Here is a 115,343-nt window from a genome sequence, read left to right as displayed (position 1 = left end):
GGTTACCTGGGCAAATACTGCATTATCGGGGTGCATGAAAATAATATTCCGCAAAGTGTATTAATGGATATACACAACAATCCCTTTATTGATTATATCACTTTTGAAGAAGTGTTTGTGCACGAACGCAAGAATTTTATACAGGCAGTGGCGCATGCCACCGGGTTTACCGAAGATAGTTATACCGGTGTGGAACTGGACCTCGATTGTATTGAAAATGTTTTGAGCAGCGCTTCCACGCCCAGTGGTGTAAGCGTGCTGCAGGCAAGGCAATACCTTAATTTTGCAGCTACTGATGCCAAGGTGGCTTACCTGCATATCTGCGAAGGCGCTGTACAACTGGCGGATGGTAAAAAGGATGACAGCACGGGTAAGCTGATCAGTTACCTGGTAAGTGATTTTATTAAAGCACATACACAGGATCAATAATTTTTTGTTCGATCAATAATAAAAGATCCCCTGCCAATTGACAGGGGATCTTTATTATGCTGTTTTATAAAAATTACATTGGAGAAAGGTATTGTGCATAAGCATAACCTTCTTCGCCATCGGCAGTTTTTATTTTCCACCAGCTATCATCTGTTTTTTCCACTAAAGTAACTACTTCGTTGTGGGCAGCTTTGCCAACAATAGCGCCGTCGGTGCTGGGTGTGCTCCTGATATTTAAATTGGTGCTGTCGGTGGTTACTTTTAATTGAGCGCCTGCATCCGCTTTGATGTCAATATTCATCATCAGGTCGCCGCTGGCCATATTGGGGTCTATTTTATCGTACAAAGCCCACAATGCATCATAATCTGCGGTTGATTTTGCAGTGCCGCTGATATGTAATACACCATCTTTTTCTGCAGTAGACAGGTTTTCAACCCCTGCTGCATTTGCTGCCTGTATCAGTTCAGCATATTTATCCTGTAATGCCATTTTGTTTAAAGTTTAATTAGTGATTGAATTATTTTTTGTCCGCCAGTTTGGTAACATCGGATTTTACTTTTGCGCTGGCCAGCATCTGCATGATCTTCATCCTGTCTGCTTTGGTCACTTCGCCGCTCAATACAGCTTTTTCGCCTTCAAAAGTTACTGTTACACCTTTAATATCTTTTAAACCATCTTTTACTTTTTGCTGAGTAGCTGCATCCAGCACCGTGGTTACTGAAGCAGGTTCGGGAGTGGGTGGTGGCGGTGGAGGAGCAACAGTACAGTTGTTCACCACTTTGTCGACACCTTTGATGCCCGCAACTGTTTTTTCGCATAATGATTTGCAGGCAGTGTCTTTTACTTCGCCGCTAATGGTTGCAACGCCATCTTTAACGTCTACCATGGCGCCTGACATCATGGGGTCTGCTTTAATAGCTTCTTCAATTTTTGCTTTAATGTCTGCATCTTTGGGCTTACAGCTAGCAATAGATAAGGTGGCAACAACAATGGCTGCCGTTAAAACTTTAGTCAGTTTCATTGTAATGAAATTTATTGTTTTTAATAATGGTTCGAAGAAAATGAAAATTAATGGTTACTTATGAACTTAATGTAAACATTTTCTTACGGTTCAACAGACTTACTTTTTGCCCAAGCGGTTGCATCGTCAAAAAAAAATTATAAACAACCCAGCCTTCCTCCATCAACCGGTAGATTAATCCCGTTGATATAGGCCGCTGCGGGGGAGCATAAAAAGGCTACAGCAGCGCCAAATTCTTCGGGCTGACCGATCCTTCCGGCAGGAATTTCGGCCACCAGTTCGGCCAAAACCTGTTCTTCGGTCTTTCCGGTGTCGGTGGCTTTTTTGGTGATCACATAATCGGCACGGCTGGTTTTGGTAAAGCCGGGCAATACATTATTTACTGTAATGCCAAAGGGGCCCAGTTCGTTGGCCAGCGTTTTGGCCCAACTGGCCACAGCGCCCCGGGTGGTATTGCTTACCCCAAGACCCGCCAATGGTATTTTAACGGAGGTGGAAATGATATTGATGATGCGGCCGAACCCGGCGGTCTTCATGCCAGGCACCAATGCCTGTGCAAGATGGTGATTGTTGATCAAATGATTATTAAAAGCCTGCAGGAACTGGGCCGCGGTGGCGGTAAGGGCCGGCCCTCCCGCAGGGCCACCGGTATTGTTCACCAGTATGGTAGCGGTGTGTTGTTTTGCAAAATCGTCTATCACGCTTTTAACCATGTCGGTATCTTCAAAATTGGCCACCAGGTAGCCGTGTTGTTGCTCCCCTGTTGCAGGCATGGAACGTACCGCCTCCTCCAGCTTTTGCCGGTTCCTTGCCATTAATATTACATTGCAGCCCATCAGGGCCAGTTCGCGGGCACTTGCATAGCCCAAACCCTGTGTGCTGCCACAAACCAGGGCTGTTTTTCCGGTCAGATCAAGATTCATATTGCCTGTTTTAGTGTGGCAAGTTAATTTTATTTTTTCTCACATTTATTTATTGCATGTGGATAATTCTATGCCCTTTAAAATGCCTTCATTCCGCTATATTCGCAGGCTGAAATAACATTTAATTAATGGCAGAAAAAGAAAAAAACCTGTTTGATTATACCGAGGATTCCATTAAAAGTTTGGACTGGAAAGAGCATATCCGCCTGCGCCCGGGTATGTATATTGGTAAACTGGGCGACGGCAGCAGCCCCGATGATGGGGTGTATGTTCTGCTGAAAGAAGTGGTGGATAACTGTATCGATGAACATACCATGGGCTATGGTAAACATGTGGACGTGAATATTGATGGCAAAAACATTACGGTAAGGGATTATGGTCGCGGTATCCCCCTGGGTAAACTGGTGGATGTGGTGAGCAAGATCAATACCGGTGCTAAATACGACAGCAAGGCCTTTCAAAAAAGTGTGGGGCTGAACGGTGTGGGTACCAAGGCGGTGAATGCGCTGAGTAATTATTTTAAAGTAACTGCTTACCGTGATGGCAAGGAAAAGACCGCAGAGTTTGAAAGGGGCACCCTGATAAAAGAACATAAAGAAGTTGCCACGAAAGAAGAGAACGGCACTTTTGTGACCTTTACTCCTGATGAAAGTATTTTCAAAAATTTTCATTTTGTACAGGAATACCTAGATAACCAGTTCTGGAATTACTGCTACCTGAATGCGGGCCTGGTAATGAACCTGAACGGCAAACGCTTTGTTAGTAAGAACGGTTTGCTGGACCTGCTGCAACGCAAGACCAATGCAGATGAGATCCGTTACCCGATCATTCATTTAAAGGGGGAGGATATTGAAGTGGCCATTACCCACGAGGGTACTTATGGAGAAGAGTATTACAGTTTTGTGAACGGGCAATTTACTACACAGGGTGGTACACACCTGGCTGCTTTCAGGGAAGGATATATCAAGACGATCCGGGAGTTCTATAAAAAAGATTATGATGCGGCTGATATACGCGGCAGTATTTGTGCAGCTATCAGCGTAAGGGTACAGGAACCGGTATTTGAAAGCCAGACCAAAACAAAACTGGGTTCGCTGAATGTGTATGAAGGTGGCCCTACCATGCGGAATTTTGTAGGCGATTTTCTCACCAGGGAACTGGATAATTTCCTGCATCGCAATCCCGCTACCGCAGATGCTTTAAAGAAACGCATTGAGCAAAATGAAAGGGAGCGGAAAGAATTATCGGGCATTCGCAAACTGGCCAATGAAAGAGCGAAAAAGGCGAATCTTCATAATAAGAAATTAAGGGATTGCAAATTCCATTACAACGACGAAGCAACGGGTAAGGACAAGGATAGTATTTTAGAAAAGCAGAAAGAAAGCACCATTTTTATTACCGAGGGTGATAGTGCAAGCGGTAGTATCACTAAGGCAAGAAGCGTGGATACACAGGCGGTGTTCAGCTTAAGGGGTAAGCCACTCAACTGTTTTGGCCTTACTAAAAAAGTGGTGTACGAAAATGAGGAGTTCAATTTACTGCAGCATGCGTTGAATATAGAGGAAGGGTACGAGAACCTGCGTTTTAATAATATCGTGTTTGCTACCGATGCTGATGTGGATGGTATGCACATCCGTTTATTATTAATGACGTTCTTCCTGCAGTTCTTTCCCGACCTGGTGAAGAACGGGCATGTGTATATTTTAGAAACACCCTTGTTCCGCGTAAGAAATAAACAGGAGACTATTTATTGCTACGATGAAAGTGAGAAGCAGGCGGCCATAAAAAAACTGGGCAACAAGCCGGAGATCACCCGCTTTAAAGGATTAGGAGAGATCAGCCCGGACGAGTTTGCAAAATTCATTGGTAACGATATGCGCCTGCAACCGGTAATGCTGTTGCCTGAAACACATATACAGCAATTACTGGAATACTATATGGGTAAGAATACACCATCAAGGCAGGAATTTATTATTGATAACCTTCAGATAGAACTGGATCTTGTAGAAGAGAAGAATTAGTAATTCATCGAAGCCAAAGTGAATTATTCATTCTTAATTACTAATTATTAATTAAACAACATTGTTCGAATTTCACGGAGACAGGAAGAGATATTTTGAGATACAGGTGGAAAACACCAACAAATATGTAATTCCTTTTATCGAGCAATATAAACCATTACAGCCAGGTTACAGGGTGATGGAAATAGGATGTGGCGAAGCCGGGGTTTTAAAAGCATTTATTGATAGAGGCTGCACGGGAGTAGGTGTGGAGCTGGATGAAAGCCGGCTGGTGAATGCAAGGGAATGGATGCGGGAAGAAATGGCTGCAAATAAAATATTCTTCCTGTCGAAAGATATTTATAAAGTGAATGTGGAGGAAGAACTCAAAGGGAAATTCGACATCATTATTTTAAAAGATGTGATCGAGCATATCCACGATCAGCCCAAACTGATCAGCTGGATGAAAAGTTTTTTGAATGAAGGTGGTGTGATATTTTTTGGCTTTCCGCCCTGGCAAATGCCTTTTGGCGGGCACCAGCAGATATTGCGCAGCCGTTTTTTAAGTAAGCTGCCGTATTATCACCTGTTACCTTTTGGACTGTATGAACTGATGCTGAAGATGGCTAAGGAAAATGTGCCGGAGATGACGGAGATAAAAGAAACGCGGATATCGATTGAACGTTTTGAAAAGATCGTGGGTCAAACTGGCTATAAGGTAGTGAACAAAACACATTACCTCATCAACCCGATCTACGAATATAAATTTGGCTGGAAACCTAAAGTGCAGAACAAACTGGTGAGCAAGATACGGTATATCAGGAATTATTTTACCACCTGTGTTTATTACCTAATTACAGGAGCATAAAATTTTAACAACAACAAGAATGATACATATAGTTTTTAACGAGCCGGATGTAGCGGTATTGCAACAGGCAATTGAACTGGACGAAAGTTTGCAGGGTGAAATTGTACAGATAAAAGATGATTATGCTGTAGGTCCTTTGAATAATATTTATGTGGGAGAAGGCATTGAAGAACGCAGGCAATGGTGGCGGGATGTACTGGCAGGCGGTGATTATGATGATAAAGTGGATAGTGGTGAAGTGGACGATTATAAAACGGCAGCCGAACTGGTGGGTGCCATGCGCCGTAATGAAGAAGAAGTGATATGGATATGGGCGGCACAGAATAAACATGATGTAAGCGGTTATTACTGGCTGCTGAAATACATGCAGGAGTTCCAGGGCAGGGTGTTCATATTGTACCTGAACAATCTGCCTTTCATCAATGAGAAGGGACATATATTTTATCCCAGTTGGATAAGCGAAATACCGGCGAAGGAATTTTTAAAAGCCAAGAAACTGGCCCGGGAAATTACTTTAAGCAAGTTTGAAGTGGACCCGGATGAATGGACGAAGATCTGTAATGAGAATAAAGGCGTGCGTTTACTGGAAGGCGGTAAAAAACTAACGCAGGCGGACTATGATTTTTATGATGCAGAATTAAAAAAGCAAATTACCGGTGACTGGCAGAAAGCTGCTAAGATCATTCACCATTTTTTAAGCAAGGCAAAACATACTACAGGTGATGCTTATTTATTATGGCGCTTAAAAACAATGATAGCACAGGAAATGTTTGATGTACAAGGGAAGGTCGCGAATATGAAAGACTTTGAAGTGAAGAGTAAGGCTGTACAGTAAAATAACAATGAGTTTGGTATTTCAATAAAATTTTAAATTAAAATGTATCAATGGGCAACGATGCTCGTACTTTAGTTGATGGATATCAAATTTGCCGTTTACTGACTACGGCTCAAATTGATAATTTAGACGACAAGTTTTTTTCTCTGAAGAAAGAGGAATATAATGGAATTGCTTACGATGTGGTTGATGGGGCTAGTTTTTTATCTATTGCGGTATTGGAAAAATTACAGTTTTGCGATAACATTATTTTAAAAAACTGTCAATTCGAAAACCTTCATATTGAAAATTGTGATTTTTCGGGTAAGGTTATATTTGATTCTGTCACAGTAAAAAAAAGTTTTTCTATTCATAAATCAAATTTTAGTGATAGTATTTGTTTTAATCATTGCAGTATTGAGCAGCTCGAAATAAAATATCAATCACAGTTATCGCAACTCGAATTACAAGCAACAGCTATCCAATGGATGCTTTTTATTCATGACATTAAAATTGATAGTATCAGGTTCAAAAGCCTGACTAGTGAAGATTTTCTTTTTAGTAAAGGTGGACAAATAAATTCTTTTTCAATAGAGGATTCACAAATTAAAGAGTTCGAAATAGAAGGTAGTAAAGTGCTCGACAAAATTATTTCTTTACACAACAAGTTCGATATTTTTTACTCATTCAATTCAGAAATAAAGAGTTTGGATTTTATAGAGAACAAAATTGGATTGTTGCATTTGCGTAATTCATGTATTGAAGAAAGTTTGAAGATTGCAAATAAAAGCGTGGTTGATATATTGGATGTATTAAGCGGAGATTTCAAAGGAAGAATTATAATTGATAACTCAAGAATTAACAAAGAATTTAAATTAGATACTTTGAATTTAGATGATTGTATATTTCTTAAGGATAATGCATTTGTTGAAAAGATTTTTGCTTTTGTTCATTCAAAAGAAATTGAGTTTGAAATAAGTGTAGATGACACTAGTACAATTGCGGGACACGAAGCATATTTGGTATAGATTTTATAAGATAGTTTTTAATAGTTTAATAATATTTAGATAAACATGGCGAAGGCAAATAAAGAAGATTACATTCACACCGACAGTGGCATTGGAGGCCAGTACAAAACCTGGTTTTTGGATTATGCCAGTTATGTGATACTGGAAAGGGCGGTGCCTGCCATTGAAGATGGTTTAAAGCCGGTACAGCGCCGCATTTTGCATTCCATGAAAGAAATGGATGACGGCCGTTTTAATAAAGTGGCCAATATCATCGGGCAAAGTATGCAGTACCATCCGCATGGCGATGCCAGTATTGGTGATGCATTGGTGAACATGGGGCAAAAAGACCTGTTGGTAGAAACACAGGGAAACTGGGGCGACGTAAGAACCGGTGATGAAGCTGCTGCCGCCCGTTATATTGAAGCAAGACTGAGCAAGTTTGCACTGGATGTGGCTTTTAATGCAAAAACCACGGAATGGGCATTGAGTTATGATGGCCGTAAAAATGAGCCGGTAACATTGCCGATGAAATTTCCATTGTTGCTGGCGCAAGGTGCGGAAGGTATTGCTGTGGGGCTTGCTACCAAAATATTGCCGCACAACTTTTGCGAACTGATAGAAGCATCGATCAAATATTTAAGAGGCAAACGTTTTGAGATACTGCCCGATTTTCAGACAGGCGGCGCCATGGATGCGACCAATTACACAGATGGTAAACGTGGCGGAAAGGTGAGGGTAAGGGCGATCATTGAGGAGCAGGATAAAAAAACGCTGGTGATAAAGAGTGTACCCTTTGGCGTTACCACCACGCAATTGATGGAAAGTATAGTAAAGGCGAATGACAGTGGTAAGATAAAGATCAAAAAAGTGACGGACCATACGGCCGCTGATGTGGAGATCATTATTGAACTGGCAGCGGGTATTTCGCCGGATATAACTATTGATGCCCTGTATGCTTTTACGGATTGCGAGGTAAGCATCAGTCCCAATGCCTGTGTGATAGTAAAAGATAAGCCACAGTTTTTGGGTGTAAAGGAATTATTGCAGATAGCCACAGACAATACCAAAGACCTGTTGCTGCGGGAGCTGCAGATAAAACTGGCCGAACTGCAGGAAAAATGGCATTATACTTCACTGGAAAAGATATTCTTTGAAGAAAAGATCTACAAGGAATTAGAAAAGAAACACGAAACCTGGGATAAAGTATTAGCGGCCATCGATAAAGCGTTTGAGCCTTTCAAAAAGCAATTGAAAAGGGAGATCACCCGGGAAGATATTGTGAAACTAACGGAAAAGCCTGTACGCCGTATCTACCGCCTGGATATTGACGAACTGAATGCGCAGATAAAAGGGCTGGAAGCCGATATCAAACAGGTAAAACATGATATTGCCAACCTTACAGATTTTGCGGTAGCTTATTATGAGAACCTGCTGAAGAAATATGGCAAGGGCAGAGAACGCAAAACAGAGATCAAGGAATTTGACACTATACAGGTAAAGCATGTGGCTATTGCCAATACAAAGCTGTACGTGAACCGTGCGGATGGTTTTATCGGTTCGGGATTAAAGAAAGATGAACTGGTGGCGGAAGTGAGCGACCTGGATGATATCATCGCCTTTACTAAAGGTGGTGTGATGAAAGTGGTGAAAGTATCTGATAAAGTATTTATCGGTAAGGATATATTGCATGTGGCCGTGTTCCAGAAAAATGATGAACGCACTACATACAATATGATCTATGTAGATGGAAAAACAGGAACGACCTTTGCCAAACGTTTTAATGTGTCCGGCGTTACACGTGATAAGGAATACGATCTTACCAAAGGTGCAGAAAAAAGCAGGGTACATTATTTTACGGCCAATGCCAATGGTGAGGCAGAAGTGGTGAAAGTGGTATTGAGTCCTAATTGCAGCGCCAGGATAAAGGAATTTGATTTTTATTTTGAAGAGCAGGAGATCAAGGGCAGAACTAGTATTGGAAATATTGTTACCAAGTACCCGGTAAAATCTGTCAAATTCAAAGAAGCGGGTAAATCGACCCTGGATGCGAAAAAACTGTGGTTCGATAATAAATTCGGCAGGTTGAATACAGAAGAGAAAGGGGAGTACCTGGGCAAATTTGATGCGGAAGACCGGATACTGGTGGTGTACAACGATGGTAATTACGAAATAACCGACCAGGAATTGACGCAGCGTATTGATGCAGAAAAAGTATTGCTGATAGAAAAATTCAATCCGGAAAAAATCGTTACTGCGGTGTACCTGGATAATGAAAAACTGCAGTACAATATCAAACGGTTTAAAATAGAGACCACCACGCTGCACAGTAAATTCTTCTTCATTAAAGAAGGAAAAGACAACCGGGTGGAAATGGTGAGCACAGCAGCTGAACCTATATTGACCGTACAAAGCGGCCGTGGCCAGATGGTACGGAAAGCCAAATTCAAAGTGGTAAAACTGGTGGAAGTGATGGGCTGGAAAGCGGTGGGCGCCAAGCTGACCGAATATTCCAAAAGCGTGGAAATGGAATGGGAAAAGCCACAGGGTGATAAGGATGGCGGACAGCCAGAACTGTTTGAATAAAGACAACAAAAAAAGCTTACATATATTTTATGTAAGCTTTTTTTTAAGACGCTCTGGACGAAAATTATTTTGTATCTGCCCTATGCCAACCTGTACATTGAAATTTTTTTTGATTATCTTTTATTTCTTCTTTTGTCTTTGAACAGTGCATTGGGTTGTGACTGCAACAATATTGAAAAGGGAGTTTGACGTCGAAATTGATGATAGTTTCTCCATTATCCTGCCTTGAAACTTTTATTTTACCTATAATAAAGCCATCGCTGTAATCAACGGAATAGAAATATTTAGCAGCTATATGTTTGTATTCCTGTATCGCATTTCCAGTAGCAGAGAAAGTTTCAAAATTTTCAATCGTTATATTATTGATTTTTTCTTTCATTTCGAAAGGAATCCGGATGTCGGATTTTTTTGTAATAGTTTCTTCACTAACACTACAAATTGAAGCAACTAGGAGGAATGTAAAAAGTACTTTCATTTTAATGATATTTATTTGACAATTTTAGAGTGTATTTTTTCTAAAAATTCTTTTGTGAAAAAGCCAAAAAATAGAGAGAATAAAATTAGTCCAACAGGGTTAGTCATTGATTTTGACTCAAGAAAAATATTGGGAAGAAGATAAGATATTCCTATGCTTATAAATCCTGATAGAAAACCTAATAATGGAAATGCAAAGTATTTACTATTCTGTATCAAAGTAATGCCAAATACATGATCATATATAATTTTCGTTAAGGAGCCAAGTAATCCAAAAGAACAAGTGCCAATCAGGAGGATTAAAAAATCTGGAATTTTTGAGGACCAATCAAATAATTTTGAAACATAAGCATATTTTTCATCTTCTACAAAGTGTTTCATTTCTGTTTTATTTTTGAAAGGAATTCCATCATATACAACTGCTACTGAATCTATATTGGCACTAATTGCCTCAACTTTTCTTGAAGTGTTATAATCGTCAATTTCTTTAATGCTGATTAACGAACATGTACCAAAATAAAAAGAGAGGATTATCCAAAAAAATAGAACTATTACCGAAATAGCTTTCTTTTGCATTTTGAATGATTTCTGTTTGTTTTCTATCCGTCAAAGAATTTTAAAAAATCGAATAAGTAAAATTATAAAATGCAAAAATTGGTGCCATAGTGAAAAGACGGAGTTTGATACGTTTTTTCTCCTGAAATGGTTGAGGAGAGTAATTGATAGGTAAAAAATGTAGAGGATTTAACTCCTTGTTTTTTACGTATTTTTACGATAATACCTGCGCACAAACCCTCTCTGCCGGCCCCTGTTAAAAAAATCCCAATCTTAAAGGAAATAAAAAGCTATCCTGCTGCGTTATGTGCTTATCCTATTAATAAACCAAACTCAAGCTGGCAATAGCAATGAATTTTAATTCGAAATCCCTGCCTATGAGTAAATATGTACTTTTTTTTATTTTACTGCTTTCTTTAAACGCTTCTGCACAGGAGGCTGTTACCGCTAAAGCAACCCCATCCGCACAAAAAACCAAGTGGGATGAGCAGGAACCATTTGTAAATGGTTTTGCAAGGGTTTTACAAAACAGGAAATTCTCCTTCATCAATAAGTCTGGTAACCTGGTAACTCCGCTGCAATTTGAAGCTGCCAGGAATTTCAAAAATCATCTTGCTGCCGTTAAAAAAGACGGCAAATGGGGTTTTATTGATGAATCAGGCACTGTAATAATTCCTTTTAAATATGACATCGTTTTTGATTTTACTGAAAACATCACGGGTGTTTTTGGCAATAAAAGATGGTGGTTGATCAATACCCAAGCGCAGGTAGTAAAAGCGCTGGATGTAAATGTATTTTACGGATTTAAAAACGGTATTGCTAAAATTGAGAAGAACGAAAGAACAGGAACGATCAATATCAACGGAGAAGTAATATTTGATAAGACACAAAACAATAAACAGGCGCCAGCCAGCAATGCGGCGCCTTATCATACTACGGCTAATTCAGCTACCAGTACCATTACTATCTGTCCTGATAATATCGATTTTGAATACGGTTCTTTCTTTAACTGGGATTGTTATATCGGCCATGTGGATTCTATTGTGAACGTGAACGTGATCACGTTGAATCCATCTCCGCCAACACCTAACCGTCATACTTTGTATAATAAAGTATTACCCTCTGCAATTGACCCTTATGGTTTGTTCCCCACCAATCCTCCCGACGGGAGCAATTTTGCGTTAAGACTGGGTAATACACAGATAGGTGGTGAAGCAGAAGGTGTGAAATATAAGATCCATGTGCCGCTGAATGATTCTAACTTTTCTATCAAGTACGATTATGCTGTGGTGTTTGAAGATCCGGGTCATACACTCTGGTCGCAACCAAGGTTCCAGGTAAAAGTGTTTGACTCTGCCGCCAACAGCTATGTTGATTGTGCATCTTTTGAATATGTTTCTACATCCGGCCTGCCCGGATTTACCCGTTCTACAGTAGATACAGGCGTTATTTATAAACCATGGTCATCGGTGTTTTTAAGTTTAAGAGGATATGCAGGTAAAACCATGATCCTGGAATTTAATAATGCCGACTGTGTAAGGAAAGGCCACTGGGGTTATTCTTATATAGATGTTGAAAAACCTTGCGGACAATCTGTTGCAATGGATTATGATTGTGCTGATCCGCATATTACTACACTGGATGCACCTCCGGGTTTCCAGATATATAATTGGTGGAACCAGACCTTTGATACTTTACTGGCTACCGGTCAGCATGTTGTGTTAAATCCCGGACCACAGGTAAACACTACCGTATGGCTGGAGATGATCCCTTTCAACAATTTTGGTTGCCTGGATACGATACCGGTAAAGATCACCGGCGAGTTTACAGCGCATTTTACGCAATCAGATACATTAGGACTTTGCGCACCGCATACATTTACTTTTTATAACCGTGATGTGCCTTCGCAAACAGCCATCTGGGATTTTGGTGATGGCACTACCGGCAGCGGCGATACGGTAACGCATACTTACACAGCTGCAGGAAGTTACCTGGTAAGCCTGCATGTGGTAATGCCGGGAGGTTGTATCGGTAATACGGTGCAGCTGGTTTCTGTAGTGCAGCCTGCGGGAAGTTTTTCATTTACAGGTGGCACCTATTGCAGTAACCCATCCGTGCAGTTCAATGCTGTTGTAAGTAATGCAGATACACTGATATGGGATTTTGGCGATGGTACTATATTACATACCACGCAGGTGGACCCCGTGCATGTGTACACCGCACCGGGAACTTATATCCCCAAACTCACCATTAAAGCATTGAGTGGTTGCGAAACGCCACTGCCTATATTTGATACGATCAAGATCGACCAGCTTAAAACAGGATTTATTTACAGTGATGTAAAAACCTGCGGCAGCACTACTGTTAATTTCAGGGATACATCATCAGCCTATTTCGGCATTACCTCGCGGCAATGGGATTTTGGCGATGGTACCACCGGATCAGGCATCAATGTAAGCCATACTTATACCACATCGGGAACTTATACCATTACTTTAACTGTAAATGGCAACAGTGGCTGTAACGATGTTGTTACAAAGCAGATCACCGTGCAGGTGAACAATGTACCGGTTGCCGCTATTGATGGCGATACAGACCAATGTCAAAGTGTGCCGGTTACGTTTAACAGCAACGTAGTGTCTGCTGATGCGATTAATTATTATCACTGGACCTCTTCCAATGGTGCGATAGGAGCGAGCAGTTCTTTTGTGGTGAATTTTGCAACACCGGGTGTATATACGATACAATTGATCGTAGGTACAGTAAACGGTTGTTTTGATACCACTACACATACCGTTACTATTCATCCAACACCGGATGTATTGCAGCCTCCATCACAAACATTGTGCAATGGCGATTTTGCTGCTGCCACCAATTTCTCCGGCTCTGTTGCAGGAACGATCTATAACTGGACCAACACAGCGCCTTCTATCGGGCTTGCTGCGAGCGGCAGTGGTAATATACCATCGTTCCAGGTAATTAATAATAACACCACTACAGCCAATGCAACCATAAGGGTAACACCTGTGGCAAGTGGTTGTCCTGGTCCGCAAAAAACTTTTATAATAACTATTTATCCAACGCCGAATGTGGCGCAGCCAACGGACCAGACTTTGTGTGCAGGAAGCAATACAGCAGCGATCAACTTCAGCGGTACAGTAGCAGGAGCAGTGTACCAGTGGAGCAATAATAATACTTCCATCGGTCTTGCAGCAAGCGGTACCGGTAATATACCTTCGTTTACGGCTAACAGTAATGCCGGTACAGTGAATACAGCCACCATCACTGTAACACCTATGATGAATGGTTGCCCGGGTACACCTAAAACATTTACCATTACAGCTAATCCAATGCCGGCGGTGAACCAACCAACCGACCAGGACCTGTGTAGTGGTAATTATACAACAGCCGTTAATTTCAGCGGACCTGTTGCAGGCACTTTGTACAGCTGGACCAACAGTAATACCATAATAGGATTGGCGGCTAATGGTACGGGTAATATACCTTCGTTCCAGGCATCATCCAATGGCAGTTCGGTTGCAACGGCTACCATTACCGTTACTCCATCCATCAATGGATGTACTGCACCTCCTAAATCATTTACCATCACCGTTAATCCTGCGCCAAACGTAGCGCAGCCGGCAGACCAGTCTTTGTGCGATAACAGCAATACGGCAGCAATTAACTTTAGTGGTACAGTAGGTGGTACGGTGTATCAATGGACCAACAGCAATACTTCTATCGGCCTTGCCGCAAGCGGTAATGGAAATATACCTTCATTTACTGCCAGCAGCAATGGCAACAGCAATAATACGGCTACCATCACGGTTACACCGATGATGAATGGTTGTCCCGGTACACCGAGAACATTCACCATTACCGTTAAGCCTGTACCGGCAGTAAATCAGCCTGCAGATCAGCAATTGTGCAGTGGCAGCTTTACATCGCCTATTAATTTTACAGGTCCTGTTACAGGAACTTTATACAGCTGGAACAACAGCAATACTGTGATCGGTTTAGCAGCAAGTGGCACCGGCGATATTGCAGCATTCCAGGCATCGGCCAATGGAAATAATGTTGCAACATCAACCATTACTGTTACACCATCATTGAATGGTTGTGCATCTCCGGCAAAAACATTTACTATTACGGTTAACCCAACACCCAACGTGTTGCAACCTGCAGACCAGGCATTGTGTGATAACAGCAACACTGCTGCTATCAATTTCAGTGGTAGTGTAAGCGGTACCGTTTATAACTGGACCAACAGCAATACATCTATCGGGCTTGCAGCCAGCGGCAGCGGCAATATCGCTTCGTTTGCAGCCAGCAGCAATGGTAATACCGCTAATACCGCAACTATTACTGTTACTCCAACTGTGAATGGTTGCCCCGGTACTCCTAAAACATTTACCATTACCGTTAATCCTGTACCTGCGGTGAACCAACCTGCAGACCAGGCCTTGTGTAGTGGCAACTTTACAACAGCAGTGAATTTCAGCGGCCCTGTAAGTGGTACTGTATACAGCTGGACCAACAATAACACCGCTATCGGTCTTGCTGCAAATGGTTCGGGCAATATTCCTTCCTTCCAGGCACTGGCCAGTGGAAACGCTGTAACAACAGCTACCATCACTGTTACGCCATCACTGAATGGCTGTTCATCGCCTGCAAAAACATTTACAATAACAGTCAGTCCTTCACCTGCTGTGGCACAACCAGCAGATCAGGCCTTATGCGATAACAGCAACACTGCTGCGATCAATTTCAGTGGCCCTGTAAGTGGTACCATCTATAACTGGACCAACAGCAATACCTCGATAGGTTTAGCGGCTAACGGAACAGGCAATATAGCTTCGTTTGTTGCCAGCAGTAATGGCAGCAGCTCCAATACAGCTACCATCACCGTTACACCAACCATCAATGGTTGTGCCGGTACGCCTAAAACATTTACCATTACTGTAAACCCTGTACCTGCGGTGAATCAACCGGCTGACCAGGATCTTTGCAGTGGCAGCTTTACATCGCCCATTAATTTCAATGGTCCTGTAAGCGGCACTGTTTACAACTGGACCAACACGAATACAGTGATCGGTCTTGCAGCCAACGGAAATGGCAATATTGCATCGTTCCAGGCAGCTGCCAATGGAGTATCTGCAGCAACAGCAACCATTACTGTTACACCATCCTTCAATGGTTGTGCGGCTCCTCCAAAAACATTTACCATTACTGTTAACCCAACACCGGACGTGGTACAACCTGCCGACCAGGCATTGTGTAATAACAGCAATACCGCAGCTATTAATTTCAGTGGCGCAGTTCCGGGTACAGTTTATAATTGGGTAAACAATAATCCTTCTATAGGTCTTGCAGCGAGCGGCAGTGGTAATATTCCATCGTTCACTGCTTTAAGTAATGGTGCCAATACAAATGTTGCCAGCATTACTGTTACACCGGTATTCGGTACCTGTACGGGTACCCCCAAAACAATTACTATTACTGTTAACCCTGTACCTGATGTGGCGCAACCAGCCGACCAGGCATTGTGCAGCGGCAGCAACAGTGCAGCTATCAACTTTACCGGCGCGGTAAGCGGCACCACTTATAACTGGACCAATAATAACCCTGCTATCGGTTTGGCAGCGAGTGGATCAGGTAATATCCCATCGTTTGCAGCAACCACCAGTGGTAACAGTACCACCACAGCAACTATTACAGTAACACCTGTTACCAACAGTTGCCCGGGTACGCCTAAAACTTTTACTATTACTGTTAATCCATCGCCGAATGTATTGCAGCCTGCTGATCAAACATTGTGTAACAACAGCAATACAACTGCCATTAACTTCAGCGGTACAGTAAGTGGAACTGTGTACAGCTGGACGAATAATAATCCATCTATTGGCCTTGCAGCCAGTGGTGCCGGCAATATTCCTGCATTTGCAGCCAGCAGCAACGGCACTGCCACCAATACAGCCACTATAACGGTTACGCCTAACTACAATGGCTGTAGCGGTACACCAAGAGTATTTACCATCACCGTTAATCCAATGCCGGATGTGGCACAACCTTCGGATCAAACATTGTGTAACGGAAGCTATACCAGTCCTGTTAACTTTAGTGGTCCTGTTGCAGGTACACTTTACAGCTGGACGAATACGGCGCCTTCAATAGGTTTGGCAGCCAATGGTACGGGCAATATCCCATCGTTCCAGGCATTCAGTAATGGCGCCACCGTAGCACATGCCACCATTACGGTAAAAGCAACTTACAACAGTTGTGCTGCGCCTGCCAAGATTTTCGTGATCACTGTTAATCCATTGCCGAATGTGGTGCAGCCTGCCAGCCAGGCCGTATGTAATGGCGCTACTATCAACAGCATCAGCTTTAATGGTAATGTGGCAGGTACCGTTTACGAATGGACGAACAGCAACGCTGCAATTGGTTTACCATCCAGCGGTACGGGTACTATCACACCATTTATCGCAGTGAATAATACGGCCAGCCCGATCACTGCTACAATTACTGTAACACCGGTTGTTACATCAACCTGTAGCGGTACGCCTAAAACGTTTACTATTACCATCAACCCGACACCATCGGTTGATGCAAGCAATAATACCACTGTTTGCCTGGGCAAATCAGTACAATTAAATGCAACGGGTGCAACACAGTATACCTGGACACCGACCGATCATTTAACCTGTTCAAATTGTCCTGCTCCTTTATCAACACCGGTAGATTCTATTATTTACAGGGTAAAAGGAACCAACCAGTACGGTTGCCCGGGCTTTGATTCTGTGGTATTGAATGTGATCAAACCATTTAAAATGCAGGTTTCGCCAAACGATACTATTTGTGTGGGGGAAAGCATCAACCTGAACGCTTATAAAGCCAACAGTTATTTATGGTCGCCACCATTTGCATTGAACAGGGTGAACATACCTAACCCAACTGCAAGGCCAAACGTGACCACACAATACCGTGTGGTAGGTTACGACGGCTATGGTTGCTTTACCGATACCGGTTATGTAACGATCGTGGTAGGGCCTAAGCCAACAGTTAACCTGGGGCCGGACAAGGTACTGTCAACCGGAACGCATTTAACCTTGAATGCCATTACACAAAACGGACCGATCATCAGTTATATGTGGTCACCATCAGGCGACCTGAGCTGTAACAATTGTGCTACACCATCCACCATTGTAAGAGGTAATTCTTTCTATGCAGTGGAAGTAACGAATGTGTATGGCTGTAAAGCAGTTGATTCCATCTTTATCAACTCTATCTGTAAGAGCGCCCAGGTATTTATACCGAATGCGTTCACGCCGGATGGTGATGGCCTGAATGATATATTGATGGTGCGTGGCCGCGGTATCACTGTAAAATCATTCCGCATCTTCAACCGTTGGGGTGAGCTGGTGTTTGAGAAAGAGAATTTCTCTCCCGATGATCCTAAGTTTGGATGGGATGGAAAGGTGAGGGGCGTGCCTGCAACACCGGATGTGTTTGTGTACACTGCCGAAGTGTACTGTGATAACGGTATACCATACACGTACAAAGGAAATGTTACGATATTGAAATAATTTTATAACCTATGAAGTAAGCCCCGGCTGTATGTTTGAATAAACCTGTAGCCAAAGGCAAATACCATGTGGCCAAACAATAAACAGCTGCACATGAAACCAATTAAAAAGATCTTCCTGCTGTTAGCAGTGTCCCTGTTGGCAAAAGCTGCCAATAGCCAGGATATTAATTTCTCCCAGTTCTACGATATACCGTTGCTGAGGAACCCATCTCTTGCCGGTATATTTGCCGGTGATATCAGGATCACTTCTGCTTACCGCAACCAGTGGCAGAGTGTTACCGTACCGTACAGAACTTTTGCACTGGGTGGCGAATTCAAAAAGCCGGTGGGGGAGAATTCAGATGATTTTTTTACCTATGGGTTACAATTAACGAATGATGTTGCCGGTGACTCCAAATTGAGCCGTACACAGGCTTTCCCGGTATTCAATTATCATAAATCATTGAATGGTGATAAAAATACTTACCTGTCTGCAGGTTTTATGGGCGGCCCGGTAATGCAGAAATTCGATCCGTCCAAACTGGCCTTCGACGATCAGTATGTGAACGGCGCTTACAGTGCATCCAATCCCACCAAGCAAACTTTTACCAGTACTAATCTAACTTACTGGGATGCTGCAGCAGGTCTTTGCTTCAGCAGCGTGGCCGGTGAAGGAACGCATTATTATTTTGGTTTGGGATTGTTCCATTTTACACAACCCAAGGTGGCGTTTCAAAAATTAAATGATATCAGTCTGAATAAAAAATGGGTGGTGAATGCGGGTTTTGCAGCGCCCATGAGTGATGATAACAGGATGATATTTTACGTGGATTATTTTATGCAGGGTGGTGCAAGACAAGGCCAGGGCGGCTTAATGCTCAACCACGATTTTGTACAGTATGACGAAGATCAGAAAGTGAGTATTTCAGGCGGCGTGTTTTACAGGTGGAAAGATGCTTTTACACCCGTGGTAAAACTGGACTATTATGATTACAGTGTAGGTTTATCGTATGATGTTAACAGTAGCAAGTTAAAAACAGCCTCGCAATACAGGGGCGCATTTGAATTAACGCTGTCGTACAAGACTTTTAACAACAGGTATAATACCTCGGCCAACAAGGTAAAATGCCCGTTGTTTTACTAAGTATAATCAGGTGCTTATTTTTTCAACAAAACCCGCCATTGGTATGGTTTTTGGCCATTAATAAGAAAATCCAACTTTTATGAGAGCCATTTCATTCCTTATTGTTGCGTGCCTTGTACTGTTTGTAGTGATCTTTACACTGATCACCATATTGTTTGTTAAATATTGATACCCTGACCTCAATTACATTCATCCAAACAAGGACCGTTCTTCTTCAACTTACACTTACTCCTTCCATTGCCATATAACGGTACAGCGTACCCGTATATTTAATTCAGTTGTGCCAGTGCATCGCCATCTGTAAACACCACATCACTGAAGTCTTTTACCACGTTGTATAAAGTATCCCTTTCCACGGGCTGCCTTTTTACCTGTTTTATCAGCGTTACCAGTTCTGCCGTGCTCATTTTGGGCGTTTGTTCCTCGCTGCCCGCCATGCTGTATATCTTGGTACTGTCGTCGATCGTACCGTCAATATCATTCACGCCAAAGCTCAATGTAAGTTGTGCATTCTGGCGGCCCAGCATTGGCCAGTAAGCCTTCAGGTGCGGGAAATTGTCCAGGTATATCCTTGCAATGGCGTACAGGCGCATATCCTCGTTGATATTGCTTTCCGGCACATGGCTCATATCATTATTGCTGTTGCGGAATTTTAAAGGGATAAAAGTATTAAAGCCTTTTGTTTTATCCTGCAGGTCACGCAGCCTGCGCATATGGCCCACACGGTGTTCGTATTTTTCAATATGGCCGTACAGCATGGTAGCATTGCTGTGCATGCCTAATTGGTGCGCCTGTTCATGAATGGCGAGCCAACCGTCCGCATCCACTTTATCACCGGCTATCTGTTCTCTTATCTCAGGATGAAAGATCTCCGCACCGCCACCGGGTAAGCTGTCCAGTCCTGCTTCGTGCAGCTGCTTCATACCTTCAGCTACCGATAGTTTTGCTTTACGGAACATATAATCCAGTTCCACTGCAGTAAATGCTTTTACATGCAGTTCCGGGCGGTGTGCTTTTATCTTCTGCATCAGCTCAATAAAATAAGCCATATTCATTTTAGGATGCACGCCACCTACAATATGTACTTCGGTAATAGGTTTACCATCGTAGGTCTTTACAATATCCAGCATCTGGTCAATGCTCAGTTCCCAGCCTTCTTCCTTATGCGCATACAGCCTGCTGTAGCTGCAGAATTTACAGCTGAACACACAGACATTCGTTGGCTCAATATGAAAATTGCGGTTGAAATAAGTTTTATCGCCGTGCAGTTTTTCGCGGATAAAATTGGCCAGCGTGCCTACAAAAGCAAGGCTGCCTCTTTCAAAAAGTGCTATACACTCTTCATCAGTGATCCTTGTTCCGGCTTTTACTTTTTGGGCAATATTTTTTAAGGTGGTATCGGTAGTATTATTGATAAGGGTATCTACAGAACTGCTCATGGTATTAATTTTTGCAAAGTTACGGTGATAATAGAAGTTGCAACATTTATTTTTTGAACCCTTACTGCTGTAAATGATATTTAACAGCTTCTTCACTTGCATCTTTTCATGCATATTTACCAGCTTAAAATCAAAGCAGTATTGACACGTGATTTCAAAATAATTGTATATCTTCCAAATCTAAACTAAACGCACTGATATGGTCATCAAGATCCGGCTCACCGTAATGAGCTTTCTGCAATTTTTTATCTGGGGTATCTGGCTTATTTCTCTCGGCGGATATATGTTCGTGAACTTCGGCACCGAGGCCAATATTGGTTCCAAGATCGGCAATACGTATGGCACCATGGGGTGGGCATCTTTATTTATGCCTGCTTTAATGGGCATCCTGGCAGATAAATACCTGCGGGCGGAAATTGTGTTGGGTATCTGTCATATACTGGGCGGCGCTGCTTTGTATTATGCAAGCACTGTTACCAATGCTGGTGATATGTACTGGGCCATTTTTTTAGTGAGCAGTTTTTATATGCCAACCATTGCATTGAGCAACTCAGTTTCTTACAGCCTGTTGAGTAAAAACAATATTGATATACAAAAGTCCTTTGCGCCGATCCGTTTTTTTGGTACGGTTGGTTTTATTGTGGCCGAAACTGCGGTGGACCTGCTGGGCTGGACCAAGAACAACCACCAGTTTTATTTTGCAGCAGTTGCATCCGTCTTTACAGGTTTATATTGCTTTAGTATGCCTGCTGTGGAAGTAAGCAGGTCAACAGAAAAAAAATCTTTATCAAGCCGCTTAGGGCTCGATGCATTCCAGTTATTCAAAAGTTCCATCATGGCAAAGTTCTTTTTGTTTGCCATGTTTTTAGGAGCGGCATTGCAGATCACCAATATGTTCGGTAATCCCTTCCTGGGCGATTTTGCAAACGTGCCGGAATACGCCGACAGCTTTGCAGTAAAACACAGCAACATTTTAATTTCTATTTCTCAATATTCCGAAACACTATTCATCCTCGCCATACCATTCTTCTTAAAACGCTTTGGCATTAAATGGGTGATGTTCATCAGCATGGTGGCATGGGTATTAAGGTTTGGTTTATTTGGTATCGGCAACCCGGGTTCGGGCATGTGGCTGTTATTGCTGTCGATGATCGTGTATGGAATGGCTTTTGATTTCTTCAATATATCCGGTTCATTGTTTGTAGATAAAGAAGCGAAGCCCAATATCAGGTCCAGCGCACAGGGTTTATTTATGTTAATGACAAATGGATTGGGAGCAATACTGGGAGGATTATTTGCAGGTAAAGTGGTGGATCATTTTACTGATGCAGCAGGCATAAAGAACTGGCCGAACATCTGGTTCTCATTTGCAGCCTACGCTTTTGTGATCGCCGTATTTTTCTTATTACTCTTCAAATACAAGCACGATCCTAATGCAATAAAAAATACGCATCCCGAGCCTTTGTTACCCACAGAGTAAACGTTTTCTCAATAAAAAATCTCCGGTGAATAGCCGGAGATTTTTGTTATAAAGAAGTGGGGTTTAGATCACGCCGCCCATCAGCGGATCTGTCTTCGAGATTGCACCCGTTTCCACATGCCCTGCAAACTGCTGTTCAAAAAACTCGAAGCCTTTAATTTTAATGCTGGCATCATACCAGCCAAAACTTTTCTCAAGATCCATCACTACTGTTGAGGTTGCACCGGCTGCAATGGTATTGCTGCGTTTGCCGGTGTTATAACTATTGTCTGCCAGTTCAACTGTTACAGCCTTGGTATCTCTATTGGTAATGCGGAAAATAATATTGCCCGTTAGTTTTTTTGTGTTCAGTTTAGAACGTTCATAATCGCATTGCACATCAATAAGCGGGTCTGCTGCATGGCCTTTAAAAGCACGGAAAAAACCATTGGGTCCATAAGCTTTTAAATGATAAATATTATTCTCGAATTTGTCCACCAGCCATTCGTCTTTTAAAGTATCGCCTGCAGACACTGCATAATCCCTGCTTACATCCAGCCATTGCTCTTTTGCATTTACTGCATACACATAAAAAGGACAACCAGCGGCTGATGCGCCAAAAACAGTATTGCCGGCTTGAAGACTGATCTCGAAATGTTTTTTATCTTTTCCGAGTGTGCCATTCACATATAGTTCATAGGGAAGGGCGCAGGCAGCACGGGTGCCTTTTTCCTGCACCGGTAATAAAGCGTTTAAGGTTCCTTCATTGATCGCTGTTTTTTCAGCGGCAGTCAAAGCTTTGAAATTGCCCGGCGCCTCTTTGAATTTGGCATTGTATATCAACTGTATGAATTTTTCTTTTTCCAAAAACTCCGGCATGCCGATCTTTTCATTATTGTAAGTACGGAAAGCAGAACTGAGATCGCCACAAACCGTGCGCCTCCATGCCGTGATATTTTCTTCCTGGATCTTTTTGCCCGTTTTCTTTTCTAAAAAGTTTTCGAGGAACTGCAATGATGAAGTATGATCGAATACTTCCGAACAAACAAAACCACCCCTTGTCCACGGTGATGCGATCACCATCGGTACACGAAAGCCCAGGCCAATATTGCTTTCCCTGCTGTATTTTTTACCGGACGATTGTTCGCTGCTGCGCACAAATTCCACTGTGCTGTCGATACCTGCAGAAACCTTGCCTGTATTAGCTTCGTAAGGATTAGGAGCGGCGAATGGTGGTACATGATCAAAATAACCATCATTCTCATCGTAGGTAAGTACAAAGATGGTTTTCTTCCAAACCTCCGGGTTCTGCGTAAGGATATCTATTACTTCACTGGTATACCAGGCACCAAACCAGGCAGCGCTGGGATGATCAGAAAATGCTTCCGGCGCTGCCAGCCACGATACAGTTGGTAACTGGCCATTCTTCACATCTTCCCGGAACTGGTGCAGCACATCTCCTTTGGGAACATTTATTTCCCTCGTGGTATTGCCATCAGCATACTGCATCGTTTCCAGTTCGTGATAGTGTGGATCATTACGGTTATTAGTAAACGCTTTTTTATGGATATTTTTCTGGTGCGCTGTAAGCTTGTCAAAATTCTCTTTTGTAAATATCTTTTGCTCTTCCTGCAAAGCGGCCAGTCTTTTTTTACGTTCAACAATTTCGTTTAAGGCTTTTTTATCAGTACCATCGGCAGGTAACTTTGCTTGCATTGCAGCAATCTCTTCCTGAAGCTGGCGTACCTGCTCAGGCAAATAAGCAATATATTCCGGTGTCATCCGGACATGGTAATGCGGAAAATATTCCAGCGGGTTATCGCCAAAATTATCCAGCCAGGATTGTTTTTCTCCCAGGCCAACCGGTGAATAGATCTCGTTCTGGTACACTTTCCAGGAAATGCCATTCTCTTCCAGTCTTTCAGGATAGGTTTTCCAGTGCACTTCGCCCTGGCCATAATCAGCATCCTGGTTCCAAACTTTTGCTTCGGAAGCAGCTTCCATTTTTTCCCTGATGGTACCGCTCCAGAAATACAAACGGTTAGGCGTAGTACCGGTAAGGGAAGAGCAGAAATTATGATCGCATACCGTGAATGCATCTGCAAGCGCATAATAGAACGGTATGTCAGCCCTGGTATAATAACCCATCGTCATCGGCATGCCTTCATAAGGCTCGCCGGTTGTTTTTACTTCCAGCCATTTATCCATCTTGCCACCATTGCGGGCATCTACCTGGTCGCTCCAGGAATGCGGTAAGCCGCCCATCCAGGTTATCTTGCTGTTCCTGATATCCAGGTGAAAAGGCGCAAAGGTTTCTCCCTTTTTATTGGTCTGCAGCCATACTTTATTGTTATTGGGCAAATGGATGGCACGGGGGTCATTGTAACCACGCACTCCCTGTAATGTTCCAAAAGTGTGATCGAAGGAACGGTTTTCCTGCATCAGGAAAACAATATGTTCGGCATCGTAAAAACTGCTGCCCGGCTCTGGGTCGATGGCCAATGCTTTTTGCAGCGTGGGAGGGAGGCCCTGCAGCAGACCGGTGGCGCCGGTAAGCAGGCCGGCTTTCTTTAAAAAGCTTCTGCGTGTATCCATTACTGTAACCTTTGTGTTTGTGTGAACTTACTGTAAGCCCGAATTACCGGGCCGTCAAAGCTAATTTTAATATGGCGCTTTTTTGTTTACAGTATAAAAGGTAACAATTATTTATAAAGCAAAAAAATGGTCTTGGCAAAGGATGTTCAGAAAGGAATATTGATATTAAAAACGGGGTTACTTCAATAATCATCATTCAAAGCAAAGATCTGCTTGCTTGTTTTCCATTTACCTCTTGTAAAATCCGGTATATTTTGCAGGGCGCCGCCTTCGGCAATACTTTTTTCGCTCAATGGAGTAATGCTGTACCAGGTGGCATAATCATACACATCCAGCGGAAAATCGGCGCCGCGTTTGATACATTCAATAAACGCATGGTCCACAAAAAAATCCATACCGCCATGCCCGGCGCCTTCCGCCTGCTGGCCATATTTTTTCCACAACGGGTGATCGTAATCAGCCAGCCATTTTTCAGTACTGTCCCATTTATGACTGTGGTTCATCTGTTTTTGAAAATAAAGGAAACCCTGTTTGGGGCCGCCGCTGCCATAATCCTGCCACAAGCCTTCGGTACCCTGTACACGAAAACCTAAATTGTAAGGGCGGGGAGAAGATACATCATGCGTAAGTAAAATGCTTTCTCCATTGGCGCATTGCAGCTGCGTATTCACAATATCGCCGCATTTAAAATTCACTTTGGCATTGGGATGATCCGGTCCACCCTTGGGATGTTCCACGATATATTTATGCAAACCCTTGGCCTTGGTGGCAATAGAAGATAACTTGGTAAGACGGTTGCCCTTATTGATATTCATCATTACCGCCACAGGTCCTAAACCATGTGTGGGATATAATTCACCATTGCGGGTGCGGTTATGCTCCGTGCGCCATTGCGCTTCGCTGTAGGCATTCTTTCCAAACTCCACACCACTGTCATAAGGGGTGATGCCATCGTTGAACAATACGCCCCGCAGGTCGTGTTCATAACCGCCCTGCCCATGCAGCAATTCGCCGAACATGCCCTGGCGCACCATGTTCATCACGGCCATCACATCACGGCGGTAACAAACATTTTCCATCATCATCAGCGGCATCTTTGTTTTTTCAGCAGTATTCACCACATCCCAGCATTCCTGCAGTTTAACAGCGCCGCAAACTTCCACCCCTGCAATCTTGCCGGCATTCATGGCATCAATGGCCTGTATGCTGTGCCATTCCCAGGGAGAGCAGATCATTACTGCATCCACATCATCCCTTTTTAAAAGATTCTTATAATCGTAATTGCCGTTCTTGTAAATGGCTGGTTCGGGGCGGTTGTATTGTTTAAACACTTTCAACGCTTCGTCAATACTGCGCTGTTGCGGATCGGCAATAGCGGTGATCGCCACATCTTCCCTTTGCAGAAAATTGCCCATGTGCTCGTGCGAACGCAGGCCGGTACCGATAATGCCTATACGAACTTTATCTTTTTTAACGGCGCTGAATGCTTTAATGGAATTGGTGAGCGTTAAAGCTGCCCCGGTCAGTGCAGAAGTTTTAATGAAATTGCGGCGGTTGAAAGTTGAAAGCATGCTACCTGTTTAATGTTATTCAAACTGTTGTAACGGGCCGTTCATTCATTTGCCGGGTTACAACAATTGTAATATTAATACAAAATATGCAGCGGAACAGCAGTAAAGCAGATGCAAACGGTTGCGCAATAATAGCAGCAGTTATTAGGCAAGCGTAACAAGGGTGGAAGCGATCTCTTCCACTATCGGTTCGGGAGCCGGATCGTCGTTTATCTTATTGCTGATAAGTTGTATCAGCAACTCCATCGATTTTTCGCCCTGCTGCAAAGGATACTGCTCCACAGAAGCCAGTGGAGGAAAAGCCGTATAACCAGTAATGGGCAGGTTGGCATAACTGGCAAAAGCAATATCCTTGTTCACAGCAATGCCATGCTTTGTTGCATACTGCACAGCATCCATCAGTACATAATCATTAAAAGCAATAATGGCCTGCGGCCTCTTTTTAAGGGCCAGTAATTTTTCCATGGCGCTGCAGGTGCTCTCTTTGGAAAAATCAGTGCTTTCCACCATTTGCATATCCACTTTTAATTTGTGTTTCGATATGCCTTCAATATAACCGTTCAGCCTGTCTTTACTGGCCAGCAGTTTGGCCGGACCATTGAGCAAAGCAATTCTTTTATAACCATTATCAAAAAGCCAGCCGATCAGTTCCACCGTGCCGGTATAAAGATTGCAATACACTTTATTGATATGGGGGAGTGCGGGCACCCTGTCAAAATACACTACGGGGATCTTGTATTTATCCAACGCCACCAGGTGATCGTATTTATTGGTTTGCTTGGAAAGAGAGATGATCAATCCATCCACTCTTTTTTTGCGCATGGCATCCAGCACTTTAATTTCCCTGTTGAGTTCGTCGTAGCTCTGGCCAAAAAGTATGGTGTAATCATGCTGCAGCGCCACGGACTCAATACCACTCAAAGCCTGGCTGAAAAAATCTTCGCGGATATTGGGAACAATGACGCCGATAACAAAAGTTCGTTTTTGCTTAAAGAAAATGGCCTGTGTATTGGGCTCGTAATTCAATTCTTTGGCCAGCTGTTGCACTTTTAACCGGGTGCCCAGGCCTATACGGGGATGGTTGCTCAATGCCCTCGAAACGGTGGATACCGATACGTTCAGTCTTTTAGCGATCTCTTTAATGGTTGGCACTTTATCCACTGTGGTTAATTGATCGCCTGCAAGATAATAAAACATAGCTGGCTGCTGCATAAACAATAACGCCACCCGGCGGGGTGGCGTTATACGATGGGTTAGTGAACAAGTTAGAATAAAAAGAAATCCCTGCCGCCCACTTTTTTCTTGGCCTGTCCCGCTGCTCTTACATTGTAGGTAAAAGTGGCTAAAAAGTACTGGCCCAGTATATTGCCCTGTGTAGTGGTAATGGTATTGCGGTTGGCGCTTACAAAAATGTTGGTGTTGCGGTTCAGTATGTCATTCACTGCCAGCCTTAACACACCTACTTCATTTTTCAGCATGGTGATGTTGAGCGCTGCATTCCATTTAAGCGCATCTTTTGGCATGCCCGCAGGTATATTGCCGTTGTACAGGTAGGTCAATTGTGTTTCCCATATCAAATGCTTGGGCATACGCAATACAAAATCAGTTCCCAGGTTTTGATAAGTGATGTTCAGGTCTTTGAACATGTCGCTGGTATAGCGGGTAAAGTTCTTGCCAAAACTGTAGTTCATGCTCCATTCAAATTTATCATTCAGGTTCAAACCCACACCAAACCAGTGATTGTAGTTAAAAGTGGTTTGCCTGCTGTCGGTACCATTGTAAAACAAGCGGCCCTTGGTCACATTCATCCAGTTGCCGGTATTCCAGCGAAAGCTCCTGTTCTGTTTTAATTTATACTGTTTGTTCAGGTTCCAGTTCATGCTGTAATTCTCGCTTTTGTTGGCATTCAAAGGCATGCTGGTCTGTACGCCCCTGCTATCCACTACAATACTCGATACGATATCATTATCGGTAACTGATCCACTGATATAACCGCCCACATTCAGGTAGTGTTTGGTATCGTTGTAATAATAATTCAGCGAAACATTCTTCCTTACAGAAGGTAACAGATCGGGATTACCTTTTACAATGAAATAAGGATTGCTGATATCTGCTACAGGATTGATGGAGTTGAAAGAGGGGAGGATCACATCCTTGCTGTAGTTCAGGCTCAATTGCTTGTACACAACAGAAAAAGAAGGCAGCAGGTCGGTTTGATTTTGCTTGATAATGGTATTGGCAGAAACCAACCGGTTGTTCACGTTCTGCTGCAGGAAACGGAAGCCGGGAGTGATCACCAGGTCTTTCCATTTGTATTCCAGGCCGGCGCCCACAAATACCCTGTTGCTGATTCTCCTGAAATCGCTGCTGAGTAAATTATTCAGCACATCGTATTTATCACTGCCGGTATTTTTGTTGTAGGTGCTCACTTCATTATTCAGCTTGCTGAATTCATAACGGCCGTTGATGCGCAAAGCAAAAGATTTGCTGAGTGGTTCGCTGTAATTGAAATTAATATTGGCATCCGTCCTCGGTATTCTTTCTTTACGCAACTGCGCATACACGCTGTCGTAATTGTTGGGATAAAAATATTGAATGTCTGATTCAGAAGTGTAATCATTGTAACGGTTATTCACTTCCAGGTTATGGTTCAGGTTATAGCGCCTTCCTTTTTTTGTTTTGGAAAGATGGGTGATGTAAACACCATGGCGGTAGATATATGTGTTGGCATCGTTGTACTGTGTCACCTGTCCTTCACTCAGCGGACCTGTTTTATTATTGCTGCCCGTGATGTTATTATAACGGTCCTCATCCTGTATACCCAGTAAAAAACTGGCATTCAGTAAAACCGTGGTAACGGAATCGGGTTTCAATTTAGCGCCTGCGCCAAAAACATGGCCATGTGTTACCATATCGCCGGTAAGCAGGGTATTATTGTTTACAATGGTATCGTTACTGAACTGGTTAATATCGGTAGTGGTTACACGAGGCGCCCTTACATTGCCATTAAAATACTGGAAGTAAAAAGATCTCTTTTTATTAGGGGCAAGGTTAAGGTTAAAACCGCCGCCGGTGCTGGTGGAGATGCCGCCAAAGCCCTGCGAGCCGCCAAAGTTGATACCGTTGATAGAGATACCACTGCCGCTGTTGCTGTTCCATACACTGGTGCTGTTGCTGGCGCTGTTGCTGCGTACCCTGTCAAAACCACCGGAAGACATCAGTTCAGAATAGCTGAAGCCGGGCTTGTTAAGATTATTGGCATAACCCAAAATACTCAGCTGAACCGTATCACGGTAAATATTCGCAATACCACCGGCTTCATACAATTCGCCGCTGCCGGCACCTGCATACAGCTTACCGAACCAGCCTTTTTTAACGCCCTTCTTCAACGTAATGTTCACCACTTTACCCACATTATTGATATTGTCATCACCATTCCGCATCAGTTCTTCTTTATCATCCGTAACCTGTACTTTATCAATTACATTGGCAGGCAGGTTCCTCGTGGCCATTTTAGGATCGTCACCAAAAAAGGTCTTGCCATCCACTAAAATGCGGTTCACCGGTTTGCCATTCACGGTAATGTTACCATCTGCATCCACCAGCACGCCGGGCAATTTTTTCAAAAGATCTTCTACTAATGCATTCGGCAAAGTTTTAAAAGCAGAGGCATTGAATTCGATCGTATCTTTTTTCATTACCACCGGTGGCCGTTCGGCATAGATCACCACTTCATCCATGGTTTTGGAAGTAGTGGCCATGGGTACATTGCCCAGGTCCAGGATGGGATCTGTTGCTTTTAAAATAAATTCTTTACGGTAACCGCTGTAGCCGTTGAACGAAACCACCATACGGCAATTCACATCATACGGAATGCCGGGCACTTTGAATTCGCCCTGCGGGTTGCTGAGCCGGTAAGTGATGATGCTGGTATCCGCCGCCCTGAAAACGGTAACGGTGGCAAGTCCTAATGGTGTTTTTGCTGCGGAGTCAATTAGTTTTCCCTTAAGGGTTCCCTGTGCAGTAGCGGTAATACAAAGGCCAATACTGGCCACAATGGTCAGAAAGATGTTTCTCATGTTTAAAAATTAAAAATGGCTATACTTTAATGCTATACTTTAGTTGAAAACCACGTTGCAGTAGGGGCAGGTTATATCCACCCTGGTATGTTTCCCGGTTACATCACCGGCAACTGCCTCAAATTTCATTTTACCCGTGCCGGTCTTACCCGATGTTGCAACACTGTCTTTTGGAATTGCAGCATCAAAGCTTACCGTACCCGTAAAAGTTTGTTTTTGAGCAGCAGATATTTTGTTCACATCCTTATAACTTCCCTCATAATACACACTGTAGTTTTTCTGGTCGTATAAAGGTAATTTCAGGTCGGCATATTTACTGTCAATTTTGATGAACGGCGCCTCGTAACTGAAATTGTTGATCTTTACATCCGCACTCGCCCCGCTCAATACCAGTTTATCTTTCAGGCTCTCGATATTCAGTTTGCCAAAATCCTTGCTGCCCGAAATGCTGCCGGCCTTATCCACCTTGTACACATCACTCACACTGGTCACATCCATAGTTCCACAATTGTCCAGTTGCAGGTTGGATGATTTAGAGACAACCGACATGGTAACAATGTTGCTTGCATTGAATTTGGTATTCCACAGAATCTAGTCTTGCATTCTGAATATCGGCTGCTTCAATAGTGGCGTACTTGCTTTTGATGACCACGCCACTGGCGTCTTTCAGCTTCAGTGTACCGTTATTGATATCTGCATTGATATTCTTTACATAATTCTCCACTTTCGTATCCACGTATTTTGTTTTAAGAATGATCACCACGTTGCCGGGTACCGCAATGTAAACGGGGCGTTTCAGTTCCATATCTTTATCCTGCTGTGGGCAAAGCGCTGTATCAGCTATATTGGCCTTGGCATTGATAGAAGCAATTACATGATTTTGCGACCGGGTAAGCACAACGCCCAGCTTTTGCAACACTTCATTATCCTTTTCATTAAAAGGTTCTTTATAGGTAACAAAAGTGTATACCCTTAATTTTTGCGCTTCGGTAACTTTAATGGTAATGTTCCTGTAATAGCTTTCAATGTATACCGTATCACCGTCGTTGCAGTTCACTTCCATCGATACTTCTTTTTTACGGAAAAGGGTATTGGTATGCAATGTGTCTTTTTGCAACTGCAAAGTCATTTTTTTATGCTGCAGGTAGCTTTTAAACTTTACCGAATCGGCCTTGATGCCTTCCACGTACATCACTTTCTTCATCGAATCCATCTGCACCAGTGTGAGTTTGAATTTGCCGAGCGGTTCCAGCGATTTGGTAAGACCCAATAATTTTCTCGAAGAATCGTACTGTAAATTACGGGTGGCCTTGGTTCTTTTTAAAGAATCCATTCTTACCACACCCCGCACCGATTTGTACTTTTGAAAAGTATCCGCACTGATGGTGGTGGTGAATTTTAAAGAATCGTAGGTGAAACTTTGTGCCGACCGGCCAGTTTTAAAAGTGCGATGTTCCTTAGTAAACAGGGTATCTTTTACAGCAGTAAAAGCTTTGGCCCGCACATACATTCTTTTTTGGGGAGTATCTACTATCATGCGGCCGTTAACGGTATCCCGGCTTGCTTTTCGTTTAATGGTAGTCGTGGTACCTTTCGCATACACAGTATCGGGTACGTAGTGATATTTATGCATTAATTTATAAGCGCTGTCCATCAGCTTTTTTGCATCTCCTGGAAGGCTGTCATTGTTCTGTGCAGCCGCTGCCAGGCAAAAGAATAATGGCAGGGCTATTAATAAAAAACGTTGGAATATACTTTTCATGGCTGTAATTAAATGGTAATAAAATGGGTTTTCAGTGAATCATCCGGTTGTGCATTTTCTTTCACTTTGTTATTCATCCTGTTCATTTCATGTTGCAGGTTTTTCAGCAGGTCGATCTTTTGCTGGTATACATTGATCAGTTGTTCCAGCAGCACATCGTTCAACCCGTTTGTTTTGATGTTGGATTTTATAGAAGCTTCATCTGTTTCCAGTTGGTGCAGGTTTTGTTTAAAGCCGGCAAAATATTCATCGCTCTCGCCATATACCGGTGTGGAGCGGATACCCTTTAACTGCAGTTTCACCAGTTGGGTATAATTATTTTCAAAAGAATACAACAGTTGGTAGGGCAGGGGCAGTTTCTTTTCTCCTGCTTTCTTTTTGGATGCAGTTGCTGCTACAGGCAAAGCCACAGGCCTAATTGTATCCGGCTGTTGTTCCTGTGCTTTCGCAATAACAGGCGCAGCTTCTTTAGCTGGTTCAGCAGCTATGGGTCTTTCAGTCTGTGCAGGTTTATTATACAGCAGCCACCAGCCGCCCAGCGACAGTACAGTAACAATGCAGGCCGCTGCCGCCACACGCCACCACAGCATACGTACCGGCGCTTTTTTGCTTTCCATAACGGGTACCTGTATACGCTTTAATACATTGGGCGAAGGCGTATCAAAGTCCATTGCATCTTTCTGCTGCTGCAGGTATTTTTTTAAATCATCCATTGGTAACAATTTGTGTGGTGATCCTTTCCCTCAATAATTTCTTTGCCCGGTGATACTGGCTCTTACTCGTGCTTTCGGTAATGCCCAGTTGTGCCGCTATCTCTTTATGGCTGTTATCTTCCATAGCATACAGTACAAATACCTGGCGGCAACCATCCGGTAAATTTTTGATCTCCTTATGCACTGTGCTCAGGCTGATCGTTGTCCACCATTCCGTGGGTTCATCCGGTATCAGTTCGTGCTGCTCTTCGTGCCACTCGTGCCATTGCAGGTGCTTTTTGCAATGATTGATACAGGTATTCACCACTATTCTTTTTAACCAGCCCGCAAATGCTTCCGGTTGCTTTAAACTGTCCAGGCTTTTAAAAGCGATAATGAACGCATCGTGCAACAGGTCTTCCGCATGCGGAATGTTGCCGGTCATCCGGGTACAGATATTGAACATCGCCTTACTGTATTGCTGGTAAAGCCAGGTCTGTGCATCTGCATCCCCTCGGGCCGCCCGCTGTATAACTGCAGTTTGTATATTAGTTGGCGCTGTCAATTAAAAGAATACGTTATTAAGAGAGCCCAACCACTAAAAGGTTGGAATGGGTTTAAACTTTTTTTATGAGCCGCCAAATATACGACAGTTGTCGTATATGGTAGGACAGGCAATATCTTATAGAAAAGAAATACCTTAGTGCAAATAAAAAACATGAGGTATACAGAAGTGCGTTTCAGCGGGGTATCGGCCGAGCAGAACGATATATTGATAGCGAAGCTGGCAGATACAGGCTACGAAGGCTTTGAAGAGAACGGGCAAAACCTGTCGGCATTTATTGATGAAGAGCAGTTTGATAAAACATTGCTGGATGGTATTGCAGGGGATGCAGGACTGGCTTACACTACATCATCCATTGAGCAGCAAAACTGGAATGCGCAGTGGGAGAGCAGCTTTGAGCCCGTTGTCATCAATGATTTTGCAACGGTAAGGGCCGCCTTTCATGCACCGGCCACGCAGGTACAATACGAGATCATCATTACACCCAAAATGAGCTTTGGCACGGGCCACCACGCCACCACATTTTTAATGATAGAACAAATGAGCCGGTTGGATCTTAAAGGAAAGTCGGTATTTGATTTTGGAACGGGCACCGGTGTACTGGCCATACTGGCCCACAAAATGGGCGCTGCAGACATTGTGGCCATTGATAACGACGAATGGAGTATTGACAATACCAAAGAAAATATAGCCACTAATAATGCGCAGGAGATCGTGGTACAAAAGGCAGATACTGTTGACACCGGGCGAAAATATGATATCATCCTGGCCAATATCAACCTGAATGTACTGGTGGCCAGTATGGCTGCTATTGCCGCAGTGAGTTACCCACATACGCAAATACTGCTCAGCGGCGTTCTATCTACGGACGAAGCGGCCATAAAAGCCTCGCTGGTAGCTAATGGGTTGGTTTTTAAGGAATTGAAGGAAAAGAACAACTGGCTCTGTATCAGGGCTTCGGCCTCATAAACATTAAATTATTTTGTATATGTTAATCTTATTAACGAATTCCTGTTAAATTAAGGTTATGTAAATCAATAATTCGTTATTTTTGTATTGTTCAACTCAACTCAAAGCAAAGCATGAAAGAATTACTCCTTATAATTCTGGCATATTTAATTGGTTCAATACCTTCGGCACTTATCATCAGCAAAAAATTCTTTGGTATCGACATCCGCGACTACGGCAGTGGTAACATGGGCGCCACCAATACCTTCAGGGTACTGGGTTCTAAGTATGGCACCATTGTAATGATAATGGATATTTTAAAAGGCGTACTGGCAGTAGCATTATATAATTGTTTACCCTATTATTTCAGCAACGAATTACAGCGCACCAACTTTATGATAGGCCTGGGCCTTGCAGCAGTGGCTGGTCATATATTTCCCATCTTCGCCAACTTTAAAGGTGGTAAAGGCGTGGCTACCTTGTTCGGTATGCTGCTGGCAGTACAGCCGGTAGTAGCCATCAGTTGTGTGGGAGTGTTTTTACTGGTATTGTATCTTACCCGTTATGTTTCATTAAGCTCCATACTGGCAGCCATGTTCCTGCCTATTGGTGTATTATGGATATGGAACGAACACGAATTCTTATATCGTTTGTTTACATTGATAGTGGCCGCACTGGTAATACTCACCCACCAAAAAAATATCGGCCGCATACTGCGTGGTGTAGAAAGCCGTGTGCCTATTCTGAAGCACAGGGACAGAAGAAAATCGCGCCGCCGCAACGACAACGAATAATTTCCTGCTCACAACCTTCCGGACAAAATTTACGTCTTAACTGAAAATTACATTTTGTAATTTGTAGTTAATAAAATTGGTACGCCAATTGTTTAGTGAATTAAAACCCAAACAAACATGAAAAAAGTATTCCTCAAATTATCTTTTATAGCATGCAGTGCCGCGCTGTTTACGGGCTGCCCTAAAAACAATATTACAGGAAGGAATCAACTGGCATTATTCTCCGAATCCAGCCTGCAGGAGATGGCCCTCACCGAGTACAAAACATTCTTATCGCAGAACCAGGTGGTAAGTCAAACCACCAGTAAAGATGCCGAAATGGTACGCCGTGTGGGATCAAGGATCGCCAAAGCCATCAATGATTATTATACCCAAAAGGGCAACCAGGATGTGATCAAGGAACTGAGTAATTACAAATGGGAGTTCAACCTGGTGAATAATAAAGAAGTGAACGCCTGGTGTATGCCCGGCGGTAAAGTGGTAGTGTATACCGGCCTGTTACCCGTAACACAGAATGAAGCGGCGCTGGCGGTGGTACTGGGCCACGAGATCACGCATGCGGTGGCGCACCATGGTAACGAGCGTATGAGCCAGGGCGCAGTGGCGCAGGGCCTGCAGGTGGTAGGCAATGTTGCCACTTCGGGTAATTCAAAATACAATACTTTATTTAATAATGTGTTTGCGCCCGGTGCGCAGGTAGGGGTATTGCTGCCCAACAGCCGGAAACAGGAATACGAAGCCGATCATTACGGGCTGATATTTGCGGCCATGGCCGGTTATAACCCACGGGAAGCCATCACTTTCTGGCAAAGAATGGCAGACGCCAGCAACGCCGGCGGTGCACAAAAGCCACCTGAATTCCTGTCTACCCACCCGGCAGATGAGAACAGGATCAAGAAATTACAGGGCTATATGGACGAGGCGCTGAGCTTCTACAAACCGGTAGGCCCCTCTAAATAAATTACTACAAAATCATTATTTATTTGAAAAAACTCCGCATTTTGCGGAGTTTTTTTGCTCAAAACTTTTATCTACCAAACATATTGTTTAAATTTACATTAGCAAACAACTATGTGTTGTTGATCTTAAACCCCTCCGGAAAAAGCCTTACAAATCAGCTGCGGTAATTGCGGTTGATATTTTTAGTAACAATGTAATTACTTTTTTAAACTAACAGTTGTTTTGCCTATGTCTTCTCAGTCTCTACTGGAAAAGTTACAATTGAATGATGAAAAGAACCTGTTATTGCAGGGCCTGCCACTTTCCATCGAAAAGCAATTCATCAAATTCTCCTTTTCAAAAAACGTTACGCCTTTATTAAAAAGCAAAAAGATAGACTTTGCTTTGATATTCGCTTTCAGCCAGAAACAGCTGCGGGAAATATTAAAGGAAGTGATACCGGCATTGCACCCGGAAGCAAAATTCTGGATCGCTTATCCCAAAGCGTCTTCCAAAATAGCCAGCGACCTTTGCAGGGATGCCAGCTGGGATTTTATAGCCGACCATGGATATGAAACCGTGCGCATGATAGCCGTAGATAATTTATGGAGCGCTGCCCGGTTTAAAAGGCCGGACGAAACTGTAAAAAAAACGCCTTCCTTCTCTACCGTGAACCCGGCACCGGGCGTGGATTATACCAACCGCACCATCGAGATACCACTGGCATTGCAAAAAATGCTGGACAAGAACAGGATCGCGGCCACCTTTTTTGAATCACTTGCGTTTACGCATAAGCGTGAGTACGTGGAATGGATCGTGAGCGCCAAAAAAGAAGAGACCAAGGCCCGCCGCCTGGAAACAACGATGGAAAAATTAACAGCGCAGAAAAAGAATTTTAACGAGAAGTGATCATTTGAAAATTACCGTGCCCAGTTTACGGGTAAGGTCAATTTCCATTTGCTTCAGGTGCTGATGTGTTTGCAGCAGCATCATCTGTTCCTCGGCAGCAACAGATTTTTCAAGGTCGCGCTGGTTCTCATCAATCAACCTTTTTATTTTTTTAAGCTTCAGGTAATTAACCGTGGAGAATACCTCTTCGCGGAACAGGTCATCACGTGTGGGCAGGTGGCCTTCAAAATGTTCTTTCCATTTGGGGCTTATCTCGTAATTAAAATCCATGATGCTTACCACCAGCGAACTCATCTGCAGGTTATCGTGGTATAAAAAATTCTTGGGCGTAGGTTCCAGTCCTTCGTCGTACCAGGCTTTGTAGGTCTGCACCACTTTAACCAGTTCCTTATTATCGATCAGTTCGTCCAATTGGTTCATTTCAATTTCATGAAAAATATAGGCGGCCACTTTTTGTTGCTCATCCCAGTCTTTCAGGCCAAACTCCAGTAAGCTTCTTACCATCGCCCTTTCGTGCATCTCATCTTTATTGAACAATGCAATGGTATCATCTTCCTCGGTAACACGCAGGTTGTCCAGCGCTTCATGCGCTTCTTCGCGGTAGGTCTGGTTCTCGGCCTTGGTAACTTTTTCGCGGATGAATTTATTCACCAGCGCATGCATGCCGCTTTCTTCTATCTTTAAAATTTCCGAACACTTTCTTATATAATCCTGCTGCTTGGTAAAATCTTCCGCTTTGTTGATCCTGGCAATGGTCTCTGCCATCTGGTTCACGATAGCCGATTTTTTATTGCTGTCGTTACCGGCATCTTTTAAAGATATCTCTAGCTGGAACAGGATCACATCTTTTTTATTGTTGGCAATGAATTCGGTAAAAGCGGCAGCGCCCACTTTGTTTACATAACTGTCGGGATCTTCTTTATCAGGAATTAAAACAAGATTTACGTTCAGGCTTTCTTCCAGTGCAAGATCCAACCCACGAAGGGCTGCTTTGATACCGGCATTATCACCATCGTAAATGATAGTAAGATTGTTGGTGTATTTTTTTATCAGCCTTAGCTGGTCGGGTGTTAAGGAAGTACCGCCACTGGCCACTACATTTTCAATACCTGCCTGGTGCAGGCTTACCACATCGGTATAACCTTCCACCAGTAAACATTCATCTGCTTTATCAATGGCCTGCCTTGCAAAATAAGAGCCGTACAGCAGTTTGCTTTTTACATAGATCTCGTTCTCGGGCGTGTTGATATACTTGGGCGCTTTATCATTGCTCTTAATGATCCTGGCGCCAAAGCCCAACACTTTACCGCTTTGGTTGTGTATGGGAAAAATGATCCTGCCGCGGTAATTATCATAAGCATTGCCATCCCTTACAGCCACCAGTCCTGTTTTTTGCAAATACTCCAGGTTGTATTGCTGGGCCAGCGCTTCTTTGGTAAAACTATCCCTTGCTTCGGGATTAAAACCCAACTGGAATTTTTTAATGATATCTTCCCGGAAACCGCGTTGCTTTAAATAACTCAAGGCAATATCCTGTCCGTCTTCGGTATTCAATAAAGCATTGCTGAAAAACTTTTGCGCAAAACTGTTGATGATATATAAACTTTCGGCAACCTGTTGTTGTTGCTTAAATTCGGGGCTGGTTTCTGTTTCTTCTATTTCAACATTGTACTTGGCAGCCAGCCAGCGCAGCGCTTCTACATAGCTGTATTTTTCAGCTTCCATTAAAAAGCTGATGGAATTACCGCTGCGGCCGCAACCAAAACATTTATAGATCTCTTTGGTAGGCGATACAGTGAAGGAAGGCGATTTTTCGTTGTGAAAAGGGCAGAGGCCAAGGTAATTGGTACCCCTTTTTTTCAGCTTCACGAACGAACCCACTATTTCCACAATATCGATGCGGCTGAGTATCTGCTGTATGGTGTTCTGTGTTATCAAGACTGGTTGAAAAAAGAGGGTAAAGTTAAGCATGTTTGCGATAGTGGCAAGGGGAATAGATACAAGCCGCAAGGGGAGAAGCTACAAGGGGAATAGCTGCAGGCTGCAAGGGAGAAGCCCGCAGATGTTAAACTACAATTAATTCTGCTGCAGCTCCCTTGCGGCTACTCCCCTTGAAGCTCTTCCTTATAAACCTTCCTGGTATTTGTAGTACGTAACTAATTGCTTGCTTCTCCCTTGCAGCTCTTCCCCTTGCGGCTTTCAACCTTCAACTTTTAACTATTAACTTTTAACTTGTGGCTTCTTATGGCACGGTTTATGAAAATGTGGTTAAAAATTCATCTGGTAAATAATTAACTAATATCTTTAACACCTAAAAAATTTAATCGAATGAAGAAATACAGTTTTTTAATCGTATTGCTTTTTGTTGCTGCGGGCAGCTTTGCACAAAGCCTGGACGACGTCAACAAAATGATGCTACTGAACCAAACCAAAAAAGCAAAAGACGCACTGGAGAAATTTATGGCCGATCCTAAAAATGCGGGTAAGGCAGATGCCTGGTATTATAAAGGCCGTATCTATAATACTTTATCAAAAGATTCCGGTATAGCTTCGGCAGATGCTTTAAAAATGAAAGGGGATGCGTTTGAAGCCTTTAAAAAATACCAGCAGATGGATGCCAAGGAAATGAATTTTGTGAATGAGAACCATGGCTCTTATTTCGACCTGTACAATGGCTATTTTGATATCGGCGCAAAAGAATTCAATGCCAAAAATTTCAGCCTTTCTTTTGAAGGGTTTAAGAATGCACTGATAGTGGAAGACTATGTAAAAAGCAAAGGGTACGAATACAATGGTTTTAAATTTCCAACATTGGATACTTCGCTTATCATGAACACAGCTATTGCCGCTACGCAGGCTAAGGATGAAGCCTCGGCCATGGCTTATTATAAAAAGCTTACTGATGCCAACCTTAAAGGCGATCAATACCTGACCATTTACCAGGTGCTGGTAGAATATTATATTAAAAAGAACGACGAAGCCAACCTGGCTGCCATATTGGAAAAAGGTAAGACCCTTTATCCTACGGATGATTACTGGACAGAAGTGGAATTGGACAGGGTTTCAAAATCGGGCGATAAAAAAGCGCTGATGGCGAAGTATGAAGAGCTGATGAAGCAGTATCCTGACAAGTATACTTATCCCTACAACTTAAGCGTGGAAATTTATAACATGCTGTACACCGGCGACGATAAGCCTGCTGAAGCAATGGCATTGAAAGATAAACTGACCAACTCTTTAAAAGCTGCTATCAATGTAGATAAAGGCGTGGATGCAAAAATGCTGATGGTGCGCCACCTGTACAACTATGCGTACGACTTCCAGGATTCCTCTAAAAAAATAAAAGGGGTAAAACCGGATGATCTTAAAAAGAAGAACGACCTGAAAGCGCAGTTCCTGAAAAAGATTGACGAATGTATTCCTTATGCAGAAGGTGCGGCTGCTTATTTTGCGGCACAGCCAACATTAAAACCAATCCAGAAAGCCAACTACAAAGATGTATTGGATATGCTGAGCCAGTTTTATGCTGCCAAAGGTGATGTAAAGAAATCGGGTGAGTATGATAAAAAGAAAGCAGAGGTTGATAAGATGTGATCAACACAAAGATGATATCATAAGAAAAGCCACTTCATAAGAAGTGGCTTTTTATTTACGGTTAAATATTTTATTGTCCGCCGCCGCCGCCAGGACCACCAAAACGGAACATCATACCTGGTCCGCCACCATTCTGCATATCCTTCATCGATTTTAATTCAAAGTCTTTCGATATTTCAAATTCCTTGTCAGAAACTTCTTTATCCAAGGTTATCTTGGTCACTTCCACGATCATTTTACGGCCACGGTTCAGTTTCATTTCGTACTGCATAGGAAAGCCGGCAAGATTATCCAGTCCGCTGAGGCCTGTAAGGCGGGCGCCAAAGCCACCAAAGCCGGAAGTGCCGCCGGTGGAAACGAGGCCCTGCAATTTAAAATCGGGGCAATACCAAACAACAGTAGTGTCCTTGTTGCCATTTTTACGGGTGTTGATCACCAATGCTTTTTTACATTGCAAACCTGCAATTTTCTTGCTCTCTTCGGTATAAGCAATATCGCTTGCAGTAACTGTATTGGAACTAAAGTTAAAGTTACCGCCACCATTCTGGCTCCTGCTCTGCATCATACTGTCCAGCTTTTTGGCAGCTGCAGCCTGGTCTTCGTCGGTAGCAACAACACCGGTTTTCTTACCCATCATTTCCATCAAAGTGGTGGTTGTTTTTTTGGCATTATCCCTTAAAGTGGTAATGCGGCTCATTTCGTTCTCGGTATAGGTTTTCACCATATCGCCTTTAAGCGTGGTCACGGTCTTGGTTTCCCCATCGCCGCCAAAGCGGAAGGTGACCCGTTGTTCGCCGCCATCGCCGGAAGGCGGAGGAGGTGGGGCCATATCTTCCGAACCTTCGGGAGATACAGTAGTGGTTTTAGTGGTAATAACAGCCTGTGTTACCACCTTGGTTTGAGCTGTGGCCGCAGTAGCAGCAGCCATACAAAAAAGGGTAATTATTCTTTTCATTATATGATTGTTAGGGGCCAAAAATACGAATAGGTTCGTAACATAACAACAATGGTGCGGCTTTTACAGGATTTTAACATAGCGCTGCTGCCTGCATAGATCTAATAAAAAAGCGGCGTTTTAAAACGCCGCTTTTTAGTATATAATTGGTGAATGTTGTTATAAACTGCAGGAACAATAACTGAACTTCATGCCCCAGTTGCCGCTGCCCATGTTGATCTGTGTGCCGTTACCCCAGCCGGTTTGTTGCTCCACCACCTGGCCGGAAGCGTTTAATTTTACCACTACGCAGTGTGCGGCAACGCAGGCACAACTGCCCGCTGGTATAGCCGATATAGGCACCTGGTAAGTATAGCTGGTAATATTGTTGTGGTTACCGCCATAAGGGAACTGGCCCGGAATAGGATTGCCCGGGTTGTTTACCGGTATGGCAGCGCAATCTCCCACATACAAGTGTGTTTGCTTCATAACCCAACCATCGGTGGTGGAATAAGTAACATAGATATACTGGGCATCGTTGCTTACTGTTACAGTACCTGCATTAATGGTTTGACCGGCAACTAAAGTAACCGTTGTGGCAGGGCAGCTGGTTTCGCCACCACCACCAGGGCCAATGATAAGGCCGGGGTCAGCATTGGTGTCGTTACCCGCATCTTTAGGAGCAGCAGTGGTTGTTTCTTCTGTACTTTTTGGTGTAATAGCTACTTTTTCGCAGGAAAAAAATGAGATAGCTGTAAAAAGCAATACGAATAAGGGTAATAGTTTTTTCATAAGGTTAAATTTTTGATCAGATTAAAAACGGGGTTTTCTTTTGTTTGAAAACGCAGCAGGTAAGCAGATATTGTTATAAAATAAGGCAGGAAAAAAATCGGCGGAAATGCATGTCAATAAGGAGTACAATTACTATTTTTTACTACGTACGATGACCAAGTGAATATACAAAATATGGTAATTAATAATAACCCGTTAAACAAGGAAAGGCGAATTGTTTCCCTTTTGATATGAACTACCTTGTAAGTTGACAGACCCCGGGATCTATAGGTATACATAAAAATCCTTTCTCATCCATCCAACCCGTTTTATCCGTGTTCTCTGTCCCCAAATTTTCCCCATTTTCACCAAAATACTGTGAATAACTCTGCATAACTACTGTCTGCAATCAAAGTTTTCTTACAGGTCATTCCATTATATTTGCCGACTGACTAAAAACAGAATAACGTGCGTTTAAAGAGTTTAGAAATTAAAGGATTTAAAAGTTTTGCCGACAAGACCGTACTCAATTTTGACGAAGGTATCACCGGTGTAATTGGCCCCAATGGTTGCGGTAAAAGCAATATTGTGGACAGTATTCGCTGGGTGATAGGGGAACACAAGATCAGCAACCTGCGTAGTGAGAACCTGGAAAGCCTGGTGTTCAACGGATCGAAGACCCGCAGCGCCAGCGGCCTTGCAGAAGTGAGCCTTACTTTTGAAAATACCAAGAATTTATTACCGACCGAATTCAATACGGTTACTGTAACCCGCAAATATTATAAGAACGGCGAAAGCGAATACCGCCTGAACGATGTAGCCTGCCGCCTGAAAGACATTCACAACCTGTTTATGGATACCGGTGTAAGCACCGACAGTTATGCCATTATTGAACTGGGTATGGTGGATGATATCATTAAGGATAAGGAGAACAGCCGTAGAAAGATGCTGGAACAGGCAGCCGGTATCACCATTTACAAGACCCGTAAAAAAGAAGCCAAATTAAAACTGGATGCTACCGAACAGGATCTTGCACGTATTGAAGATCTGTTGTTCGAGATCAACAACCAGTTAAAGAGCCTGGAAAGCCAGGCAAAGAAGGCGGAGAAATATTTCGAGATCAAGAAAGAATACAAAGAAGTAAGCATAGAACTGGCAAAGGCAGCGCTGGAAGGATTCAATATCACTTACCGCGACCTGAACCAGCAGCAACAGGCCGAAGTGGATAAGAGGATAGAACTGGAAACATCTATCGCAAAGGAAGAAGCGGCGCTGGAAGCAGAAAAACTGGGCTTTATTGAACAGGAAAAAGCATTGCAGCAGATGCAGCATGCTTTTAATGAAATGCTGGACGGCCTACGCAATAAAGAAAGCGAAAAGAACCTGGGTGCACAACGTTTGCAATACCTGAAAGAAAGGGAAAGCAGCCTGAATGACTTTTTACAGAAAGCAGGCGGCCAACTGAAAGGCTTAGACGAAAGCATACAATTTACCAGCCAGCAGATAAAAGATGATGAAGTAAAACTGGCCGAATTTGAAGGCAGGCTGGACGAACTGAAAAATACGGTAGAGGATAAACGAAAAGTATTTGACGAAAAACGCAGCAGCATTGACGGGTTAAGAAGAGAGAACCAGGCCATACAACGCAACCAGTTTGAGGCGGAAAAGAAAGTGGCGGTAGCGGATACTTCTATCCAGAACCTGCAACGCACCATTGCACAGATACAGGAAGAAAAAACACAGCGCCAGCAACAGATACAGCAGCTGGAAGCGGATAAAAAAATAAAAGAAGAAGAGCTGCAGCAGAAGAAGACCGACCTGCAGCAGTTACAGGACCACCACGAGTTTACCAAAGAACAGATATTAAATACCCAGAACTTACTGGAAAGCCTGCGGGTGGAACTGGCAGAAGAGAACAGGAAACTGGACAGTAAGAAGAACGAACACGCTTTATTGAAAAGCCTGATCGATTCAATGGAAGGTTATCCTGAAAGTGTGAAATTTTTACACAACAATGCGGGCTGGAATCATACAGCGTCTTTATTGTCGGACATCATTTATGTAAAAGAAGAATACCGTGCGGCCGTGGAAAATGTGCTGGAACCTTACCTGAATTATTACGTTGTAAATAATTTGGAAGAAGGGTTACAGGCCATTCATTTGCTGGATAATAATAAGAAAGGGAAAGCCAACTTTTTTTTACAGGATAAATTTACCGGTGCAGAAGAACATCACCAGCCAGCGGGTACTATACCAGCACTGAACGTGGTGGAAGTGGATGGTAAATATTCTAACCTTGCCAAACACTTACTGGGCAATGTATTCATTGCCGAAAATGAAGATGCGCTGCGCAACAGCAACGGCGCCGTGGTATTGGAAAAAACGGGTAAATATGTAAAAGGCAAATACTCACTCACCGGTGGTAGCGTAGGATTATTTGAAGGTAAAAAAATTGGCCGTGCAAAGAATTTAGAAAAACTGGTGGACGAGATCAATGCACAGGAAACGGTGGTGAACGATCTGAAAGCTGTGATACAAAGCCGCCACAACGAAGTGATCGCTTTTAACGAACAGCTGAAAGAAAATGCCATCAAGCAAACGCAACAGGATATCAACAACCTTACGAACCTGGTATTTGCTGCGCAGAACAAGATAGAGAATTTACACCACCTGGAAGAGAACAGCACCAAAAGGGTGGATGATCTGCAGGAACAACTGGAGGCCAACCATGATGCTATTGCAAGCACCCGCGATGAGCTGGATAAATTCAATACACAACTGGAAGAGCTGGGCGAAAAGATGCAGTTGATAGAACAGGATTATGCAGCTGCTGAACAGGAATACAGTTTTGCAACAGCGGCCTTTAACGACAGCAACCTGCAGTTTACCAAGCAACAAAGCAAAGTGGTATCGCTAAAGCAGGAGTTTGAATTTAAGAGCAACCAGCTAAAAGACCTGCAAACACAGATAGAAAGCAGTAACGTACAATTAACGGAAGCCGCCAGCAGTATTTCGGATACGGCTGCGTCGCTGGAACAGGTGGAAACATTGCTGGTGACCATGTTGCAGAATAAAGAAGGCGAGGAGCGTAAACTGAATGAAGCAGACCAGGCTTATTATAATTTAAGGAATGCATTGGCTGAAAAAGAAAGTGAACTGCGCCACAAACAAAAATCAAAAGAAGGAATTGATACTTTACTGAATGAAATTAAAGATAAGCTGACAGAATTGAAATTGCAGTTGGCCGGTATGAAGGAAAGATTGAGTGTGGAATTTAAAGTAGACCTGGATGCCATCATTGACGAACCAAGAACAGGTGATACACCACTGGAAGAACTGCAGGAAAAAAATGAAAGGCAGCGCAAGCGCCTGGAAAATATCGGCGAGATCAACCCAACAGCGATAGAAGCTTATACCGAAATGAAAAAGCGATATGAGTTCATCCTGGAGCAAAAGAGTGATTTAGTAACAGCAAAAGAAAGCCTGATGCTGACCATACAGGAAGTGGAAGCAACGGCCAACCAGCAGTTCCTCGACACCTTCAATGCGGTAAGGGATAATTTCCAGAAAGTATTTAAAGCATTGTTCACCGAAGATGATACTGCGGATATGGTATTGGTGGATCCGGAGAATTTAGCAGATACCGGTATCGAGATTGTGGCGAAGCCAAAAGGTAAACGTCCATCATCGATAGGTCAGTTGAGCGGGGGAGAAAAAACGCTCACTGCAACAGCATTGTTATTTGCTATCTACCTGATCAAGCCGGCGCCATTCTGTATACTGGATGAGGTGGATGCGCCGCTGGATGATGCCAACGTGGGCAAGTTCACCAACATGATCAAAAAATTCAGTGAGAACTCGCAGTTCATCATTGTTACGCACAATAAACAAACCATGAGCGCTGTAGATGTTATTTATGGTGTTACCATGCAGGAAGCGGGGGTGAGTAAATTGGTGCCGGTGGATTTCAGGAGTTTGAATTAATTAAACAGATTACACGAATTAAAACGAATTACACTAATTTTAAAAGCCACAGTAAAATGTGGCTTTTTATTTTTATAAAGCTACCGTGATCGGTGTCCCCACCGACCACTGCATCAAAATGAAAAGCACTTTCATATAAAACAGTAAGCCACCGCTAAAAACATTATTCATTATCAATTACTCAATTATCCATTACAAAAAATGCTGCGCACAATACTCCTCCTCACCGTCTCCAACATATTCATGACCTTTGCCTGGTATGGCCATTTAAAAAATACCGGCATGCCCTTGTGGAAAGCCGTGGCCATTAGTTGGGGCATTGCATTTTTTGAATACTGCCTGATGGTGCCTGCCAACCGTGCCGGGTTTACCAATGGCTTCAATGGATTCCAGTTAAAGATCACGCAGGAAGTGATCACGCTGGTGGTGTTTGCAGTGTTTGCTATATTATATTTAAAAGAACCTTTTCACTGGAAATACCTGGTAAGCTTTGCACTGATACTTGGGGCGGTATATTTTGCCTTTAAAAAGTAAGAAGCCATGGTCGGTATCCCACCGAACATGAAGGATGGGTAAGATGTTCATTGGGCTGTTCATCATGGACGAAGATTGCGTTCGGTGGAGACACCGACCACGGAGAAAGATTGCTACAATTGGTGGAGACACCATCACGGGAATCTACTCCGCAACAAACTTTCCATTTGTGATCTTATACTGCCTGCCATGGAGCATGATTTGTTCTCCCTCTTTTACCTGCAGCAGTTGTTCTAAATCTTCATCCGCAGTATGTACCGATCCACCGGTGCTCCTGGCGATCTCAAGATAATCGCTGTTGAGTGCATCATGCACACCGCATAAAATAATATGTACCGGCAGTTGTACCTGTTTCAGCAAAGCCATATCGCTTACGGCAGAACTGTTATCAGCGATCATGATAACAGAAGCGCAATCATTGCAGGAAGCAATGCCTTTGAGCAAAGCTTCGATATTATTTTCGGGGATATTGCCACCATTGCCATTGCTCATGGTTTTATACAACAGTTGTTCCACCACTTCAAATACAGAAGAGTTGGTATTATAAACACCACCGGTATTACCAATGGTTTTCATTTCATCGGCTTTGTTATCGCCATCATTAAAAAATACAAAACGGTTAATGCGCCGTTCCGCTTCATGCAGTTTTAACCAGATAAGCAATTGACCGGAATAAGGAAACATGCTGGCTGTAACATCCGTCACTACCAGCATCCGGTTCCAGTGCATGCGGTCCAGCACTTTTAATACAGTGGAATCGGGTGGGGGATTAAAATATCTTTTGGCTGCAGCGCTGTCAACCGAAGGTTTTACATACACGTATAAAGAATCATAACCAATATAAGCATCTTTTTCCTGTGCAGGAATACCAACATAACGCAGCGCATCTGCAATAGGCAGTTTTAAAACCTCGGTATATTCTTCTATCTCGTACTTAATGCGGATAGTGGAAGTATCGGGCGTAACAAAACCATTCTTTGGTTTTACGGGCAGCTTATCGGCGCCCAGTATTTTTTTCAGTTCTTCCAGGTCAGTAGCAATGGTATGCTCATTTTGCAAAGGACGGAAGTAAATAACAAAACCATGAAACATAAGCTGCGCTGCAACTTTTTCCGCACCATCCATTTGCCGGATCACACGCCATTCAATACTGCTGTCCGATTCAAGATCAGGATAAGCAGCAAATAATTTATGAAGACGGTTGGTATTTAAAGCAATAAGATCATTACCGGCAGGAAAATCAGTAAACACCAGGTCGATAGCGGTAACCTGTACTTCGGAGAGATCGACCCTTACTTCCGGCACCCTGATACCGGGTTTGCCAAATAGAGAAGGAATGCTTTCTGTTGATTCGGTGGCTGTGGGTGTTTTTTTATATGCAGGTTGTTTAATTACATGCGATAAGATAGCATTGATCTTATCCTGCGCAATAACTGCATTACAGCAAAATAAAAATGCTGTAATAAATCCTATGTATATGCTAACTGTAACTTTATTATTGCTATTCGGTGACAAGCGATCTTCAGTATTCATTTTCCACTATTCAGTATCAATTATTCATTACTAATTTTCCGATCTTTCCATTACCTGCAAAAAACACCGCTTTCCCTTTCTTGGCTTTTTTACACACATGAAAACTTTCTTTGCTGATCCAGTTCCATGTTTTACCATTGTCGGTGCTGTAGTCAACGCCATTCAGACCGCAGCTCAGCCAGTTGCTTTTGTTTAAAAATTCCACACAGCTGCGGTAACCATGTGGTGCAACAGCGGGAGTTGTAAAAGTTTTTCCATCATCATTGGTAATGCAGCAATTCTTTACCATAGAGTCTTTGGTATTAAAATCACCACCCACAACAATGATGGTCCTTTTTTTACCCGAGTTTTTCACCGCAATGGAATTGGCGCCGGTGGTTTCGGTGCCCTGTATAATAGGCAATTCAATTTTATTATCGCGGATGAAGAGGCGGGAACGCATACCACCCGTAACAAATACCGCTTCGCTTAATTTTAAAGCGGTAATGTTGGTACCGCTGGATGCAAAGCAGGCTTCGCCCTTATCAACAGCAGGTAATTTATCGTCCGGTATAGCGCTCCATGTTTTACCGCCATCAAAAGTGCGGGCAATAAACATTTTATCATTCAGCGGATCGCCGATCACAATACCGCTCTGTTCATTCCAGAAATACATGGCATCTAAGAACATACCTTTTGTTTTATTCTCGTACACCAGGTTCCAGGTAGTGCCCCCATCCGTGGTCTTTAAAATATAAGCAGGGTCGGTAATGCCCATGATCACGGCCGTATTGGCATCAAAAGCCTCAATATCACGAAAGTCGATTTTTTCATAACCCTTTACGGTCATCCAGGTCCAGGTAGTGCCGCCATCAATGCTTTTGCCAACGGTGCCGCTGCTGCCGCTAACCCATACTATTTTATCGCTTACCACACTCAATCCACGCATAGAAACTTTTTTATCCGACACCAGCACCTGCACTTTTTGTGCAGCAGCAATGCCCATAAAAAAAACGCTACCTAAAAGAACCAGTATCCTTTTCATAAAAAATTATAAGAGTGAATTATCATTATTGCTGATCACATCCAGGCCATCGAGGTATTGTTTGGAGATGGCTTGTTTTTTACGGATGGCACGGCGGGATAAATAAATGGCCACAATAAAAGAGCCCAATGCGCCGGCCAGGTGCAGCAGGTTATTGCTTAAAAATAAAAAGAAATCAAAAGTGCCGTGAAAAACAATGGCCCATAAAAGCCCCATCAGTAAATAGCGGCCCCGCTTTGCAGTATTGAATTTGGCCAGCCCCACATGATAGCCCATCAGCACACCAAAAGTGGCATGAGCAGGTACCGATAAGAACATACGGGTAACACCTACTGCAATGCCATGCTCGTACACATAGCCAATATTTTCCAGCGTGGCAAAGCCCATACTCACGATAACCGAATACACAATACCATCAAAAGGATCGTCAAAAGCCTTGCGGCGGAAGCAAAAAAAACGCACCACTAAAAATTTACTCAGTTCCTCGCTGCAGGCCACCACGCCAAACGAAAACACAGCGATATAGGCCGGTGTATTTTCCACCATATACATTTTAAGCAGGTCGGTAAACCCCACTTCGGAGATGAGTGCGGGAACAATGCTCAGGGCGCCTAAAATAAAACTTACCAGTATCAGCCACAGCGGCTCTTTATTATATTTGTCCTTTGCATAAATAAATAAACAAATGGCAATACCGGGAGCAACAGCCAGCGCTAATAAGCCCATAGAGGGAATGGTTTTTTAGTTACTTTTGAACAAGTTAAAATAAATTTACGATTAGCCAAAAAATTGCCATTACATGAGTTATAATTATCTTCCTTTAGATAAGACCCCTTTGAATTTTCAGCAGGTAAAAAACCTGCTTGCATTTGATCAACTGGTATCCATCACCTTCGACGCACACCATCGCATTACCGAATGCCGCAGCTATTTAGATAAAAAACTGGCCGACGCCGATGCATTGTTTTACGGCATCAATACCGGCTTTGGCTATTTGCAGAATGTAAAGATAGATGCCACACAACTGCAGCAGCTGCAAAGCAACCTGATACAATCGCATGCCTGCGGCCTGGGCGAAGAAGTGCCGCTGGAGATCATTAAACTGATGGTGATGCTGAAAATAAAATCGCTGAGCTATGGCCATAGCGGTGTGCAGATAGATACGGTAAAAAGATTGATGGAAATGTACAATGCAGGTGTGTTCCCGGTAATTTATACACAGGGATCACTCGGCGCTTCCGGCGACCTGGCGCCCTTATCGCATTTAAGTTTACCATTGATAGGAATGGGTGAGGTATGGCACGAAGGAAAAAAATATCCTGCAGCGGAAATACTCAAAAAATTCGATTGGCAGCCCATACAATTACAAAGCAAAGAAGGGCTGGCATTGATCAACGGTACACAGTTCATGAGCGCTTATGGCATGCATAATTTATTAACGGCCGAACGCTTATTAAAATGGGCCGACATCATCGCTGCCATCTCCTTCGATGCATTTGACTGCACCACCGAACCGCTGCACCCCAATATACATTCTATCCGCAGCCATAAAGGGCAGGTGGATACGGCAGCAGCTATCAGCAATATCTTACAAGGCAGCGCCATCGCCGCACAAAAAAAGCAGCAGGTGCAGGATCCTTACAGCTTCCGCTGCATACCGCAGGTGCATGGCGCCAGCAAAGACAGTTTTGATCATGTATTAAGTGTATTCATCAAAGAGATCAATTCGGTAACCGATAATCCCAATATTTTTCCTGATGATGATCTGATAGTAAGTGGCGGTAATTTTCACGGGCAGCCGTTGGCGTTATGTTTAGATTTTTTAACCATCGCCATGAGCGAAATTGCCAATATCAGCGAAAGAAGAACCTACCAGCTCATCAGCGGGCAGCGTAACCTGCCTTTGTTTTTGGTAAAAGATGCCGGCCTCAACAGCGGCTTTATGATACCGCAATACACTGCCGCGGGCATTGTAAGTGAGAACAAACAATTGTGTACGCCTTCATCGGTAGATAGTATCTCATCTTCCAACAACCAGGAAGACCATGTAAGCATGGGCGCCAATGCTGCCACCAAATGCAAGCGGGTAATGGATAATGTAGAAAAAGTACTGGCCATTGAATTATTAACTGCCGTGCAGGCTTTGGAATTCCGCCGGCCATTAAAAAGTTCTGCTGTAATAGAAGCAATTGTTACTGCTTTCAGAAAAGAAATATCTTTTAATGATGCAGACAGGATATTGCACAATGATATGATAAAAGCTATAGGTTTTATAAAACAGTTACCTTAAAATAAACCGCAGAGAAAAGGAGAAAATGAGACCTCGCAGAGATGCTCTGCGTAAACTCTTTATCTCCTTTTCTCTGCGGTAAAGAAAAAAAATCTTACAAATGAAAAAACATTGCTTAACGATCCTGCTGCTCTGTATCATCCACAACAGCTTTTCCCAAAACATCTGGCCCGCCACCAAGGCCAATGCCTGGTATGCTCAACAACCCTGGCTGGTAGGCGCCGATTTTTTGCCCAGCACTGCCATCAATCAATTAGAAATGTGGCAGGCCGAAACCTTTGATGCCCCCACCATTGATAAAGAACTGGGCTGGGCGCAGGGCATTGGTATGAATGTAATGCGGGTGTACCTGCACGACCTGGCATGGAAAGCTGATACCGCAGGTTTTAAAAAAAGAATGGATCAGTTCTTAGGCATTGCTGCAAAGCATAAAATAAAAATACTCTTCTGCATACTGGATGATTGCTGGAACCCCGATGCAAAAATCGGTAAACAACCCGAGCCCAAACCCGGCGTACACAATTCGGGCTGGGTGAGGAGCCCATCGCAGGCGGTGCACAACGACCCCACCCAATGGGGCTACCTGGAGCAATATGTAAAAGACATACTCACCACCTTTAAAAATGATAAACGCATACTGATGTGGGACCTGTACAACGAACCGGATAACAGCGGGTACGGGTTAACGTCACTACCACTGCTGAAAAAAATGTATGAATGGGCCTGGGCTGTACGACCATCGCAACCATTAACGAGCGGTGTATGGACGATGGACTACCCTGAAGTAAATAAATACCAGCTGGAACATGCAGATGTGATCACCTTTCACAATTACGATGATACATCAAATATGAAACAGGCCATCGACTCATTAAAAAAGATCGGCCGCCCATTGATCTGCACCGAATACATGGCCAGGAAGAATAACAGTAAATTTGAAACGCATTTGCCCATATTGAAACGCTACCATGTAGGCGCCATCAACTGGGGCCTGGTAAGTGGAAAAAGCAATACCATTTTTCCCTGGGGCAGCAAAGAAGGCAGCCCCGAACCAACACCCTGGTTTCATGATGTGTTTCATAAAGACGGCACACCATACGATACAAAAGAAACAGACCTGATAAAAAAACTGACCGGCAGAAAATAATATGCCCGCAGATTACGCTTATTTCGCTGAAGCGGATTAGGCAAACAATAGAATAAAAAATAAATTTAAACAACTAACATATCCAAAGAATTCGCTGGGTACACAGTTTTTTCTGCGTTATCCGCGACGTCTGCGGGCCATTTTTAAACAACTTATATAATCCAAAGTAGTAGCTGGTCCGCTGATTTTTTCTGCGTCATCCGCGACATCTGCGGGTCATTTTTAAACAACCTATATAATCCAAAGTAGTCGCTGGGTACACAGTTTTTTCTGCGTCATCCGCGACATCTGCGGGCCAATTTCTGTTATGATAAAGAATTATGATCCTCTAAAGTACAAAACCCCCACAGGCAACCAACTCACCTGCAAAGGCTGGGTACAGGAAGCAGCCCTGCGCATGCTCTTAAACAATTTAAACCCCGAGGTGGCCGAGCGCCCCGACGACCTGATAGTATACGGCGGTCGCGGCAAGGCAGCCCGCAATTTTGAAGCGCTGGACAATATCATCAAAGCATTAAAAGTGTTGGAAGAAGATGAGTCGCTGCTGATACAAAGCGGCAAGCCCGTGGCCATGCTCAAAACGCATAAAGATGCACCCCGTGTATTACTCAGCAACAGCCAGCTGGTGCCCAACTGGGCCAATTGGCAGCACTTTGACGAGCTGGAAAAAAAAGGCCTGATGATGTACGGCCAGATGACCGCCGGCAGCTGGATCTACATAGGCTCGCAAGGCATTGTGCAAGGCACCTACGAAACCTATGCAGCATTAGCCAATAAACACTTCTTGCCCCCCAGCCCCCTAAAGGGGGAGCAGGGTCTCACGGAAAGTAACACTTCGCTAAGTTCAGTTCCCCCTTTAGGGGGCGGAGGGGGCTCCCTTCGCGGTACATTAAACGTTACCGCCGGCCTCGGTGGCATGGGTGGCGCACAGCCCCTGGCCATTACCATGAATGAAGGCGTGGCCCTGGTAGCCGAAGTAGAGGAGTGGCGCATTGATAAAAGAATAGAAACAAGGTACCTGGATGAAAAGCACACCAATATAGACGATGCCATTAATGCAGCTATGCATTACCGTAAGGAAGGCATTGCCAAAAGTATCGGCGTATTGTGCAATGCGGTGCATTTGCTCGATCGTCTGCTGCAAAGGGATATCATACCCGATACCCTCACCGACCAGACCAGCGCCCACGACCCACTCATTGGCTATGTACCTCACACCCTCACCAACGAACAGGCCAATGTGCTGCGTACCACAAACAAAGAAGAATACCTGAAGTTGAGTTACGAAAGCATGTACCTGCACGTAAAATTAATGCTGCAATTAAGAGACAAGGGCGCCATTACATTCGACTATGGCAACAACATACGTGCACGTGCATTAGAATACGAAGAAAAGAACAAGGCGCAATTGGCAGACTCCAAAGTTCCCCCTTTAGGGGGCGGAGGGGGCCTATTCCCAGGCTTCGTCCCCGCCTACATCCGCCCCCTCTTTTGCGAGGGCAAAGGCCCCTTCCGCTGGGCAGCCTTGAGTGGCGACCCTGCAGATATCGCCGTAACGGATGAGGTTATACGCAATTTATTTCCGCACAACACATCGCTGTTGCGCTGGCTTGATATGGCACAGGAAAAGATCGCCTTCCAGGGCCTGCCCGCCCGCATCTGCTGGCTGGGCCAGGGTGAACGCGAAAAGGCCGGCCTTGCCTTTAACGAACTGGTACGCACCGGCAAGGTAAAAGCCCCCATTGTAATTGGCCGCGACCACCTGGATACCGGCAGCGTAGCCAGCCCCAACCGCGAAACCGAAGCCATGATGGACGGCAGCGATGCCGTGGCCGACTGGCCCATACTGAATGCCCTGGTAAACACTGCCGGCGGCGCCAGCTGGGTAAGCCTGCACCACGGCGGCGGCGTAGGCATGGGCTACAGCATACACGCCGGTATGGTGATTGTGGCCGATGGCACCGATGATGCGGCTGCAAGGCTGGCAAGAGTGTTGAGGAATGATCCGGGGATGGGAGTGATACGGCATGCAGATGCGGGGTATGATGTGGCGAAGGATACATTACGAAGAGAGCGATTGGATTTTAAGGAAAGATTGAAATAAAGTACGGTAGTACTACATGCTGTTTTATTTCTTTAAAGCAGCTGCCTCTTAATAGAAATGCAAATATTGTGCGGAATTAATTGATATTCTCAAAAACTAAATACATGAACTATTATTCGAGAATTTATAAATTGTCAACGCTCATCTTTATTTTGCTTTTTTGTGGTGGATGTTTGCAGAATAACCAAAAAGGAAGCAGTGATAATAATCAATCAATAACTTTAGCAACGCAGATAATTAAAAATTATACGACACAAGAATACAATGACTTAAAAAACAAATTATTTGACCCCTCGCTCTCTGAAAGAGCAAAAATATGGTATCCTGCTGCTGAAATGATTAGATCATTGACGGCGAATACATATTTAATCGTTGATTCTTGTTTTAAATTTTGTACAGAAAATAATTTTGACGAAAGTAAATCACGCTTGTTAGATATTCTTGGAAAATACAAAGCATCCGTGCTGGAAGTCAATCCCGAAATATGGAAATCATTTAGAGATGAATTCTCCACGCTGCTTGGCTCGGCAACGTTAAAAACTTTTATTTCTTCAAAAGCTAATAAGGAGCTCCAAGATAGAATAGATAATTCTATTTCAATAATTGAGAATAGGACAATTTCTTTCTGTAATTTAAAGACAAGTCCTGGCTGTATTTTACGACTTGAAAATTTTTCAGTTTTAATGGGACAAAACTCAAAACACTTTAAATCTGGCGAAAAAATAGAAATTACTGCTGGTGTTGGTTCGTTCTCAACTGCTTCACAACCTAAAATAAATATTGATAATGAGTTTGTATCCCTAAATAATTTAGGTTATGTTGAATTTAAAAAAGTTGTTAAAGGCTATATAGGCAGACATATAATTCCAGTAACGATTACCTACACTTCGCCTGATGGAATACTAAAGACAACTAAACAAGAAATTGAATATTTTATAGACCAATAGTTCAAGTCTCAAATGCGTACAACAAAAGGTTTGCCGTAAGGTTGCCCTTCTCTTCTGGCGCAAGTTCTCCCGCTTTAGCAGGACGACCGTGTCTCTTAATACCAGAAATCCCAAGCGTAGTTATAGGAGAAACCGCGGCCTTCTTTCCAAAAATACTGTTAATATTGCCTTGTATGTACACAATACGCTTACTCTTTTTCTTTTTTATTTTACAAGGAATTTTTAGCTGCAATTCCGACATAAGCTCTGAATGGCAAAAGTCTGAACCTATTGCTGATTCTGAATTACACGCCAAATTGGGGGACTGTTTAGTATTTTCAGATGCAGCTGGTTATAATTTTATTGGAACTATTTTAGCCTTCAATAAGAGTGAGGGGGGCATTTGGTATGCAATTACCTTCACTAACTTTTACGATTCTATAACTCCGACAACGAGCTGCATTGATACATTGAAATTAGATGCACGTAGGGTGCCTTATCATGGTTATGAAAATTTTATAACTGGTTTTTATGTTACGTGGGCCCGTGATACATTAATTGATGCGCATAAAAAAATTTTACTTGGGAATGCTGTTATTGAAAATAGTGGTAAATGGGAAATAACCGGTGAAGGGTCAGTTTCGACTTTCTCGCAATTTTTAAACTCTTATAACTTCTTTTATGAACGAAGGCTAACTACGCAAGAATTTAATAAAGATGAATTAAACACTACGTTCCATCCAGATACTTTAATTACATTTGCTGCAGGAAAAGAAGCCTTGAAAAATAATCAAATAATAAAAAGCAACCACTAAGATAGAGTTTGTTATTGCCTAATTGTAACTCGCAGGCGCAAGTCTTTCTGGCCTTAGGCGAGAGCGATTTGTGTCTACTAATTCCAGCGATCCTGAGCGTAGCCGAAGGAGCAACCGCGGCACACACTTGAAAGAATATAAGACCTGACCATTCCTCCATCCCCCAAAATCTTGTACCCTTTCCTCAATTTTTTGTCTCTCTTTCTAATCTCAAAAAACTCTAAATTTACTTTCTAACAATTCCAGCTCCACGAAGAAAACATCGCCTTGTACGAACGCATGCTGAAAGAAAAAGACGATATGATGGCCCGGCTGGAAAAACTGTTTGCAGGGCAGCAAAAGTAAATAGGCCCTCCCCGGGTCTTTCACAGTACACTCACAGGACATTTACGGGACACTTGCGGGACCCTAATGGGACTATAACCTTGTCATGGCGGTACTGCGGGGCAGGGCTATGCCGGGCCAACTCCCTGCCAACTCCCTTACCATGCGCTACTGGCGCAAGTCTTTCCCGCCTTTGGCGGGAGCGACTTGTGTCTACTAATTCTAGCGGTTTATAACCGCGGCATACCTTTTAAGAGAATAGCAAAACGTTGCCACTGTTTTCGCCGCCGTCTTGCTTTCAGCAAACGGCGTATGCTACTTTGCTTATGCCTGCTTTTGTTTTTTATTGTTACAGTCTTCTCATTGAGGCATTGTTCTTTTTTGCTTCTCCAAAAAAGAACCAAAAAAGGAGCCCGTCGAAGGATTACATCCCCTTCGACGGCGGGTTCCCTGATTGAGCTTTTGTACTACTGTAAACTGTGCATTTGTTCCCTGATCTAAGATGCGAAACTTTGACTTTAGTGCTACAGTTACTTCAACATTGAAGCCTGTGCAGGAGAAATTTTTATTTCCTGGTGTCTTCGTGCCTTCGTGGCTAATTGCACACGTAGTGTGTAAAGGGAAATAACATTCCCTTCGTTGTATGCAACAAATACTGTAACTTGAATGGCCAAATCCCAACCTGCGATCAACTGATCAAACCGGCCGCTGTCTCATTATTATTTAAACCTTAAAAGAATTGCCATGCCTAAGTATGTAATCGAAAGAGAAATTCCGGGAGCAGGTAAACTCACACCGGAACAGTTAAAAGCGATCTCTCAAACCTCCTGCGGGGTGCTGCAAAAGCTGGGGTCATCCATTCAATGGATGCAGAGTTATGTTACAGACGATAAGATTCTATTGCGTTTACATTGCACCCAATAAAGAGATGGTGCTGGAGCATGCCCGGCAAGGCGGGTTTCCTGCAAATGTGGTAAGTGAAATAGCCACCATTATTGACCCCACTACTGCAGAGTAAATGCAGCTTAGCTGGCAGGCATAATAGATGATGTCATCTGTTGCTTACATAAGTTTCAAAAGAGGCTTTCTTTTGAGTGGCTATCTTTATATATCAACAACCATTACGCCCCCGGCAAATAAATTCAATTCAATTAAACCCTGGTATGAGAAAAATAGTTTTCATGGTATTGTTGCTGCAAAGCAGCGCTGTTTTTGCTCAAAAAAATACGGTGGACAGTTTACAATCACAACTGGCTGCAACAAAAGATCCGCTGGATAGTTTCAGTATCCTGGTAAAAATATCCGAGATCAATTTTGTGTTGGGTGGGGGCGAGGCCGATGAAGCCACTGCCATACAATTTCTTTCTATTGCACAAAAACTGCACAATGATTCATTGCTTGCCATCAGTTACAACTGGATCGGGTCTTACTTTGCATTTACCAAAGGCGATAACACAGCCGCATTGGAATATTATTTTAAAGGGTTGCCGCTGGCTGTAAAAGCAAAAGACAAGCGGCGCATCAGCTCCCTGTATTTTGATATTTCACTCGTGTATTTTACCCTGCAGAATAAAGAAGAAGCGGTGAATAATTTACGCAAGGGCAATGAAAATCTGCCGGAGCCTTCGTCGTCCATGCATTTGTTCATGTTGATGCAATACCAGCGGGGCATGTCGCAGTATTATGTGCTTTCCAAGCAAAATGATTCTGCGCTGTATTATACGCAGCAGTTATCAGCCACCAGCACTCAATTGCACAGCCTTTCTTTTCAGTACGGGGCGCAGTATTTAAGCGGGCAGGTATACGAACAAATGGGGGATAAGGAAATGGCCGCGGTATATTTTAAAAAAGCGCTGGCCACAACACCATCGATAGAGAGCAGCGCCGGCCGGCTGAGTTTTTACGAGATCTACATTCCTTTTTTATTCAACAGCGGCGATATAACAGGGGCTTACGACCAGGCAAACCAGTTGATGCGATTAGGCCGCAGGGATAATAACAATAATATTAAACTTGCTGCTGCAGGATTTTTGCGCCAGGCATTCGATTCGCTGCACAAAACGGACAGCGCCTATTATTATGCAACAATGAAAGATGCGTTGAATGATTCTATTTTCAACCAGAATAATATTAATAAGATACAGGCGATGCAGTTCAATGAACAGCTCCGCAGTATGGAAGCCGATGCGAAAAAGGCCGAAGAAGCATTGCAGCGCAAACAGAATATCCAGTACGCATTGATCACGCTGGGCATCATCATTTTTGTGATCCTCTTTTTATTACTCAGCCGCACCATTATTGTAAATGAAAAATGGATCTCGTTCTTTACTATTCTAGGTTTATTGGTGGTATTTGAATTTATCAACCTGCTCATCCATCCCTGGCTGGCACATATCACACACGAATCTCCCGTATTGATGTTGCTGGCGCTGGTAATACTTGCAGCGTTGCTGATTCCCTTGCACCACCGCTTTGAGCATATCATCAAAGAAAAAATGGTGGAGAAGAATAAAGCGATACGGCTTGCTGCAGCGAAAAAGACAATTGAAAAATTAGAAAAGAAAGAGGGGGATAATTAAAGTATTCCTTCGCCGCCTCAGCACTGAGCGTAGCCGAAGTGCAGCCAACGGCGTATACATTTCGCTATCATCTCCGCCGCCGTCTTGCGCTTCGCTCACCTCTTCGCCGCCGTCTTGCTTTTAGCAAACGGCGTATTCTGCTATGCTTGTTCCTGCTTTAATATTTTATTGTTACAGTCTTCTTATTGAAGCATTGTTCTTTTTTGCTTCTCCAAAAAAGAACCAAAAAAGGAGCCCGTCGAAGGATTACATCCCCTTCGACGGCGGGTTCCCTGATTTGGCTTTTGTACTACTGTGGCTTCAGCATTTGTTCCCTGATTTATGATGCGAAACTTTGGCTTTAGTACTGATGTAGCTTTAGCTTTGGATCCTGGACAGTAACAGCTTTTATTTCCTGGTGTTTTCGTGCCTTCGTGTCTTTGTGGTTAACCCAAAAGCAGCACCAAATGCATCCACGCCGCCCCACCGGCGGAGGAGGTGAAGGCAACTGTTTTGAAAGAATCAACAAATAATTTGAGGATTCACTTTTCAGCAAATAAAAGATCAAAGGCAATGTTATGAGTAGCTTTTATTGCTTTATTATTCAAAAGCAATTATCTTTCCTGAGAGCGGAATGTTGTAAATGCAATAAATTGATACCAACAAACTAAAAATGCCAACATGGACATCAGGCGTATTATCCCCAACATATCCTCCAATAAAATGGACGAAAGCAAAGTCTTCTTTGTAAACTTTTTAGGCTTAAACATAGTGATGGACATGCACTGGGTGGTAACATTTGCATCGCCATCAAACCCCACGGCACAGATCAATATTGTACAATCCGATAAAGAGTTTGCATCCAATGATCATATCACCATAACAATGGAAGTAGCAGACGTAGATAGTCTGTTCGAAAAGGCAACAGCAGCAGGCTATGAGATCACTTATCCATTAACCAATGAACCCTGGGGATCTGTAAGACGCTTTTGGGTGAAAGACCCCAATGGTATCACCATTAATTTAATGATGCACACGCAATGATGAGCAACAGCAATACAATAAACAGGGCGAAATATTATACTAGCACAACAGTAAAAGTGTTTCAATTAACCATGCTATGCTTTTTGTTGGTGTTCAAAAGCAAGGGCCAGTTAGTTGCACAGATCACAAAAGATGCAAAAAGTATCTACGCAAAAGTGGAACTGAGATCAGCATACCAGGAAGCAGATTCAGCCTGGGTACGATCTGTTGAGGAAAGGATCAGTCGTTCGATGCGGTATGACAATGGCGCCAAAGAAGGAAAATACATTGTTTCCGTCCGGTTTGTGGTATCGAAAGACGGCAGTATTTCAGATATTGCTTGTGATAAAGATCCCGGCTTTGGTATGTGCCAGGAAGTGATGAATGCAATCAAGCGGTCCAGAAACTTTCTTCCCCGAAGCAGCAAGCAGCAGGTTGTAAGTGACACTGCTCACAAACAGTAATATTCCGTTTCCAGAAGTTGTAAATTTATGATGATTGATTTTTACTTAACTTCGGTACAACTTTAAATAAACCCTATTATGAATTTCAGGAAACTATTTTTTGCAGCCCTGCTGCTTTTATCACAGCAATCCTATTGTCAAGACACCGACAAAAGCAAATGTTCCATTTTGAAGAAAGGAAAATTTCTGTACCTGGATGCGGAGGATAAAACGGCTTATGTGGAGATGGATGGCAATCACCAAATTGAGAAAAGTGAAAAAACGCCTTATTATATTGAATCAACAGTGGAATGGGTAGATGATTGTACGTACATTATGACCATGACAAAGATCACCATTCCTGATTTCCCTTATGGTCCGGGCGATAAAATGAGGGTGGATATCACAAAAGTGGACGGCAAGATCGTTTATTATACTTCCACTGTAAACGGTACATCATGGAAGGGCAGGTTTAAAAAGATACACGATTAACGTTACAACCCTATTGAACGCTGTACGATACAAATTGAACCCATACAATGAAAACACTTATTACACTAATTGTTTTGACCTGCTTCATATCCTGCCAGGTAAGCATTAACAAAGACCATGTTGCAGCAGGCACAAAGCTGATGTCGGAAGGAGATTATTTTAATGCAGACCTGGAATTTGACGATGCTTTATTTGCGGACGATAATAACCTTGATGCTTTAAGAGGGTCTTACTATTGCGCCCTTAATATGGGGTATACCGACAAAGCATTGAAAAGAGCCAATAAGGTTATTGACTTAAGGCCGGATTCATGCGTGGGGTATAATGACAGGGGAACGATTTATCTTATTACAAAAGACTATGAGAAAGCATTATCCGACTTTAATAGTGTAATTGAAAAAGGTACAGACTATCCGGCAATTGCTTATTTTAACAAAGCTGAAGCCTTGAGCCAGTTAAATCAATTTGAAGCAGCTATACGATCCTACAATATTGTACTTTCTGTTGATAATAAAGATGCCAGGGCCTATTTTAAAAAAGGATTAGCGTTTTCAAAAGCCGGAAACAAAGACAGCGCCTGCACTTGTCTTAAGGCCGCTAATGAACTGGGCGACCCCGATGCGGAAAAAGCGATCAAGGAAATCTGTAAGTAAAACTCATCGACTTTATTGATGCTGGTGGCTTGTTCAAAAGATTCTTTCAGAGAAACCGCGGTATATATTTATTCTTACTACAGCTAATAACTATTATTTTCTCCACTTTATCATCGTGCTACTGTATCTGCAAACTATTTTCCGAAAGATAATTAGCAATAACCTTTTAATAGTATCGCAATTGTAAGCGTTTTTCCTGCCTTTAGTTTTGCGTCTCAAACAAAATAAAGTCATGAAAAAACAATTTGTATTCGTTGCAGCAATTGCTGCGTTCTCCGCATTCTTTTCTTGTAAAAAATCCGACACCCCTGCAGCGCCCACTGCTACACCGGCAGAAGGTAACTGGGTAGGTAAGTACGGATCAGGTGGTGCGCCACAAACATTTTATTATGCCTTCCAGTTCAATACCGGCGGTACAATGGTGGTAAAATCAAATGATGCCATACTACCGGATATGGGTACCGGAACATGGACCCTTTCCAATGACAGCATAAGGTCCACTTACACTTATACCAATGCAGGTTCCACCTTTTCCATGATCGGCAAATACGATGGCAAGTCCAATACCATTTCCGGTACATGGGGAGCAGGCACCAGTAATAAAGGTGGTGGCACATTTACTATCAACAGGCAGTAAGGAAGACAGGAGGCACTTTAATTTATTTATCAAGGAACTAAAGCTGAATTTACAGTAGCACTAAAGCCTCATCAGGGAACTGTCCGGCAAAGGGGATGTAATCCTTTGCCGGGCTCTTTTTTTGGTTCTTTTTTGGAGAAGCAAAAAAGAACATACTTCGGTAAAAAGACTGTTGCAAATTACTTATAGCGAATCTCGAATCATTAAACACCAACCGTTCCTCCGGAACGAAAAACACACCGCCCCATCCGGGGCTACCCACCAATCGTCCCTCCAGGACGCGGCCCTTTATGCCTTCGTGTCTTTGTGAGCAAACGCATATCGCCACAGGCGTTACGATCTCCTTCTCTTTCTATGTTCCCTATGTGCCTATGTGGTTAAGCCCTAAGTTGTGAACTCTTATGCATCTTTGTGAGCAAACGCATATCGCCTAGTGCGATACCATCCGCTCGTTTTTCTATGTTCCCTATGTGCCTATGTGGTCAACCCTAAGTTGTAAATTCTTATGCTTCTTTGTATCAAACAAAATATTTCCGTTGGCAATTGAATCAAATTTTAGACATAAATTTAACTCCTAGTATATTTTAAGCAGTAGCAGCTCAATCACTCAAACCATTATAATTGATAAAAAAACTCATCATACCCGTAATAGCAATTTGCCTTACAGCCTGTGCATCTAAAAAGCAAAACTATACTGTAGATAGTGCAGCAGCACAAACTATTGACAGTATTTTTAAAGCAAACAATGCAATGAAAGATACTGATATGACCCGTTTTAATTTTTACCTCGAAAATACTTTTGATGCTGAACAATTTGATAATAATGGCTTGGACCTGGCCTATATTTTAAAAGGCAATATCAGCGACAGCATAAAGGAATATAGTAGCGCTATGACAAAATGTTATTTAAGTAAAGATACCATCGTTTTAGTAGGGGGATTGTTTTACGAAAGCGGCTTCTTCGTCAGGCTCACCATTCATAATGATCAATGTAATGCACAACTGCTTTTGACAGGTTCAGAAAAAATATATTCCTTAACCTCCCGCCACGAAGATCTGCAAAAAGAAGTGATGATCAATTCTGATTCGCTTTCAATAACATTCACGCAAGAGCCTGTATATAAAAATGGCAGCACGCTTAAAGGAAAGATGCATATAAAGTTCCAACCGGTTTACGAGCTGGGAAAAGAGCATACGCTATTAAAAATACAACCCCAATTCGGAGTGGTGTTTGATGCCAAAGTAGAGCAATTGGAAGAGGAATGATATTAGTTACAACTTCTTCCGGGTAATCGGTACTCACTGTCTATTTCAGCAACAGTTATTTTTTATCCTCACCGGGAAGATTGCCTATATTATACTTTTGCTCAAAATCGGCAGCAGCTTCCTGCGCCGTACGTTGCGTGGCCCTGATCTCTTTCTCCCGGCTTGAAAAGGCAGAGATACATTTATCCAGTGTAGCCATTTTACCGGGCGCATCACTTTCAAGCGCATCAATAATAGTAATAAATTCGTGCTCATACAACGAAAGGAACAGCCTGTTTTCTGCAATGGCTTTTTCTTTTAGCTGAATGCTGTTGTCAATTTCTGTAAGACCGTTCAATGCAACAAAGCTTTTATGATTGGCCTGTATCGCATCATTCAATGATTGCCTGAGTGTGCGGGTGTCCACTTTTATAGCGTTATCCTGTTTTACTGCTTTCAGCGTTTCGGTCATTTTATCAATAAAAGCCTGTTGAATAGCTTTGTTGCTGCCTGTAGTGGCATCATGTATCTGCGTAGCAAATTGATTGGCTTTTGCTGTATCGGCTTTTTGGTCACAGGCAAAAAGAAAAGTAGCGGTAAATAAAAAAAGGAGAAGATATTTCTGCATACAATGTTATCGGGATTGGTTATTAAACAAAACAAAAGGTACACATTTTTTGCCAGGGCATTACCAACAAAAAACAATCCCGCTATGCCAAATACCAACCGTTCCTTCGGAACGGAAAAACACACCGCCCCATCCGGGGCTACCCACCAGTCGTCCCTACGGGACGCAGCCCTTTATGCCTTTGTGTCTTTGTGAGCAAACGCATATCGCCTCAGGCGTTACGATCTTCTTCTCTTTCTATGTTCCCTATGTGCCTATGTGGTTAAGCCCTAAGTTGTGAACTCTCATGCATCTTTGTCAGCATGCACATATCGCCTCAGGCGATACCATCCTCTTGTTTTTCTATGTTCCCTATGTGCCTATGTGGTCAACCCTAAATTGTAGGTTCTTATGCGTCTTTGTATGAAATAATACTTTGCCGCAGGCAATGCATCCACCACCTTCTTTTAAACGCTATCTTTTATCTTTGCCGCAAAAACTATATAGTACCATGCCCCCACGCATCCTCGCATTCAGCAGCTCCCGCACCGGTAACAGCGGTTACCTGCAAACAGCCGTACCGGTAATAAGCACATTTTTGGGTAACAACCCCGGCACCATTGCATTCATCCCCTTTGCAGCAGCAGATGGTAACTATGAAGCATACACGCAAAAGGTAAGAGCAGCATTACCGGATTACGAGATCGTTACAGTAACACACGAAAATGCCACAACAGCTATTGCAGCATCAGGCGTGGTAATGGTGGGAGGGGGCAATACTTTTAAATTACTGCACGACCTGTATAAAACCGGCGCATTGCAACTGGTACAGCAAAAAGTAAAAGATGGTACACCGTATATAGGCTGGAGCGCCGGCTCCAATATTACCGGCGCCACCATCTGCACCACCAATGATATGCCCATCATCAACCCCGGTAGTTTTGATGCGCTGCAATTTTTTTCTTTCCAGATCAACCCGCATTATTATAATGTTGTGGTGCCCGGCTTTAATGGCGAAACAAGAGACCAGCGGCTGGAAGAATTCCTGTTGCTCAATCCATCGGTACCCATTGTGGCTTTGCCCGAAGGCACAGCGCTGTTGTTTGAGAATGGCAGCCTGCAATTGACAGGCAGCGCCACCGCATTTATACTCAGGTATCAAAATAAAGCTTTGGTTAAAACTGCTCTAGAACCCGGGGAACTATTGGATGATTTGTTGTAAAGCAGTACATTTATCAATAGAAATCCCACCAACACGATCTCCGTATTTATAAAAACTTTTTTCCAATATTTGGGCTGCTGGGTAAGATAATTGGACTGTACAGCACAAACGTTTTTTCAGCAGCGGGATAATTTTGTATAAAATTGATCATCAAAAAAAGTTAGTTATGAATCCAAACAAAGCACTCTGGGAAAAAGGAGACTTTACCCAGCTTTCACGTCACATGCGCCAGAGCGGTGTAGCGCTTGTCGACACATTCGGCATCACCCAAAACATGAACGTATTGGACCTTGGTTGCGGCGACGGCACCACGGCCATACCCGAAGCAAAATTGGCCCACACTGTATTGGGCGTGGATATAGCCAGTAATCTTGTTGCGGCAGGTAATAAAAGGGTGGCGGAAGAAGGCCTGACCAATTGCAGCTTCCAGGAAGGTGATGCCACGGCACTCACCGATCTTAAAGACGATAGTTTTGATATGGTGGTATCTATCTTCGGTGCCATGTTTGCCCCCAAACCTTTTGATGTGGCAAAAGAAATAGTAAGGGTAACCAAACCCGGCGGAAAAATTGTGATGGGCAACTGGATACCCGGCGACCCTACACTGGTGGCGCAAACATTAAGAATAAGTTCGGCTTACACACCACCACCGCCCGAAGGATTTGTAAGCCCGATGTTGTGGGGTATACCCGAACACGTGGTGGAACGTTTTGAACAGGCCGGTATCAAAAAAGAAAATATCTCCTGCGTAAAAGACAATTTTACTTTCAACCCGCCATTTTCCCCGGCAGAATTCCTGGCAAGGTTCAGAACATTTTACGGACCTACCATGAATGCATTTGAAGCAGCAGAAAAAAATGGCAAAGCTGCTCAGTTGCAACAGGAACTGGAAGACCTGTTCAACAGCCAGAACAAAAGTGGTGACAGTAACAGTACGCATATTACTGCCACTTTTTTAAGGGTGACTGTTACAAAATAATTGTTGAAACAATGATAGAGAGTCGCTTTTACAAGCGGCTTTTTTATTACAATAAAATATTTGCAGTTGGCATATAAAAGTATTTATTGCAGGTTCCGTATTTCTACTGTTTGGCTTTTACATTTAAACCTTTACATTTACTTTTTTAAATCTTAACCTAACTAGCCCGCTCACATGAAAGTTGGATTGCTTTTTCCCCAGTCGAATGTATACCCCGGCATTGGCCTTGATTTTATGGATGGATGGAACAGTTTGCTGCAGCAACAGCAAATAAATGATATCACCGTTTTAAAAGAAGGCATAGGATTGGGAGGTGTTGAAAAAGAAGTGTACCTCAAGGCAGAGAAGCTGCTCATCAGTGATGATGTGGATGTGCTGGTGGCTTATATCGATGAAAAAATATTGCAGGTATTGCATCCACTGGCAATGGCAACCGGTAAGATCATACTGGTAGTGAATCCCGGCGCCAATTACCCTGTTAACTGGCTGGCGCAACCCACAGTAGTGCATTTGAACCTGCAGCACGCATTCTTATGCCGTCTTACCGGCGCACTGGCAGCAACAGCCGGCAATGGCAAAGCTGCGCTGGCCTCTACATTTTACGATTGTGGTTACCTGCAGTCGGCAGCCTTTGTAAATAATTTTATGGAAAAAGGCGGCAGTATCGAATACAATTATATCAACCGGCAGCAACAATACGACAACAGCTTTGAGATTAGTGCGCTGCTGGATTTTTTAAATAAACAACCGGATTGCAACAATTTATTGTGCGTGGCAGATACATTGCCCGGTTCCCTGTTTTATAAATTACTGGATCAGTACAGCAGGCCATTGCAGCTGTTTGTATCGCCCATGATGCTGGAACAAAAAGCGCTGGAGGCGATCGGTACACAAACATCGTGTACAGTACAGGGTTATATGCCCTGGTATAAAGACGAAGCAACTGATCTTACCAAAGCCTGCAGCAGGCCGGTAAGTATATTCTCCCTACTGGGGTGGGAAACAGCGCTGGTATTGCAGCAACTAAAAGAGTTTGGCAATGCCGCCAATGGCGAAGCGGCGGTGGCTTATTTAAAAAGCGCTTCATTGCAAAGCCCGAGAGGCGCATTACAGCTGGATGCTGCCACACAGTTTTATGTAGCGCCTGTGGCAAAATATACTTTGCAGCCCGACGCAGCGCCACAAATAGAATGGAGCAATGATATTGAAAAAGAATGGCAGCAGTTTACGGCCCTGCCCACCGAAGGCGCTGTTACCGGCTGGACGAATACTTATCTCTGTTATTAATGAACGAAAACAAATACATATTTATCTGTGGCAACCGCATTGCATTACCCGTGTTGCGCTACCTGGCATTGAGCAACCAGCTGGCAATATTAGTAATGCCCCGCCGCCGCAATGTATTTGTGCAGGAAGTGCAGCAACTGCTGAAGGACAGCGATATTCCCATTGTGCTGGTAACTGCTAAAGATTTTGCCGATACGGTGCAACAGGCCATACTGCATTACCAGCCTGCAGCGGGGTTTGTTTTTACTTGCTCTTATAAAATACCGGCATCAGTATATGCATTGGTGCCCAAAGGATTTTACAATATTCATCCCGGTGCATTGCCTGCATACCGTGGTCCCGATCCCATCTTTCGCCAATTGGTCCATAAAGAACCCTATGCCACTATCAGCATTCATCAACTGGATGAAGGCTTTGATACCGGCCCGGTAGTCATTACCGATAAAATGCGTGTATCCATTACTGATACCTACGGCATGGCGGCGGAAAAACTGGGCGAACTGGCTGTACAATCACTCAGCACTTTATTAAAGATCATGGCCTTTGGTGTGCAGGTGCCATTAAAGCAACAGGATAACAGCAAAGCCATTTTTTATCCCAAACAAAATGCTGCTGATGTAACCATCAACTGGCAAACCATGGATGCATCCTCCATCACTGCACTTATCAATGCCTGCAACCCCTGGAACAAAGGCGCAGTTACCGGTATTAACGAAAAGATAATACGCCTGATGGAAGCAACCTGCGAAGTTGCGGAAAATACGGAGCTGCAGCCCGGCACCATCTGCTCCATAAATGCCGATGGCATGAAAGTGGCTGCAGTAAAGGGTTTCGTAATAATCAAATTAATTTACTGCAACGAAGGTTTTTTAACTCCTGCCCGTTTACTTTCTTTTGGCGTACAAACCGGTGCACAATTTTGCACTATTTACGTATAAAATCCTGCCGTTATACCCGTATTACTACGCTGCTTTCCTGTTTTTAAAATCTATAGTTTTATCGCGCCTTATCAATAAAGGCTCAAGACCAATTTGCTAACTGTAAATATTTCAGCACAATGAGATCATTTAACAAGAGGTCATTATTGCATTGCTATAAAATCGTCAATTTATTTTTCATTTATAAAACCCTCATTTATGCAGACACCTTTTATAGGTAACATCATTTTGTTTGGCGGCACGTTTGCCCCGGTGGGATGGCTCACCTGCGATGGCTCTTTATTGCAGATATCCCAATACGATGTTTTGTACAACCTTATTGGTACCACTTATGGCGGCGACGGTCAATCCACTTTTGCCTTACCCGATCTCCGCGGAAGGATACCGGTGAACCAGGGACAGGGCAATGGCCTTTCGCCTTACATGCTTGGGCAGATGGCAGGTTCGCCATCAGTATCATTGCTGCCGGCGCATTTGCCCCAGCACACGCATTCGTTTACCAGTAATACCAATGTGGCAGATCAAACCAATCCTGCCAATAATTTTCTTGCCAAACAGGATACACTGCAGGAATACGCTGCCGGCACCAGCGCCAACAGCGTGATGAAATCCAATGCTGTCACTTCTTCCCCGGGAGGAGCGCCGCATGCCAACATCATGCCTTCGTTAACGCTGAATTATATTATTGCAACGGATGGAGTTTATCCAACACAGAGCTAAATCATTAACCATTAAAATCATTTTACCATGGCAGTTGATAGTTACATGTCAGAGATACAGATTTTTGCATTTCCATTTGCCCCTCGTTACTGGGCACAATGCAACGGGCAGCAAATGTCCATCGCCCAGAACCAGGCTTTGTTCTCATTACTGGGCACCACATTCGGCGGTAATGGTACCACCACTTTTAACCTGCCCGACCTGCGTGGCCGAACGCCGATAAGTTCTGGCAATGCGCCCAGCGGAGCTAATTATACGCTTGGGCAGATGGCAGGAGAAGAGAATCATACACTGTTAATGACAGAGATGCCGGCCCATAGCCATACAATGTTAGCCAGTACTAACAATGCAGATCAACCTGCTCCCAACGGCAACCTGCTTGCAGCTGGTGGAACCGCGGCTTTATACAGTGCCGGTCAAACCAGTACACCAATGGCAGCCAATATGATAGCCAATGCAGGTAACAGCCAGGGACACCCGAATATTCAGCCATACCTGGCCCTGAATTTTTGCATTTGCCTGCAGGGCATATTCCCGTCAAGAAACTAATACACTTAAATTATTAAAACTATTTTATGGATCAATTTGTAGCTGAAATAAGGATGTTTGGATGCAGCTTCGCACCCAAGGATTGGGCGCTGTGCAATGGTCAATTACTTGCTATCAGAACAAACACGGCGTTGTTCTCCCTCATTGGGACCTATTATGGTGGCGATGGAAAAACCACCTTTGCATTACCCAACCTGCAGGGACAAGCTGCATTAGGCCAGGGCCAGGCGCCCGGTTTTGCAGCGTATGATATCGGGGAAACATTGGGAACTGAAACAGTGACCCTGGTGCAAAGTGACCTTGCAATACACAATCATAATGTTAATTGTTTTACCGATGCAGGAGGTGATCCTTCGCCCGCAAATAATATACTCGGGTCTTCTGGCGCCGATCGTGCTGCAGTTATGTACAGCGATGCCACAACAGGTACCACTGTTCAGATGAGCGGAAACGAAATGGGAATGGCCGGAGCGATCAACCCGTTGCCACACAATAATATGTCGCCTTACCTGGTGGTGAATTATTGCATTGCCTTACAGGGCGTTTTCCCTTCCAGGCCATAATATTTTTACAATGCGGTGGTTATGCAGATAACCACCGCAAATTTTACCCTTCCCCTTGCAGCATAACTGTTTTGTATATACGAAAATAACACAACAATGATCAAGTCTTTTCAATGCCAATTACTGCGCTTCAAAAAAACGACCTTTCTTTTGGGGCGATACAAACAGCAGGCGCTGCTTTTCTCCATTTTCATGATTTGTGCTGTTATGCTTACAGCGCAGAATTTTACAGTAACTTCCAATGGGGATACACATGCAGTTACCCCCACCAGTTCCGCTTTAGACGCCAGTAGCCAGATCACATTGCGTTCTGCAATGGAAGCCTCCACGCAAATAGCCGGTACACATATCATTACCATACCCGGCTCCATTACAACAATAAATCTTACACTCGGGTCAATGACGGTAGGGAATGCTTCGGTGGGTAATAATATTACCGTGAATGGCCCTGGTAAAAATGTACTTACCATCAATCAAACTACTGCAGCGAGGATATTCAGTACCGGTATCAATGCCGTAACTTTTTCCCTCAATGATCTTAAACTTAATTACAGCGGCCCGGCAGGAACCGTTAGCGGCGGCGGAGGAGCAATTGTTGCCGGGTGGACAGGAGCAGTAACAACATTGACCAATGTAGCGATCACTAATTTTAATATACAGACCGGTAATGGCGGTGCATTGGCCTGCACTTCTCCCAGTACTGCTAATTCACTTACTGTAACTAATTGTGATTTTTCTAATAATACCTGCGGTGCTGGTGGCGGCGCTATCTATTTTACCACCACTTCCAGCGGCACTATTACCGGTTGCACTTTTACAGGTAATAAAACAGCAACAATAGGGGCAGGCACCGGCGCCAGTGGTGGTGCTATTGCCACCAGCGGTGTTGGAACAAACGGCACTTTTACTATTACCAAATGTACTTTTATCAACAACCAAACCACTAATAGCTCAGCAGGTATAGGAGGTGGTGCCATCTCGAATGCTTTTGGTATATCCACTATCAGCTATTGCCGTTTTATCGGCAATACAGCTGCTGCAGCAAATAATGGCAATACTCTTTTTCAAAGTGGAGGTGGTACGGTAAATTTTGAAAATATTATTGCCGATAATAACTGGTGGGGTGTAAATTCAGCCCCGGTATCCAATGCTGACTATGCAGTTGCCAGCGGTGGCGCCATCACGCTTACAAAATCACTGCAATTAAAATTGAGCGGTTTATCAGGTACATCCTGTTCTGGTACCGGGTCAACCATCACAGCAAGTTTTCTTACCAACTCTGCTTCAGAAGCTATTTCTGCAGCAAACCTTAGTGCACTTACCGGTCTTTCCGTAAGTTTCAGCGCTGTACTCGGTACTATCTCTGGTGCGCAAACCACCATACAGGCAGCAGGTACAGCAACGGCAACTTATACTGCCGGTGCAACACCGGGTGCAGGAAGTGCCAATGCAGTGGTAGACAATGTGCCTGGCGGAGATGCAACAGCACAAACCCTGGCAACAATTGGTGTTGCGCCTTCTATCAGTGGCGGTCCTTCCGCCAGCACCAGTTGCGCAGGGCTGTCAGTTACATTTTCTGCAACAGTAAGCAATCAAACAGGTATCACCTGGCAGGAAAGTGCGAATGCAGGTTTTTCATCACCCACCACATTAAGCAATACAGGTATTTACAGCGGTGCCACCGGCAGTGCACTCACCATTTCTGATAATACTACTGTGAACGGAAAATATTACCGGTTGCTGGCAACCAATGGAAGCGGCTGCGGCAGTGCAACCAGTGCCGGTGTTTTATTAACCGCCACCACACCCACATTATCGGCCAACAATACCGTTACACAAAATGTAGGGGTGGGCAATAATATATACTATGCTGCATCCTGTGCGGCGCTGTGCAAAGTAGTGCCTTCCGGTGCAGGTCCGCAAGTTACAGGCAGCGTTACCAGCCAGTTATGGGTAGAGGTAGCTGTACCCACTGTTTTAGGACGTCCCTTTGTACAGCGGCATTACCAGGTAAATCCTGTCACCAACCCCACCACTGCAACGGGTACGGTTACACTATATTTTTCGCAAACGGAATTCGACAACTTTAATGCGCATATCAACAGCATACTCAACCTGCCAACAGGGCCAGGCGATGCTGCGGGTATAGCCAATGTACGGGTAGCAGAATATTCCGGTACTACCAGTGGCGGAGGATTACCCACTTCTTACAGCGGGGCTGTCACCATCATTAACCCGCCGGATGCAAATATTGTATGGAATGCTTCTTTCAGCAGGTGGGAAATATCGGTGGATGTAACCGGTTTTGGTGGATTTTTTGTACAGACCCTCATCTTCCCGTTACCTGTTAAATTGATATCTTTTGGAGCACAATATGATAATAATGCTGCTAAAATAGACTGGACCATTGCACAGGCAGAAGATGGCATCAGTTACGAACTGCAGCGCAGCAGCAATGGCAGCAGCTTTACCACCATCAATACGCAACAGGGGGATGCCATAAAAAAACAATTCAGTTATACCGATGCTTCTATAACATTTGGTAAATGGTATTATCGTTTACAGATGGCCGATAGAAACGGTAAAGTAACATACAGCGATATCGTGTTTGTAAAAGCGGGCACCGATGTGCAGGAGATCACTATATATCCCAATCCTGTAAAAGCAGGGGAGGACATTAAACTATACCTGCAGCATGTTGCCGCCGAAAAAATAGAGCTGAGCACACTGGCCGGCCAGCAGGTATGGCAGGTACAGCAAAATATCAGTGGCAGCTACCGTATTCAATTACCGGCCACCATTGCAAAAGGTATGTATATGCTCCGCATCTATACCGGCGCTTCGGTAGAGACCCGGAAGGTATTAATAGAATAACCAGTCGGCCTTATCATAAAAACCATTCCCGGTGGCCGTTTATAGCGATGCTGCCGGGAATTTTTTATTGCTGCACTTTGCATTTAAAAAGGCAGGTATCTTTGATGCAGAAAGTCACGCTTTAATTATGTATCAACGATCAAGGTCAGCAATACTTGCTGCAATATTATCAGTAACAGTTCTTACAACTGCTGCACAAACAGTAAAACAACCCACCATTACCAATAAGGAATGGGAAACGCCTTATCCGCCGTTCCGCATTGCGGGCAACCTGTATTATGTGGGCACCCGCGACCTGGCGGCTTATTTTATTACCACCCGCAGGGGCAATATACTCATCAATACCGGCCTGGCGGGATCGGAAGAGTTGATCAAAAAGAATATTGAAACACTGGGATTCAAGTATAAGAAGATCAGGATATTGCTCACCACGCAGGCCCATTTCGATCACATGGGTGCCATGGCAGCTATAAGAAAACAAACCAATGCTAAACTGATGGTGGATGCCGCAGAAGCGGATGTGGTTAAAGATGGCGGCAGTTCCGATTATGCATTGGGCGGCCATGGCAGCAGCTTTGAACCCGTAATGCCGGACCGTTTACTGCACGACAGCGATATTGTAAAATTGGGTAAAACAAAATTGCAGGTGTTGCACCATCCCGGTCACACCAAAGGTTCCTGCAGTTTTTTATTAACCGTAAAAGATGACCAACGCAGCTACCGCGTACTGATCGCCAACATGCCCACCATTGTTACCGACAGTTCCTTTACTAACATACCGGCCTACCCGAAAATAGCTGCGGATTATGCCTATACTTTAAACGGGATGAAAAATATCCATTTCGATATATGGGTGGCATCCCACGCCAGCCAGTTCAAACTGCACGATAAACATAAACCCGGCGATGTATACAACCCTGCCGCATTCTTTGACCAGGCTGGTTATGACGCATTACTAAAAGATCTGCAGGAAGATTATGATGAAAAGATGCGCAAATAATGATTCATAGTATTACCCAATAAAAAAACCGGCCATTATGTTTCCATAATGCCGGTTGCCTGTTCCCCGTTCAATACTATTACTGGCCCTGTACCACTTTGCAGATCTCTGCAGGTAACAAACCATGCGCTTCTTTATGCGTAGCAATGATATCGGTAGCGTCTGCTGCTTCTGCCAGGCAGATCACAATGCCCTTTGCTTCATCCACCCAGTAGTTCACACAGTTCACGCCGTGCTTTTTCTGCACTGCCAGGTCTTTTTTATGTGCATCTGCAACTGCAGCAGCAGTAACATTACCGGCACCTAAGCGATGAATATCCAGGTAAAGATTGGCGGTGCTGGTCATTTTTGCCTGCGGACCTGCGGTTACTTCGTATACTTCGTCCGGCAGTAAACCATGTGCTTCTTCATGTGTTTTACGGAAAGAAGCAGCATCGGGTGCAGCAGCAAGGCAGTACACATCGCCATTGGCAACATCCACCCAGTAGCTGATGCAGGTAACACCGTATTTCTTTTGCACTGCCAGGTCTTTGGCGTGTGCAGCAGCTACATCGGCTACGGTAACCTTACCGGCGCCTAAATGGTGTACATCAATAAATAATTTTTTACCACTGTTGTTTTGTGCATTAACAGTAAAAGCGGCCATGTTCATAACAATAAGGATGAACAGGTAATTGAAAAGTTTCATGTTGTTTAAAATTTATAGTGTTTAATAATTAAAAATGGTTTAGTGCATGTGCACTGTTTCGTTGGTCCAGTTAAAAACGCCGCCGGGGTTATACGCCCATACCCAGGCATGCAGCAGCCAGAAGGGAAATCCTGAATCGCCTTTCCATACATCCTGCTGATCAATAAAGCCATCGGGTTTGGCATAAGTGAGTGGTACGGCATATTCCACCGCCACCAGGTAAGCATGGTTATCATGATCGCGATTGTACACCAGTATCTCCGGTTTCAGTTTGTCGAAAACACTGTCTACCAGCGATGTTTTCATGTAATGGTGCCCCATATGTTCCACATCCACGGCAATATCTGCGTAACCGTCGGCAATGGCACTGTCCAGGCTCTGGTAGCGGGCGGTGGCTTCCCGTGCTTCCCGCAGTTCTTCAATAGTAGCGCCGTTGATACCTGCGCTGCGGTACCTGGTAAAGAGGTCAGGCTCCTCCATTTTGTTTTTTTTACAGCTGATAGCGAACAACATCAGCAGCATGGCTAAAAGAAAAAATCTCATTTTTTTAAACTTGTTTTTTTGGTGATTGATTTTTTTTGACCACACAAAATTGCAAAGCGGGCAGGGCTGCGGGGTAGGGAATTTTCCCTAATTTCGGCGCTGTTAAACCTTATTTTAGGGATATGCAACTGGTAGAAAGGGAGGAATTTTTAGCCTCTTTACATCAATGTTTCGAAAATGTGCTGGAAGGCGAGGGCCACAGCATGTTTGTATGCGGCGAATCGGGTATTGGTAAAACATCCCTGGTAAAACAATTCTGCAGAACGGTGAACAAACGGGCCACGATATTGCTGGGCACCTGCGATGCGCTGTTTGCACCACGGCCACTAGGGCCATTATACGATGTATTGCTGCAATTGAAAAAAGACTGGACCGGCTATAATGAAACGATCACCGACCGTACTGCTTTTTTTGCGCAGCTCTTCCTGGAGCTAAAAGCGCATCCGCATCCTGTCATCATTTTATTTGAAGATATACACTGGGCCGATGAAGCCACACTGGATTTTATTAAATTCCTGGCAAGGCGCATCACGCAATTACCCTGCGTGTTTTTATTGACCTATCGCGATAATGAGATCGATGCAAGGCATCCATTAAGAACCGTGCTGGGCCAGTTGATCCCCGGTTCATACAGCCGTATCGTGTTACCCCATTTATCAAAAGAAGCGGTGGAACAAATGGCGGAATCGAGAGGATATAATGGGGAAGAAGTGTACAAGATATCGGGCGGCAATCCTTTTTATGTACAGGAAATGCTGGCCAGCTATAATTTGGGAGTGCCGGAAAATATCCGGGATTCCATTCTTGCTGCCTATAGCCGTTGCGATGAAAAAGCCAAACTGGTATGGGATCTTTTATCGGTACAACCGTCCGGTTTTGAACTGGAGTACCTGGAGCAACTGGATGCAGCTTACCCGGATGTGGTGGGCACTTTTATTGAGCACCGGATATTGATAGTGGAAGAGCAACGCCTGTTCTTTAAACACGAATTGTTCCGGCGTACGATAGAATCATCTTTATCGCCTTTCCTGCGCATCAGCCTGCATAAAATGATACTGGAACGTTTCAGGCAAAGTTTTGAGACCCGCCACCAGGTGGAACGCATCATCCACCACGCAAAAAATGCTAATGAATACGAACTGGTGGTACAATATGCGCCGGAAGCGGCTAAAAAAGCGGCGGCGCTGGGCGCTCATATAGAAGCAGCCAAATTATATTTAACAGCAATTGAATATTATAATAAGCAGGATAAAGAGGTGCTGGTAACATTTTACGAGGCCTACGCTTATGAATGTTACCTCACCAACCAGGTAAAGGAAGCCATCATTTACAACGGCAAAGCGCTGGATATATGGAAAGAAAAAGGCAGCATAACGGAAACGGGTAACTGCTTACGATTCTTATCCCGTTTGTGGTGGTTTGACGGCAACCGCACTAAAGCAGAACAATATGCAAAAGAAGCAGTTGACGTACTGGAAAATGAACCGTCCACAAAGGCAAAGGCCATGGCTTACAGCAATATGTCGCAACTGATGATGCTGGCAGACCTTACAAAACCTTGTGAGTACTGGGGTAGTAAAGCAATTGAAATGGCCAAAGAACTGAATGATGAAGAAACGCTGTTGCATGCATTGAACAATGTGGGCACCACGCTTATCATGACGCCTTTGACCATGGAAAAAGGTACTGCCATGCTGCAGCAAAGCCTGGACCTTGCGCTGGCAAATGGTTTTCACGAACACGCTGCAAGAGCTTATACCAATATGGGCAGTGCACCCGTGAAATTAAAAGACTACACATTTGCCGAAAGGGTGTTGACAGAAGGGATTAAATACTGCGAGGAAAGAGACCTGAACTCCTGGAGTACTTATATGCTTTCGTGGAAGGCAAGGGTATATGCCGAAACGGGCAAATGGCAGGATGCAATAGAGATATGTGATACATTGCTGGCCATGCATACCAGCCCCATTGTAAAAATAAGTGTATTGATAGCAGCAGGTATGATAAAAATGCGCAGGGGCGAAGAAGGCGCACTGGCACTTTTACTGGAAGCAAAGAAACTGGCCTTTGATACAAATGAGGCGCAGCGTTTGCTGCCGGTGCTGGCTGCATTACTGGAATATGAATGGCTTACGGGTGAGATTTATATAGAACAAAAAGAGATCGATACGCTTATTGCGCTGATCCGGGAATCGGATGCGGTGGTGGATAACAGTAATTTTATTTTCTGGTTACAAAAAGCAAGAGGGGTAGCAGTAAAAGGCATTCGTATATACGAAGGCTACCAGGTAGATAATAAGGCGGCCGCAAAAAAAGCCGCTGCAATATGGGAAAAAACTGGTGCGCCTTACGAGCAATCACTGGCATTATTTGAAGGAACGGAAGAACAAAAACGAACAGCTGTTTCGATGGTGCATGAACTGGGCGCTGTAGCCACCAGCGAAAAATTAAAACAGCTGATGCGTAATTCGGGTATCAAAAATATTCCACGTGGTATAAGAAAAAGCACACAGGCCAATGCTGCACACCTTACACAAAGGGAAATAGATATTGTAACCTTATTAAAAGATGGCCTGCAGAATAAGGAAATAGCCAGTAAACTATTCATATCTCCCAAAACAGTGGATCATCATATCTCCTCGCTATTATTTAAGCTGGATGTGAATTCCAGGACCAAGGCTGCACAGGAAGCCACCCGGCTGGGTATCATAAAATAGGGAACCTAAATGGGTTAAATAGGGAATACTCCTAAATACAAATGCCTGTAAACTTTTCAATTTTGCTGTATTAAATCATTTTAAAAAAAGTAAAACATGAAAAGATTTGTAATTGAAAGAAATCTTCCGGGTGCCGGCAACCTTACAGCCGCAGAATTACAGGAGATCGCAGTAGGATCCTGCGCAGCCATTAAAAAAATGGACAACTATTACCAATGGGTGGAAACCTTTGTAACAGGTGATAAACTGTATTGCATACACATTGCAGAAAGTGAAGCCGATGTAAGGGAGCACGCCAAACTGGGCAACTTCCCGGTAAATTCGATCAACGAAGTGAAAGCTGTGATCGATCCGCTGACAAGCGTAAAAGCTTAATACAGTAGTTTGATGGAGGGACGGTCAGCGATGATCGTCCCTGTTTTTTACAAAAACAGCAAATGATCTTTTGAAAATAATTTTATGCAAACAACAGATATAACGGCCAATAATAAACTGGTCTTTAAAACCTCCAACGGTATATTCTTTTTCAGCCCGGATGAAATAGTAAGGCTGGAAGCCAACAGCAGTTATACCAATATTTATTTCAGCAATAAAAAGAAACTGGTGGCGGCAAGGGTGCTGAAGGAATTTGAACAGCTGCTGAAGCCATTTGGTTTTGTACGTACCCACCGCACGCACCTGGTGAACCGTCAGCATATACTATGTGTTACCAGGGAAGGCAATATTATCATGAAAGATGCGTCGGTGGCAGAAATTTCACGACGCATGAAGAGCGGGGTATTACAGGAACTGCAAACAGCCGCATAGGGCAAAATAAATACCATAACAGAATAGTAGAGGTTCATCGGGAGATTTTTATACTCTTAACCTACATTAATTTCTCTGCCATGCTGCGTTCCTATCTTTGCAAAAAATAAATACAATGATGGAATTAGGCGTAGGCATGTTTGGCGATGTACACATCAACAGCAACGGAACAACACAACCTGCAGGACAAAGATTGCAGGAAATAATGGAAGAAATAAAACTGATGGATGAAGTGGGACTGGATTTTTACGGCATTGGTGAGCACCACCGGCCGGATTACGCGGTATCCACACCGGAGATCATACTGGCGGCAGCAGCCACCGTTACCAAAAAAATAAAACTGGGTAGTGCTGTTTCGGTATTGAGTTCGGCGGACCCGGTTAAACTGTACCAGAGTTTTGCAACCATCGACCTTATCTCGGGCGGAAGGGCAGAACTGGTGGCAGGCCGCGGTAGTTTTATAGAATCATTTCCTTTGTTTGGATATGACCTGAAAGATTATGATACCTTGTTTGAAGAAAAGCTGGACCTGCTGCTCAAGATCAATAAAGAAGAACGCATCACCTGGAAAGGTAAATTCCGCCCGGCGTTGAATAACCAATTGGTATTGCCCCGTGCGGTCAACAACGATCTTAGTATATGGGTTGCCGTTGGTGGCACACCCGAATCGGTATTAAGAGCGGGCAAAGCTGGTTTACCAGTGATATTTGCTATCATTGGCGGCAATCCTGCACAGTTCAAACCTTTGTTTGAATATTACAAAGAAGTGTACCAGCATTATGAACACGATATGTCGAAGTTTAAAGTAGGCGTACACATGCACGCTTTTTTTGGAAAAGACAGCAAGCAGACAGCGGATGAATATTACCCGGTGTATTCAGCACAGATGGACAGGATCGGCCGCAGCCGCGGATGGCCTCCCTACCAGAAGCAACAATACGATCTGGGCCGTACAAAAAATGGCGCTTTGATCATTGGCGATGCCAATGAAGCAGTAGATAAAATTCTGCAGATGCAGGAAATGTTTGGCCTCACCCGTTTTTCTGCACACATGGATGTAGGTGGTCCGTCGCATGCTGCTATGATGAAATCGATAGAAATATTCGGTACAGAAATAGCGCCTGCGGTGAGAAAAGCCTTGCAAAAATAACGACGGATATTTTTTAATTTTATCCAAATCGTATTAAAATGCAATGGAGCAACTTTGAAAAAAGTATAAAAGATAAAATACTGCCGACCGGTCTTTCCGTTTACTTACAAGCTATGTGGTACGATGCCACCGGCGACTGGGATAAGGCGCATCAGCAGGTAGATCATCTATCGGATGCAACGGCCTGCTGGGTACATGCTTACCTGCACCGTAAGGAAGGTGACCTGGGCAATGCCGGGTATTGGTACAGCCGCGCCGGTAAAAAAATGCCGGCACTCAGCCTGGATGAAGAATGGCAAATAATTGTAAAAGCCTTATTATAAAAATGCTCCCGTTAAAAGCGGGAGCATTTTTGTTATTGTCAGATCTGCAGGAAAATTCTTTATCAATGCATCCAGCCCCACACCGCTGCACTTATGATCACCGCATCGATCAGCAGGCTCAGGAAAAATACAGGGATGGTATATTTTGTAGGCAATGCCGCCAGGTTCACGATCACCACCATGGCCATGGTAAAAATGGTGGATACCAATAATGGGAACTGGTTGCCCGTAATTATCACGGTAATAAAAGTGGCAATGGTAAACACGGTTGTATGTCCCACCAGGCTGATGGCAACCCATAATAAGCGGTTCTTTTGTTGCAAACTTGCCCAGTTGGTGAATTTGTGCCACAGCGCCTGCAGGGAAAAACCTTGCCCGGCTGTGTTAAAGGCTGTAGACTGGTGAGCAGAATGATGGGTGAGCGCTTTCATGATTCATTATTTAATGTTATTGATTTTATTTACAACACAAATTTCCCCACTGGCGGCCACATAGTAAATGACGGCTGTTAACCGGGCACATGATCCTGGTCAGTTGCACACTTTTCGTAAAAACGTATCTTCTTTTCCCACTTTTGTATAACAACCCGCCTCCATTATTGAGCCAACTTTGTGTTATCAAAAACAAATAACAATGAAAAAGACAATTTTAATTACAGGCGCTTCCCGTGGATTCGGTAAGCTTTGGGCTGAAGCATTTTTAGATCGTGGCGATAAAGTAATTGCCACTGCAAGGAATACCAGTGCGTTGAACGACCTGGTAAAAAAATACGGCGATAATGTATTGCCTTTACAACTGGATGTAACTGACCGTAAAGCTGCATTTGACGTGGTACAGAAGGCTGCGGCACATTTTGGCAAACTGGATGTGGTGATCAACAATGCCGGCTATGGTTTATTCGGTACTATTGAAGAAACTACTGAAGCAGAAGCCCGCAGCCAGATGGAAGCCAATGTGTTCGGCTTATTATGGGTTACACAGGCTGCATTGCCCATCATGCGTAAACAGGGGCATGGACATATCATACAGGTATCCAGCGTATTGGGCGTGGCTACTTTACCAACACTGGGTATTTACAACGCTTCTAAATTTGCGGTGGAAGGCCTGAGCGAAACACTGGCAACTGAAGTGCAGGAATTTGGTATCAAGATCACCCTGGTTGAACCCAATGGTTTTGCTACGGAATGGGCTGGTACCTCTGCCATACATTCAGAACCAATTGATGCATATAATAATGTTAAAACGGCATTCCAGAAAGGTTTGGAAAACCCCGATACATTCGGCAAACCATCTGCAACTGTGGATGCAATATTGAAACTGGTGGACAGTGCGAATCCTCCTTTAAGGCTTTTCCTGGGTAAAATAGCTTTGCCATGGGCAAAACAGGTGTACCAGCAGAGGCTGGCAGAGTGGGAAAGCTGGGACGACGTAGCAGTGAAAGCTCACGGGTAAGGTTTACCACATAGGCACATAGAAACACAGGAAATACAAAGAGGGTTAAATGAATAGAGGGTATTGATATAATTCTATATGTCCTATGTTCTCTATGTGCCTATGTGGTTCAATTCCTCGTGTTTTTTTCTAAAAAGTAAATATTTAGTTAGTGGACGACGTAGCAGTGAAGGCACAGGGGTAAGACTTACCACATAGGCACATAGAAACACATAGGAAATACAAAGAGGGTTAAATGAATAGAGGGTATTGATATAATTCTATGTGTCCCTATGTTTTCTATGTGCCTATGTGGTTTAATTTTCTCTATTTTTTCTTAAACAGTAAATGCAGCGCAGGTAAAACTGTGTAGTTTTACACTTCAATTGTTTGGTTATGCAACATCTTAAAAATTTAGGCGAACTACATCACGAACATGGTTTTCCGCCACCCGAAAATCCTTTGTTCAGCCTGATCAAATGCAATGGCACCTGTACCAATCCCGGTATTGAGCATACCAGCGATTTCTATATGATCGGGTTTAAGAAATTCAAATCCGGTACTATAATATATGGTAAAACACATTACGATCATGACCGTGGCACCATGTCATTCATCAAGCCCGGGCAGGCAGTGGGCATGCGCCACCTGGAACTGGAAGAAAATGGTTTTCTCATTTATTTTCATCCCGATTTTTTGAATGGGCACCCATTGCACAGCGAGATAAAAAAGTATGGTTACTTCGATTATGAAGTGAACGAAGCATTGCATTTATCTCCAAGAGAAGAACAGATCATCTGGGAACTGTACGATAAAATGGAAACAGAATATTACAACAACCAGGATGAATACAGCAAAGGCATTATCCTGGGCCATTTGGATTCTATATTAAAATATTCCCAGCGGTTTTATAAAAGGCAATTCATCAACCGCACACAGCTATCGGGCAATACGGTCTCAAAATTCAATGAAGCACTGAATAATTATGCAGAAAAAGATCAGTTGTTTCAGCATGGATTACCAACCGTAAAGCAAATGGCATCGGAACTCAATATCTCTGCCCGTTACCTCAGCGACCTGCTGAAACAGGAAACCGGCAAAACGGCGCTGGATCATATCCATATCTTTTTAGTGAACGAAGCGAAGCATATACTGCTCGGTTCAAATAATACGATTGCAGAAACGGCGTATAAACTCGGCTTTGAGAACCCACCTTATTTTTCCAGGTTATTTAAAAAAGAAACCGGCTTTAGTCCCAACGAATACCGCGAAAAATTTTTAAATTGATACTGCTTTAAAAAATATTATGGCGGTACAAAAAATAAAGCCCACCACAATTGAGGAATACATTCATGCAGCTTCTCCTGCAGTGCAGGAAAAATTATGGAAACTGCACGCATGTATATTAAAAGCAGCGCCGGGTGCTTCAGAAGCATTGAAATGGCGCATGCCCGCTTATAGTTACGATAAGATACTGGTGACTTTTGCCGTATTTAAAAATCATATCGGGTTCTATCCCATGCCGTCTGTACTCGCAGCGTTTACCAAAGAGCTCAGCAGTTATCAAACCGCCAAAGGATCCGTTCAGTTTCCCATCGATAAGCCACTGCCTTTACCATTGATCAGTAAGATGGTAAAATTCCGTGTAAAGGAAAGTAAAGAAGGTATCATCAAATGGCGCTCATAGTAGCATTATTGCATAGTAAAATCTATATTTGTTGCAGTAACACCCAACTGCTGTAATTACCAAATAAAAAACTACTGCTATGCAACAGGTAAACTGGGGAATAATCGGTTGCGGCGATGTGACCGAGGTAAAAAGTGGCCCCGCATTCAATAAAGTACCCAATTCAAAACTGGTGGCCGTAATGCGCCGCGATGCTGCAAAAGCAGCTGATTACGCACAGCGCCACCAGGTGCCCAAATGGTACAGTAATGCAGATGAACTGATCAACGATACCGAAGTAAATGCCATTTATATTGCCACACCACCCGGTTCGCATGAAGCATATGCATTGGCGGCGATCAATGCCGGCAAACCAGTGTATGTAGAAAAACCGATGGCGCTCAGCTACAATGCTGCAAAAAATATTGCTGCTGCCGCCAAAGCAAAAAATATCCCACTTACTGTAGCACATTACCGCAGGGCACAACCGCTGTTCAAAAAAATAAAAGCGCTCATCAGCGAAGGCGCCATTGGCGATGTAAGAATAGCACATCTTGAATTATATAAACCGGCATTGACCACAGCGCAATTAGCCACCAGCCAGCAGGCATGGCGGGTAGATCCTGCTGTTGCAGGCGGTGGTTTATTTCATGATCTTGCACCGCATCAACTGGACCTGCTGTATTATTTTTTTGGCGACGTACAAAAAGCCAGTGGCATTGCCACCAACCAGGCAGGCGATTATAAAGCGGATGACCTGGTAACAGGAAATATTCTTTTCAAAAGCGGTATTGCTTTCAGCGGCAGCTGGTGCTTTAATGCAGCGGCAACAACTGATAACTGCGAAATTGTGGGCAGCCTCGGCTCCATTTATTTCAGTGTTTTTGGTGGCAACAGTATTACTGTTATTGCAAAAGGCGTTACCAATACTTATTCTTTCGAAACATTGCAGCATGTACAACAACCGATGATAGAAGCTACTGTACAATATTTTTTAGGCCAGGGACCCAATCCCTGTACCGGCGAAGAAGGAGCGGAGGTAATGCGGCTGCTGGAAGCCTTTACCACCGGTTAAATAGCTATACAAGCCCCGTAAGATAATATACAGCACCTGATTTGCGTATAAAATAAATTATCTTTGATGGATAACACCACCAGCATTGCCGTATCACTTTTACAATACCATTAACCACCTGCGCATCAATGAAGAGATCATCCTGTACGACAGGGTATTGCATTTTTTGCCCGAAGATGAAGAAATGGTTAAGGATCTTTTGAAGATTGAATACGAAACAGAAAGCACTGCTTATCCATTTACTGCACCGGCTTATAATGCAACCGCTGCTTTGTGGGCGGCAAAAACAATATACACGGCCTGCCAGCTGATCCTGTACAGGGAAAATAAGGAAGAAGAATTACCGCAATTGCTTCCTGCTTATACAGGCGATATGGATGCGGCTGCAATGCTGTCGGCCGACCTGTGCCTGCGTTTTTTGCCACAGGTATTAACCACCACCCGGCATATCGATCCCGAAGATGCATTGATACAATTGCTGGAAAAGCATTTGTTGCAATGGCATTATTCCGCTATCGGCCATGGCTTGGAAAAAACGATCACGGAAGACGATATTATTTTTACGGATAACTGCCTGCAGCAATTGTATATCGACCGGGTGATACAGCAAAAAGATATGCAACTGGCTTTGCAACCATTACTGCAGCAAAAGATAAAAGCTGCCATGGGCATTTATGCCTCCTTATTCTGGAAAGAATTTAAAACTGAAAATATAAATGAATAACATTGAGAAGCTGAATGAAGTATTGAAATACGTTAAGCATGCGTTCATTGGTAAAGACGAGATTGTGGACCTGTTGGGCGTGAGCCTGATTGCCCGGGAAAATGCTTTTTTGCTCGGCCCTCCCGGCACAGCAAAAAGCGCCATCATACGCATGTTATCACAATGTGTGGAAGACGGAAAGAACTTTGAATACCTGCTCACCCGCTTTACAGAACCCAATGAAATATTCGGGCCATTCGATATCCGCAAACTGAAGGATGGAGAACTGGTGACCAATACCGAAGGCATGATGCCCGAAGCTTCCATGGTTTTCCTGGATGAGATATTCAATGCCAACAGTGCGATACTGAACAGCCTGCTGATGGCTTTGAACGAAAAGATATTCCGCAGGGGTAAGGAAACAAAGAAATTGCCGGCACTGATGTTCGTAGGCGCCAGTAATGCATTGCCCGAGGAAGAATCGCTGAATGCCTTGCTCGACCGTTTTTTAATGCGGGTGAAATGCGATTATGTTGACCCTGATAAGCTGCATGAAGTATTACTGGCAGGCTGGAGCCTGGAAAACAACCAGCAAGCAGAAAGGCCGGTGATCTCTTCTGCTGAAATACGTGCATTGCAGCAGGAATGCCGTAACATAAACCTGTCGGATATACGAAAACAATATATCGACATTGTGCATTCCCTGCGTAATACCGGTATCAAGGTTTCGGACAGGCGGGCAGTAAAACTGCAGAACCTTATTGCCGCCAGCGCATTGATATGCGGCCGTACTGAAGCCATCCTCAGTGATCTGTGGGTGCTTAAATATATCTGGGACACCGAAGAACAGATAGAGATACTGGAAGGTATCATCAATAACATCATCGAAAAAGAAATAACAGAAAAAGCGCATCCGCAGGCGGTATATAATAAAGCGCCGAACCCGGAAGAGATCATTAAAGAAGTACAGTACCTGGCTAATAAATGGGAAAATGAACAACTGAGTTTTGAGGAACAGAACGTGGTGAAAGATAAACTGCGCTATGTGCAAACCCGTTGTGGATGGATAAAGAACGCAGAGAACAAACAATATATTCAAACGCAAATAGAAGGTTTATGGCAGAAGATACTGCAGACGATCTGATATATTGGCTGAAGATCGATATTGAGCATAAAAATTATTTAGGCCGGCTGCGGCATTGGGACAATTTAAAAATGGCCACCGATGCACAATGCGTATGGGTAAAGGATTTTACTGCACAGCAATTATCTTCTGCCGAATTAAAATCGATACCATTTGCAGCTTTGTATTATTGTAAAGAGGATAAGTTATTTCCCAAAGGCAGCCTGTTACCTGAAAGAAAGCTGCCCGTATTTTTATGGACACCGGTGGAAAGGGCGTTGCCAGTGGAGCTGCAGGGATACAATCATAATTTCTTCGGCATTCACCAGCAACAGCCATTGCGGTTAGTGCCCTGCGAAGAAGAACAAAAAGCCACGGTACTATTAACAGGCATACAAACTGCGCATGACTATATTGTAACAGCGCCATCGGTAAGATTAAAAAACCTGCAATGGCTGCTGATAAATAACAACGAAGCGTTGATATTTGGTGAGCCCTTGCTGCCCCTGAATGGCAGATCCTATTGGCAAAAAGAACGTTTTATCCTGCCGGTTGGATACAACTTTGAGTTTGCCATACTGGAAAAGATCGCGGCACAGCAAATAGATGAAGAAGAAGCGCATTTAATATGGTGGCAAAATGAAAATAATTATTGCCTGCTGCACAGGGCGCAATTGCAGCCACTCTCCATCGCTTCATGGAAACAAACGGCAATAAATATTTAATCAGTAAAATTTGCAGATCAGCTGACAGCATAAAGCGATATGGATTTTAAACGTTATTATCAATCCAGTAAAGATTATTTCTGGGCCTGGGAAGATGCCGGTGATGTAATAGCTGTTACCGGTGGCAGTACTATTGCCTACACCAAATACGCTGCAGAACTGCTGGAAACCCTTGCCGAAAATGGTCTTCCGTCATTTGGCGCCTTTCTGCTCACTATGATCGCCACTAATAATACTATTGACGATTCTTTACACCAGGTAAAAGAAAAAGTGGCCGCATTATCTTCAGTTTTTCCAAAAGAGGTGAATTTTGGTGCAGAGTTTTTTCACGATGCTTTTGCTTTTTTGGAAATACTCCGTGGCCTTCCTGCGGAATATAAGACCGGTAAACGCCGGCAGGTCTTACTGCAAACCATTTTTGCAGAAGGTCACAACAAATTCAATGTTTCAACTTCGAAGGGTTTGGTGCTGGCTTTAAAAGATAAACGGCGCGACCGGAACAGAACCAGGGAAACCGCCGAACTTATCAGGCAGACCACTATACGGGATTTCAGATCCATTGCATTATTGCTGCGGCAGTTTTCTGATGCAGCATCCATAATCAAAGCAATGGGAGAATTGCCCGAACTGGAAGAAGCGGAACTGCAGTTGCTGGAATCAACTTCTGTGCAAAAGGAAACTTATGAGGACTTTGTGGAAGAACTGATGGATCATCCGCATACCTTTCACATAGCAGCGTTGATAAAACCAATATGGGCGGGATTTAATATTCCTATTTTCAACGCACATCCCAGCGAACAACCATTGGGCGGTGTTTCTGATCTATCTAATAAAGGCGATTTTGATAAATTACTGCTATCGGAGTTTGCCAACGACGATCTTGTTTTTATGAACCGGGTGGCCAATAACGAAGCTTTATACATACACCGCGAAATGCCGCCGGTGAGGGATAAGCTGCACCGCGTCATCCTCGTGGATATTTCTCTAAAAGCATGGGGAACACCCAAGATACTGGCTTTTGCCACCTATATAGCTATTGCACGCCATCCAAAAACGCTCAGTGAATGCAGCGCTTTTGTAGTGGGTAATACCTATACAGCAGTATCCTGCTACGATACAGGCCAGGTGATAGATGCTTTGCAGCAGGTAGATGCCGGGCTGCATGCTGCTAAAGGCCTTGCAGCTTTTTTAGAAGCCCACAAGCAGGATAAACAACTGGAAATATTTTATATAACTACTACGGATGCACTAAAATATCCGCAGGTGCAGGCTGTAATGGCTGCTTACAACCCTTTGTTCAAATATATCATTACTGCTACAGCTGATGGTGAATTGAATTTTTATCAAAATAAAAATAATGCCCGCCGGCGCCTGCAAACCATACGGCTGCCATTGGAAAAATTATGGGTCAAGAATACCGCTAAAAATAAAACCTTCGTTCCCCTTAAAGCGAAGCCAGCACAGGATGCTGCTTACCTGCCATTGCTGTTGCCATTGCCGCGTAAGGTTAAAAAAATGCTGGTAGTGAATGGCGGTGAAAAATATTGCGTCGCAAACAGGTGCCTGTTAAAGCAGGCCAGTGATAAAGACCGTACGCAGGTAAATGGCTGGGAGCTGGTGCTAAAAAATGTTCCCGGGAATGCCTTTTATGAAATAGGAAAAATGGATAGCGGGGAAGTGATCTTCCTGCATTATAATTTACAGAACCAGGAACTGCATATTGTAAACCTGCATACAAAACAGCAGGCAAAAACCATTTTTGATAAATGGAAAAAAGCAGGGTGTAAAGAATTCCTGTTTGACCGGGATCAGAAATTTAAATTTTATCATTACAACCTGCACATTTTTTCTTTTTGATCCTGTGTTTGAAAACGGTGTAATTGAGATTCGGGGAATATGAAATTCCCAAAATGAGTTTTTATAATGACATTTATCAAAGGCGGCGGGAGGAATTGAAAAGGCTGCCGGCAATATTTGCACCTTTCACCACACTCACCAAAATAAGTGATATCTATATCAATACTTCTAATTACCTGGTCGTAAATGGTCACCAGTTATATACCGGCCGCGGTACGATACAGCTATCGCACCATGGTGCTAACACCGAAAGAAAAGAACTGGCCGGCCGGGTGGGTAGCAGCAATGAATTCCGTTTCAGGGATGGCAGTACGATCTTGACTGATAATTTTGGCTATATGGTGCTGAAAAGCAGTAACAGTAATATGCCCGATATTTATATCACTACGGTAGTAAATACGTCGCCTGGCATGGCCACTGCCCAAAATTTTGCAGGCAATGACTTTTTTTATAATAATAACCTTGGGAAGGTGCATATAACCATACAGGAAGTGAAGAATGAGCACAAGTTAGCGAGCATTAAAATGATGAAAAATTATATGGCTTCTTTGGGTCTTAAAGAAGCGAAAGAAAGCGTAGATGGTGAAAAACCTAAGCTGGTACCTGAAAAGATTCCGGTGGAAGAAGCAAGGGAGCTAGTACTGCGGTTAAGCGAAATTGGTTGCAAGGCATCTATTCAACCAACTGAAAGAATCCTGCAAACAATTATCTCTGCCGAAGATTTTTACCAGGAAAATATTGCTAAATTTATCGGGCACATTGTCAATTATGCACCTGCAGGTTAAACCATATCATAGCAACTCATTCCCGCCCGGCGGTATACTGATCAAAGGCAGTGAATTACAGCACTGGTTACAGCAGCTGCAGTACCTGCAGGTAGACCTGTCACGGGTACCCGTATACGCAGTTCCCGGCGCCACAGCCAACAGCCTATGGGGTTGCTTTGTTCCGCTGGCAGATGGGCAGTGGAAACAGGAACACCTGAATGCCTGTGAACCCTGCCAGTTGTTATTTGATAAATTATATATTCCCCAGTATGCCAATATTTATCCCATGATAAGTGCGGCGGAAGCAGCAAAAATGTTTCCATCGGCAATGCACCTGTTACATCCTGAATTCGGGTTGCTGGTACTGGATACGCCTGTACAATGGGGCGAATTGCTTTTATTGCCGGAACCACTTTTGTATAATATCACCCGGCCTGCGGATACGGTATTCATCCCTTCAAAAATTCAGCGGGTGGAAGTTCAATCCCTGCCGCCGGAAGCGTTATTGAAGGATATGGAGGAAAAAACATTTCCCAAAAAAGAAAGCTTTGATGATAAACCATTGAACCTGGCAGAAAAGATGAAAATGCATTTGCTCCGTGCCTTGTTTAAGCCGGCTCCGGGTGGTATTGAAGTGCCAGGTGGACCAGGTGGTGAGGGTAAAGAACAGACCGGGCTGATGAAAGCGTTGGATAAACTTTTGGGTAAAATGATGCCGGGCCTCGATAAGTGGGCTAGTAACAAGATACAGGACCTGGAAGCATTGGAAAAACGCAACCAGTCTGAAATGGAAAAACTCCTGGATATGCTGCGCAAGGATCGGCAGAAGCGTTGAAATACGCCATACCATTGGATGACCAGGGGATAACCAGGGGCAGCCAGTTGGGAAGCTTTGAAATGAGCAGGAGATGGAACAGTTTTGACCTGTTTGGTAACCGGAGTTTCAGTGGGAGCGGTACTTCTTTTACCGGTATGGATTCCTATTCGAAATTGATGCAGGAGTATAACAAAACAGCGCAATTGCTGATTGAACAAAAAGATTATCACAAAGCTGCGTTTGTATACATGAAGCTGCTGAAGAACAACAGCATGGCAGCACATACGCTGGAGCAGGGAAAATTATACCCCGAAGCTGCATCGGTATACCTTAAATACCTGCAGAATAAGAACAAGGCAGCAGAATGTTATGAAAAAGGACACATGATCAGCGATGCGATAGGCTTGTATAAAGAACTGAATGAAAATGAAAAAGTAGGCGACCTGTACATGCTGCAGCACAAAAAGCCGGAAGCGTTCAGTCATTACCAACTGGTGGCCGATGGTCATATCAATAGTCGAAGATATGTAAAAGCTTCTTTGTTGTACCGCAATAAAATGCAGGACACTAATGGAGCCCAACACCTGCTTTTGCAGGGCTGGCGTACCAACAGGGATGCGTTCAATTGTATCAATAATTATTTTGAGAATATACATGATAAAAAATCATTGCTGCATGCAATTGATGAAGTGTATGAAAAGGATACCAATGATAATAATAAAGCGGTTTTTTTATCCGCATTGAAGCATGAGCATAAGAAAGATGCAGCCATTGCTGAACGTACGAAAGAAATAGCGTACGAGATAGTGGCCGGCCAGGCGGCAAAGAACCCGGATATAGTTGCGGAACTTAAAAATTTTAACGAAGATAAATCACTGTCGAAAGATGTGGCCCGCTATAAAGCGAAAAGGCTTTATAATTAGGATCACTTTTGGCTGGTAGCCATTCATCCCAAAAATAATATTATGAAAAAGTATGCCATCTTTTTATGTTGTTCGATGTTTGCATTATTTAGCAATGCACAGGTAACGGTAACGGATAGTGGTAGTTTTTTCCTGCATAAGTTTGCACAGAATATTGGTAAGGAAACATATTATATATCCAAAAAGGGCGGCAATACTGTGTATGATGTGAACTTTAAATTTGTTGACCGTGGTTCGCCCGTGCCTTTAAAAGCGCAGATCGTTGTGGGCAATAACGCGGAGCCGGTAAGCCTTTTTATAAAGGGCAATACGTCCCGCTTTTCACAGATCGATGATTCCATCACTATTCTTAATAAAAAAGTTTCCATCAGGGTGAATGATTCGGTGCACAGTGAATCGCTGCGCCCTGTTGCATTCCCGGTGGCAGGTTATTCTCCCGGCACTGTGCAGATGTTATTGCTGCAGTACTGGAAAAAGCATAAAGAACCACGATCGATCGCAATACTACCCAAAGGAGCCGTAACCATTAAAAAGGACGGCACCGATCAGCTTCGCTTTATGGATAAAGATCTTTTGCTGGACAGGTTTGTGATCAGTGGTTTGATATGGGGCAATGAAATTGTATGGACCGATCAACAGGGAAAACTCATCTGTCTTATCACCAACGATGCAGAAGGAGATAAGCTGGAAATGATGAGCGAACCTTATGAAAGTTTATTGCCCGAACTGATCAGCAAAGCGGCAGCTTATGGTATGCAGCTCTTCACCAAATCGATGAAGATGGATTTTGCCGCCAATAAAACCATTTATATCAAAGGCGGAAAGATACTGGATATCAATACCGGCAATTACCTGGAAAATAAAGTGATCGTAGTAGAAAACGGTACAATAAAAACGATCGCCAGCATGGGCGAAGTAAGTATCGATAATAAAGCCGTGGTGGTGGATGCAACGGGCAAGACGATCATTCCCGGCCTTTGGGATATGCACGCCCATTTTCAACAGGCGGAGTGGGGACCGGCTTACCTGGCCTCGGGCGCCACCACTGTAAGGGATTGCGGTAATGAATTTGGCTATATCAATTCTATTAAAGAAGCCATTGATACCCACAAAGGCGTTGGTCCATTCATCATCAAAGCAGGTATCATTGATGGTCCCGGCCCGATGGGATTGGGCATTGTAAGGGCTACTACTGCAGAGGAAGCCATTAAAGCAGTGCGGATGTACAAGGATAATGGTTTTGCACAGATCAAAATATACAGTTCGGTGCAACCAGCCACAGTAAAGGCCATTGCGGATGAAGCACATCGTTTAGGCTTAACCGTTACCGGGCATATTCCCCAGGGCATGAGCACACAGGCGGGCATTGATTCCGGTATGGACCAGGTGAATCACATGCAATATGTATATGCCATGATGAAACGAAATGCAGACCGCTCCATTAACCTGCAGGATTCACAGTCTGTAGCAGCACTGGAATTTTTAAAAAGCCATCACACGGTCATCGACCCAACGATCGGTGTTTTTGAAATGGTATTCCGCTCCACCGATGACAATTTACTGGAATGGGAACCCAATTATTATAATTTACCCCTGCCATTGCAATCCCTCTTCAATACCATGGGCATGCCTGCTGACCAGGCCCAAAAAAGCAGGCCGGTATATGAAGGCATGCTGAACCTGGTAAAAGTATTGCATGACAAGGGCATTACTTTTGTAGCAGGCACCGATATGGGTTTTCCCGGTTACAGCGTGGCAAGGGAACTGGAGCTATATGTGCAGGCGGGCCTTACACCTTTGCAGGCTTTACAAAGCGCCACGATAGTACCCGCACAGGTAATGCACATGGATAATATCTCCGGCAGCATTACTGTAGGCAAGCATGCCGATCTTGTGATCCTCGACGCAGATCCTTTAACAGAAATGCGCAATATCCGCAAAGTATATAAAGTAGTTAAAGAAGGGCAACTGTACGATCCGGGAACACTCCGTAAAATGGTTGGCTTCGGGAAGTAATGAATAATGAATAATTGCTAATGAATAATGCTCCCGGATTGCAGGTCATTCTTTTTCGGTATACTCCATTACTTGAACATTAAGTATTGAGCGTTGAAAATTGAACATTCTGTATTTCCACTTTTAACTTTTAACTTTGAACCTTCAACTTTGAACCTTTAACTTCCTCTCCGGTCACTCTAAACTCCTTGCCGGTTTTTACAATTACCATATAATGATTTATTTTGTAGCCTTAAACTTTAATACATGAATAAACTATTGTCCATTTTATCGACCGCTTTATTGATATCCGGTTTTGCAGCCGCACAGGAGCCCGTGGATATGGCCATGATGCAAAAGATCCGCGACGAAGAAAAAAATAATTCACAGATCACTATGATAGCGCATAACCTTACGGATGTATGCGGCCCACGCCTTACCAACTCTCCGGGCTACAACCGGGCGCTGGACTGGGTTACAGCCACCTGCCAGCAATGGGGATTGCAGAATGCAGGCCGGGAAGCATGGGGACAGTTTGGTAAAGGATGGAGCAACGAACAGGGTACACTTGCATTAAGAGTGCCTTATTACGAAAATATCATTGCTTATCCTGTGCCCTGGTGCAAGAGTACCAAAAAAGCAGTGAAAGCAGAACTGGTGATGCTGGATGCATTTGATTCGGCCACCATTGATAAAATGGGGGATGCTATTAAAGGAAAGATCGTGATGATAAAACCCGGCGGCGTATCCATACCGGATGCATTTAAAGCTTATGCCACCCGCTACGGTGATACCAGTCTTGACAAACTGCCGGATGAATATATGGTAAGCCGCAAAGAAATGGAAGGATTTCTGCCATTGATAAAGAGCGGCTATTACACTACACTATACCTGGAAAAGAAAGGAGCCGTAGGTTTATTACGCAGCAGCAGGGGCTCTATTGACGGAACTGTTTTTGTAGACGGTGGTGCCGGCTACGGTGTAGGCTTTGAAGCTACCATGCCCGAAATGAAAACGAGCAGGGAAGATTATTTAAAATTGATGCGCCTGGTACAGGATCATAAAAAAGTAGAACTGGAAATGAATGTGCAGAATACTTTTTATGATAAAGACCTGACAGGTTACAATGTAGTAGCCGAAATACCCGGTACCGATCCTACTTTAAAAAGCGAAGTGGTGATGCTGGGTGGCCACCTGGACAGCTGGGCCGGCGGTACCGGTGCCACAGATAACGGCGCTGGTTGCATAGTAACGCTGGAGGCTATACGCATTTTAAAAGCATTGGGCGTACAACCCAAACGCACCATCCGCATTGCATTATGGGGTGGGGAAGAGCAGGGATTGTATGGTAGCTATGGCTATGTAAAAAAACATTTTGCCGATGCTGCTGATATGCAATTAAAACCGGAACATGGAAAGATATCCGCTTACTATAACCTAGATAATGGCAGTGGCAAGATCCGTGGTATCTACACACAGGGTAATGATGCGGTGAATGCTATCTTTAAAGCATGGCTGGCGCCATTTGCAGATATGGGCGCAGCAGGCGGCGTTACCAACAGCAATACCGGCAGCACCGATCATATCAGTTTTGATGCGGTAGGCATTCCCGGTTTCCAGTTCATACAGGATCCGCTGGAATACGAGACCCGTACACACCACAGCAATATGGACACGTACGATCATCTTTCCATTCCCGATATGCAGCAGGCTGCTGTTATCATGGCTGCATTTGTATACAATACCGCCATGCGTGCTGAAAAGCTGCCCCGCAAACCTTTACCACCTGCAGGCAAATTTGTTTTCGATTTCGATTTCCCTATCTAGCCCTGAGCGTAGTCGAAGGGCCTTTACACCAATTTCGAGCGCAGTCGAGAAATGGGTTAATTGAAAAAGTTTCAATTTCATTCCAACATAACACCAGTAAAGGCAAGTTTCAACAACTTGCCTTTACTTTTTCTACAGCAATAACCGCAATTATCCTTGCTTCAATTTGCGGGTTTTACGTACAAATAGCTGCAGGCTGCATATTATATTGTGCAGCCATTTTGTATTTAACTTAATTGCCTTCAAAAAATACAATTGGCATAACAATAATGAATACACTAAAATATTCCCCATATTAATTAATCACTTAATTTATTAAAAATGATCACCGAAACTAATAAAACCGAAAAATTTGCAGAATTTGACGCTTTACTCGCACAGAACCTGCAGGCCAGTTCCATACTGGGCGACCTGATGAGCCGCCTGGAGTACGCCGAATATGAATTGATCAACCTGATGTGGAATGCCGGCGTATGGACCGGTACACCGGAACCACCTGCACCGGCCGGTTATACTCCCGGTTCGGGAAATGTGGACTTCGCACTCTTTTTATACTGGTTCAATCATCCGGGTGATATAAAAGGCCTGGATTGGGAGTTGGAAGCGCTCATTTATTACCTGCAGTATAAACAATACATTGCGCCAACGCAGATGACCCTGGCGAATTACAATTTTTTCAGCAGCAACGAACTGATCTATGAAGATGGCAGTGTATTGAGTATGGAAACCTGGGCCACTTACGACCAGGGTTGGTTTACCGCCTTTCTCAACCTGCTGGAAACATTGATCCGCAAACTGTGGTACAATGGCGGCACTTTCCCTGCCACCACACCACCAGTGATCACGCTACAGGGTGCAGCACAAAACAGGGTATCCATTGCCGTTATAGGAGACTGGGGCACCGGCGATGCTGTTGCCACGGGTATCATGAGCCAGATCACTTCCATGAAACAGGCGCCTGATTATATTTTCCATGTAGGCGATGTATATTACGGCGGTACGCCTTCCACCAACGCATCGCATTATTTTTCGCCGGGCGAGGAAGTAGCCAACCTGCTGAATGTATGGCCTGCAGCGTATAACGGCAAGTCATTCACGCTCAATTCCAACCACGAAATGTACAGCGGCGCCAATGGATATTTTAACGATGCACTGGGCGCTTCACAAACACCACCTGCATCCAATACACCCTTCTCGGCACAAAAAGGCAGTAGCTGTTTTGCATTGCAGTTTGGCGGCTGGACATTGCTGGGCCTCGACTCTGCTTTTACGGGCACTTCACTCGATGCATTCATGAGCGGCAGTATCGGCGGTGCCACCGGTACACAGGGTAAATGGATCAGCAGTCTCGGGCTCGATCCGGCCAAAACAATTGTACTCACGCATCATGATGGTTTTGCTGTGGATTGCAGCGCCGTAAATCCTTTGTGGATGGAGATCAGGGGCGCATTGGGCAATAAAGATCCTTTTGCATGGTATTGGGGGCATGTACACAATGGTATCGTGTATGGCAATTCTATTACCATTAAAGATTTTACCACCAATACACTTGCAAGATGTCTCGGGCACGGGGCATTGCCTTATGGTTTTGCAAATAATCTCAGTAATGTAAGCCAGATCGCCTGGCTCACCAACAGCCCCAAACCTGCGCCATCCAAAGAACTGCTGAATGGCTTTGCAGTGATAGACCTGGTTACGCAGAATAATGTGGTGGTGTCCATCACAGAATCGTTCTATGTGCTGGGAAATTTAAACCCGGTATACACTAAACCCATATTCGGGGCATAATTACAAAGCTGGCATAAGGTTAAGCTGACTTTAATATTTTCTTTATATTGTAGCTCATTTAGTTCAACCTTAACCTATGTCGCTTAAAAAATTATTTGTAACTGCAGTGTTTTGTTTTGTAACTGCACAGGCTTTTACCCAATTACAGTACGCCTATTTTTATTACCTGGATTCAGAAAATGAACCTACTGAAAATCCAAAAGCGGTTTACATTGTAAAAGTTTACAAAGATAAACCGGGTGATGCATTGTGGACAAGAGAATACATGACCAAGGTAGATCGTAAATTATTATCATTTGGATATTGTTCTGATTCGCTGGGAAAAATATTTGAAGGTGAATATAAAATTTATGATATCAAGGGAAACCTGGAGCGGCAGGGTTCTTATAAAAACGATAAAAAGACCGGTGACTGGACCGGGTATTTTGCATCAGGTAAAATATTCAGCATTTATCATTTCGACAATGGTAAAATGACAGGACTTTGCCGGGCCTGGTACGAGGATGGGAAATTGCAGGATTCCTTTAACCTGGACAAGAGCGGAAATGGAAATGGTATTGGATTTTATTCCACGGGGCAGAAAAAATATGAAGGCAAATTTTCCGGTGGAAATAAAACAGGGGAGTGGAAATACTATTATGACCTGCCCGGAGATAAAAAAAGCATGACGGGAACTTTTGAAAAGGATTCGCTTTTACAAAGCACGGGTTATACCACTGAGGGAAAAGTGCAGAAAGAATGTTTTTATGAAAGAGAGGCTGCATTTGATGGCGGGCAGGAAAAATGGGTGGCATACCTGGTAAAAGGGATCACCAAAAGCAAGTACACCAAGTATATGAAGACCACCCGCTATACTACCATCGTGAAATTCATCGTGGATAAGGATGGGAATGTAATCGATGCAAAAGTGGAAGTGGCGAAAGATGAAGACCTGGATGCTATAGCGGAAAGGATCATTCAAAATAGTCCCCGCTGGAAGCCTGCGATGCAGTACAATCAACCGGTAAATGCTTACCGACGACAGCCAATAACTTTTGCAACTGAGTAAATGCTTCTTATAAATTCTTTTTTGATATGGGGAAAATCCTCAACAATTTGCAGCGATGTATAATAAGTGTTCACTAAAACTGCAACAATTTCCACATCACGTAAGCGCTATACGACTGGTATAATAAATGCGATGTTCAAAGTATTCTTTGACCATTAAAATAATCATTATGCCGCTTTATATTATTGTGCTGGTACTGATAGCCGTTGGTGTGATACTATGGCTGATCAATAAATACATTCCCATGCAGGGCACTATCAAAAACATTCTGAATGCAGTGGTGGTGATAGTAGTGGTGGTGTGGCTTTTAAAAGTATTTGGTATGTGGGACGACCTGTTGCGCCTTCATACTTAGATCATTTAGCACCGGCAGTAATTGCCGCACGTTTTTGCTGCTCCTGCAGAATACCGGGTATAAAAGCTGCTGTTTCTTTATCCATCAATGACGTGCTGATGTCGAGTGCATGCGGATCGGCTGCTAATTGCAGCCAGGGTTTTGCCGCTGCAAAATCATATTGACCGAATACGATCACCGGTGTACCTTTTGCCAGCAAACTGTCATTCTTTAATATCCACTGATCGGCCCAGCTGTATAAAAAACGGGCATCTTTTTCCGTCAACCGCAGGCAGGAATGTGATGCAGGATAGCCCGGCAGTTCGTATTGATGAAAACCAATGCCCAGTTTATTTTCAATATTAAAATTCCAGCGCAGGTTCCATTCATCATTAAAAGTACTGGTGGTTTCTTCTGCTTTCCAGTTGGTATAGTACAATCCCGGTGGCGTGGGATCACTCTTTCGTCCCATATTGGTAGGGCCTGCATATACCAGTTCGCCTGCTTCATAAGCGGCAAAACTTTGTGCAGGATATGAAAAGACAAGTATCTTATCAATATTTTTCAATGAAGGAACAGCCAGTGGAAAGGGGAGGTAGAATTCAATATCGCCACCCAGATCTCCCGGAACCAGTATGGAATCCGCCTTTGCAAGATGGCTGCTGTCCATCCTGTTCACCGCTTCGGCAATGTTTACAGCCGCACCGGTATGGGATCGCATCCATTGCTTTGCTTTTTCAAAATGATAGTTGACATTGGAGGGTGCTATTCTTTTTTTGGGAGGCTTTACAACCGTGTTTTTAACTTCCGGTGTTGCCGGCTGCTGCTGATTACAATAACTGCAGGTAAGGCATATAACTATAGCTGTGATAATGATCTTGTATGATTTCATAAGGTAGTGCTTTAACGGACCTGTTATTGAATTTTACAAAGGCTGTGCCAGCATTCAGATGGCCTTAAAGATGCAGATCCCTGATCGGCGTCTCATCCTGTGTCTGTCTCTCCCCCGATCGGTGTCCCACCGACCGGAATTTTCCCCTGGCCGGTGTCTCACCGACCACAATACAAGAATTTTCCCTTCACATCGATTTTTTGCCGCTAACTCATTGAGCGCCTGCGCCAAAAATGTGAACAAATAGGCGGGGATTTACATAATCTTCACACAACAATATCGTTATTGTAAAGATATTTGTACCTGCTAAGCAATTAATATCCTGTATTTATGACTCCTTTCTATCAGTTTAACCTTATGAAACAACCCATGTTTGCTGCTGTTGTATTATCAGCCGCCGCATTTTTATCTGCCACCGGTTGCCATGAAGCCGCCAGTGCCAATGCAGTTGTAAAAGACGACAAACCCCTGTTGACCGAAGTGGTACCTCCTGCAAAAAAAGCTGACAGTGTTGCTCCTCCAGCTCCCGTTGCCGTTACTAACGGTGAAGTAGACACGCTGGATTATAACAGCAGGATGATCGAGCTGAGTAATCACGACAGTACAGGCAAATGGCCCGTAAAAACAGTATATCCATTAAAAGGCGCTTTGTTGCCTTATAACCGGATCGTCTCTTATTACGGTAACCTGTATTCGAAACAAATGGGCATACTGGGTGAATTACCCAAAGATAGCATGCTGAAGAAATTACAGGGAGAAGTGGCAGCCTGGCAAGAAGCTGATCCTTCGGTACCGGTGATACCTGCATTACATTACATTGCTATTACTGCGCAGGGCCGCCCGGGCAAGGATAATAAACACCGTTTGCGCATGCCATTCAACCAGATCGATACTATACTGAGCTGGGCCAAAGAAATAAATGCACTCACTTTTGTAGACATACAGGTAGGCCACAGCACCGTAAAGGCCGAAGTGCCGACGCTGGAAAAATACCTGGCAATGCCCAATGTACATCTCGGTATCGATCCTGAGTTTTCAATGAAAGGCGGGGAAGTGCCCGGTTCCAAGATCGGCACTTTTTCTTCGGATGACATTAATGATGCCATTGATTTTTTAGCCGACCTGGTACGCAAAAATAACCTGCCGCCTAAAGTATTGATCGTACACCGCTTTACGCAGGGGATGGTTACCGGTTATGATAAAATAAAGATCGTACCCGAAGTGCAGGTGGTAATGGATATGGATGGTTTTGGCGATAAGATATTAAAGAAGGGCACTTACCTACGGTACATCTATAAAGAGCCTGTACAGTTCACCGGGTTTAAATTATTTTATAAGAACGATAATAAAGGCAGCTGGACCATGTATACTCCCGGAGAATTATTGAAATTCACTCCCAAGCCAAGTTATATTCAGTATCAATAAGAATAGTGATCTCATTAAATAAAAAAACAGGCAGCGAAAGCTGCCTGTTTTTTTTATGTGTAAAAGCGGGATCATTTTTTACTGCGGGTGAGCCACCAACCCAGCCAGAGCCCTGTTACGCCCCAGCTTACCAGTGCATCTGTAAGATGTGCCATCAGGTCGAAGCTGCCGTACCATATATGCATGGTATAAGGTATGTTCAAAAAAACGATGATGCCGGTACCAATAGTGCCCAAAAAAACTGTACCGAACGAAGGCGCTGTGATCTTTGTAAGCAGCCAGCACAACAGCCATACCACCAGTATATCCACCAGCAGGCTGCGGCCCATATTCATGAACATCTGGTTCATGCCGGGCATGCTTTTATGGTATACCACCTGTGCCCATGGTTTGCCTTCCATTGCTTTCATTTCTTTTTCCATTACTTCGTTTGATGTGCCGGGAGCAAATGTGGGCATCATGTAAGCGCCATCTTCTTTAAACTGTGTACCCAGGTAGGAGAGAATGCTGTCCTGCTTGGGCGTATACTGTTGCTGTGCGTGGTGCAGGTTCAATGGTCCCCAGGTAAGGAACTGCCATGCAAAAATAATAATGCCGCCAACAAGGGCGCCAACGATCGTTTTTTTCATATAAGAAGTTTTAGTTAGGACAAACAAAATAGAAAAGAAAAATGACAACCGGAAACGAATGCACGGAGTTTATTGGAAAGAAGCATAAGATCAGTTAGCGGGTACAGCCTGCGTTTTGGTACGTGCTTTATAAAAAATGATCGCCAGCCATATACTCACTGCAATAATGCAGGCTTCAAATAACAGCAATGCGTTGATGATACCAAAATGATCGGCAAAATAACCCAGGCAGATAGCAGGTATACCAAAGCCCACATAACCAAAGAACATATAACCGGATACCGCCCTTGCTTTTTGTGTGCCGCCGAGTTCAGCCACCAGCGCCAGTCCGCCCAGGTACGAAAAACCATAAGCAGCCAATCCTACAATGATGGTCCCTAAAAAAATGATGACCAGTTCGCCCAGGTGGCAACCGAGTATCACCAGTGCAAATCCCAAGGGTACCAGTACTAAACCGATCCTTACACATTTTACAGGATGAATATTTCTTATCAATGGCTGAATGAATGCGCCGCTCCAGTTTACACAGGCCACACAGATACCGGCATAAGCCGTAAAGCCAAATTTAGATAGCTGTGCAGGTATGATGGCGATAACAATGCCGGTGGCTGCCCAGCAGATACCAATAGCAATATTTACGGGCAATGAACCATGCGGAAAATAAGGAAGCCTTATCAACTTGCCACCAATGGGTTTAAGCGATGGTGCACTATATAACCATGCTATGCCTGCAATAGTGATCGCCAGTAAAATATAATAGGTAAGGGGCACCCAGGTAAAATGGATCAATAAAAAAATACTGGTGGTAAGAGCGCCGCCGCCAAAACCAAAAGCGGTAAAAATGGAAGCCAGTCCGGCAGCTTTGCCAGCTGCGTGTACCCGTGACTGTAATAGTTCGCTGATATAAGCTGTTCCCGCACCCATACCCAATCCTACACCCACGCCCTGGAAGAAGCGGGCAAAGATCAGTACCCATACGTTGGGCCACAGGGTAATGATCAGGGTTGCAATAAAAGCGCAACATACGCTTACCAGCAATACCGGTTTTCTGCCCATCCTGTCTGATAGTCCACCCAGGAAAATATAACAGGGCAGCATACCCAGTACATAAGCGGCAAACACCAGCGAGGTCTGCACATTATTTAAATGCGCTGCTTTAGCGTATACATTAAAGAGGGGCATCGATACATTCACCGCCAGTGTGATAAGCAACAGGTTGATGGCAACAATAAGATGTGGTGATGATCGTAACTTTCTGAACATGAAACTGGCGCCCTTAATTTTTTTGCAAATATCTGTAAATATTACAGCCAATGTATATAAGTGTAGTAAAATATTACAGTTGTATTAATAAAAAGATAATGTGGTGCATTGTTTTTTTGCTATGTAATCAAAAAGCTTTTTTTTAAATTTGTTTGCCGCCTGCCTGTTTCATAATAATTCACGCAAAAGCGGCGTTAGGATCTTTAGCTGTTATTCCGCTGTTTATTATAACCTAAAGCCACCATGAATGAAAAAACTTACACTGTTGCTGCTTTTTGCAGTAATGCACTTTGCTGTATCGGCACAAACCAAACCGCCGGCCGTTACCAAAGCCCGAAAAACCAAACCGGTTAAAACCGACAACCCTTCCTTAAAACAGGAAATTATATGGCCCGGCAGGGGAGATACTGCCAAGGGTAAGGGGCTGCAGCTAAAACGTCCACCGGTACAAACAGGCGTTAAACTCTGAACGCTATCTGCTTTTCAATTACGGCTCACTAAATTTTTCCAGGGGTTTATGTAAAAATAATACCCGCAGCATCCGGTATATACAATCATTACTTTAAATCATTGTCTATGCCCGTAATAACTGCTATTTACCCGAAAAATAAAACTATTCTTTTAAAACGGTTGGCCGTTACGTTCCTGTTCTTTTTTTTATTCGTTACAGCAGGTGCGCAAAAGATCACGGTGTCTGGTAGAATAACTGATGAGACAGGTGCACCGGTAGCTTTTGCAACAGTGCAATTAAAATCGTCAAAAATAGGGTGGAGCGTTACTGCCGATGGTAAATTCACTGCTAAAATTCCATACGCCTCGTCAACCCTTATATTTTATGCCACCGGCTTTTCAACAATTGAAAGAACGATCACAGAAAAAGAGATCAAAGATTCTGCTGTAAACATTGTGGTAGTAATGAAGAGGTCTGCTGAAGAATTAAAAGAAGTTGTAGTGACCGGTTATGGTACCGCCAGGAAAATGGAATATAGCAGTGCATCTGCCTCCGTAAGCAGCATGGGACTTGTAAGAAGAGATGTAGCTGTAACAAGTGGTGCTGACTTCCGACTGAAAGGCAAAGCAAGTGGTGTGATCGTTTCTCCCGGTTACACTACAGAAAAAAGTGCGATCGGTGGCGAAATGAATAAAACTCCTTCATCGCAAAGTAAACTGCTTACCGCCGGTGAAGTAAATGATTTTAAAAAGTGGAAGATGTGGGAGGACTATAACGAGAATGAATTTAAAGCACACAGTGATAAATGGGGATTGTATGCCACACAGCGGTACAGTATTCAATTACAGAATAATGATTTTAAAGCGGTGGTGGGGCAAACAGTTTATTTGATCAGCAAAAAAAATGGCGATACTTTATGGACCGCCGTTACTGATAACACCGGCAAAGCAGAATTGTGGAATGGTTTCAGCAGCATAGTAACGGATAAAGATGTTTTTATTGCAGTAAAGAACGAACCAAAGCAATATCCTGCAGTAGCTTTTACACAGGGACTCAATCGTGCCATTATTAACCAAAGCTGCGCAGTATCCAATAAAGTACAGATCGCATTTGTGGTGGATGCCACCGGCAGCATGCAGGATGAGATATCTTACCTGAAAGATGAACTGGAAGATGTGCTCAAAAGATCGGTATCAAAAGATCCTTCGCTGGAGCTGCATACCGGCGCCGTTTTTTACCGCGATAAAACAGATGCGTATGTAACCCGTATGCAGCCATTCACTAAAGGTATTTCCGAAACGGTGAATTTTATCAAACAACAGAATGCTGATGGCGGTGGCGATTATCCCGAAGCACTGAAAGAAGCATTGCAGGTGGCAACGCAGCAACTGCAATGGTCGGCCGATGCAAGAACAAGGATCATTTTTTTATTGATGGATGCGCCGCCGCACGATGAAGCAAAAATAGAAATGGCACAACTGATAACTGATGCAGCTGCAAAAGGCATTCGTATTGTACCCGTAGCTTGTAGTGGTACCGATAAAGCAACTGAATTTATTATGCGTTCTATTGCGCTGGCCACTAATGGTACTTATTTATTCTTAACAGACGATAGTGGTATCGGGAACAGCCATATTAAACCCACCACTGATGAATTTAAAGTAGAATTGCTGAACGACCTGATGCAAAGGGTGATAGAACAGATGTGTTATGTAAATACCTGCGAACAAAAAGTAAAAGATAGTGTACCGGTTGCCGTATATACTAATACTGAAAAAGTAAAAGTATATCCCAATCCCACCAACGGTCCTGTAACATTAAAGACCGATAAAGACCTGCAGGAAATATACGTGGCAGATTTTACAGGCAAAGTATTGATGCGCATGGAAGCAAAAGATAAAAAAGGAACTTTTTCAATTGATCTTTCCGCATTTCCATCGGCTACCTATTTTATCCGTTACATCACAAAAGACAATACAGCAGGCGCAGAAAAAGTAGTCCTGGTCCGGTAAATTGATCCATACCCTCCTGCAGCAGGCATCGAAAGATGCCTGCTTTTTTTATGTTAAAGCTTCAATAAAGCGCCGGGAAGCCTTGCTGTAAGAGCATTACAATAAAAAAATAAGTTTACATTTGAAGATACAAGACCTGCATAACCTTAAAATTAACATCATGAAGAAGATCACTGTATTGCTGTGCATATTTGCCGGCATTGTATTTGCAAAAGGCGCTTCTGCCCAGGGTAAAACCGGTTACATCAGTGTGGATGCTATCGTTTCCATTATGCCCGAGACCGGTAAAATAGATTCGCTGATGCAGCGTTACCAGGCTGATACACTCAATCCGCAATATACTATGCTTACTACCACTTACCAGGCTAAATTAAACCTGTATAACGACTCCCTGAAAACAACAGCTGCAGTGCATAAAATGGCCGCTGATGATCTGTCGATGCTGATCTACCAGATACAGAACTGGGAACAAATACAGAACCAGGCCATGGAAAGTAAACGCAATGCCTTGCTGGGCCCTATTTACCGCAAGGCTTATGACGCCATTAAAGCAGTGGCCAAAGAAAAAAACATCGTACACGTATTTAATAAGGAGGCATTTTTAGTGGCACCTGACGGTGAAGATATGATCACGGCTGTGGCTGCCAAACTTAAGATAACATTACCTAAAACCGCTACTGCAGGGATTAAATAATAACGGTAAGGCATACATGAAGATAGGACGATAATACTCAACACATCTTCCTATAAAAACTATTGCTTATGACATGGGCCAGTTTTGGAATATTATTGTATGTGGTCATACTCGTTGCAGTATGCATGGTCATCATCTTTGAGACCAACAGCAGCAATAAATCCCTTGCCTATCTTTTGTTTTGCCTGTTCATTCCCGTGGCGGGTATCGTATTCTACTGCACATTCGGGATCAATTACTGGCGTAAAAGACGCTACAGTAAAAAGCTGCTCACCTGTAGTAATATGCTGCATGGTGTAAGGGAAGAGCTGCAGCAATTTATGAATACTGCCGGCAAAAAGAATGTATCATTTGAGCAGAATGAAGAACTGGCCAATATGCTGCTGAACGACCTGGGCAGCCCGCTCACCGGCAATAATAAAGTGCAACTGCTCATTAATGGGGAGCGGAAATTCCCGGAGATGCACCGTGCCATCAATGAAGCAAAACATCACATTCATATCGAGTATTACATTTACGAATATGATACCACCGGCAGCGAACTGATAGAACTGCTGATAAAAAAAGCCAGGGAAGGAGTGGAGGTACGTTTTGTATATGATGATTTTGGCAGCCCCAGTATTAAAAAGAAACTGGAAAAACGGATGCGGGAAGCAGGGATTGAAATATATCCATTCTATAAAGTACGTTTTTATATTCTGGCTAACCGCATCAACTACCGCAATCACCGTAAGATAGTGGTGATAGATGGCCACACTGCTTTTGTGGGTGGCATTAATGTAAGCGACCGTTATGTAAATAACAATGCTTCAAAATTATACTGGCGGGATACGCATGTGCGTATTGATGGCCCTGCGGTATTTTACCTGCAATATCTTTTTTTAGAGGACTGGAGTTTTTGCTGCGGAAAAGCTTTACCCGGCGGGGGACAGTATTTTAATAATTTAAAAAGCGGCGATGGCAACAGTTATGTGCAGGTAGCTGCAGGCGGTCCTGATTCGGTTAATCCTTCGGTACTCTATTCCATTCTGCAAACCATTTATTTGGCGCAGGAAGAGATACTGATCAGTACACCTTATTTTATTCCCGGTGACAGTATTTTAGATGCATTAAGTGTAGCCGCATTAAGTGGTTTAAAAGTAAAACTGCTGGTACCTGGTATAAGTGATTCAAGAATTGTAAATGCAGCGGCCCGCTCTTACTATGCCAAGCTGCTGGAAACAGGGGTGGAGATCTACCTGTATAAAAAGGGTTTTATCCATGCTAAAACAATGGTGGCGGATGGCAAGCTTTCTGTAGTGGGAACTGCGAATATGGATTACCGCAGTTTTGAATTGAATTTTGAAGTGAATGCGGTGATCTATGATACTGCGTTTGCAGCTGAAATGCGCAATGTGTTTTTTGAAGATATCAAGCATGCAGAAAAGATCGATAAGCAACAATGGCTTGCAAGGCCTTATTATGTACAGCTACCCGAAAAACTGGCCCGCTTATTTTCTCCTGTATTATAATATCAATTCCCTTTTATTCTTTGTATAAATGCATGAAATGATTCGCTGTTCCATTTAGCAAAGCGGCCCCGTTGCACCACCAGGTCATTACTCGCGGATGGTTGCAGGTAATAGTAAAATACAAAACCCTGCGTGGGATCTTTCCAGCCGGTTATCTGTCCAAAACGCAGGTCATTTAAAATAATGGTATCAACATGTTGCTCCAGCGTATAATAATGTTGCGAAAAACGGATGAGTTTATTAAGATCATCCTGGTTGCTTACCTGTGCACACAGTTCATTGTGTTGGGGTGTGTAATGCAGGTCAAGCAAAGGTTTTCTGTCGAATACGGAACGGTAACCGGTATAATAACCTGAATCAGTTTCGGCCACTACAAACCACAACCAGCTTTGCAGCGGGGCAGGAGTGGTGAGTAAACGTTTGTAATGGATATTGTTTGCAGCCAGTATCTTTTTTGTTTCGGATGTAACAGAGAATTTGTTGATCACACAATATCCCAGGTATAAAAAGCTCAATGTAAGTCCGCTGCGCCAGATCCATTTTCTTGCAGTATTTTTTTTACGTAGTATCCATAATAATATCAACGCAATGCCGGGACCAAATGAAAAGAAAGGATCGGCCACATAAATGCTGTTAAAGGAAATGCGGGCATGGCTGAATGGTTCGAACCAGCCGGTGCCATAATTATTAAAAGCATCTAAAAAAATATGCACCAGTACAGCGCTGCTGATAAAGGCCAGCCATCGTTTAAAAGAAATATCATGTGGCCGGTGCAAGCGGTTGGCTGCTGCTGCTATCGGCACACTTACCAGTAACGCAAATAAAATGGAATGTGTAAAACCACGATGGGTCAGCAGGTCATCAGTTGTTTTCATCCAGAAGGAAGCGATGAAATCAATATCGGGAATACTTTGTGCCAGTATGCCCCAGAGCATCGCTTTTTTTCCTACCGTACGCCCTGCAAATGCTTCGCCCATACAGGCGCCCAATGCTATATGTGTAACAGAATCCATTGTTTAAGTTTGGTAATTGAAGGTACAGCCTTCACTGCATTATACCATACAATAAAGGCCGAACATCATGATCAGCCTTTATTTTTTTATTGCGTTACAGTTTAATTGATGCCTGCCGTTTTTTTATCTCTTATCACCAGCGCCCATTTTTCCAGCATGTTTACCAACTCTGCTAATTGTACCGGCTTACTGATATAATCATCCATGCCCGCCTGCATACAGGCAATACGGTCGCCGTGCATTACGTTGGCCGTCATAGCAATAATAACAGGTTGTTTACTTAAACATACCCGTATCATTTTTGTGGCTTCTAATCCATCCATTTCCGGCATCTGCACATCCATCAGTATCAGGTCGTAGCTGGTTTTGCCCACCATGTCCAGTACAATATGCCCGTTATCGGCAATGTCCGGTTGATAACCGAGTTTATCCAATATCTTGATCGCCCATTTCTGGTTCACGTGATTATCTTCGGCTATCAGTATCCGTAACGGATAGGCTTTGGAAAATTCAGTAGATAATTTTTTTACAGATACCTCCTGCGGCAGCCCGGCTTTTTTAACCTGGCGCAGGTTGCTGAGGATATTATCAAACAACACGTGCTGTTTTATTGGTTTGCTGAGTGCTGTTATTTCCTGCGCTATTGCATGTTGCCTGTACCGATCATCATTTACTGCATGCAGTAATATAAATGGCAACTGCGGGTATTGTTGTTTTACCTGTGCAGCCAGGTCGGTGCCGGTGATATCAGTAAGGTCCATATCTGCAATTATAAGATCGAATGCCTGTGTGGCGGCCAGTTGCAGTGCTTCTTTACCGCTGGCTGCTGTTTGTGCCTGTAATTTCCATTGCTGTAACTGGTCTTGCAATATACCGGCGGCAGTAGTATTACTGTTTACTACTAATACATTTTTTTGTTCCAGTTCTTTCAGGCTGTAGCCAGTACTGTTATTATTCAGCAATTCAACGGCCTGCAGTGGTATGCTGAAGATGAAACCATCCCCTTGCTCGCCGGACATTCTTATTTGTCCGCCCATTTCATCCACCAGTTTTTTACAGATATCGAGGCCCCATTGGGCCGTTGTCCTGTTTTCGTTTATGCTTTCGGGTAAGGTATTGCCCGAATACAATGCTGCAGCAGCATCACTGAATGGCTTTGCCGCCACTGTAAAGCCCAGTACAGGTGCAATGCCCGTGCTGTTGTGTTTGATGATATTCACGCCGATAAATACCTGTTTCCCTTTCTCCATGATATTTTCCGCCAGGTTAGTGAGTACCTGCTGTAATCTTTTATTATCGGCCATTACCTGCTGTGGAACATCATGGGCTATTGCATACAATAGTTCCACGGATCTTGCTGCTGCTTTTACGGCAAAGGTTTCTATCACTTCTTCCACGCAGTTCACCAGGTCGGTATTTTTTTGTTGTGCAGCAGAAATGGTACGGTTGATCTTCGATTGCTCCAGTGTGTCGTTGGCAATTACTTCATCCACTTTGTTCAGTAATATTTTACCCGAACTGATGATGGTATCGATATAATCTTTTTGTTCAGGGTCCAGGCTGGTCTCTTCCAGTAATATGGCCATACCCAGTATTCCGTTCATGGGTGTACGGATCTCGTGGTTCAGCGATGTAAGTAAATGATCCCTTGCTGCTGCTGATCTTTTAGCATCAGCACGGGCATTGGCTTCTTCGCGGCTGGCGTATTCCAGGTGCTGCTGCATGGCTTCTATCTGCTGGTTCATGGCCTGCATCTTATTGGTATATACCGCAATATTGGCCCTATAAAAACCATACAGAATAAATATCATGGCTATAATGATCACCACCAGCAGGCCCGTATTAAAAGCCGACAACACAAAGAGTGTCATCGAATCAGAAAATATATTTGTTATCATTTCCATAAAGGATGTTTTCTTCAGTTTATTATTGCTCGTCAGTGTATACCACCGGTGCTTCTGTTAATTTTTTAATGGTATTGATATCTTTTAAATGACTGTTCCAGTGAAACAACAGGTTGTCAATAGGCTGCCACATCATTACCCAGCTGAAAATATCGATGCCGGTCAGTATTGCAGATTCCACACCGCCACTGTCTTTTATTATCATCGGTATCAGGATGTGCGATAATAATACAATGCTCAGTCCCAGGAAAAGTACAATGTAGTTGCGCCTTTTAAACCGTTCAAATTCTCCCTGCTTGGCAAGCATTACATTGGAAAAATGACGCCTGATGGCATACATCAGTGGTTCGGTGTACTGGCGGTCGCTATCGCTTTTGCAGGTTATCTTATATTCTATTACAGTAAATCTTCTGGCGGGTGCTTTAATGCGGTTGATATATTCTTCAAACTCGTGACTGAGCTGGCGCTTGTAAAATGGAGATGGGTCGTTCTTATTGAAGTGCTCTTCAATCGCCTCTTGGTTTACAGTAAGGTAGATATCGATCTTTTCAGGTAAAACGGTCTTCATGGGATCAGTTATTGGCCAGGCCTTGCAACAGTTTAGGGTTTTATGAGTGCCGTTAATGATCACTATAACCAATACCGGCAATTGCTAAACTCATTATAACTGTATAAAATTGTACGGCATTATAAAAACTTTGCCCGTTTTTAAATTAGTAGAAAGCTTTCTACAACTTTTTGATAGTTTGTCCCATAGGCGTCTTTATAATTAATGTGTTCTTTTACCGTTGATAATATCCTTATTAGTAAAACCAAACCAATGACCTCCTTATTTACAGGCAGCCACCTGTTTTTATTGCCTCTTGTTGACCTATGAAAAAACTAATTGCCATAGCAGTGCTGTGTTTATCCTTTGCCGGTATCTGCAGTTTATTCTGGTATACCGAATGGCGTTACAGCCTGCCCACACCAAAGCCTGCGCAATATCATGCCGTACAAACCGGCGAGCATATTGATATCAGCAAAGCATTCAATCCCGGAAAAAAAGCACCGGTGTTCCTGCATTTCTTTAATCCTGATTGTCCCTGTTCCCGTTTTAATATTCCGCATTTTAAAACATTGGCAGATACTTACGGCGATAAAATAAATTTTGCAGTGGTGGTGCAGACAAAAGATAAAAGCTATACCGAAGCAGTAATAAAAGAAAAATACGGCTTAACAATACCGGTGTTATTTGATACATCACTTGCCGGTATATGCGGCGTATACTCAACACCGCAGGCGGTATTGCTTACAGAGGATCAGACATTGTATTACCGTGGCAATTATAACCGTGCACGGTATTGCACCGATAAAAAAAGTAATTATGCGCAGATAGCGATCGATTCATTACTGGCCAGCAGGCAGCAACCTGCTTTTAACCAGTATGCATTAACGGCCTATGGCTGTTCGCTGCCGGGCTGTAAAAAATAATATTCCTATATCCTTAAACCAATATCAATGGAAATCGTTCAACCAATCAAACCTGTTTCGTTTGCACAGCAGGTAAAAGAAAGATCGGATAAGCTGATGAATTATTTTCTCATCTGTTTTTTTATCTGCGGTCTTATCATTGCGCCTTTTTACGACACCTGGCTGGTAGCTTTTGGTGTGGGAGGCCTTAATCTTTTCGCTTATTATTATATCAAGTACAGCATGCCCGATTCGGACCTGTACCAGTATGTACTGAGCCTGGTGCTGGGTGTATTCATGGCGCAGGGAATTTACCAGATGCACGGCCTTTTTGAAATGCACTTTGTAGCATTCATTGCCAGTGCAATCCTGATCACGTATCAAAACTGGCGTTTGCAGATACCATTGGTATTGTTCGTACTCATTCATCATGCCGGCTTAGGCTACCTGCAGGATTCGGGTGTAAAAGGCGTGTATTTTACACAACTCGATTCGCTGGAGTTAAGCACTTTTATCATACACATTGTACTGGCTGCGATCATATTTTTTACCTGTGGCCTGTGGGCTTACCTGCTGAAAAAATACAGCAAGATACAGGTGGAACAGACCCGTGAAATGGGCAGGATGGAAAGAGAAGCACAGATACACAAAGAAAGAATGATCAATGAAGAGGCATTGAAAATAGCTTATGAAAAAGCAGAAAAAGCAAGAGAAGAAGCTGATGCGGCGAATAAAGCAAAAAGTGTTTTCCTCGCTACCATGAGCCACGAGATACGTACACCGATGAATGGTGTGATCGGTATGGCATCGCTGCTGAACGAAACACAACTTACTGCAGAGCAACAGGAATACGCCAAGACCATCAGTACCTGTGGTGAAGCTTTGCTGACGGTGATCAATGATATACTTGATTTCTCAAAAATAGAATCCGGTAATATGGAGCTGGAAGAAAGGGATTTCGATCTGCGTACCTGCATTGAAGAAGTGCTGGATGTTTTTGCTAGCCGTGCTGGTAAACTGGGACTGGATCTTGTTTACCAGATCGATCACAATGTTCCGTCGCAGATCATTGGTGATAGTTTAAGATTAAGGCAGGTGCTGGTAAACCTCGTTAGTAATGCTATTAAATTCACGCAGCAGGGAGAAATATTTGTGGGCGTACATTTATTGCAAACCAAAAGCGATGGAAAAATAGAACTGGAATTTGAAGTGCGTGATACCGGTATCGGTATACCTGCAGATAAAATGGAAAGATTGTTCAAAGCATTTTCACAGGTGGATTCTTCTACCAGCCGCCGGTATGGCGGTACAGGGCTTGGCCTGGTGATATGCGAAAAACTCATCGGGCTGATGGGCGGGCAGATCAATGTAGAAAGTAAAGAAAATGTGGGCACCACTTTTAAATTCAATATCTATTCATCAGTAAGTTCACAATCACTGCGTACTTATGTTACCAGCCATATTGCCGGTATGGAAGGCAAGCAGGTGCTGGTGGTGGATGATAATCTTACCAACCGCTGCATATTGAAGAATCAACTGGAGATATGGAAAGTAGTGCCAACGCTGGCCTGTGATGGCGCCGAAGCATTGGAGATAATGGCAAAAGGCATGCACTTCGACCTGCTGCTTACGGATATGCAGATGCCCGATATGGATGGTTGCGAGCTGGCAGAAAAAACACAACAGCTGTATCCTGAACTGCCGATCATTTTATTGAGTTCGGTGGGTGATGAAAGAAATAAAAGATATGCCGGACTGTTCAAATCAATATTGACAAAACCCATTAAACAGGAAATGCTGTGCAAAGTGATGATCAATGAACTGCGGTGCAAGGTAAAATCACCGGGGGAACCAGCACCTGTTAAGCAAAAATTGCATGCAGATTTTGCAAAGGAGCATCCACTTCGTATACTCGTTGCCGAAGACAACCTGGTGAACCAGAAACTGGCGCTGAAGATACTCAGTAAGCTGGGCTTTGAAGCGGAACTTGCAGAGAATGGGAGGATAGCGGTTGATATGGCGGAGAAAAATAATTACGATGTGATCTTTATGGATATGCAGATGCCTGAAATGGATGGACTGGAAGCGACCCGTATGATAAGGAAGACGCTGGCTGTTCAGCCAACCATCATTGCTATGACGGCCAACGCCATGAAGGAAGACCGTGATCAGTGCCTGGAATCGGGGATGGATGATTTTTTAAGCAAACCCGTAAAGCTGGAAGAGCTGGTGAACATGCTCAGTAAATGGTCGGAAATGAGCAAAGAAAAAAGAGCCTGATAAAAATTCTGTTACCTATAAAATAAACCACATGAAAAATTTTGAAAATACGGAGCTGCATATCGCTGCAGCAGGATTATACGATCTTTCCCTGCTGGAAGAAATGGAGGATAATGAATATACACTGGATGTGCTGGGCGCCTTTATTGAAGAAACACCTGCAGAACTGAAAGAGATGCAATCCGCATTGCAACAGGGTGTGATTGATACTGTTTGCAAAAAAGCACATAAAATTAAAAGCAGTGCTGCCGTGATACAGGCAGATCATTTAACAACATTGCTGAAAGATATTGAAGATGCAGGCAGGCGGGGAGCAGGAAGCAATACATTAAGCCCATTGGTGGAGCAGGCGATACAGCAATACAAACAAATTGAAAAAGCCTTGCAGGCGCACATGCAGTTGTTGAAATAAACAAGCTGCGGATATTATTACCCGATGAAAAACACAAAGGTGTGGGCCATGCTCACATCTTTTTTGTTTTATAAACCTTGTATAAAAGACAAAGTATATTGTATAAATAATAATATGTAGTAAGATTATACTGTTTAATTGGCCTTAATTCTATACCATTAAAGTAACAACACTATAAAATGACCTT

96 protein-coding genes and 1 pseudogene (1 of these 97 only partly in view) are annotated in these 115,343 nt (G+C 43.6%); 67 read left to right on the top strand and 30 right to left on the bottom strand.

All coding sequences use genetic code 11. The features are described from left to right. Positions 1-429, top strand: partial view of a formimidoylglutamase gene (locus QM738_RS22945; RefSeq protein WP_462279102.1) — the end only. Its footprint begins 627 nt before the window's first position; only the last 429 of its 1,056 coding nucleotides appear in the window; the start codon falls outside the window, past its left edge; its stop codon occupies positions 427-429. 73 nt (positions 430-502) lie between these two features. On the opposite strand, the gene QM738_RS22940 is transcribed toward QM738_RS22945, so the two are convergent. The 3 genes from QM738_RS22940 to QM738_RS22930 all read right to left on the bottom strand — a co-directional run bounded on the left by QM738_RS22940 (position 503) and on the right by QM738_RS22930 (position 2,374). Next, positions 503-919 (bottom strand): SH3 domain-containing protein, encoded by a 417-nt coding sequence (locus QM738_RS22940; RefSeq protein ID WP_462279101.1) that lies wholly within the window; start codon positions 917-919, stop codon positions 503-505. A 28-nt stretch (positions 920-947) separates the two neighbouring features. Next, positions 948-1,451: a BON domain-containing protein gene (locus QM738_RS22935; protein WP_462279100.1), complete on the bottom strand. Its 504-nt coding sequence runs from the start codon at positions 1,449-1,451 to the stop codon at positions 948-950. 137 nt (positions 1,452-1,588) lie between these two features. Next, positions 1,589-2,374 (bottom strand): SDR family oxidoreductase, encoded by a 786-nt coding sequence (locus QM738_RS22930; RefSeq protein WP_462279099.1) that lies wholly within the window; start codon positions 2,372-2,374, stop codon positions 1,589-1,591. Between the two features lie 128 nt (positions 2,375-2,502). Here QM738_RS22930 and QM738_RS22925 point away from each other — a divergent pair, with 128 nt between their 5' ends. The 5 genes from QM738_RS22925 to QM738_RS22905 all read left to right on the top strand — a co-directional run bounded on the left by QM738_RS22925 (position 2,503) and on the right by QM738_RS22905 (position 9,649). Next, positions 2,503-4,395, top strand: coding sequence for a DNA topoisomerase IV subunit B (locus QM738_RS22925; protein WP_462279098.1), 1,893 nt, complete (start codon positions 2,503-2,505; stop codon positions 4,393-4,395). A gap of 61 nt (positions 4,396-4,456) precedes the next feature. After that, complete coding sequence (locus tag QM738_RS22920; protein ID WP_462279097.1) at positions 4,457-5,242, top strand: class I SAM-dependent methyltransferase; 786 nt, start codon at positions 4,457-4,459, stop codon at positions 5,240-5,242. A gap of 19 nt (positions 5,243-5,261) precedes the next feature. Next, positions 5,262-6,077 carry a DUF1835 domain-containing protein gene (locus tag QM738_RS22915; protein WP_462279096.1) on the top strand — a complete coding sequence of 272 codons (816 nt, stop codon included), beginning with the start codon at positions 5,262-5,264 and terminating at the stop codon, positions 6,075-6,077. Between the two features lie 50 nt (positions 6,078-6,127). Then, positions 6,128-7,084 carry a hypothetical protein gene (locus tag QM738_RS22910; RefSeq protein WP_462279095.1) on the top strand — a complete coding sequence of 319 codons (957 nt, stop codon included), beginning with the start codon at positions 6,128-6,130 and terminating at the stop codon, positions 7,082-7,084. A 45-nt stretch (positions 7,085-7,129) separates the two neighbouring features. Next, positions 7,130-9,649, top strand: a complete 2,520-nt coding sequence (locus tag QM738_RS22905) for a DNA gyrase/topoisomerase IV subunit A (protein ID WP_462279094.1) — start codon at positions 7,130-7,132, stop codon at positions 9,647-9,649. A 64-nt stretch (positions 9,650-9,713) separates the two neighbouring features. On the opposite strand, the gene QM738_RS22900 is transcribed toward QM738_RS22905, so the two are convergent. Further along, a complete protein-coding gene (locus tag QM738_RS22900; RefSeq protein ID WP_462279093.1) occupies positions 9,714-10,124 on the bottom strand; it encodes a hypothetical protein in 411 nt (136 codons plus the stop codon). Between the two features lie 11 nt (positions 10,125-10,135). Continuing rightward, a complete protein-coding gene (locus QM738_RS22895; RefSeq protein ID WP_462279092.1) occupies positions 10,136-10,699 on the bottom strand; it encodes a hypothetical protein in 564 nt (187 codons plus the stop codon). Between the two features lie 356 nt (positions 10,700-11,055). Here QM738_RS22895 and QM738_RS22890 point away from each other — a divergent pair, with 356 nt between their 5' ends. Then, positions 11,056-18,264, top strand: a complete 7,209-nt coding sequence (locus tag QM738_RS22890) for a PKD domain-containing protein (RefSeq protein WP_462279091.1) — start codon at positions 11,056-11,058, stop codon at positions 18,262-18,264. Between the two features lie 93 nt (positions 18,265-18,357). Continuing rightward, a complete protein-coding gene (locus QM738_RS22885; RefSeq protein ID WP_462279090.1) occupies positions 18,358-19,389 on the top strand; it encodes a PorP/SprF family type IX secretion system membrane protein in 1,032 nt (343 codons plus the stop codon). Positions 19,390-19,658: 269 nt separating this feature from the next. Here the strand turns inward: QM738_RS22885 and mqnE are convergent, their stop codons facing one another. Continuing rightward, positions 19,659-20,828 carry an aminofutalosine synthase MqnE gene (gene mqnE, locus QM738_RS22880; protein ID WP_462279089.1) on the bottom strand — a complete coding sequence of 390 codons (1,170 nt, stop codon included), beginning with the start codon at positions 20,826-20,828 and terminating at the stop codon, positions 19,659-19,661. A 199-nt stretch (positions 20,829-21,027) separates the two neighbouring features. Between mqnE and QM738_RS22875 the strand changes: the two genes are divergently transcribed. Continuing rightward, on the top strand, positions 21,028-22,308 hold the full coding sequence (locus QM738_RS22875) for a nucleoside permease (RefSeq protein WP_462279088.1): 1,281 nt from the start codon (positions 21,028-21,030) through the stop codon (positions 22,306-22,308). A 63-nt stretch (positions 22,309-22,371) separates the two neighbouring features. Here QM738_RS22875 and QM738_RS22870 read toward each other — a convergent pair whose 3' ends face one another. From QM738_RS22870 to QM738_RS22835, 8 genes are all read right to left on the bottom strand, one after another. Then, positions 22,372-24,882: a phosphocholine-specific phospholipase C gene (locus QM738_RS22870; RefSeq protein WP_462279087.1), complete on the bottom strand. Its 2,511-nt coding sequence runs from the start codon at positions 24,880-24,882 to the stop codon at positions 22,372-22,374. 182 nt (positions 24,883-25,064) lie between these two features. Next, entirely contained in the window at positions 25,065-26,453 is a 1,389-nt protein-coding gene (locus QM738_RS22865) for a Gfo/Idh/MocA family oxidoreductase (protein WP_462279086.1), read from the bottom strand. A 144-nt stretch (positions 26,454-26,597) separates the two neighbouring features. Then, complete coding sequence (locus QM738_RS22860; RefSeq protein WP_462279085.1) at positions 26,598-27,665, bottom strand: LacI family DNA-binding transcriptional regulator; 1,068 nt, start codon at positions 27,663-27,665, stop codon at positions 26,598-26,600. 53 nt (positions 27,666-27,718) lie between these two features. Next, entirely contained in the window at positions 27,719-30,532 is a 2,814-nt protein-coding gene (locus tag QM738_RS22855; RefSeq protein WP_462279084.1) for an outer membrane beta-barrel protein, read from the bottom strand. A gap of 39 nt (positions 30,533-30,571) precedes the next feature. Continuing rightward, positions 30,572-31,081, bottom strand: a complete 510-nt coding sequence (locus QM738_RS22850; protein ID WP_462279083.1) for a hypothetical protein — start codon at positions 31,079-31,081, stop codon at positions 30,572-30,574. Beyond that, positions 31,065-32,294: a hypothetical protein gene (locus tag QM738_RS22845; protein WP_462279082.1), complete on the bottom strand. Its 1,230-nt coding sequence runs from the start codon at positions 32,292-32,294 to the stop codon at positions 31,065-31,067. Before QM738_RS22845 ends, QM738_RS22850 begins: the two co-directional genes overlap by 17 nt. Before the next feature lie 8 nt (positions 32,295-32,302). Continuing rightward, positions 32,303-33,007 (bottom strand): hypothetical protein, encoded by a 705-nt coding sequence (locus QM738_RS22840; RefSeq protein WP_462279081.1) that lies wholly within the window; start codon positions 33,005-33,007, stop codon positions 32,303-32,305. After that, positions 33,000-33,551, bottom strand: coding sequence for an RNA polymerase sigma factor (locus tag QM738_RS22835; RefSeq protein WP_462279080.1), 552 nt, complete (start codon positions 33,549-33,551; stop codon positions 33,000-33,002). The genes QM738_RS22840 and QM738_RS22835 overlap by 8 nt, the downstream gene beginning before the upstream one ends. Before the next feature lie 153 nt (positions 33,552-33,704). Between QM738_RS22835 and prmA the strand changes: the two genes are divergently transcribed. From prmA to QM738_RS22815, 4 genes are all read left to right on the top strand, one after another. After that, a complete protein-coding gene (gene prmA, locus QM738_RS22830) occupies positions 33,705-34,520 on the top strand; it encodes a 50S ribosomal protein L11 methyltransferase (RefSeq protein ID WP_462279079.1) in 816 nt (271 codons plus the stop codon). Between the two features lie 113 nt (positions 34,521-34,633). Continuing rightward, positions 34,634-35,293 (top strand): glycerol-3-phosphate 1-O-acyltransferase PlsY, encoded by a 660-nt coding sequence (gene plsY, locus QM738_RS22825; protein ID WP_462279078.1) that lies wholly within the window; start codon positions 34,634-34,636, stop codon positions 35,291-35,293. A gap of 117 nt (positions 35,294-35,410) precedes the next feature. Further along, positions 35,411-36,253 (top strand): M48 family metallopeptidase, encoded by an 843-nt coding sequence (locus QM738_RS22820; protein ID WP_462279077.1) that lies wholly within the window; start codon positions 35,411-35,413, stop codon positions 36,251-36,253. Between the two features lie 228 nt (positions 36,254-36,481). Continuing rightward, positions 36,482-37,141 carry a YdeI/OmpD-associated family protein gene (locus QM738_RS22815; protein WP_462279076.1) on the top strand — a complete coding sequence of 220 codons (660 nt, stop codon included), beginning with the start codon at positions 36,482-36,484 and terminating at the stop codon, positions 37,139-37,141. Here QM738_RS22815 and dnaG read toward each other — a convergent pair whose 3' ends face one another. After that, complete coding sequence (gene dnaG / locus QM738_RS22810; RefSeq protein ID WP_462279075.1) at positions 37,142-39,079, bottom strand: DNA primase; 1,938 nt, start codon at positions 39,077-39,079, stop codon at positions 37,142-37,144. 390 nt (positions 39,080-39,469) lie between these two features. Between dnaG and QM738_RS22805 the strand changes: the two genes are divergently transcribed. After that, positions 39,470-40,735, top strand: a complete 1,266-nt coding sequence (locus tag QM738_RS22805) for a tetratricopeptide repeat protein (protein WP_462279074.1) — start codon at positions 39,470-39,472, stop codon at positions 40,733-40,735. Between the two features lie 70 nt (positions 40,736-40,805). On the opposite strand, the gene QM738_RS22800 is transcribed toward QM738_RS22805, so the two are convergent. Both QM738_RS22800 and QM738_RS22795 read right to left on the bottom strand, forming a co-directional pair. Beyond that, positions 40,806-41,690 (bottom strand): hypothetical protein, encoded by an 885-nt coding sequence (locus QM738_RS22800; RefSeq protein WP_462279073.1) that lies wholly within the window; start codon positions 41,688-41,690, stop codon positions 40,806-40,808. A 159-nt stretch (positions 41,691-41,849) separates the two neighbouring features. Beyond that, positions 41,850-42,461: a hypothetical protein gene (locus QM738_RS22795; RefSeq protein ID WP_462279072.1), complete on the bottom strand. Its 612-nt coding sequence runs from the start codon at positions 42,459-42,461 to the stop codon at positions 41,850-41,852. Between the two features lie 447 nt (positions 42,462-42,908). On the opposite strand from QM738_RS22795, the gene smc reads away from it, so the two are divergent. Both smc and QM738_RS22785 read left to right on the top strand, forming a co-directional pair. Then, entirely contained in the window at positions 42,909-46,424 is a 3,516-nt protein-coding gene (gene smc / locus QM738_RS22790) for a chromosome segregation protein SMC (RefSeq protein WP_462279071.1), read from the top strand. 201 nt (positions 46,425-46,625) lie between these two features. Further along, positions 46,626-46,958 (top strand): DMT family protein, encoded by a 333-nt coding sequence (locus QM738_RS22785; RefSeq protein WP_462279070.1) that lies wholly within the window; start codon positions 46,626-46,628, stop codon positions 46,956-46,958. Positions 46,959-47,102: 144 nt separating this feature from the next. Here the strand turns inward: QM738_RS22785 and QM738_RS22780 are convergent, their stop codons facing one another. The 3 genes from QM738_RS22780 to QM738_RS22770 are packed head-to-tail and all read right to left on the bottom strand — an operon-like array spanning position 47,103 to position 50,241. Next, a complete protein-coding gene (locus QM738_RS22780) occupies positions 47,103-48,491 on the bottom strand; it encodes a hypothetical protein (RefSeq protein ID WP_462279069.1) in 1,389 nt (462 codons plus the stop codon). Positions 48,492-48,507: 16 nt separating this feature from the next. Then, the gene (locus tag QM738_RS22775) at positions 48,508-49,515 is read right to left on the bottom strand and encodes a WD40/YVTN/BNR-like repeat-containing protein (RefSeq protein ID WP_462279068.1); all 1,008 of its coding nucleotides are present in this window, start codon (positions 49,513-49,515) and stop codon (positions 48,508-48,510) included. Between the two features lie 6 nt (positions 49,516-49,521). Beyond that, positions 49,522-50,241, bottom strand: a complete 720-nt coding sequence (locus tag QM738_RS22770; RefSeq protein WP_462279067.1) for a PrsW family glutamic-type intramembrane protease — start codon at positions 50,239-50,241, stop codon at positions 49,522-49,524. A 73-nt stretch (positions 50,242-50,314) separates the two neighbouring features. On the opposite strand from QM738_RS22770, the gene hutH reads away from it, so the two are divergent. The 13 genes and pseudogenes from hutH to QM738_RS22705 all read left to right on the top strand — a co-directional run bounded on the left by hutH (position 50,315) and on the right by QM738_RS22705 (position 64,193). Then, positions 50,315-51,805, top strand: a complete 1,491-nt coding sequence (gene hutH, locus QM738_RS22765; RefSeq protein ID WP_462279066.1) for a histidine ammonia-lyase — start codon at positions 50,315-50,317, stop codon at positions 51,803-51,805. 100 nt (positions 51,806-51,905) lie between these two features. Further along, on the top strand, positions 51,906-52,952 hold the full coding sequence (locus tag QM738_RS22760; RefSeq protein WP_462279065.1) for a glycoside hydrolase family 2 TIM barrel-domain containing protein: 1,047 nt from the start codon (positions 51,906-51,908) through the stop codon (positions 52,950-52,952). A 307-nt stretch (positions 52,953-53,259) separates the two neighbouring features. After that, positions 53,260-55,056, top strand: a complete 1,797-nt coding sequence (gene hutU, locus QM738_RS22755; protein WP_462279064.1) for a urocanate hydratase — start codon at positions 53,260-53,262, stop codon at positions 55,054-55,056. A 104-nt stretch (positions 55,057-55,160) separates the two neighbouring features. Next, complete coding sequence (locus tag QM738_RS22750; RefSeq protein ID WP_462279063.1) at positions 55,161-56,003, top strand: hypothetical protein; 843 nt, start codon at positions 55,161-55,163, stop codon at positions 56,001-56,003. 173 nt (positions 56,004-56,176) lie between these two features. After that, the gene (locus tag QM738_RS22745) at positions 56,177-56,797 is read left to right on the top strand and encodes a hypothetical protein (protein WP_462279062.1); all 621 of its coding nucleotides are present in this window, start codon (positions 56,177-56,179) and stop codon (positions 56,795-56,797) included. 1,068 nt (positions 56,798-57,865) lie between these two features. After that, positions 57,866-58,139: pseudogene (locus QM738_RS22740) on the top strand (DUF4242 domain-containing protein). A gap of 145 nt (positions 58,140-58,284) precedes the next feature. Then, positions 58,285-59,700, top strand: a complete 1,416-nt coding sequence (locus QM738_RS22735; protein ID WP_462279061.1) for a tetratricopeptide repeat protein — start codon at positions 58,285-58,287, stop codon at positions 59,698-59,700. A 660-nt stretch (positions 59,701-60,360) separates the two neighbouring features. Next, positions 60,361-60,723 carry a VOC family protein gene (locus QM738_RS22730; protein WP_462279060.1) on the top strand — a complete coding sequence of 121 codons (363 nt, stop codon included), beginning with the start codon at positions 60,361-60,363 and terminating at the stop codon, positions 60,721-60,723. A 71-nt stretch (positions 60,724-60,794) separates the two neighbouring features. Then, positions 60,795-61,166, top strand: coding sequence for an energy transducer TonB (locus QM738_RS22725; protein ID WP_462279059.1), 372 nt, complete (start codon positions 60,795-60,797; stop codon positions 61,164-61,166). 168 nt (positions 61,167-61,334) lie between these two features. After that, the gene (locus QM738_RS22720; protein WP_462279058.1) at positions 61,335-61,637 is read left to right on the top strand and encodes a hypothetical protein; all 303 of its coding nucleotides are present in this window, start codon (positions 61,335-61,337) and stop codon (positions 61,635-61,637) included. Positions 61,638-61,684: 47 nt separating this feature from the next. Further along, on the top strand, positions 61,685-62,290 hold the full coding sequence (locus QM738_RS22715; RefSeq protein WP_462279057.1) for a tetratricopeptide repeat protein: 606 nt from the start codon (positions 61,685-61,687) through the stop codon (positions 62,288-62,290). Positions 62,291-62,522: 232 nt separating this feature from the next. Beyond that, entirely contained in the window at positions 62,523-62,927 is a 405-nt protein-coding gene (locus QM738_RS22710; RefSeq protein ID WP_462279056.1) for a hypothetical protein, read from the top strand. 621 nt (positions 62,928-63,548) lie between these two features. After that, a complete protein-coding gene (locus tag QM738_RS22705) occupies positions 63,549-64,193 on the top strand; it encodes a hypothetical protein (RefSeq protein WP_462279055.1) in 645 nt (214 codons plus the stop codon). A 55-nt stretch (positions 64,194-64,248) separates the two neighbouring features. Here QM738_RS22705 and QM738_RS22700 read toward each other — a convergent pair whose 3' ends face one another. After that, positions 64,249-64,800 carry a hypothetical protein gene (locus QM738_RS22700; protein WP_462279054.1) on the bottom strand — a complete coding sequence of 184 codons (552 nt, stop codon included), beginning with the start codon at positions 64,798-64,800 and terminating at the stop codon, positions 64,249-64,251. A gap of 490 nt (positions 64,801-65,290) precedes the next feature. Between QM738_RS22700 and pepE the strand changes: the two genes are divergently transcribed. From pepE to bla, 9 genes are all read left to right on the top strand, one after another. Then, positions 65,291-66,001, top strand: a complete 711-nt coding sequence (gene pepE, locus QM738_RS22695) for a dipeptidase PepE (RefSeq protein WP_462279053.1) — start codon at positions 65,291-65,293, stop codon at positions 65,999-66,001. A 166-nt stretch (positions 66,002-66,167) separates the two neighbouring features. Further along, complete coding sequence (locus tag QM738_RS22690; RefSeq protein WP_462279052.1) at positions 66,168-66,980, top strand: class I SAM-dependent methyltransferase; 813 nt, start codon at positions 66,168-66,170, stop codon at positions 66,978-66,980. A 174-nt stretch (positions 66,981-67,154) separates the two neighbouring features. Next, positions 67,155-68,267, top strand: a complete 1,113-nt coding sequence (locus QM738_RS22685) for an ABC transporter substrate-binding protein (protein WP_462279051.1) — start codon at positions 67,155-67,157, stop codon at positions 68,265-68,267. Further along, positions 68,267-69,205: a methionyl-tRNA formyltransferase gene (locus QM738_RS22680; protein ID WP_462279050.1), complete on the top strand. Its 939-nt coding sequence runs from the start codon at positions 68,267-68,269 to the stop codon at positions 69,203-69,205. Before QM738_RS22685 ends, QM738_RS22680 begins: the two co-directional genes overlap by 1 nt. A 198-nt stretch (positions 69,206-69,403) precedes the next feature. Beyond that, positions 69,404-69,925 (top strand): phage tail protein, encoded by a 522-nt coding sequence (locus tag QM738_RS22675; protein WP_462279049.1) that lies wholly within the window; start codon positions 69,404-69,406, stop codon positions 69,923-69,925. Between the two features lie 27 nt (positions 69,926-69,952). Continuing rightward, a complete protein-coding gene (locus QM738_RS22670; protein WP_462279048.1) occupies positions 69,953-70,474 on the top strand; it encodes a phage tail protein in 522 nt (173 codons plus the stop codon). A gap of 26 nt (positions 70,475-70,500) precedes the next feature. Beyond that, entirely contained in the window at positions 70,501-71,037 is a 537-nt protein-coding gene (locus tag QM738_RS22665; protein ID WP_462279047.1) for a phage tail protein, read from the top strand. Positions 71,038-71,133: 96 nt separating this feature from the next. Further along, positions 71,134-73,911: a T9SS type A sorting domain-containing protein gene (locus QM738_RS22660; protein ID WP_462279046.1), complete on the top strand. Its 2,778-nt coding sequence runs from the start codon at positions 71,134-71,136 to the stop codon at positions 73,909-73,911. 127 nt (positions 73,912-74,038) lie between these two features. Beyond that, a complete protein-coding gene (gene bla / locus QM738_RS22655) occupies positions 74,039-74,911 on the top strand; it encodes a subclass B3 metallo-beta-lactamase (protein ID WP_462279385.1) in 873 nt (290 codons plus the stop codon). Positions 74,912-74,990: 79 nt separating this feature from the next. Here bla and QM738_RS22650 read toward each other — a convergent pair whose 3' ends face one another. Both QM738_RS22650 and QM738_RS22645 read right to left on the bottom strand, forming a co-directional pair. Then, positions 74,991-75,599: a DUF4242 domain-containing protein gene (locus QM738_RS22650; protein WP_462279045.1), complete on the bottom strand. Its 609-nt coding sequence runs from the start codon at positions 75,597-75,599 to the stop codon at positions 74,991-74,993. A 39-nt stretch (positions 75,600-75,638) separates the two neighbouring features. Next, positions 75,639-76,142: a hypothetical protein gene (locus tag QM738_RS22645; protein WP_462279044.1), complete on the bottom strand. Its 504-nt coding sequence runs from the start codon at positions 76,140-76,142 to the stop codon at positions 75,639-75,641. A 122-nt stretch (positions 76,143-76,264) separates the two neighbouring features. Here QM738_RS22645 and QM738_RS22640 point away from each other — a divergent pair, with 122 nt between their 5' ends. The 5 genes from QM738_RS22640 (at position 76,265) to QM738_RS22620 (ending at position 81,139) form a co-directional block, all read left to right on the top strand. After that, positions 76,265-78,859, top strand: a complete 2,595-nt coding sequence (locus tag QM738_RS22640) for a helix-turn-helix transcriptional regulator (protein ID WP_462279043.1) — start codon at positions 76,265-76,267, stop codon at positions 78,857-78,859. Positions 78,860-78,955: 96 nt separating this feature from the next. Next, entirely contained in the window at positions 78,956-79,234 is a 279-nt protein-coding gene (locus QM738_RS22635) for a DUF4242 domain-containing protein (protein ID WP_462279042.1), read from the top strand. 84 nt (positions 79,235-79,318) lie between these two features. Continuing rightward, positions 79,319-79,666: a LytR/AlgR family response regulator transcription factor gene (locus QM738_RS22630; RefSeq protein ID WP_462279041.1), complete on the top strand. Its 348-nt coding sequence runs from the start codon at positions 79,319-79,321 to the stop codon at positions 79,664-79,666. Between the two features lie 115 nt (positions 79,667-79,781). Then, positions 79,782-80,816: an LLM class flavin-dependent oxidoreductase gene (locus QM738_RS22625; RefSeq protein ID WP_462279040.1), complete on the top strand. Its 1,035-nt coding sequence runs from the start codon at positions 79,782-79,784 to the stop codon at positions 80,814-80,816. A gap of 38 nt (positions 80,817-80,854) precedes the next feature. Continuing rightward, complete coding sequence (locus tag QM738_RS22620; RefSeq protein WP_462279039.1) at positions 80,855-81,139, top strand: hypothetical protein; 285 nt, start codon at positions 80,855-80,857, stop codon at positions 81,137-81,139. 62 nt (positions 81,140-81,201) lie between these two features. Here the strand turns inward: QM738_RS22620 and QM738_RS22615 are convergent, their stop codons facing one another. Next, a complete protein-coding gene (locus QM738_RS22615; RefSeq protein WP_462279038.1) occupies positions 81,202-81,570 on the bottom strand; it encodes a hypothetical protein in 369 nt (122 codons plus the stop codon). Positions 81,571-81,772: 202 nt separating this feature from the next. Here QM738_RS22615 and QM738_RS22610 point away from each other — a divergent pair, with 202 nt between their 5' ends. From QM738_RS22610 to QM738_RS22535, 16 genes are all read left to right on the top strand, one after another. Next, the gene (locus tag QM738_RS22610) at positions 81,773-82,591 is read left to right on the top strand and encodes an SDR family oxidoreductase (RefSeq protein WP_462279037.1); all 819 of its coding nucleotides are present in this window, start codon (positions 81,773-81,775) and stop codon (positions 82,589-82,591) included. A gap of 375 nt (positions 82,592-82,966) precedes the next feature. Beyond that, positions 82,967-83,857 (top strand): helix-turn-helix domain-containing protein, encoded by an 891-nt coding sequence (locus QM738_RS22605; protein ID WP_462279036.1) that lies wholly within the window; start codon positions 82,967-82,969, stop codon positions 83,855-83,857. Positions 83,858-83,876: 19 nt separating this feature from the next. Beyond that, a complete protein-coding gene (locus tag QM738_RS22600; RefSeq protein WP_462279035.1) occupies positions 83,877-84,257 on the top strand; it encodes an iron chaperone in 381 nt (126 codons plus the stop codon). A gap of 79 nt (positions 84,258-84,336) precedes the next feature. Further along, positions 84,337-85,311: a Gfo/Idh/MocA family protein gene (locus QM738_RS22595; RefSeq protein ID WP_462279034.1), complete on the top strand. Its 975-nt coding sequence runs from the start codon at positions 84,337-84,339 to the stop codon at positions 85,309-85,311. Between the two features lie 85 nt (positions 85,312-85,396). After that, positions 85,397-86,035, top strand: coding sequence for a hypothetical protein (locus QM738_RS22590; protein ID WP_462279033.1), 639 nt, complete (start codon positions 85,397-85,399; stop codon positions 86,033-86,035). Next, positions 86,028-87,158: an AAA family ATPase gene (locus tag QM738_RS22585; RefSeq protein WP_462279032.1), complete on the top strand. Its 1,131-nt coding sequence runs from the start codon at positions 86,028-86,030 to the stop codon at positions 87,156-87,158. The genes QM738_RS22590 and QM738_RS22585 overlap by 8 nt, the downstream gene beginning before the upstream one ends. Further along, positions 87,131-87,862, top strand: coding sequence for a hypothetical protein (locus QM738_RS22580; RefSeq protein WP_462279031.1), 732 nt, complete (start codon positions 87,131-87,133; stop codon positions 87,860-87,862). Before QM738_RS22585 ends, QM738_RS22580 begins: the two co-directional genes overlap by 28 nt. 39 nt (positions 87,863-87,901) lie before the next feature. Beyond that, the gene (locus QM738_RS22575) at positions 87,902-89,719 is read left to right on the top strand and encodes a hypothetical protein (protein WP_462279030.1); all 1,818 of its coding nucleotides are present in this window, start codon (positions 87,902-87,904) and stop codon (positions 89,717-89,719) included. Between the two features lie 53 nt (positions 89,720-89,772). Continuing rightward, positions 89,773-90,504 (top strand): ribosomal protein L7/L12, encoded by a 732-nt coding sequence (locus tag QM738_RS22570; RefSeq protein ID WP_462279029.1) that lies wholly within the window; start codon positions 89,773-89,775, stop codon positions 90,502-90,504. Continuing rightward, positions 90,488-91,321, top strand: coding sequence for a hypothetical protein (locus QM738_RS22565; protein ID WP_462279028.1), 834 nt, complete (start codon positions 90,488-90,490; stop codon positions 91,319-91,321). The genes QM738_RS22570 and QM738_RS22565 overlap by 17 nt, the downstream gene beginning before the upstream one ends. Beyond that, a complete protein-coding gene (locus QM738_RS22560; RefSeq protein WP_462279027.1) occupies positions 91,318-92,226 on the top strand; it encodes a tetratricopeptide repeat protein in 909 nt (302 codons plus the stop codon). Before QM738_RS22565 ends, QM738_RS22560 begins: the two co-directional genes overlap by 4 nt. 42 nt (positions 92,227-92,268) lie before the next feature. Continuing rightward, complete coding sequence (locus QM738_RS22555) at positions 92,269-94,242, top strand: amidohydrolase family protein (RefSeq protein WP_462279026.1); 1,974 nt, start codon at positions 92,269-92,271, stop codon at positions 94,240-94,242. Between the two features lie 246 nt (positions 94,243-94,488). Beyond that, positions 94,489-96,048: a M20/M25/M40 family metallo-hydrolase gene (locus QM738_RS22550; RefSeq protein ID WP_462279025.1), complete on the top strand. Its 1,560-nt coding sequence runs from the start codon at positions 94,489-94,491 to the stop codon at positions 96,046-96,048. A gap of 321 nt (positions 96,049-96,369) precedes the next feature. Further along, positions 96,370-97,836 carry a metallophosphoesterase gene (locus QM738_RS22545; protein ID WP_462279024.1) on the top strand — a complete coding sequence of 489 codons (1,467 nt, stop codon included), beginning with the start codon at positions 96,370-96,372 and terminating at the stop codon, positions 97,834-97,836. Positions 97,837-97,912: 76 nt separating this feature from the next. Further along, positions 97,913-98,884: an energy transducer TonB gene (locus tag QM738_RS22540; protein WP_462279023.1), complete on the top strand. Its 972-nt coding sequence runs from the start codon at positions 97,913-97,915 to the stop codon at positions 98,882-98,884. Positions 98,885-99,053: 169 nt separating this feature from the next. Beyond that, positions 99,054-99,239, top strand: coding sequence for a Thivi_2564 family membrane protein (locus tag QM738_RS22535; RefSeq protein ID WP_462279022.1), 186 nt, complete (start codon positions 99,054-99,056; stop codon positions 99,237-99,239). Between the two features lies 1 nt (position 99,240). Here the strand turns inward: QM738_RS22535 and QM738_RS22530 are convergent, their stop codons facing one another. Continuing rightward, positions 99,241-100,110, bottom strand: coding sequence for a L,D-transpeptidase (locus tag QM738_RS22530; RefSeq protein WP_462279021.1), 870 nt, complete (start codon positions 100,108-100,110; stop codon positions 99,241-99,243). 357 nt (positions 100,111-100,467) lie between these two features. Here QM738_RS22530 and QM738_RS22525 point away from each other — a divergent pair, with 357 nt between their 5' ends. Next, a complete protein-coding gene (locus QM738_RS22525) occupies positions 100,468-101,535 on the top strand; it encodes a hypothetical protein (protein WP_462279020.1) in 1,068 nt (355 codons plus the stop codon). Positions 101,536-101,606: 71 nt separating this feature from the next. Here the strand turns inward: QM738_RS22525 and QM738_RS22520 are convergent, their stop codons facing one another. Beyond that, positions 101,607-102,164 (bottom strand): hypothetical protein, encoded by a 558-nt coding sequence (locus tag QM738_RS22520; RefSeq protein ID WP_462279019.1) that lies wholly within the window; start codon positions 102,162-102,164, stop codon positions 101,607-101,609. Between the two features lie 90 nt (positions 102,165-102,254). Continuing rightward, complete coding sequence (locus QM738_RS22515) at positions 102,255-103,427, bottom strand: MFS transporter (protein WP_462279018.1); 1,173 nt, start codon at positions 103,425-103,427, stop codon at positions 102,255-102,257. A gap of 247 nt (positions 103,428-103,674) precedes the next feature. Here QM738_RS22515 and QM738_RS22510 point away from each other — a divergent pair, with 247 nt between their 5' ends. From QM738_RS22510 to cls, 4 genes are all read left to right on the top strand, one after another. After that, positions 103,675-103,896, top strand: coding sequence for a hypothetical protein (locus tag QM738_RS22510; protein WP_462279017.1), 222 nt, complete (start codon positions 103,675-103,677; stop codon positions 103,894-103,896). A gap of 107 nt (positions 103,897-104,003) precedes the next feature. Further along, a complete protein-coding gene (locus QM738_RS22505; RefSeq protein WP_462279016.1) occupies positions 104,004-105,890 on the top strand; it encodes a carboxypeptidase-like regulatory domain-containing protein in 1,887 nt (628 codons plus the stop codon). A 160-nt stretch (positions 105,891-106,050) separates the two neighbouring features. Beyond that, positions 106,051-106,584 (top strand): OmpH/Skp family outer membrane protein, encoded by a 534-nt coding sequence (locus QM738_RS22500; protein WP_462279015.1) that lies wholly within the window; start codon positions 106,051-106,053, stop codon positions 106,582-106,584. Positions 106,585-106,652: 68 nt separating this feature from the next. After that, positions 106,653-108,095 carry a cardiolipin synthase gene (gene cls / locus QM738_RS22495; RefSeq protein WP_462279014.1) on the top strand — a complete coding sequence of 481 codons (1,443 nt, stop codon included), beginning with the start codon at positions 106,653-106,655 and terminating at the stop codon, positions 108,093-108,095. 2 nt (positions 108,096-108,097) lie between these two features. Here the strand turns inward: cls and QM738_RS22490 are convergent, their stop codons facing one another. From QM738_RS22490 to QM738_RS22480, 3 genes are all read right to left on the bottom strand, one after another. Next, positions 108,098-109,108 carry a metal-dependent hydrolase gene (locus tag QM738_RS22490; protein ID WP_462279013.1) on the bottom strand — a complete coding sequence of 337 codons (1,011 nt, stop codon included), beginning with the start codon at positions 109,106-109,108 and terminating at the stop codon, positions 108,098-108,100. A 101-nt stretch (positions 109,109-109,209) separates the two neighbouring features. After that, positions 109,210-111,012, bottom strand: a complete 1,803-nt coding sequence (locus QM738_RS22485; RefSeq protein ID WP_462279012.1) for a response regulator — start codon at positions 111,010-111,012, stop codon at positions 109,210-109,212. Positions 111,013-111,034: 22 nt separating this feature from the next. Next, positions 111,035-111,580 (bottom strand): hypothetical protein, encoded by a 546-nt coding sequence (locus tag QM738_RS22480; RefSeq protein WP_462279011.1) that lies wholly within the window; start codon positions 111,578-111,580, stop codon positions 111,035-111,037. 305 nt (positions 111,581-111,885) lie between these two features. On the opposite strand from QM738_RS22480, the gene QM738_RS22475 reads away from it, so the two are divergent. From QM738_RS22475 to QM738_RS22465, 3 genes are read left to right on the top strand one after another with little or no spacing between them, the layout of a single operon-like run. Next, on the top strand, positions 111,886-112,485 hold the full coding sequence (locus QM738_RS22475) for a DUF6436 domain-containing protein (RefSeq protein ID WP_462279010.1): 600 nt from the start codon (positions 111,886-111,888) through the stop codon (positions 112,483-112,485). Positions 112,486-112,512: 27 nt separating this feature from the next. Next, positions 112,513-114,744 carry a response regulator gene (locus tag QM738_RS22470; protein WP_462279009.1) on the top strand — a complete coding sequence of 744 codons (2,232 nt, stop codon included), beginning with the start codon at positions 112,513-112,515 and terminating at the stop codon, positions 114,742-114,744. Positions 114,745-114,775: 31 nt separating this feature from the next. After that, positions 114,776-115,156, top strand: a complete 381-nt coding sequence (locus tag QM738_RS22465) for an Hpt domain-containing protein (RefSeq protein WP_462279008.1) — start codon at positions 114,776-114,778, stop codon at positions 115,154-115,156. Positions 115,157-115,343 lie beyond the last annotated feature (187 nt).

Source organism: Ferruginibacter sp., assembly GCF_049840995.1.
In the GTDB taxonomy this organism is placed as follows: Bacteria; Bacteroidota; Bacteroidia; order Chitinophagales; family Chitinophagaceae; genus Ferruginibacter.
Note: the sequence above shows the minus strand (reverse complement) of the source record. Positions and strands in the feature narration are given on the sequence as shown.

Coding starts and splice junctions, on each gene's coding strand:
- QM738_RS22610 (WP_462279037.1), top strand. CDS start 81,773: ATGAAAAAGACAATTTTAATTACAGGCGCTTCCCGTGGATTCGGTAAG.
- QM738_RS22530 (WP_462279021.1), bottom strand. CDS start 100,110: ATGAAATCATACAAGATCATTATCACAGCTATAGTTATATGCCTTACC.
- QM738_RS22490 (WP_462279013.1), bottom strand. CDS start 109,108: ATGGATTCTGTTACACATATAGCATTGGGCGCCTGTATGGGCGAAGCA.
- prmA (WP_462279079.1), top strand. CDS start 33,705: ATGAGGTATACAGAAGTGCGTTTCAGCGGGGTATCGGCCGAGCAGAAC.
- QM738_RS22620 (WP_462279039.1), top strand. CDS start 80,855: ATGCAATGGAGCAACTTTGAAAAAAGTATAAAAGATAAAATACTGCCG.
- QM738_RS22685 (WP_462279051.1), top strand. CDS start 67,155: ATGAAAGTTGGATTGCTTTTTCCCCAGTCGAATGTATACCCCGGCATT.
- QM738_RS22665 (WP_462279047.1), top strand. CDS start 70,501: ATGGATCAATTTGTAGCTGAAATAAGGATGTTTGGATGCAGCTTCGCA.
- QM738_RS22680 (WP_462279050.1), top strand. CDS start 68,267: ATGAACGAAAACAAATACATATTTATCTGTGGCAACCGCATTGCATTA.
- QM738_RS22500 (WP_462279015.1), top strand. CDS start 106,051: ATGAAGAAGATCACTGTATTGCTGTGCATATTTGCCGGCATTGTATTT.
- QM738_RS22550 (WP_462279025.1), top strand. CDS start 94,489: ATGAATAAACTATTGTCCATTTTATCGACCGCTTTATTGATATCCGGT.
- QM738_RS22850 (WP_462279083.1), bottom strand. CDS start 31,081: ATGTCGGTTGTCTCTAAATCATCCAACCTGCAACTGGACAATTGTGGA.
- QM738_RS22650 (WP_462279045.1), bottom strand. CDS start 75,599: ATGAAACTTTTCAATTACCTGTTCATCCTTATTGTTATGAACATGGCC.
- QM738_RS22690 (WP_462279052.1), top strand. CDS start 66,168: ATGAATCCAAACAAAGCACTCTGGGAAAAAGGAGACTTTACCCAGCTT.
- QM738_RS22575 (WP_462279030.1), top strand. CDS start 87,902: ATGGATTTTAAACGTTATTATCAATCCAGTAAAGATTATTTCTGGGCC.
- QM738_RS22480 (WP_462279011.1), bottom strand. CDS start 111,580: ATGAAGACCGTTTTACCTGAAAAGATCGATATCTACCTTACTGTAAAC.
- QM738_RS22520 (WP_462279019.1), bottom strand. CDS start 102,164: ATGAAAAAAACGATCGTTGGCGCCCTTGTTGGCGGCATTATTATTTTT.
- QM738_RS22745 (WP_462279062.1), top strand. CDS start 56,177: ATGTACACAATACGCTTACTCTTTTTCTTTTTTATTTTACAAGGAATT.
- QM738_RS22935 (WP_462279100.1), bottom strand. CDS start 1,451: ATGAAACTGACTAAAGTTTTAACGGCAGCCATTGTTGTTGCCACCTTA.
- QM738_RS22635 (WP_462279042.1), top strand. CDS start 78,956: ATGAAAAGATTTGTAATTGAAAGAAATCTTCCGGGTGCCGGCAACCTT.
- QM738_RS22910 (WP_462279095.1), top strand. CDS start 6,128: ATGGGCAACGATGCTCGTACTTTAGTTGATGGATATCAAATTTGCCGT.
- QM738_RS22615 (WP_462279038.1), bottom strand. CDS start 81,570: ATGAAAGCGCTCACCCATCATTCTGCTCACCAGTCTACAGCCTTTAAC.
- QM738_RS22925 (WP_462279098.1), top strand. CDS start 2,503: ATGGCAGAAAAAGAAAAAAACCTGTTTGATTATACCGAGGATTCCATT.
- QM738_RS22640 (WP_462279043.1), top strand. CDS start 76,265: ATGCAACTGGTAGAAAGGGAGGAATTTTTAGCCTCTTTACATCAATGT.
- cls (WP_462279014.1), top strand. CDS start 106,653: ATGACATGGGCCAGTTTTGGAATATTATTGTATGTGGTCATACTCGTT.
- QM738_RS22515 (WP_462279018.1), bottom strand. CDS start 103,427: ATGTTCAGAAAGTTACGATCATCACCACATCTTATTGTTGCCATCAAC.
- bla (WP_462279385.1), top strand. CDS start 74,039: ATGTATCAACGATCAAGGTCAGCAATACTTGCTGCAATATTATCAGTA.
- QM738_RS22860 (WP_462279085.1), bottom strand. CDS start 27,665: ATGCAGCAGCCAGCTATGTTTTATTATCTTGCAGGCGATCAATTAACC.
- QM738_RS22875 (WP_462279088.1), top strand. CDS start 21,028: ATGGTCATCAAGATCCGGCTCACCGTAATGAGCTTTCTGCAATTTTTT.
- QM738_RS22475 (WP_462279010.1), top strand. CDS start 111,886: ATGAAAAAACTAATTGCCATAGCAGTGCTGTGTTTATCCTTTGCCGGT.
- QM738_RS22585 (WP_462279032.1), top strand. CDS start 86,028: ATGAATAACATTGAGAAGCTGAATGAAGTATTGAAATACGTTAAGCAT.
- QM738_RS22545 (WP_462279024.1), top strand. CDS start 96,370: ATGATCACCGAAACTAATAAAACCGAAAAATTTGCAGAATTTGACGCT.
- QM738_RS22900 (WP_462279093.1), bottom strand. CDS start 10,124: ATGAAAGTACTTTTTACATTCCTCCTAGTTGCTTCAATTTGTAGTGTT.
- QM738_RS22675 (WP_462279049.1), top strand. CDS start 69,404: ATGCAGACACCTTTTATAGGTAACATCATTTTGTTTGGCGGCACGTTT.
- QM738_RS22555 (WP_462279026.1), top strand. CDS start 92,269: ATGAAAAAGTATGCCATCTTTTTATGTTGTTCGATGTTTGCATTATTT.
- QM738_RS22700 (WP_462279054.1), bottom strand. CDS start 64,800: ATGCAGAAATATCTTCTCCTTTTTTTATTTACCGCTACTTTTCTTTTT.
- QM738_RS22780 (WP_462279069.1), bottom strand. CDS start 48,491: ATGAATACTGAAGATCGCTTGTCACCGAATAGCAATAATAAAGTTACA.
- QM738_RS22795 (WP_462279072.1), bottom strand. CDS start 42,461: ATGAAAAAACTATTACCCTTATTCGTATTGCTTTTTACAGCTATCTCA.
- hutU (WP_462279064.1), top strand. CDS start 53,260: ATGATAAAGAATTATGATCCTCTAAAGTACAAAACCCCCACAGGCAAC.
- QM738_RS22820 (WP_462279077.1), top strand. CDS start 35,411: ATGAAAAAAGTATTCCTCAAATTATCTTTTATAGCATGCAGTGCCGCG.
- QM738_RS22760 (WP_462279065.1), top strand. CDS start 51,906: ATGAAAAAACATTGCTTAACGATCCTGCTGCTCTGTATCATCCACAAC.
- QM738_RS22465 (WP_462279008.1), top strand. CDS start 114,776: ATGAAAAATTTTGAAAATACGGAGCTGCATATCGCTGCAGCAGGATTA.
- QM738_RS22890 (WP_462279091.1), top strand. CDS start 11,056: ATGAGTAAATATGTACTTTTTTTTATTTTACTGCTTTCTTTAAACGCT.
- QM738_RS22785 (WP_462279070.1), top strand. CDS start 46,626: ATGCTGCGCACAATACTCCTCCTCACCGTCTCCAACATATTCATGACC.
- QM738_RS22570 (WP_462279029.1), top strand. CDS start 89,773: ATGAGTTTTTATAATGACATTTATCAAAGGCGGCGGGAGGAATTGAAA.
- QM738_RS22595 (WP_462279034.1), top strand. CDS start 84,337: ATGCAACAGGTAAACTGGGGAATAATCGGTTGCGGCGATGTGACCGAG.
- mqnE (WP_462279089.1), bottom strand. CDS start 20,828: ATGAGCAGTTCTGTAGATACCCTTATCAATAATACTACCGATACCACC.
- QM738_RS22730 (WP_462279060.1), top strand. CDS start 60,361: ATGGACATCAGGCGTATTATCCCCAACATATCCTCCAATAAAATGGAC.
- QM738_RS22915 (WP_462279096.1), top strand. CDS start 5,262: ATGATACATATAGTTTTTAACGAGCCGGATGTAGCGGTATTGCAACAG.
- QM738_RS22750 (WP_462279063.1), top strand. CDS start 55,161: ATGAACTATTATTCGAGAATTTATAAATTGTCAACGCTCATCTTTATT.
- QM738_RS22535 (WP_462279022.1), top strand. CDS start 99,054: ATGCCGCTTTATATTATTGTGCTGGTACTGATAGCCGTTGGTGTGATA.
- QM738_RS22800 (WP_462279073.1), bottom strand. CDS start 41,690: ATGAAAAGAATAATTACCCTTTTTTGTATGGCTGCTGCTACTGCGGCC.
- QM738_RS22670 (WP_462279048.1), top strand. CDS start 69,953: ATGGCAGTTGATAGTTACATGTCAGAGATACAGATTTTTGCATTTCCA.
- plsY (WP_462279078.1), top strand. CDS start 34,634: ATGAAAGAATTACTCCTTATAATTCTGGCATATTTAATTGGTTCAATA.
- QM738_RS22725 (WP_462279059.1), top strand. CDS start 60,795: ATGCTATGCTTTTTGTTGGTGTTCAAAAGCAAGGGCCAGTTAGTTGCA.
- QM738_RS22855 (WP_462279084.1), bottom strand. CDS start 30,532: ATGAGAAACATCTTTCTGACCATTGTGGCCAGTATTGGCCTTTGTATT.
- QM738_RS22605 (WP_462279036.1), top strand. CDS start 82,967: ATGCAACATCTTAAAAATTTAGGCGAACTACATCACGAACATGGTTTT.
- QM738_RS22540 (WP_462279023.1), top strand. CDS start 97,913: ATGTCGCTTAAAAAATTATTTGTAACTGCAGTGTTTTGTTTTGTAACT.
- QM738_RS22905 (WP_462279094.1), top strand. CDS start 7,130: ATGGCGAAGGCAAATAAAGAAGATTACATTCACACCGACAGTGGCATT.
- QM738_RS22580 (WP_462279031.1), top strand. CDS start 87,131: ATGGCAGAAGATACTGCAGACGATCTGATATATTGGCTGAAGATCGAT.
- QM738_RS22625 (WP_462279040.1), top strand. CDS start 79,782: ATGATGGAATTAGGCGTAGGCATGTTTGGCGATGTACACATCAACAGC.
- QM738_RS22510 (WP_462279017.1), top strand. CDS start 103,675: ATGAAAAAACTTACACTGTTGCTGCTTTTTGCAGTAATGCACTTTGCT.
- QM738_RS22805 (WP_462279074.1), top strand. CDS start 39,470: ATGAAGAAATACAGTTTTTTAATCGTATTGCTTTTTGTTGCTGCGGGC.
- QM738_RS22505 (WP_462279016.1), top strand. CDS start 104,004: ATGCCCGTAATAACTGCTATTTACCCGAAAAATAAAACTATTCTTTTA.
- QM738_RS22645 (WP_462279044.1), bottom strand. CDS start 76,142: ATGAGATTTTTTCTTTTAGCCATGCTGCTGATGTTGTTCGCTATCAGC.
- QM738_RS22940 (WP_462279101.1), bottom strand. CDS start 919: ATGGCATTACAGGATAAATATGCTGAACTGATACAGGCAGCAAATGCA.
- QM738_RS22485 (WP_462279012.1), bottom strand. CDS start 111,012: ATGGAAATGATAACAAATATATTTTCTGATTCGATGACACTCTTTGTG.
- QM738_RS22565 (WP_462279028.1), top strand. CDS start 90,488: ATGCACCTGCAGGTTAAACCATATCATAGCAACTCATTCCCGCCCGGC.
- QM738_RS22630 (WP_462279041.1), top strand. CDS start 79,319: ATGCAAACAACAGATATAACGGCCAATAATAAACTGGTCTTTAAAACC.
- QM738_RS22470 (WP_462279009.1), top strand. CDS start 112,513: ATGGAAATCGTTCAACCAATCAAACCTGTTTCGTTTGCACAGCAGGTA.
- QM738_RS22815 (WP_462279076.1), top strand. CDS start 36,482: ATGTCTTCTCAGTCTCTACTGGAAAAGTTACAATTGAATGATGAAAAG.
- QM738_RS22525 (WP_462279020.1), top strand. CDS start 100,468: ATGAAACAACCCATGTTTGCTGCTGTTGTATTATCAGCCGCCGCATTT.
- QM738_RS22845 (WP_462279082.1), bottom strand. CDS start 32,294: ATGAAAAGTATATTCCAACGTTTTTTATTAATAGCCCTGCCATTATTC.
- QM738_RS22770 (WP_462279067.1), bottom strand. CDS start 50,241: ATGGGCTTATTAGCGCTGGCTGTTGCTCCCGGTATTGCCATTTGTTTA.
- QM738_RS22710 (WP_462279056.1), top strand. CDS start 62,523: ATGAAAAAACAATTTGTATTCGTTGCAGCAATTGCTGCGTTCTCCGCA.
- QM738_RS22660 (WP_462279046.1), top strand. CDS start 71,134: ATGATCAAGTCTTTTCAATGCCAATTACTGCGCTTCAAAAAAACGACC.
- QM738_RS22930 (WP_462279099.1), bottom strand. CDS start 2,374: ATGAATCTTGATCTGACCGGAAAAACAGCCCTGGTTTGTGGCAGCACA.
- QM738_RS22735 (WP_462279061.1), top strand. CDS start 58,285: ATGAGAAAAATAGTTTTCATGGTATTGTTGCTGCAAAGCAGCGCTGTT.
- QM738_RS22600 (WP_462279035.1), top strand. CDS start 83,877: ATGGCGGTACAAAAAATAAAGCCCACCACAATTGAGGAATACATTCAT.
- QM738_RS22865 (WP_462279086.1), bottom strand. CDS start 26,453: ATGCTTTCAACTTTCAACCGCCGCAATTTCATTAAAACTTCTGCACTG.
- QM738_RS22885 (WP_462279090.1), top strand. CDS start 18,358: ATGAAACCAATTAAAAAGATCTTCCTGCTGTTAGCAGTGTCCCTGTTG.
- QM738_RS22895 (WP_462279092.1), bottom strand. CDS start 10,699: ATGCAAAAGAAAGCTATTTCGGTAATAGTTCTATTTTTTTGGATAATC.
- hutH (WP_462279066.1), top strand. CDS start 50,315: ATGAGTTATAATTATCTTCCTTTAGATAAGACCCCTTTGAATTTTCAG.
- QM738_RS22840 (WP_462279081.1), bottom strand. CDS start 33,007: ATGGATGATTTAAAAAAATACCTGCAGCAGCAGAAAGATGCAATGGAC.
- pepE (WP_462279053.1), top strand. CDS start 65,291: ATGCCCCCACGCATCCTCGCATTCAGCAGCTCCCGCACCGGTAACAGC.
- QM738_RS22870 (WP_462279087.1), bottom strand. CDS start 24,882: ATGGATACACGCAGAAGCTTTTTAAAGAAAGCCGGCCTGCTTACCGGC.
- QM738_RS22775 (WP_462279068.1), bottom strand. CDS start 49,515: ATGAAAAGGATACTGGTTCTTTTAGGTAGCGTTTTTTTTATGGGCATT.
- QM738_RS22715 (WP_462279057.1), top strand. CDS start 61,685: ATGAAAACACTTATTACACTAATTGTTTTGACCTGCTTCATATCCTGC.